Origin of the sequence: Tardisphaera saccharovorans, from assembly GCF_046635845.1 — an archaeon.
GTDB lineage: Archaea > Thermoproteota > Thermoprotei_A > Marsarchaeales > UBA168 > UBA168.
This window is the reverse complement of record NZ_JAQQXN010000001.1, coordinates 57,672-171,628: the sequence shown is the minus strand read 5'-3', so window position 1 is coordinate 171,628 and position 113,957 is coordinate 57,672. Positions and strand designations below refer to the sequence as shown.

The 113,957-nt window shown below is 52.5% G+C and carries 120 protein-coding genes, 2 tRNA genes and 2 pseudogenes (2 of these 124 cut by a window edge); 45 read left to right on the top strand and 79 right to left on the bottom strand.

Annotated features, from left to right (window positions below):
- Positions 1-299, bottom strand: the 5' portion of a protein-coding gene (locus tag PRZ02_RS00910) for a hypothetical protein (protein WP_449463977.1). 118 nt of this gene lie to the left of the window's left edge; only the first 299 of its 417 coding nucleotides appear in the window; it begins with the start codon at positions 297-299; its stop codon lies beyond the left edge, outside the window.
- Positions 300-542: 243 nt separating this feature from the next.
- Here PRZ02_RS00910 and PRZ02_RS00905 point away from each other — a divergent pair, with 243 nt between their 5' ends.
- The 3 genes from PRZ02_RS00905 to PRZ02_RS00895 are packed head-to-tail and all read left to right on the top strand — an operon-like array spanning position 543 to position 2,721.
- Positions 543-1,901 (top strand): AAA family ATPase, encoded by a 1,359-nt coding sequence (locus tag PRZ02_RS00905; RefSeq protein WP_449463976.1) that lies wholly within the window; start codon positions 543-545, stop codon positions 1,899-1,901.
- Positions 1,867-2,307, top strand: a complete 441-nt coding sequence (locus PRZ02_RS00900) for a hypothetical protein (protein WP_449463975.1) — start codon at positions 1,867-1,869, stop codon at positions 2,305-2,307. The genes PRZ02_RS00905 and PRZ02_RS00900 overlap by 35 nt, the downstream gene beginning before the upstream one ends.
- Positions 2,308-2,355: 48 nt before the next feature.
- Entirely contained in the window at positions 2,356-2,721 is a 366-nt protein-coding gene (locus PRZ02_RS00895) for a nucleotide pyrophosphohydrolase (RefSeq protein ID WP_449463974.1), read from the top strand.
- Positions 2,722-2,735: 14 nt separating this feature from the next.
- On the opposite strand, the gene PRZ02_RS00890 is transcribed toward PRZ02_RS00895, so the two are convergent.
- From PRZ02_RS00890 to PRZ02_RS00870, 5 genes are all read right to left on the bottom strand, one after another.
- Entirely contained in the window at positions 2,736-4,355 is a 1,620-nt protein-coding gene (locus PRZ02_RS00890; protein ID WP_449463973.1) for a hypothetical protein, read from the bottom strand.
- 842 nt (positions 4,356-5,197) lie between these two features.
- A complete protein-coding gene (locus PRZ02_RS00885; RefSeq protein WP_449463972.1) occupies positions 5,198-6,253 on the bottom strand; it encodes a DUF4145 domain-containing protein in 1,056 nt (351 codons plus the stop codon).
- Positions 6,253-9,303 (bottom strand): helicase-related protein, encoded by a 3,051-nt coding sequence (locus tag PRZ02_RS00880; RefSeq protein ID WP_449463971.1) that lies wholly within the window; start codon positions 9,301-9,303, stop codon positions 6,253-6,255. The genes PRZ02_RS00885 and PRZ02_RS00880 overlap by 1 nt, the downstream gene beginning before the upstream one ends.
- Positions 9,287-12,385, bottom strand: a complete 3,099-nt coding sequence (locus PRZ02_RS00875; protein ID WP_449463970.1) for an Eco57I restriction-modification methylase domain-containing protein — start codon at positions 12,383-12,385, stop codon at positions 9,287-9,289. Before PRZ02_RS00875 ends, PRZ02_RS00880 begins: the two co-directional genes overlap by 17 nt.
- A gap of 348 nt (positions 12,386-12,733) precedes the next feature.
- Positions 12,734-14,065, bottom strand: coding sequence for a DUF2400 family protein (locus PRZ02_RS00870; protein ID WP_449463969.1), 1,332 nt, complete (start codon positions 14,063-14,065; stop codon positions 12,734-12,736).
- A 1,658-nt stretch (positions 14,066-15,723) separates the two neighbouring features.
- On the opposite strand from PRZ02_RS00870, the gene PRZ02_RS00865 reads away from it, so the two are divergent.
- A complete protein-coding gene (locus PRZ02_RS00865) occupies positions 15,724-16,179 on the top strand; it encodes a DUF3883 domain-containing protein (RefSeq protein WP_449463968.1) in 456 nt (151 codons plus the stop codon).
- Between the two features lie 422 nt (positions 16,180-16,601).
- The gene (locus tag PRZ02_RS00860; protein WP_449463967.1) at positions 16,602-18,335 is read left to right on the top strand and encodes a hypothetical protein; all 1,734 of its coding nucleotides are present in this window, start codon (positions 16,602-16,604) and stop codon (positions 18,333-18,335) included.
- Between the two features lie 627 nt (positions 18,336-18,962).
- Here PRZ02_RS00860 and PRZ02_RS00855 read toward each other — a convergent pair.
- Together PRZ02_RS00855 and PRZ02_RS00850 are read right to left on the bottom strand one after the other, a co-directional pair.
- A complete protein-coding gene (locus tag PRZ02_RS00855) occupies positions 18,963-19,346 on the bottom strand; it encodes a hypothetical protein (RefSeq protein ID WP_449463966.1) in 384 nt (127 codons plus the stop codon).
- A gap of 464 nt (positions 19,347-19,810) precedes the next feature.
- Complete coding sequence (locus PRZ02_RS00850) at positions 19,811-20,677, bottom strand: DUF3800 domain-containing protein (protein ID WP_449463965.1); 867 nt, start codon at positions 20,675-20,677, stop codon at positions 19,811-19,813.
- A gap of 95 nt (positions 20,678-20,772) precedes the next feature.
- Here PRZ02_RS00850 and PRZ02_RS00845 point away from each other — a divergent pair, with 95 nt between their 5' ends.
- Positions 20,773-22,017, top strand: a complete 1,245-nt coding sequence (locus PRZ02_RS00845) for an MFS transporter (RefSeq protein ID WP_449463964.1) — start codon at positions 20,773-20,775, stop codon at positions 22,015-22,017.
- On the opposite strand, the gene PRZ02_RS00840 is transcribed toward PRZ02_RS00845, so the two are convergent.
- Positions 21,958-22,860 (bottom strand): UbiA family prenyltransferase, encoded by a 903-nt coding sequence (locus PRZ02_RS00840; protein WP_449463963.1) that lies wholly within the window; start codon positions 22,858-22,860, stop codon positions 21,958-21,960. The two genes, PRZ02_RS00845 and PRZ02_RS00840, sit on opposite strands and share 60 nt — an antisense overlap.
- A 185-nt stretch (positions 22,861-23,045) precedes the next feature.
- Between PRZ02_RS00840 and PRZ02_RS00835 the strand changes: the two genes are divergently transcribed.
- Positions 23,046-23,300, top strand: a complete 255-nt coding sequence (locus PRZ02_RS00835) for a hypothetical protein (RefSeq protein WP_449463962.1) — start codon at positions 23,046-23,048, stop codon at positions 23,298-23,300.
- On the opposite strand, the gene PRZ02_RS00830 is transcribed toward PRZ02_RS00835, so the two are convergent.
- The 4 genes and pseudogenes from PRZ02_RS00830 to msrA all read right to left on the bottom strand — a co-directional run bounded on the left by PRZ02_RS00830 (position 23,297) and on the right by msrA (position 26,835).
- Complete coding sequence (locus tag PRZ02_RS00830) at positions 23,297-24,760, bottom strand: hypothetical protein (RefSeq protein ID WP_449463961.1); 1,464 nt, start codon at positions 24,758-24,760, stop codon at positions 23,297-23,299. The genes PRZ02_RS00835 and PRZ02_RS00830 overlap by 4 nt on opposite strands.
- A gap of 548 nt (positions 24,761-25,308) precedes the next feature.
- Complete coding sequence (locus PRZ02_RS00825) at positions 25,309-25,569, bottom strand: hypothetical protein (RefSeq protein WP_449464442.1); 261 nt, start codon at positions 25,567-25,569, stop codon at positions 25,309-25,311.
- Positions 25,570-25,711: 142 nt separating this feature from the next.
- Positions 25,712-25,807, bottom strand: a pseudogene (locus tag PRZ02_RS00820) (hypothetical protein); the annotation flags it as partial.
- A gap of 485 nt (positions 25,808-26,292) precedes the next feature.
- Complete coding sequence (gene msrA / locus PRZ02_RS00815) at positions 26,293-26,835, bottom strand: peptide-methionine (S)-S-oxide reductase MsrA (protein ID WP_449464420.1); 543 nt, start codon at positions 26,833-26,835, stop codon at positions 26,293-26,295.
- A gap of 836 nt (positions 26,836-27,671) precedes the next feature.
- Between msrA and PRZ02_RS00810 the strand changes: the two genes are divergently transcribed.
- Together PRZ02_RS00810 and PRZ02_RS00805 are read left to right on the top strand one after the other, a co-directional pair.
- A complete protein-coding gene (locus PRZ02_RS00810) occupies positions 27,672-28,817 on the top strand; it encodes an MFS transporter (RefSeq protein ID WP_449463960.1) in 1,146 nt (381 codons plus the stop codon).
- 372 nt (positions 28,818-29,189) lie between these two features.
- On the top strand, positions 29,190-30,362 hold the full coding sequence (locus PRZ02_RS00805; protein WP_449463959.1) for a hypothetical protein: 1,173 nt from the start codon (positions 29,190-29,192) through the stop codon (positions 30,360-30,362).
- Positions 30,363-30,474: 112 nt separating this feature from the next.
- On the opposite strand, the gene PRZ02_RS00800 is transcribed toward PRZ02_RS00805, so the two are convergent.
- Both PRZ02_RS00800 and PRZ02_RS00795 read right to left on the bottom strand, forming a co-directional pair.
- On the bottom strand, positions 30,475-30,876 hold the full coding sequence (locus PRZ02_RS00800; RefSeq protein ID WP_449463958.1) for a hypothetical protein: 402 nt from the start codon (positions 30,874-30,876) through the stop codon (positions 30,475-30,477).
- A gap of 620 nt (positions 30,877-31,496) precedes the next feature.
- Positions 31,497-32,807 carry an ATP-binding protein gene (locus PRZ02_RS00795; protein WP_449463957.1) on the bottom strand — a complete coding sequence of 437 codons (1,311 nt, stop codon included), beginning with the start codon at positions 32,805-32,807 and terminating at the stop codon, positions 31,497-31,499.
- Positions 32,808-33,293: 486 nt separating this feature from the next.
- Here PRZ02_RS00795 and PRZ02_RS00790 point away from each other — a divergent pair, with 486 nt between their 5' ends.
- Positions 33,294-35,408, top strand: a complete 2,115-nt coding sequence (locus PRZ02_RS00790) for a beta-galactosidase (RefSeq protein WP_449463956.1) — start codon at positions 33,294-33,296, stop codon at positions 35,406-35,408.
- Between the two features lie 281 nt (positions 35,409-35,689).
- On the opposite strand, the gene PRZ02_RS00785 is transcribed toward PRZ02_RS00790, so the two are convergent.
- The 5 genes from PRZ02_RS00785 to PRZ02_RS00765 all read right to left on the bottom strand — a co-directional run bounded on the left by PRZ02_RS00785 (position 35,690) and on the right by PRZ02_RS00765 (position 39,053).
- A complete protein-coding gene (locus PRZ02_RS00785) occupies positions 35,690-36,016 on the bottom strand; it encodes a hypothetical protein (RefSeq protein ID WP_449463955.1) in 327 nt (108 codons plus the stop codon).
- A complete protein-coding gene (locus PRZ02_RS00780; RefSeq protein WP_449463954.1) occupies positions 36,009-36,650 on the bottom strand; it encodes an EamA family transporter in 642 nt (213 codons plus the stop codon). Before PRZ02_RS00780 ends, PRZ02_RS00785 begins: the two co-directional genes overlap by 8 nt.
- Positions 36,650-36,865 carry a hypothetical protein gene (locus PRZ02_RS00775; RefSeq protein WP_449463953.1) on the bottom strand — a complete coding sequence of 72 codons (216 nt, stop codon included), beginning with the start codon at positions 36,863-36,865 and terminating at the stop codon, positions 36,650-36,652. Before PRZ02_RS00775 ends, PRZ02_RS00780 begins: the two co-directional genes overlap by 1 nt.
- A gap of 114 nt (positions 36,866-36,979) precedes the next feature.
- The gene (locus PRZ02_RS00770) at positions 36,980-37,669 is read right to left on the bottom strand and encodes a DUF998 domain-containing protein (protein WP_449463952.1); all 690 of its coding nucleotides are present in this window, start codon (positions 37,667-37,669) and stop codon (positions 36,980-36,982) included.
- 277 nt (positions 37,670-37,946) lie between these two features.
- On the bottom strand, positions 37,947-39,053 hold the full coding sequence (locus tag PRZ02_RS00765; RefSeq protein ID WP_449463951.1) for a hypothetical protein: 1,107 nt from the start codon (positions 39,051-39,053) through the stop codon (positions 37,947-37,949).
- A 321-nt stretch (positions 39,054-39,374) separates the two neighbouring features.
- On the opposite strand from PRZ02_RS00765, the gene PRZ02_RS00760 reads away from it, so the two are divergent.
- Complete coding sequence (locus tag PRZ02_RS00760) at positions 39,375-39,767, top strand: NifB/NifX family molybdenum-iron cluster-binding protein (RefSeq protein WP_449463950.1); 393 nt, start codon at positions 39,375-39,377, stop codon at positions 39,765-39,767.
- A 413-nt stretch (positions 39,768-40,180) separates the two neighbouring features.
- On the opposite strand, the gene thiD is transcribed toward PRZ02_RS00760, so the two are convergent.
- Both thiD and thiE read right to left on the bottom strand, forming a co-directional pair.
- Positions 40,181-41,122, bottom strand: a complete 942-nt coding sequence (gene thiD, locus PRZ02_RS00755) for a bifunctional hydroxymethylpyrimidine kinase/phosphomethylpyrimidine kinase (protein ID WP_449463949.1) — start codon at positions 41,120-41,122, stop codon at positions 40,181-40,183.
- Between the two features lie 31 nt (positions 41,123-41,153).
- Complete coding sequence (gene thiE, locus PRZ02_RS00750; protein WP_449463948.1) at positions 41,154-41,774, bottom strand: thiamine phosphate synthase; 621 nt, start codon at positions 41,772-41,774, stop codon at positions 41,154-41,156.
- Positions 41,775-41,829: 55 nt separating this feature from the next.
- On the opposite strand from thiE, the gene PRZ02_RS00745 reads away from it, so the two are divergent.
- From PRZ02_RS00745 to PRZ02_RS00710, 8 genes are all read left to right on the top strand, one after another.
- Positions 41,830-42,906, top strand: coding sequence for an AIR synthase family protein (locus PRZ02_RS00745; protein ID WP_449463947.1), 1,077 nt, complete (start codon positions 41,830-41,832; stop codon positions 42,904-42,906).
- A gap of 823 nt (positions 42,907-43,729) precedes the next feature.
- The gene (locus tag PRZ02_RS00740; RefSeq protein WP_449463946.1) at positions 43,730-44,218 is read left to right on the top strand and encodes a nucleotidyltransferase domain-containing protein; all 489 of its coding nucleotides are present in this window, start codon (positions 43,730-43,732) and stop codon (positions 44,216-44,218) included.
- A gap of 7 nt (positions 44,219-44,225) precedes the next feature.
- Complete coding sequence (locus PRZ02_RS00735; protein ID WP_449464419.1) at positions 44,226-44,660, top strand: HEPN domain-containing protein; 435 nt, start codon at positions 44,226-44,228, stop codon at positions 44,658-44,660.
- Positions 44,661-44,934: 274 nt separating this feature from the next.
- Positions 44,935-45,912, top strand: coding sequence for a Rieske 2Fe-2S domain-containing protein (locus PRZ02_RS00730; protein WP_449463945.1), 978 nt, complete (start codon positions 44,935-44,937; stop codon positions 45,910-45,912).
- Between the two features lie 522 nt (positions 45,913-46,434).
- Positions 46,435-46,638: a hypothetical protein gene (locus PRZ02_RS00725; RefSeq protein WP_449463944.1), complete on the top strand. Its 204-nt coding sequence runs from the start codon at positions 46,435-46,437 to the stop codon at positions 46,636-46,638.
- Positions 46,639-46,900: 262 nt separating this feature from the next.
- A complete protein-coding gene (locus PRZ02_RS00720) occupies positions 46,901-48,127 on the top strand; it encodes a histidine phosphatase family protein (protein ID WP_449463943.1) in 1,227 nt (408 codons plus the stop codon).
- 141 nt (positions 48,128-48,268) lie between these two features.
- Positions 48,269-48,712: a hypothetical protein gene (locus PRZ02_RS00715; RefSeq protein WP_449463942.1), complete on the top strand. Its 444-nt coding sequence runs from the start codon at positions 48,269-48,271 to the stop codon at positions 48,710-48,712.
- 144 nt (positions 48,713-48,856) lie between these two features.
- On the top strand, positions 48,857-49,039 hold the full coding sequence (locus PRZ02_RS00710) for a hypothetical protein (RefSeq protein WP_449463941.1): 183 nt from the start codon (positions 48,857-48,859) through the stop codon (positions 49,037-49,039).
- A gap of 577 nt (positions 49,040-49,616) precedes the next feature.
- Here the strand turns inward: PRZ02_RS00710 and PRZ02_RS00705 are convergent.
- The 8 genes from PRZ02_RS00705 to PRZ02_RS00670 form a co-directional block, all read right to left on the bottom strand.
- Positions 49,617-49,919, bottom strand: a complete 303-nt coding sequence (locus tag PRZ02_RS00705) for a nucleotidyltransferase domain-containing protein (protein ID WP_449463940.1) — start codon at positions 49,917-49,919, stop codon at positions 49,617-49,619.
- Positions 49,894-50,286: a HEPN domain-containing protein gene (locus PRZ02_RS00700; protein WP_449463939.1), complete on the bottom strand. Its 393-nt coding sequence runs from the start codon at positions 50,284-50,286 to the stop codon at positions 49,894-49,896. Before PRZ02_RS00700 ends, PRZ02_RS00705 begins: the two co-directional genes overlap by 26 nt.
- Positions 50,287-50,401: 115 nt before the next feature.
- A complete protein-coding gene (locus tag PRZ02_RS00695; protein ID WP_449463938.1) occupies positions 50,402-51,145 on the bottom strand; it encodes a phosphate ABC transporter ATP-binding protein in 744 nt (247 codons plus the stop codon).
- Positions 51,130-51,978, bottom strand: coding sequence for a phosphate ABC transporter permease PstA (gene pstA, locus PRZ02_RS00690; protein ID WP_449463937.1), 849 nt, complete (start codon positions 51,976-51,978; stop codon positions 51,130-51,132). Before pstA ends, PRZ02_RS00695 begins: the two co-directional genes overlap by 16 nt.
- A complete protein-coding gene (gene pstC, locus PRZ02_RS00685; protein WP_449463936.1) occupies positions 51,975-52,934 on the bottom strand; it encodes a phosphate ABC transporter permease subunit PstC in 960 nt (319 codons plus the stop codon). The genes pstA and pstC overlap by 4 nt, the downstream gene beginning before the upstream one ends.
- Entirely contained in the window at positions 52,931-53,998 is a 1,068-nt protein-coding gene (gene pstS, locus PRZ02_RS00680; protein WP_449463935.1) for a phosphate ABC transporter substrate-binding protein PstS, read from the bottom strand. Before pstS ends, pstC begins: the two co-directional genes overlap by 4 nt.
- 73 nt (positions 53,999-54,071) lie before the next feature.
- A complete protein-coding gene (locus PRZ02_RS00675) occupies positions 54,072-55,067 on the bottom strand; it encodes a PhoU domain-containing protein (protein WP_449463934.1) in 996 nt (331 codons plus the stop codon).
- Positions 55,068-55,275: 208 nt separating this feature from the next.
- A complete protein-coding gene (locus PRZ02_RS00670) occupies positions 55,276-56,685 on the bottom strand; it encodes an APC family permease (protein WP_449463933.1) in 1,410 nt (469 codons plus the stop codon).
- Positions 56,686-56,891: 206 nt separating this feature from the next.
- Here PRZ02_RS00670 and PRZ02_RS00665 point away from each other — a divergent pair, with 206 nt between their 5' ends.
- Positions 56,892-58,400, top strand: coding sequence for an APC family permease (locus PRZ02_RS00665; RefSeq protein WP_449463932.1), 1,509 nt, complete (start codon positions 56,892-56,894; stop codon positions 58,398-58,400).
- A gap of 187 nt (positions 58,401-58,587) precedes the next feature.
- On the opposite strand, the gene PRZ02_RS00660 is transcribed toward PRZ02_RS00665, so the two are convergent.
- From PRZ02_RS00660 to PRZ02_RS00645, 4 genes are read right to left on the bottom strand one after another with little or no spacing between them, the layout of a single operon-like run.
- The gene (locus PRZ02_RS00660) at positions 58,588-60,000 is read right to left on the bottom strand and encodes a hypothetical protein (protein ID WP_449463931.1); all 1,413 of its coding nucleotides are present in this window, start codon (positions 59,998-60,000) and stop codon (positions 58,588-58,590) included.
- The gene (locus PRZ02_RS00655) at positions 59,933-61,459 is read right to left on the bottom strand and encodes a type II/IV secretion system ATPase subunit (RefSeq protein ID WP_449463930.1); all 1,527 of its coding nucleotides are present in this window, start codon (positions 61,457-61,459) and stop codon (positions 59,933-59,935) included. Before PRZ02_RS00655 ends, PRZ02_RS00660 begins: the two co-directional genes overlap by 68 nt.
- On the bottom strand, positions 61,441-63,183 hold the full coding sequence (locus PRZ02_RS00650; protein WP_449463929.1) for a helicase HerA domain-containing protein: 1,743 nt from the start codon (positions 63,181-63,183) through the stop codon (positions 61,441-61,443). The genes PRZ02_RS00655 and PRZ02_RS00650 overlap by 19 nt, the downstream gene beginning before the upstream one ends.
- Positions 63,173-63,601, bottom strand: a complete 429-nt coding sequence (locus tag PRZ02_RS00645; protein ID WP_449463928.1) for an archaellin/type IV pilin N-terminal domain-containing protein — start codon at positions 63,599-63,601, stop codon at positions 63,173-63,175. Before PRZ02_RS00645 ends, PRZ02_RS00650 begins: the two co-directional genes overlap by 11 nt.
- Positions 63,602-63,675: 74 nt before the next feature.
- Here PRZ02_RS00645 and PRZ02_RS00640 point away from each other — a divergent pair, with 74 nt between their 5' ends.
- Genes PRZ02_RS00640 through PRZ02_RS00620 form a run of 5 tightly spaced genes read left to right on the top strand, consistent with a single transcriptional unit; the run spans position 63,676 to position 67,710 of the window.
- Positions 63,676-63,945, top strand: coding sequence for a hypothetical protein (locus PRZ02_RS00640; RefSeq protein WP_449463927.1), 270 nt, complete (start codon positions 63,676-63,678; stop codon positions 63,943-63,945).
- A gap of 4 nt (positions 63,946-63,949) precedes the next feature.
- The gene (locus PRZ02_RS00635) at positions 63,950-64,858 is read left to right on the top strand and encodes a hypothetical protein (protein ID WP_449463926.1); all 909 of its coding nucleotides are present in this window, start codon (positions 63,950-63,952) and stop codon (positions 64,856-64,858) included.
- Positions 64,855-65,364, top strand: a complete 510-nt coding sequence (locus PRZ02_RS00630; RefSeq protein ID WP_449463925.1) for a hypothetical protein — start codon at positions 64,855-64,857, stop codon at positions 65,362-65,364. The genes PRZ02_RS00635 and PRZ02_RS00630 overlap by 4 nt, the downstream gene beginning before the upstream one ends.
- Positions 65,321-66,955: a VirB4 family type IV secretion system protein gene (locus PRZ02_RS00625; protein ID WP_449463924.1), complete on the top strand. Its 1,635-nt coding sequence runs from the start codon at positions 65,321-65,323 to the stop codon at positions 66,953-66,955. Before PRZ02_RS00630 ends, PRZ02_RS00625 begins: the two co-directional genes overlap by 44 nt.
- Positions 66,955-67,710: a hypothetical protein gene (locus PRZ02_RS00620; protein ID WP_449463923.1), complete on the top strand. Its 756-nt coding sequence runs from the start codon at positions 66,955-66,957 to the stop codon at positions 67,708-67,710. Before PRZ02_RS00625 ends, PRZ02_RS00620 begins: the two co-directional genes overlap by 1 nt.
- Here PRZ02_RS00620 and PRZ02_RS00615 read toward each other — a convergent pair.
- Both PRZ02_RS00615 and PRZ02_RS00610 read right to left on the bottom strand, forming a co-directional pair.
- A complete protein-coding gene (locus PRZ02_RS00615; RefSeq protein ID WP_449463922.1) occupies positions 67,637-68,647 on the bottom strand; it encodes an aldo/keto reductase in 1,011 nt (336 codons plus the stop codon). The genes PRZ02_RS00620 and PRZ02_RS00615 overlap by 74 nt on opposite strands.
- A 138-nt stretch (positions 68,648-68,785) precedes the next feature.
- Positions 68,786-69,973: an MFS transporter gene (locus PRZ02_RS00610; RefSeq protein ID WP_449463921.1), complete on the bottom strand. Its 1,188-nt coding sequence runs from the start codon at positions 69,971-69,973 to the stop codon at positions 68,786-68,788.
- 194 nt (positions 69,974-70,167) lie between these two features.
- Between PRZ02_RS00610 and PRZ02_RS00605 the strand changes: the two genes are divergently transcribed.
- The 4 genes and pseudogenes from PRZ02_RS00605 to PRZ02_RS00590 all read left to right on the top strand — a co-directional run.
- On the top strand, positions 70,168-70,947 hold the full coding sequence (locus PRZ02_RS00605; protein WP_449463920.1) for an SDR family oxidoreductase: 780 nt from the start codon (positions 70,168-70,170) through the stop codon (positions 70,945-70,947).
- 36 nt (positions 70,948-70,983) lie between these two features.
- Positions 70,984-71,220: a hypothetical protein gene (locus PRZ02_RS00600; protein ID WP_449463919.1), complete on the top strand. Its 237-nt coding sequence runs from the start codon at positions 70,984-70,986 to the stop codon at positions 71,218-71,220.
- Between the two features lie 65 nt (positions 71,221-71,285).
- A complete protein-coding gene (locus PRZ02_RS00595) occupies positions 71,286-71,672 on the top strand; it encodes a hypothetical protein (RefSeq protein ID WP_449463918.1) in 387 nt (128 codons plus the stop codon).
- Positions 71,673-71,694: 22 nt separating this feature from the next.
- A pseudogene (locus PRZ02_RS00590) lies at positions 71,695-72,834 on the top strand (hypothetical protein); the annotation flags it as partial.
- A 103-nt stretch (positions 72,835-72,937) separates the two neighbouring features.
- On the opposite strand, the gene PRZ02_RS00585 reads toward PRZ02_RS00590, so the two are convergent.
- Positions 72,938-73,540, bottom strand: coding sequence for a prepilin peptidase (locus tag PRZ02_RS00585; protein ID WP_449463917.1), 603 nt, complete (start codon positions 73,538-73,540; stop codon positions 72,938-72,940).
- A gap of 313 nt (positions 73,541-73,853) precedes the next feature.
- On the opposite strand from PRZ02_RS00585, the gene PRZ02_RS00580 reads away from it, so the two are divergent.
- Genes PRZ02_RS00580 through PRZ02_RS00560 form a run of 5 tightly spaced genes read left to right on the top strand, consistent with a single transcriptional unit; the run spans position 73,854 to position 76,212 of the window.
- Positions 73,854-74,438 (top strand): adenylate kinase, encoded by a 585-nt coding sequence (locus PRZ02_RS00580; RefSeq protein ID WP_449463916.1) that lies wholly within the window; start codon positions 73,854-73,856, stop codon positions 74,436-74,438.
- Positions 74,439-74,444: 6 nt separating this feature from the next.
- Positions 74,445-75,008: a (d)CMP kinase gene (gene cmk, locus PRZ02_RS00575; protein WP_449463915.1), complete on the top strand. Its 564-nt coding sequence runs from the start codon at positions 74,445-74,447 to the stop codon at positions 75,006-75,008.
- Positions 74,980-75,225: a hypothetical protein gene (locus tag PRZ02_RS00570; RefSeq protein ID WP_449463914.1), complete on the top strand. Its 246-nt coding sequence runs from the start codon at positions 74,980-74,982 to the stop codon at positions 75,223-75,225. Before cmk ends, PRZ02_RS00570 begins: the two co-directional genes overlap by 29 nt.
- A 19-nt stretch (positions 75,226-75,244) precedes the next feature.
- Complete coding sequence (locus tag PRZ02_RS00565) at positions 75,245-75,523, top strand: tRNA pseudouridine synthase A (RefSeq protein WP_449463913.1); 279 nt, start codon at positions 75,245-75,247, stop codon at positions 75,521-75,523.
- Entirely contained in the window at positions 75,463-76,212 is a 750-nt protein-coding gene (locus PRZ02_RS00560) for an RNA-guided pseudouridylation complex pseudouridine synthase subunit Cbf5 (protein WP_449463912.1), read from the top strand. Before PRZ02_RS00565 ends, PRZ02_RS00560 begins: the two co-directional genes overlap by 61 nt.
- A gap of 86 nt (positions 76,213-76,298) precedes the next feature.
- Here PRZ02_RS00560 and PRZ02_RS00555 read toward each other — a convergent pair whose 3' ends face one another.
- From PRZ02_RS00555 to PRZ02_RS00430, 26 genes are all read right to left on the bottom strand, one after another.
- The gene (locus PRZ02_RS00555) at positions 76,299-77,759 is read right to left on the bottom strand and encodes an NAD-dependent epimerase/dehydratase family protein (RefSeq protein ID WP_449463911.1); all 1,461 of its coding nucleotides are present in this window, start codon (positions 77,757-77,759) and stop codon (positions 76,299-76,301) included.
- A 44-nt stretch (positions 77,760-77,803) separates the two neighbouring features.
- On the bottom strand, positions 77,804-78,427 hold the full coding sequence (locus PRZ02_RS00550; protein ID WP_449463910.1) for a DapH/DapD/GlmU-related protein: 624 nt from the start codon (positions 78,425-78,427) through the stop codon (positions 77,804-77,806).
- A 36-nt stretch (positions 78,428-78,463) separates the two neighbouring features.
- A complete protein-coding gene (gene secY / locus PRZ02_RS00545; RefSeq protein ID WP_449463909.1) occupies positions 78,464-79,885 on the bottom strand; it encodes a preprotein translocase subunit SecY in 1,422 nt (473 codons plus the stop codon).
- Between the two features lie 26 nt (positions 79,886-79,911).
- On the bottom strand, positions 79,912-80,334 hold the full coding sequence (locus tag PRZ02_RS00540; RefSeq protein ID WP_449463908.1) for an uL15m family ribosomal protein: 423 nt from the start codon (positions 80,332-80,334) through the stop codon (positions 79,912-79,914).
- Positions 80,335-80,381: 47 nt separating this feature from the next.
- Entirely contained in the window at positions 80,382-80,765 is a 384-nt protein-coding gene (locus tag PRZ02_RS00535) for an uL30 family ribosomal protein (RefSeq protein WP_449463907.1), read from the bottom strand.
- On the bottom strand, positions 80,735-81,364 hold the full coding sequence (locus PRZ02_RS00530) for a 30S ribosomal protein S5 (protein ID WP_449463906.1): 630 nt from the start codon (positions 81,362-81,364) through the stop codon (positions 80,735-80,737). Before PRZ02_RS00530 ends, PRZ02_RS00535 begins: the two co-directional genes overlap by 31 nt.
- Before the next feature lies 1 nt (position 81,365).
- Positions 81,366-81,968 carry a 50S ribosomal protein L18 gene (locus PRZ02_RS00525; RefSeq protein WP_449463905.1) on the bottom strand — a complete coding sequence of 201 codons (603 nt, stop codon included), beginning with the start codon at positions 81,966-81,968 and terminating at the stop codon, positions 81,366-81,368.
- Complete coding sequence (locus tag PRZ02_RS00520; protein WP_449463904.1) at positions 81,965-82,402, bottom strand: 50S ribosomal protein L19e; 438 nt, start codon at positions 82,400-82,402, stop codon at positions 81,965-81,967. The genes PRZ02_RS00525 and PRZ02_RS00520 overlap by 4 nt, the downstream gene beginning before the upstream one ends.
- 2 nt (positions 82,403-82,404) lie before the next feature.
- Positions 82,405-82,773: a 50S ribosomal protein L32e gene (locus tag PRZ02_RS00515; RefSeq protein WP_449463903.1), complete on the bottom strand. Its 369-nt coding sequence runs from the start codon at positions 82,771-82,773 to the stop codon at positions 82,405-82,407.
- Between the two features lie 5 nt (positions 82,774-82,778).
- Positions 82,779-83,309, bottom strand: coding sequence for a 50S ribosomal protein L6 (gene rplF, locus PRZ02_RS00510; protein WP_449463902.1), 531 nt, complete (start codon positions 83,307-83,309; stop codon positions 82,779-82,781).
- A gap of 66 nt (positions 83,310-83,375) precedes the next feature.
- A complete protein-coding gene (locus PRZ02_RS00505) occupies positions 83,376-83,762 on the bottom strand; it encodes a 30S ribosomal protein S8 (RefSeq protein ID WP_449463901.1) in 387 nt (128 codons plus the stop codon).
- A gap of 7 nt (positions 83,763-83,769) precedes the next feature.
- A complete protein-coding gene (locus PRZ02_RS00500; protein ID WP_449463166.1) occupies positions 83,770-83,934 on the bottom strand; it encodes a 30S ribosomal protein S14 in 165 nt (54 codons plus the stop codon).
- 8 nt (positions 83,935-83,942) lie between these two features.
- Entirely contained in the window at positions 83,943-84,440 is a 498-nt protein-coding gene (locus PRZ02_RS00495) for a 50S ribosomal protein L5 (RefSeq protein ID WP_449464418.1), read from the bottom strand.
- 5 nt (positions 84,441-84,445) lie between these two features.
- Positions 84,446-85,168 carry a S4 domain-containing protein gene (locus PRZ02_RS00490; protein ID WP_449463900.1) on the bottom strand — a complete coding sequence of 241 codons (723 nt, stop codon included), beginning with the start codon at positions 85,166-85,168 and terminating at the stop codon, positions 84,446-84,448.
- Positions 85,138-85,680, bottom strand: a complete 543-nt coding sequence (gene rplX / locus PRZ02_RS00485) for a 50S ribosomal protein L24 (RefSeq protein WP_449463899.1) — start codon at positions 85,678-85,680, stop codon at positions 85,138-85,140. Before rplX ends, PRZ02_RS00490 begins: the two co-directional genes overlap by 31 nt.
- A 10-nt stretch (positions 85,681-85,690) precedes the next feature.
- Positions 85,691-86,116: a 50S ribosomal protein L14 gene (locus tag PRZ02_RS00480; RefSeq protein ID WP_449463898.1), complete on the bottom strand. Its 426-nt coding sequence runs from the start codon at positions 86,114-86,116 to the stop codon at positions 85,691-85,693.
- Complete coding sequence (locus PRZ02_RS00475) at positions 86,109-86,438, bottom strand: 30S ribosomal protein S17 (protein ID WP_449463897.1); 330 nt, start codon at positions 86,436-86,438, stop codon at positions 86,109-86,111. Before PRZ02_RS00475 ends, PRZ02_RS00480 begins: the two co-directional genes overlap by 8 nt.
- 10 nt (positions 86,439-86,448) lie before the next feature.
- Positions 86,449-86,676, bottom strand: a complete 228-nt coding sequence (locus PRZ02_RS00470) for a hypothetical protein (RefSeq protein WP_449463896.1) — start codon at positions 86,674-86,676, stop codon at positions 86,449-86,451.
- Complete coding sequence (gene rpmC / locus PRZ02_RS00465) at positions 86,673-86,867, bottom strand: 50S ribosomal protein L29 (RefSeq protein ID WP_449463895.1); 195 nt, start codon at positions 86,865-86,867, stop codon at positions 86,673-86,675. Before rpmC ends, PRZ02_RS00470 begins: the two co-directional genes overlap by 4 nt.
- Positions 86,857-87,474 (bottom strand): 30S ribosomal protein S3, encoded by a 618-nt coding sequence (locus PRZ02_RS00460; protein ID WP_449463894.1) that lies wholly within the window; start codon positions 87,472-87,474, stop codon positions 86,857-86,859. The genes rpmC and PRZ02_RS00460 overlap by 11 nt, the downstream gene beginning before the upstream one ends.
- A 1-nt stretch (position 87,475) precedes the next feature.
- On the bottom strand, positions 87,476-87,958 hold the full coding sequence (gene rplV / locus PRZ02_RS00455; RefSeq protein ID WP_449463893.1) for a 50S ribosomal protein L22: 483 nt from the start codon (positions 87,956-87,958) through the stop codon (positions 87,476-87,478).
- A 210-nt stretch (positions 87,959-88,168) separates the two neighbouring features.
- A complete protein-coding gene (locus tag PRZ02_RS00450; protein ID WP_449463892.1) occupies positions 88,169-88,465 on the bottom strand; it encodes an ArsR family transcriptional regulator in 297 nt (98 codons plus the stop codon).
- 74 nt (positions 88,466-88,539) lie between these two features.
- Positions 88,540-89,478 (bottom strand): mevalonate kinase, encoded by a 939-nt coding sequence (mvk, locus tag PRZ02_RS00445; protein ID WP_449463891.1) that lies wholly within the window; start codon positions 89,476-89,478, stop codon positions 88,540-88,542.
- A gap of 35 nt (positions 89,479-89,513) precedes the next feature.
- Entirely contained in the window at positions 89,514-90,536 is a 1,023-nt protein-coding gene (fen, locus tag PRZ02_RS00440; protein WP_449463890.1) for a flap endonuclease-1, read from the bottom strand.
- A 5-nt stretch (positions 90,537-90,541) separates the two neighbouring features.
- On the bottom strand, positions 90,542-90,778 hold the full coding sequence (locus PRZ02_RS00435; RefSeq protein WP_449463889.1) for a hypothetical protein: 237 nt from the start codon (positions 90,776-90,778) through the stop codon (positions 90,542-90,544).
- A complete protein-coding gene (locus PRZ02_RS00430; RefSeq protein ID WP_449464417.1) occupies positions 90,778-92,982 on the bottom strand; it encodes a CDC48 family AAA ATPase in 2,205 nt (734 codons plus the stop codon). The genes PRZ02_RS00435 and PRZ02_RS00430 overlap by 1 nt, the downstream gene beginning before the upstream one ends.
- Positions 92,983-93,105: 123 nt before the next feature.
- Here PRZ02_RS00430 and PRZ02_RS00425 point away from each other — a divergent pair, with 123 nt between their 5' ends.
- A complete protein-coding gene (locus PRZ02_RS00425) occupies positions 93,106-93,807 on the top strand; it encodes a hypothetical protein (RefSeq protein WP_449463888.1) in 702 nt (233 codons plus the stop codon).
- Here PRZ02_RS00425 and PRZ02_RS00420 read toward each other — a convergent pair.
- Complete coding sequence (locus PRZ02_RS00420) at positions 93,770-94,810, bottom strand: lysylphosphatidylglycerol synthase transmembrane domain-containing protein (RefSeq protein WP_449463887.1); 1,041 nt, start codon at positions 94,808-94,810, stop codon at positions 93,770-93,772. The two genes, PRZ02_RS00425 and PRZ02_RS00420, sit on opposite strands and share 38 nt — an antisense overlap.
- Before the next feature lie 99 nt (positions 94,811-94,909).
- Here PRZ02_RS00420 and endA point away from each other — a divergent pair, with 99 nt between their 5' ends.
- Positions 94,910-95,452, top strand: a complete 543-nt coding sequence (gene endA / locus PRZ02_RS00415; protein WP_449463886.1) for a tRNA-intron lyase — start codon at positions 94,910-94,912, stop codon at positions 95,450-95,452.
- Here endA and agl3 read toward each other — a convergent pair.
- Complete coding sequence (gene agl3, locus PRZ02_RS00410; RefSeq protein ID WP_449463885.1) at positions 95,442-96,659, bottom strand: UDP-sulfoquinovose synthase; 1,218 nt, start codon at positions 96,657-96,659, stop codon at positions 95,442-95,444. The genes endA and agl3 overlap by 11 nt on opposite strands.
- A 158-nt stretch (positions 96,660-96,817) precedes the next feature.
- Complete coding sequence (locus PRZ02_RS00405) at positions 96,818-97,696, bottom strand: putative RNA uridine N3 methyltransferase (protein ID WP_449463884.1); 879 nt, start codon at positions 97,694-97,696, stop codon at positions 96,818-96,820.
- Positions 97,697-97,748: 52 nt separating this feature from the next.
- Between PRZ02_RS00405 and rplC the strand changes: the two genes are divergently transcribed.
- The 5 genes from rplC to PRZ02_RS00380 are packed head-to-tail and all read left to right on the top strand — an operon-like array spanning position 97,749 to position 100,907.
- Positions 97,749-98,717, top strand: coding sequence for a 50S ribosomal protein L3 (gene rplC / locus PRZ02_RS00400; protein ID WP_449463883.1), 969 nt, complete (start codon positions 97,749-97,751; stop codon positions 98,715-98,717).
- A gap of 11 nt (positions 98,718-98,728) precedes the next feature.
- Complete coding sequence (gene rplD / locus PRZ02_RS00395; RefSeq protein WP_449463882.1) at positions 98,729-99,529, top strand: 50S ribosomal protein L4; 801 nt, start codon at positions 98,729-98,731, stop codon at positions 99,527-99,529.
- Complete coding sequence (locus PRZ02_RS00390; RefSeq protein WP_449463881.1) at positions 99,508-99,765, top strand: 50S ribosomal protein L23; 258 nt, start codon at positions 99,508-99,510, stop codon at positions 99,763-99,765. The genes rplD and PRZ02_RS00390 overlap by 22 nt, the downstream gene beginning before the upstream one ends.
- Positions 99,766-99,774: 9 nt before the next feature.
- On the top strand, positions 99,775-100,494 hold the full coding sequence (locus PRZ02_RS00385; protein WP_449463880.1) for a 50S ribosomal protein L2: 720 nt from the start codon (positions 99,775-99,777) through the stop codon (positions 100,492-100,494).
- A gap of 23 nt (positions 100,495-100,517) precedes the next feature.
- Positions 100,518-100,907: a 30S ribosomal protein S19 gene (locus PRZ02_RS00380; RefSeq protein ID WP_449463879.1), complete on the top strand. Its 390-nt coding sequence runs from the start codon at positions 100,518-100,520 to the stop codon at positions 100,905-100,907.
- 11 nt (positions 100,908-100,918) lie between these two features.
- On the opposite strand, the gene PRZ02_RS00375 is transcribed toward PRZ02_RS00380, so the two are convergent.
- Complete coding sequence (locus PRZ02_RS00375; RefSeq protein WP_449463878.1) at positions 100,919-101,326, bottom strand: threonyl-tRNA synthetase editing domain-containing protein; 408 nt, start codon at positions 101,324-101,326, stop codon at positions 100,919-100,921.
- Positions 101,323-102,138, bottom strand: a complete 816-nt coding sequence (locus PRZ02_RS00370; RefSeq protein WP_449463877.1) for an endonuclease NucS domain-containing protein — start codon at positions 102,136-102,138, stop codon at positions 101,323-101,325. Before PRZ02_RS00370 ends, PRZ02_RS00375 begins: the two co-directional genes overlap by 4 nt.
- Positions 102,139-102,226: 88 nt before the next feature.
- Here PRZ02_RS00370 and PRZ02_RS00365 point away from each other — a divergent pair, with 88 nt between their 5' ends.
- Positions 102,227-103,672 carry an RtcB family protein gene (locus tag PRZ02_RS00365; RefSeq protein WP_449463876.1) on the top strand — a complete coding sequence of 482 codons (1,446 nt, stop codon included), beginning with the start codon at positions 102,227-102,229 and terminating at the stop codon, positions 103,670-103,672.
- A gap of 2 nt (positions 103,673-103,674) precedes the next feature.
- On the top strand, positions 103,675-104,085 hold the full coding sequence (locus PRZ02_RS00360) for an archease (RefSeq protein WP_449463875.1): 411 nt from the start codon (positions 103,675-103,677) through the stop codon (positions 104,083-104,085).
- Positions 104,086-104,089: 4 nt separating this feature from the next.
- Here the strand turns inward: PRZ02_RS00360 and mtnA are convergent, their stop codons facing one another.
- The 8 genes from mtnA to PRZ02_RS00320 form a co-directional block, all read right to left on the bottom strand.
- Positions 104,090-105,115, bottom strand: a complete 1,026-nt coding sequence (gene mtnA / locus PRZ02_RS00355; protein WP_449463874.1) for an S-methyl-5-thioribose-1-phosphate isomerase — start codon at positions 105,113-105,115, stop codon at positions 104,090-104,092.
- 41 nt (positions 105,116-105,156) lie between these two features.
- On the bottom strand, positions 105,157-105,741 hold the full coding sequence (locus PRZ02_RS00350; RefSeq protein ID WP_449463873.1) for a hypothetical protein: 585 nt from the start codon (positions 105,739-105,741) through the stop codon (positions 105,157-105,159).
- A 16-nt stretch (positions 105,742-105,757) separates the two neighbouring features.
- Positions 105,758-106,378, bottom strand: a complete 621-nt coding sequence (psmB, locus tag PRZ02_RS00345) for an archaeal proteasome endopeptidase complex subunit beta (protein ID WP_449463872.1) — start codon at positions 106,376-106,378, stop codon at positions 105,758-105,760.
- Positions 106,379-106,652: 274 nt separating this feature from the next.
- Complete coding sequence (locus PRZ02_RS00340; protein ID WP_449463871.1) at positions 106,653-107,621, bottom strand: FAD-dependent oxidoreductase; 969 nt, start codon at positions 107,619-107,621, stop codon at positions 106,653-106,655.
- 94 nt (positions 107,622-107,715) lie between these two features.
- A tRNA-Arg gene (locus PRZ02_RS00335) sits at positions 107,716-107,790 on the bottom strand.
- 96 nt (positions 107,791-107,886) lie between these two features.
- Positions 107,887-109,149, bottom strand: coding sequence for a histidine--tRNA ligase (gene hisS / locus PRZ02_RS00330; protein ID WP_449463870.1), 1,263 nt, complete (start codon positions 109,147-109,149; stop codon positions 107,887-107,889).
- Between the two features lie 56 nt (positions 109,150-109,205).
- Positions 109,206-110,024: a UbiA family prenyltransferase gene (locus tag PRZ02_RS00325; RefSeq protein WP_449463869.1), complete on the bottom strand. Its 819-nt coding sequence runs from the start codon at positions 110,022-110,024 to the stop codon at positions 109,206-109,208.
- Between the two features lie 22 nt (positions 110,025-110,046).
- A complete protein-coding gene (locus PRZ02_RS00320; RefSeq protein ID WP_449463868.1) occupies positions 110,047-110,529 on the bottom strand; it encodes a tRNA-intron lyase in 483 nt (160 codons plus the stop codon).
- A 171-nt stretch (positions 110,530-110,700) separates the two neighbouring features.
- Here PRZ02_RS00320 and PRZ02_RS00315 point away from each other — a divergent pair, with 171 nt between their 5' ends.
- Positions 110,701-111,624 (top strand): TackOD1 domain-containing metal-binding protein, encoded by a 924-nt coding sequence (locus PRZ02_RS00315; protein WP_449464416.1) that lies wholly within the window; start codon positions 110,701-110,703, stop codon positions 111,622-111,624.
- Positions 111,625-111,633: 9 nt separating this feature from the next.
- Here the strand turns inward: PRZ02_RS00315 and PRZ02_RS00310 are convergent, their stop codons facing one another.
- The 3 genes from PRZ02_RS00310 to PRZ02_RS00300 form a co-directional block, all read right to left on the bottom strand.
- Complete coding sequence (locus PRZ02_RS00310; RefSeq protein ID WP_449463867.1) at positions 111,634-112,533, bottom strand: coiled-coil protein; 900 nt, start codon at positions 112,531-112,533, stop codon at positions 111,634-111,636.
- A 2-nt stretch (positions 112,534-112,535) separates the two neighbouring features.
- On the bottom strand, positions 112,536-113,207 hold the full coding sequence (locus tag PRZ02_RS00305; protein WP_449463866.1) for an acetate--CoA ligase family protein: 672 nt from the start codon (positions 113,205-113,207) through the stop codon (positions 112,536-112,538).
- Positions 113,208-113,442: 235 nt separating this feature from the next.
- Positions 113,443-113,543 (bottom strand) — tRNA-Phe (locus PRZ02_RS00300).
- 171 nt (positions 113,544-113,714) lie between these two features.
- Between PRZ02_RS00300 and PRZ02_RS00295 the strand changes: the two genes are divergently transcribed.
- Positions 113,715-113,957, top strand: the 5' portion of a protein-coding gene (locus PRZ02_RS00295; RefSeq protein ID WP_449463865.1) for a PPC domain-containing DNA-binding protein. It continues 180 nt past the right edge of the window; only the first 243 of its 423 coding nucleotides appear in the window; the start codon lies at positions 113,715-113,717; the stop codon falls past the right edge of the window.

Genomic DNA, 113,957 nt, shown 5'->3' with positions numbered 1-113,957 from the left:
TTCACCTTGATCCCTTTTACTGTTGGCCGCATATATGTATCTTCATATGTGTTTTTTTGTAATTTGGGGAGAGGAAAACGAGCTGAAAGCCCGCTACCAACACTTAAAGCCCCTCGCCGTCCTAGGTTATGGCAGACGGGGCGCACGGCCCTCCCCTTTTCCACCATCGAGAACACGTATCCAAGGATCCGCTCAATCGCCCCTAATGTGGGAAAGTACGCGACCTCCCTAGATAAGCAGCCAAGCTTCCAGTACCTCGCGTTGAACTTGGCTCCAAGCTCAGGGCTTTCTCCCGCCACCTCAAGATGCCGGGCAGTAATCGATCAGAGCTAACTATCGTAGGCTTAGATAGGGGCCTATGAGAGAGGCTCGGTCATCTCTAAGCATGAAATAAGCCTGGGCATCGCAGAGCTCAACGAAGCCTAGATTCTCCACCTCTTAAACTGCACTTCATGCAAGAATGTACGCAGTTAGCTCGTCTCTATGTCAAGTGGCCTAAATACCGAAAGGCATCCTTAAAAAAAGCGTAACAGGGATTTTATATGCCCGTCGCTTACGATAAGATAACCATCAAAAACTTCAAGAGCATAAAAGACGTATCCGTGGAGCTGGGAAAGCTCAACGTGCTTATAGGCCCAAACGGAAGTGGGAAAACCAACTTTCTGGAAGCCGTGCTCCTGGCTCGCACGATCGTAAGGCCGCCAAGCCGGCCTCCCTACCCCTTTGCGGCTTGGTGGGGTTACCAGAACCTCGTCTTCGGTCACGACGTCAACAACAACGTGGAATTTTGCGTCGAGGGAAAAGCTGGAGATAACGTACCTTTCACGTATGCCTTTGTCATAAACGGCGCCGGCGACAGCGTAAACTTCGTGCAGGAAAGCCTAAGGGTAGGAGATGAGCTGAACTTCGAGAGGAGCGGTCCGCTTCTTACTATAGATAACGGGAAGGCAAACGGTGCACAGAAGCGGGCGCGGCCTGACATCGCGGAACGTTACATACTACAAATAAAGGATAACAGGTACTCCATTTTCTCACTTATAGCGCAGTCATTAACCGAGTCTTATGGCAGATACCAGGACCGCTTCCTCGCATTCTATCAAAACCTTCTGGAATCCAGACCGCACGTCATCCTTGCTGGGCGGCCCGATGACCTATCAGCGTTTGACCTGCTGCTGCAATTTTTCTTAAACGATGTATGGTTCCTTTCATATGACCCCAGCCTTGCTAAGGCCCCGCTTCCCCCCTCAAGCATGCTTGGCGTCCACGGGGAGGGCATAGCGTCCTCGTTGTACTCCAGTTACGGAGCGACCATGCCCAAGGGATACCTTAATGACTTTTTGGAGGAGTATAAGCTTTCGATCAGCTATAACCTTGGGCCAAACCAGACCGTTTCGCTGAGGTTAGGGGAAGGCGGCCTGCAGTTCGATATCCCTGGCGTTCCTGACGGCTACCTTAAGATGATCACTATCCTTCACATGCTGGACCAAAAACCGTCCATTCTGTTCATAGACGAAATTGAGAACTCGCTGCACCTAAAACTCATCGAGCTTGCCATAAGCGCCTTCAGGTCATTCCCAGGTAAGGTCGTGCTGACCACCCACTCGCCGATGGTGGTTGACCTTGTAGATCCCTCAGAGCTCATCTTATTCGAGAAAAGTGGGCTCTCGACCGTAGCGAAAAGGATCGCAAACCCGGAAGGCCTCAAGAAAAGGCTTGCCGAAGACGGGCTTGCGCTTTCCGAGTCCTGGCTTTACGGTGACCTTGAGGAGGGTCTACAACGAGGGTACGGTGAAGACCGTGCCGAGCGTTTGCCTGCTCTGCGAGGACACGCATGGCCCCAAGTTCTTCAAAAAGGTAGTCGAGGAATTGAAAGGACGCAGGATGCTTCCGAAGTCCATTAACGTCACGGAAAGAAAACACACAACCGGCATGATCAATCTCTACGACCCTAAGGTGAAGAGGATAATAAAGGCGATGCTTTCCAGTAATAACTGCGATAAGATCATCGTGTTATTCGATGCCGATGGCAATGGTGCGGAGAAAATGGAAAAGGAGTTTTGCGAAAATCAGTGTCCTAAGGGCAGCGAGGACACCGCAAAGATATTCGTTGTGGCCTTCGAAACAGAAGTAGAGGAGTGGATAACCACATCAATTGGAAAACGCGAAGAGAAGCCAAGCGTCTACCTTCGGAATCATGAAGAGTACGAGAAGAGAGAGCTGCCATCTCAGGTTGAAAGGCTGAACTTTGAGGCGCTGAAAGGCCTAAGGAGCTTCAAGCGCTTCGTGGAGGCGCTCAAGGACCCATAGCACCCTCGGGCGGCTACCAACACTTAAAGCCCCTCGCCTTCCTACGTCATGGCAGACGCGGAGGCAACTGTGAGGCAGCTCAAGGAAGTCGTCAAGAACTTCTGCGACGAGAGGGAGTGGGGGAAATTCCACACGCCGAAGGAGCTGGCAATCGGCATGGTAACGGAGTCCTCGGAGCTCCTCCAGCTTTTCAGGTTCAAGAGCGATGAAGAGGCGAGGGCCATGCTCGCGGATCCCCGCAGGCGCGAGGAAGTGGGCGACGAGCTCGCCGACTCCCTCTACTTCCTGCTAAGGTTCGCGGACGTGGCGGGTTTCGACCTCTCAGAGTGCCTTTCCTCGAAGCTGAAGAAGGACGCGGAGAGGTACCCGGCTGAAAAGGTGAAAGGATCGAACAGGAGGTACGATGAGGGATGACGAGGGATGAGGCTCTACGACGGCACCCTAGATGACTTCAAGGAGGACGTCCTAAACAACAGGATAGCGGACTCGCGGTTCTTCGCTCCTATTACACCTGCTACATCACAAGGTCGATAAGAGGAATTTACTTGATGCCTCAGCACTAACGCAAAAGCCATTTCATAGCACTCACGGGCTTCGTCTCCTCTTATCTCATAATCATTATGGATCATTTTGTTTCTTATGCTTTTTAACTCCATCAGTTTACCGTAATCTCCTTCGTCAAGGCCACCAATTACATTCATTACCTCTATGATTATCTCCATACTACGCCGCTTAAGCCGATCTATCGCCTCCTTTGAACTTGAGCGCTTTAATTGTTCTTCAAGATTCTCCTTTATTATTCTCTCTATTATGCGCCAGCTAATGATAAATGCCTCTTCATATTCCGCGTAGCGGAGATGGGTATGCGCTTTTGCAAGGGAAGCGATATAATCACTTGCGTCCGGTCTACTGGAAAGCGAATTTGCTTTTTCAATTATTCTGCTCAAGTCATCAACGCTCAGTTTCTTTGACGTTTCCAGAGCATCGCTAGAAACGGAAAAGAACTCCTCTTGAGCCAGCTGGAGGCGGGGCAAACTAGCGGGAAACGTTATGCTATCAACCATTGCTTTGGGGTTGATTTCTGAGCCACAGAAGGAAAAGGAAGCCTCCCCTAGATCGCTTTCCCTGACTGCGTCGAATTCATGATTTAAAAGAAGAGCCGCGCCGAATATCTCATTCATTTTTTGAATCGCCTCTCCGCGTTCTTTTGCCTCTATTAGCATAAGACCTTGTTGACCGAAAGCGACGACCTTGCTTTTATAACGAAAGGAAAACATAGGCCTTGGAGGAACGAAAACACCCCAGATCATTGTCATCAGATCCATCTTCGGCAAGTCCCCTATCCACACAGGAGGGTAAATGAACGTCCCATAACCCTTTATACTTGTGAGAAGGGGACCAGTCTGGAGGTTTTGCGCTGCAGTACTAACCTGTGCCGCATTATTCTGCGAACTTTTCTTAGCCGCTTCCACTTCCCAGTCAAGAATCCTATACTCAGGATCTATCTCTTCTAAATGGCCATCGACATACCAGACCCAACCCTTTGTTTGTCCTCTAGGAAAGGGCCAATGCGAATAGACCTGAATTCCTGGATATGGCGTCGGGTGTTGCTTTATAAACACAAGACTTTGCAGTTGCTTGATGATCGAGGCAAATTGCCTTCTTATAAAATCTGCCAAGGTTTCATGAGGCATTGGTACAGCAACTCCCTTATTTATAGAGGCCGTAGGGAAAAGGGCAGGCACATCTAACTTAATTGCAAAACGCTGATCAGATAAAGCGCTTTCAACTGTGGGAATAAGCTCATCCAAAGGCACATCTTCGCGTATTAATAACTCTAAGTCGCTCCGGTTGCTGTCCTTAAAGAAGTAGATATATTGTTTTCTCGGCCAGCGCAGCGATATAGCAAATACCTGGCAGGGAGAGTCTAACTCGCCCAATCCGTAAGGAAGCTTATGAATTATTTCCTGAGGAGTACTAGCGTATGCCTCCCTTGCGCGCGTAATTACTACTTTCAGCCAAGATTCTAAACTTGGCCTAGGCTCCATATGATACGGGATACTCATACTTTAAGCCTATTCAACACACAAACCTCACGCGTACGGGAATCCATAAAGCAAAGATTCAGGTGCGAACATGGGCCATTAATTGAAAGGATCCTAAGTAGCGAAAAATGATCCTCTTTCCTAAAACATAGGCTATACAATTAGGTAAGCCTCAAGTTATATCGCTCAGAGGTGGCGTTTGCACTGCTTTTTTGGTCAGGCTTCATCATGTGTTTGCTATAATAGCCCAGCATCGTAGGTAATCCCTCTGATCGCGGCCTTCGCCAAGGAGCTTTATTATATTTCCATCGCAATGCCCTCGACGAACTCCCCCGTTTATAAGCAGGAGGTGCAAGCATTTTTATTACGAGACACATTTTCATCCTTGTGCTTATCGTAAACCAGCGAGTTGTACTCACTTTTCTGGTTTTTCCTTGAACCATCGGCATTGTGTATAGCTGTGCTTTATCCTCTTATCTGCACGTAAGCATTATTACTTAGTTAATTCCTTGTATCGACGTTCATCGCCATAGCAAGAATTATGTACCCAGTTCAAGCCTAACAACACAGTTTCTCAATAACTTCTAATCGCGACCTGACCTATCACGCTCAAAAACGACCTTGGTTCTTCAGCCATTGATGCATCAACGCTTTAGTTAATTGCCAAATATAATTCAATAGCTATCGCTGCTAAGTTATTCTTCGCTAATTAAATTCCCGCAGACTTATTCAATAAAGTGTTCACTTAAAATAAGTTTGGTGTTTGCCGCTTTAGGCATGCCTCTTGCCCCTCCAGTGGAAATTCTGGGAGCCTTGCGACCACTGAAAAACAACTCCTTTGGATCTTACGGGATCGCCATGCGTAAATGTACGAGGTAGGCGCGAAGGCCGGATATTGCATCGACAAACCGCCGAGGGAAAAGTAGTTCTACGTAAAGTAGCGATTCAGCGCATCGGGGCGCATCGCTCAATAAGGGTGAAGAGGCAAGCATTTTTATCAATACTAGCGCCGCCTGCACCTCTTCACGGGTTACTTGATTTAACCCATCATCCTGAGGATGCGCGCCCCAATTGCCCAGGAAGCGAATCCCATGAGCAATATTTTTCATATATTCGTTCAACAGCTTCTTATCAAATGCTTCATCTATTTGATCAGATAGCGGACGGGTTTTACCAGAATCCGTACGGCTACTGATACCTTTTTCTATTAGGACTTTTTGCAGGAATCTCCTAATCATAACGGCTGAAGCTTTATAACAACCGTCATAGTAGCATTTTACGGCCTCCAAATAATCCTCTCTAGTATCGGGCGGGATCCACGAGGGAAGCAATATAGACTGCGTCAAGATGGGAAACAAAGATGGACCGACCGCGTCCAACCATCCTTTATTAGCTTCAAAGCTGAATATAGGGTTGTGATCTATTGTCTTTTGCCCCAGTTGGCCGGCGTTCCAAAGAGCCGAAAAACTTAACTCTAAAAACAGCGTTATGCTTTTGCTTTTCTCAGCTGCGTCGCGGATCTCCAGATATGATTGCAGCGATATAGGCAAAACAACTTCAAAATCCTCTTTCTCACCACTGCGTATTAGCGTGTCCCTGCTATATTTGTTATCGATTAAGAAAACGTTATTAACTAGCTTTGTAACCGATTGTGATTTTTGCCCCTCTTCGACTTTATATGTGTACCATATAAAACCAGTTATTGGATACCATACCTCAATGGAAGAAATACCACCCGATTGGACCGCCGCATTACGATTCTGCAGTGCCCTCAGCCCAACGGTAACATCGAAGATAATTAGTCCCGGATTATATCCTGTGATCCTTGCAAACATGAAAAGCTCGTTATTATTACCATAAGAAATTTCTTCCGAAGTTAGTGGGAAAACCGCTTGAGCCATCATAAGCTCACCTCCGGCTCGTGCCTGAACCAGCACCAGCAGACCCTGGTAAGCTTGTGCTCGTGGCTTGTCTCAGTATCTTTACCAACGCGAGAAACGTCATCGGTAAGCAGCTCCCTAGCTTTTTCCATGAGGTCGCCGCGAGCGATTGCGTCACGCAGGGCTTTAACCAATGCCATTTCATCAGATCTACTTCTGAAACGGGCGGCAAGTTTTTCTCCCTCATCACCAAGCTTGCTCAGAGCATCAAACACTTCCCTGGCGCCCTTGTCAGCGCTGAGCGGGCCCAGCTTTGTCCTCCGGCTGTCCTCTTCCCGCTTGAACTCCGCAAGAAGCTCTTCGCGCACCTCCCTCATCCTATTTACCAGCACGTCATAATCTATGTCCTCGCCCTTGCTTTCTGAATCCCCCGAAAGCAGCATCTGAAGTATGGTCGAGCTCGAAGTCACGGCCTCACCTTTGCCGTCAAAGTACTTCAGCCGCCAGTAGTGGTTTACTGCTCCGCTTCCCTCTTTGTCTTCGAAGAATACGAAGAGCGCGTCCCTATCGCTTTTCTTGAATGCCCCTATTCCATTGGGAAGGCCTTCGAGCCAGTCCAACCCTTTTTCATCCATTATCTTAGCTAGGGTGTCCATGGGATCGCTGGTGAATTGGTCCAGCCTCCTGGCTATGTCCTCCAACACCCCTTCCTTCCCGGTTGCAAGCTCTTCCTGTACGAGAAAGTCCTTCGGACCAGCCTCCTCTCCAAGAGTTGAAGCATCAAGCCCAACGGTGTTCCTGATGGCATCGAGACGCATGTAAAGCCTTTGCATTAACCTAAGGAAGTGCTCAAGCGTGGTGGGGTCTTCCACGTCACCGTTTTTCGGCATCACGTTTATGACGTAGACGCGGTCATAAGAAGAACCAAGCCTGTCGACCCTCCCTACCCTCTGTATGAGAACGACTGGGTTCCAAGGGAAATCGTAATTGACCACGTATTGCGCGTTTTGCAGGTTCTGCCCCTCGCTGAGCACGTCCGTGCTCACCAGGATTCCTCCGTGCTCCCTAAAGTCCCTGATTGTGGCAACCTTCTCGTCAGACCCATGACTACCCGTTACGAGGTAAGCTTTCTTCCCGAAGCTCTCGGCAAATTCCCTCAGCCTATCCCTCAAGTACCTAGCGGTGGTCTCATATTCGCTGAATATTAAGACGCCATTATTTTCCTTTAACTGACCTATTAGCTCCCTGAGTCTGCTTTCCAGGGCCTCATACTTCGAGTCGTTGTTCGGCAACAACGAAAGCAACCTGTTCATGGTTTTGACATCTTCTTGGCAATCGAAAATAAAGCGAGAGGCCTCTTTCTCATCCAGCTTGGGTAATTTCAGCCCTTGTTTCTGCACCTCTTCCGGTGTTGGCAGCTCCTCCTCAAAAGAGAATAGCGGATCTTCCCTCAAAGTTGGAGGTATGAAGAAGCCCTTCCTCGCGTACGGTATGGCCAAGTTTTCTACGTAGTCCCTCAGAGAGGAGATCGTGCTCTCAAACGCCTTCAAGCTGCTCTCCAGCCTTTTGAACACGTTTATCTTGACTATGGTTTTCACCAATTGCTCGAGCTGCTTTCTTTCCTTCTCTTGCGCGTACTTCTCTACCGGGGTCCCGTCGGGGAGCTTGAAGACCCGCCCAAATTTCTCAATAGAAAGATCGTAAAAGGACATATGCATTGAGTCCAGAAGCTCTGAGATGGCTTGACAGTCGACGTCAAGGGGGTACTTATCCCTTGGATCGTTATCCAAAACCCTCATGGGGAACCTTATCTTGGGGCTGAACATCTTGGCAGTTAGCCTTGACATCCTAACCATGAACCTTTGTAACACCTCATCCATTTCCACCGGCTCTCCGCGGAGCCACTCCTTCTGCTTCTCCGTGAAGTATCCCCTCAACTGTTGCCCCAAGTCGGAAATGGCGTCCTCGCTAAGGTAGAGCGAAAACAGTGAGTACAGGTCCATGAGGCTGGTGTTAACGGGCGTCGCAGTCAAAAGCACGACTTGCGCCTTATTTCTAAGTATCAGATCGCGAAGCGCCTTGTATCTACGGGTGGAGGGATGCCTGAAGTAGTGGGCTTCATCCACTATGATGAAATCCCTATCGCGGTATTTTGAGATCGAATCTGGGCTTTGGGATAGCTGCTCGCTGGACACCATCTCGAGCTTTACCTGCATCTTTTCCATCTCCTCCTCCCAAGTTGTTTGTATGACGCTCTTTGGGCCTATGAGGAGAGGCTTCTTTCCCTCGTTAACGGCCTCCCAGGCAAGCTTCAACGCCACCCTCGTCTTGCCGAGGCCAGTCGCGTCAGCTATGAGCACGCCTCCGTATTGGTCAAGTATGCGCTTGGCGTTAGAAACACTTAGCCTTTGGTGAGGGTGCAAGTACTGCAAGGCAGACCTATCTTTCACCGCTTCCAGCTGGGGCTTGTACTGCTCATACAGGGCCTTTGCCGCCACCTCGTACGCGCTCCTCGTGGTGACGTAGTTCTTCAGAAACGAGAGGAAGGTACCCTTGTAGTCCTGCGACTCCTGCCAGGAAGAGAGGAACCAGTTGGCCAGGTCTTGAACCACCTCGCGATCTGTGTTCAGCATGTTTAGCTCCCTGTTGCTCACAAGCCCTCCATAGGTGAAGTTGCTGGAACCAACCACGCCGAAGCCTCCCTTCACATTTTTCAGGCTTGGGATCGCGCCTATGTAAGCCTTGCCGTGGAAAAACTTACCCTCTATCATGCGGATTTGCCTCCTTTCATCTTCGAAGAAGTTCACCGCATCTTTGAGGAGCTTGAAGTACTCCGCGTCATCCTCTCCTCTCTCCAAATCCTCAATAAGCTGATCCTCCCACCTCACGGTCTCAGTGGGCTCCCTGCCAAGAAGGAACAGGAGCGGCTTATCGGCAAGCCCCTTCCTTATGGCCCCGAAGCCGCTGACGTCAAAGTAGGCGGATGCGATGGCAACCTCTTCGACCCTGGACATTTCCTCGTTTAGCACGGAGCCAAGGCGCGTTCCCTTGTTATCAATTATCTTGGTCATCTTTTATCTCCTCCTTACTATTGCTCTGATCTTTTGAAGAGCGAAGCGGCCTATCTGCCTTCACGAGCCTATCCTCTACTGCCCCTACGAGCGCTTTGTGAAGATCATCAACGAGTTCTTCGGCGCGCTCAAAACCTATCGCCTTGAGCACGGCCAAGTCTAGCCTTCTCCTGTCATCACGTTTCAGCTCTTCGTAGTACGGCAAGGGTACCCTGTTCATGAGCTCCTTTGGGTCAAAGCCGATATTAATGAAGCTCAGCTCGGGAACGGGCATTTGCTCGTAATCTTCTACCTTTATTTCGGAAGCCGCCCCACCTAGTCTCCTGCAAAAGAGCTCGACCGTAAGCAAAAAGACCGAAGAGTTCAAGTAAAGCCAGAGCGTTTCTTCGGAGAGCCCCTTGGGCTTCACCGTGTACATTGTGTTATCGCACAACGCGGGCTCCCTGGAGATCGGGGCATAAAGCCTCTCCATCCAGAACATTGGAAGGAAAACCCTCGACGGTTCAAGCTCATTCAGGGCGTACCATGGCCTCCTGCTTTTGAGCGTCGGCCTCGTCGGAAGGCCCATCTTTTCGCCGTGTTCTATGTACTTCTTGGTCATGTTTCCGGGGTCCTTGGTGTAGAGGCAAAGGGTCCTGAAGTTAGAAATCAAGTAGCCGTTTACTTCCTTTGGGCTTCTGAGTAGGGGTCTCACATCCTTGCGATCGATCACGAACCTTTCGTTGCCTTCGTTTTCTACGTAGATCAGCCCCTGCTCCTTCAGCTCTTTTGAAGTCTTCGCGGGAACGCCCTCGAACCTCCCAGGGGCAGACGACCTATCGGCCTCAAACTGTTCGCTGACATCCTTCATGTAGAAGAACTCGTTAGCGCCAGTTTTGATTCCGAATTTTATATTTGCAAATTCTTCAAGCTTATGCTTGAACTTTGGTAAAAACTTTTCAGCGAAAAACGAGGCCCCTGGTTTTAGGAAGAACCACTTACCTGGCTGCAGGTCTCTTCTGTTAACTTCTACGTAATGAATAACCCTTTCCTCTCCGTACCTCTCAAGGTAAGCGAAGAGCACCTTTTTATCTAAGCCCTCGTTTTCCAGACCCTTCTTCAAAACGCTCACAGCGGTGTTTACATCAGCACCAAAGCTTCTTTCCCTCTGGCCGTAAACTGCGACCAAGTTGTCCTTTATTTTTCTCTGTAGCGTTAGGCCGTAGTTATCCTCCATCCACTTATCTGACGTTATGAGTGAAACTACTCCTTTCTCGGAAAGCAGGTCCAACGCCCTCGCGAAGAAGTACGCATAAAGATCGGATTTTTTATCCAGCCTGTAGGCCTCGACGTAATACCTTTTTTTCAGCGGATCGATCCCCTCCTGGCGCACGTACGGCGGGTTCATGACGACGATGTCGGCCTTGGAGGCCATGAAGGCCTCTATAGAGTTTGGGTCGATGCCTGTCTCGCGGCGCAGCTTTTCCCCTAGGTCCCGGAGCGCCTCCTTCAGGGCCTGCTTCTTTTTGGCGTCGTGTTCCTTGACGTATTTCACGTGAGCGTTTTCCCACTCCTCCCTGAGAGCCGTCGCAAGAGGTGTGTATCTATCTAGGCTCGTAGGCCCATTAGAAAGCAATAGAGAGTCGTTCACCTTCACCAAGTTCACGTCAAGGTTGGGCAGTGGCTCGGGTTCTTTTTGGTCTATAACCAGCGAGAGCCATAGCCTCAGCCGAGCAATTTCCACCGCCTCCGCCTCAATGTCAAAGCCGAACAGATTGGGCAAGATCTGCTTTTTATAGTCCTCTGGATCTGTCCTCCAGCCCACCGTTTCGTCTGCCTGCTCTAGCAGGTCCACCATCTCGTTCATCATCATAAGCAAGAACCCTCCGGAGCCCACGGCCGGGTCTAGTACCTTTATGCTGAGCACCTTTTCCCTCAGGTCTCTTACCTCCTTTTCGCTCTTCCTTTGCCTTAGCCCCTCCAAGTAATCCTTGATACCATCAACGAAAATGAATCTTTCCCCTCTTTTTTCTATCCTATCGGGGAAACCAAGGTAATTGGCAAGAGCCCTGCGGCATATGAAGGACATCTCGCTGGGAGGTGTGTAAAAGGTGCCTTTATTGCCCCTGTCCTCCTCTGGAAGCATGTTTTCGAAAACGGTACCTATTAACGCGGGATCTATGCCGACCTCCACGTCCAGGGGTGATGATTCATCCACGGTGAAGTTGTAGCGGTTGAAGAACTCGCGGGCCTTTTTAAAAATCCCGTTCATGGGCTTAGAGAGCTGGCTTTCCACTTCCTCGCTCATATAGGACTCCTTTTCGAATAGAGAGCCGTTCAGAAATGGTATGCCGTTGTGTCTCCCCTTGCTTAGGTAATCGTAGAAGAGCTCGTTGAGCTCGCGGTAGTCAGCGACACGGTCTATGTATTTTTTATCGCCAGCCAGCCATCCCTTCTTCTGCAAGAAGTAGAGGAACATGAGCCTGCCCAAGAACCTCTGCGCGTAAGAGGGGGCCTCGCCGTTAAGTGATTCGCGGACCGCCCCCTCAACTTCCTCGAAGAGGCCTCTGTAACCCTCGAAGAACTCATCCCTTACCCTTTGGTAGGGCAGAAACTCTCCGTCGTACTTCTTTCTAAATTGCTCCTCATCACTCACGTAAGATATCGTGCGGAGTACCTCAGCGTCAGTGTGGTACAGTCTGTCAGAGAGCTGCAGGATCCTCGCCTCTCCCATCGCCTGGGTGCCTGGCCCTGGTACGATCACCAGGTAGCTGACGAGGCCGTCAGTAAATATTAGGAAAGGCCTTATCATTCTAGCCTTCTTCCAGTCGCGAGCCACCTGTGCGGCGACGCGCCTTGTAGGACGGGAACGCATCTCTATTATAGCACCCTCCACATAATCGCTCTTTAAAAACCTCTTCACAGAATTGATAATCACATCAGATTTGATCGCTCCTTGGCGGCGCAGGGTAGCTAAGTCCAGTTCTTCCAGCTTCGCCTCGTACCCCAGCTCGCTCAGAGTTCTTTGCCAGAAGGCTAGGCCGAATTGGGTTTCCTTACCTATTAGTTCGTTGAGGAAAGAACTGGATACTACAGAACCCATACGAAGCTTCCTGCCTAGAATTTAAACCTTAAATACGTCTCCTTGGTCAATTGGCAGAAGGCCTTGCAGTCATGGCTTTCTTGGCCACGATCTTAAGGTGAAAATAAGCCGTTCTTGATAGCCCTTGCGTCAGCCGAAGAAGGTTACGATACTGGCTCTTTTGCCGTAGTCTAATCACTAAGGGCTACAGGACAATATCAGAGCTCTTCGCGGATGGACGTTACCTAAAAGACGAAGAATCGCCAGTTCCCCATTAAAGCTGAGGGAGCAAAAAAGGGAAATGGATAGGATTTGGGTCCTTGTCCACAGCAAAGTAGATAATAACGCATCCTATGGTGCGATCTCTGGCTACCTTTGGCTGAATAGATGCCCTTGGGGAAAGCTAGCATAGAAAAAGGAAAGCGTAGTTCTACTGGCGCGAAGAAAGTGACTAGCTCGTACTACGATAACGTCTATCCCGCGCTCGGTTTTCAAAAGCTCAATTAGCTTCTCGTCACGCGCCCTTTCCACCACTACGATTGCTTTAGCCTCCTCGCCGTATCTGCTCTCGTACTTCACCTGGTAGTCCACGACTTGTCCTACCGCCATGTGGTTTAGCTCCCGTTCTACCTCAACGACCGCACGCTCACCACTCTTGAACCTTATCACAGCGTCGGCCGAATACCCGTTCAGAGGAAACTCCTCAATTATATCGATGTCAACGTCATTGACGTAAGGCCTTATCTTCTCCTTAAACCTCTCAAAGATCTTATCTTCCTCTTTAGATCTAAGGTGCTGCCCGTGGGGGTGCGGAAGGTTCGATGCCCTGCAAGCGCTGCTCAGCGGGCAGACCTCGCACTTCCTTTCCTCAAATTCAAGGCTGCAGTACCCCATCATGGAGGGACGGGAGAAGACGTAGTCGTACTTGGCGGGATCATCCGGGTTTATCTCCCTCATGATCTTCCTGGCTTCCTCGACGTCCTTCCATCCGAGCGACTTCGTCCTAAGCCTTCCCTCGTCTCTCCCCTCGAACACCCTGTTTATCGTCCTAGCGGTTCCGCGACCAATGGAGGGATAGAGCTTGGAGGCGTCCACGAAGTCCCACAGCCCGAGGTCAGGGTACTCCTTCCTGGCCATCCACCTCAGGTAAAGCGTTAAGGTCTTCATGGTCGACCTTTTTGGCGCGTCAGGATCTGGGGCTATGTAGGATAACTGGGAGGGACCCTTTACTCTCGTCATTGCCCTCGCCCTTATCTCCCTAGCCAGCGAAAAGATGAGCTTAGCTACATCTCCGCCGTAGAGCGAACGGGCAAGCTTTGTTATCGAACCCTCTTCCTTCACTATGGAGGAAAGAGAGTCGAGGAGGCCCTCGAAAGCGTCTCCCGTAAGAAACCTGTGATACCAGCCCCTGTACCCAGGGTGGCCTTTCCACTGGAAGGAGTAAAAGGACGCGCGATCCGAGGTGATCGCCTCGGTCACGCTTTCGCCTGACGCCCTCAGATGATCGGAGAGACCCAGCAGCATGGGCAGGAGGACGCCCTGAACCTTCACCTGATAATCGGAAAGCGCGACCAGAAGGGCCCAGAGGTCCTGGTCAGAGCCCTCATAGTTCCTTGCAGCTGCAAGGGCGGAAGTGGTGCCCAGGTAATGCTTGAAGCGCTCGTAGGCCCTGTCAAGATCCCTCCTGCGATCGCCGCTCACAACATTTGAGGGGGGTCGTTTTTAACTTTTTGGCAGCACCTTGCGCTCAAAGGCGCTGAAGCCGCCAAATTCGAGGTGATGAAAGTCAGAGGTCTGTCCTAAGTAGCTTGCATACCCGATACCGCGAATTAATCCTCTTGCTGCAGGGCCTAACGCCCTTTCCGTTTGGCCAGCTCGTTTCTGATGATCGAGATCTCAAGCGCTAGGGCATTCTGCACAAAGCCTTCTCGCCATGTCCTTCTCGCACGTTTCGCGCACGAACGCGTTTGGGTTGCGTATCTTGCCTCGACCAGGTCCTTGAGCCCTTAGCCTTCTCCTGGCAGGTCAAAGGCCTGGTAAAAGCGAGGCCATCTGATTTCCAGCCACCACGGGACGAAGCTACCGAATAAGAACCGGGTTCTATTCTTAGCTGCGCGACTTAGAACCGCTACCCCCTTAGCGTATTTTACCGAGCCAGAAGACGGTACTTGTCCTCGCGCTGTGGAAGGCCCTTAGCGCGCGGGCCGGTGGCGCTCCGGCAGACCTCTCCCCGCAGCGCCACCGAAGGCGCTCGCGGCGCCTCTTTGCTTCCTACCCGCCACAACTACCAGGCGTCCTGGCGTTTTGGCCTTGCGGTGCTCAGCGGGCCTCTGCGCAAGCTTGCGCAAGCTCCAGAGATTAAGGCGCCTTTTCAGCAGGCCTTTTTGAACGCTCCAGTGCACGCGTGAAAAATCTACCGATTTTTGCCCGGGAACTTGCGGAACTGCATGCGCAAAAGGCCGGTCAAGCAGCACCAGTATCTAATACTAGATGGGGCATGTATCGAGAGTCCGTCTGGAGTCTCGTCTCCCTTTCCACATAAGACCCTCATGGACGCTTTCAGGCCACTGGACTGGTAGTGGACTGTGAACTGGACTGAACTGTGCATTTTAGCCCCCCTGGACGCCTGGCCGCTCGCATGTGGACTCTATGAGCGGAAGGTCCGTCAAGTAGCATCAGTTTCTCGTGCTAGATGGGGTACAATTCAAAAGTACGGTACCAGTACACTCTCCTTTCCCCACATAAAACCCTCATGGCCGCCTTCAGGCCGCCGAACAGGTACCGTACTGGTGCCGAACAGTACATTGAGGGAGTACGGTACAGTACGGTACAGTACGTTGAGGGAGTACGGTACTCAGTACGGTACAGTACAGTACACAGTACACCAAAAAGTTCGCTCTCCTCAATGGACTCCACCCGCCGAGTCCACTCTTACTGGACTGGACTCCCTTTTCCCTCAATGTACTCGCCCAAAAAGTCCAGTCCGCTGCAAGTCCATTGAAGAGTCCGGTCCACAGTACACTTCTGCCGGACAGTCTACAGCCAGTCCACTGAGAAGGCCCATAACCCTTTTCTTTCAATGGAATTTTTGGGCTGTCTGCTGAGCAAAGCAGGGCTGTCCCGGATTGTTGCAGAATTCCACAGAGGAGTTTCGGCCGTTTGAATAGATCAAGAATTACCCGCTGACCTTCGGCCGAGACCTGAGACCAGGATAAGGGAGATATCCGAATTCGTCAAGGAAAGGGCCTGAGACGGGCAGAATTGCCGAAGAACGCCGAGCAGTCGCTAGGAGTAGAGAGGTATATATTCAGGCGAGGAGGCAGAAACTCAAGGAGGAAAGGGAAAAGCTGCGCGAGGTCGTGATAACGCCCCTGCAGGCAAAGCCCGGCAAGGTGCTGGGCCACGCAAGGTTCATGACCGCGGATACCGCGTACTCTGTACTTGGGCAAGAGGAATACGACCCCGGGCTGCAAAAGAAAAAGCGCGAGGTCGAGCTTGCGGCAATGAACTGCGCGATGAAGTACGAGCAAAGAAAAGGCTATGAGGTAAGGGACGTGCACGAGGAGGACCTGGGGTACGACCTGGTCAGCAAAAAGGGTAGCGAGGAAAAGCTCATCGAAGTAAAGGGGATAAGCGAGGGCGACGAGGTGGAGCTCACGCCGAACGAGTGGAAGGCTTCGCGGTTTTTCAAGGACAAGTTTTTGCTGTACGCAGTGAAGGACCCACTTGGCCAACCGCGCCTGGTGATCGAGAGGCCACCGCTTGCGCTGGATCACTACGAGTACGTCACGCACTACGTTGTGAGGGTTGATTGAACCTATTTCTGGCGTAGTTAGCAGCGTTTGCCTGATTAACTTCGGGCGGGGTTTTGTACCAAGCACTTCTGAAGAGGTCTTCGCGTTTCAAAACGCAACTCTCGAAAAAATCCGCTACGAAAAGATCCGATTGTGGACACCGCGTTTTGTCAGCTAAAAATAGCACCAAAAACTGATGCTACTTGATCGGCCTTTATCACATCAAAACCCGCGCATAGATGGGGGGTAGTTTTTCCAGTCCAAAAGCGCTCGCGTAAGACTCGTAAGGTTGCGTAAAATTCGTAAGCCCCAGTAAGCCTCGTAAGCCGCAGTAAGCCCTTCATGCCTTCTCGTAAGCCCGCGTAAAGCGCAGTAAGCCTCCAGCACCTTTCCCAGACCAAGTGCAATGCACAACCTTTATGGCCCACTTGAGCCTCAGCCTTATGAAGAAGGTCAACGTTTACCTTCCCGATCACGTCAGGCAGGCCCTGACGCCGGGCGGCGATGCGACGCTCACAGACACCCTCGCGTCGCTGATAAAGGAGCTGGCGGCCTCCGGCGACTCCTCCCTCCTTCCCCAGGAGAAAAAGATGCTTTCAGAGGCCGCGAGGAAGTACCACGTCGCGCTCAAGGTCCCCAGGGAGGCGTTAAGGGCGCTCGAGGAGAGGGCTGAAAGGGAGGGGGTCAACCCCTCCACCCTGGCCAGCGCGCTGATCGTGAATTACGCCCTGAGGGAGAGGGAGGTCAGGGCCGCGCACGCCTCCTACTTCCCCCAGGGCGAGGAGGTTCGGGCCTTCGTGGAGGACGGGGACAAGTCGCACCTGAGAAGAGTCGCGCCCCCGGGCAGGGAATGGCATCCCTCCAACTTGGCCCAGCTCGGATCGGCAGCAGCTGACCTCCTTTCCTCGCTGGGTTATTTGGAGGAAGTCGAAAACGCGCTCTCCCTGAGCGCCGATGAGGCCCCGGTCTTCATGAAGTCCCTCATGGACAAGGTGAGGGAGGGGGCCGAGAAGGGAAGGGCGTACGACCAGCTCAAGAGCGACTATAACCGCCAGGTGAAGGAGAGGGAAAGGCTGCAAGATGAGAACGAGGATCTTAAGAAAAAGGTCAACTCCCTGCAGGAATCGCTCCAAAGCGAGAGGAAGGCCCACGAGGAAGAGATGAAAAGGAAGTTCGCCGAGCTGAACGAAGAGCTCGCCAAGGAAAAGGAAAGCGCTCGGAGGCTGAGGGCGACCGTCACCAGGCTTTCAGGAGAGCTCGAGCAGGCTAAGAAGCGCGCGAAGGACGCGGAGAACCATGCCAGCTCGCTTGAGAGCGAACTGAAAAATACTAAAGATCAGCTCAAAGAGGCGAACGACCAGCTTGATAAACTCGAGGGCTACCTCGAGTTCGATGACCAGTGGAAGGAGACGATAAAGAGGGGTGTCGAGCAGAAAAATGCTAAAATTGAGGCGCTCATCTATGCCATGAAGGAGCAGGGGAAGGCCCTGTGCGAGGTCGAGGAAGACTCACGCGAAAGGGAGGAGAGGGCCGAACTTAAGCTCCTTGCCCTCGCCGCCAAGCACGAGAAGAAAGAGATAGAGCTGAGGGCCCTTGCCGAAGAAAGGGGATGGGCCATTGGGCCGCTCGGTCTGGCGCTCTACGTGGCCGCCAGAAGTGCAGACGAGCTCAAACTGGGCTGGAAAGCGGAATTCACGATGGGCGTGACGCCTCTGGTCTTCACGAAAGACGGATACTTGCACCTCCCAGATAACCTGACATCACTCCAGCTTCCAAAAGGACTTGATCCCAGGTACGCCCTCGCGTACTGGACGGGGCTCGTCGAGTACGCTTCGGCGAAGATCGTGGCCGACGCGGTCGCCCTAGCCGCCGGACACCTTCTGGTACTGCCATCTAGCACAAGCGTCGACCAGATGCTTCAAGAGATAAAGCCCATAATGGACGCGGTGCGCGCGACGACGGACAAGTTCTTCTCAAACGCGTGGAGCCAGCTGCTGGACGCCTACTGGAAAGAGCAAGACATGGCTAACTTAACCGTTGAGATGATATCCAGAGATGTCAATTCTTTCCTGGATGACGTAGACAAGGTGAGGGAGCAGACGCAGCAGGCCCTTGAAGATCTCAACACAGTGCTGGAGCTCGCGGCAAGAGGCAAGAAGACCTCCAGCCCTCTATAACAAGACCAGGCGTGCGGGAAGCGGCGATTCTCGGAAAGACTGATCATTTCGCGGTCAAGCAAACACGTAAACCCGTCTTCAGCACTTGCGAAAGGAGGCTACGTTCCCAGAAGCACTGCGCCTCCCTAGCGAAAAACCAGTAGCATCAGTAGTTTGCTAATTAATTTTGAGAATACACGTGAATTTACTCCCGGATATAAACAAAATAGAACTTTTGTCCTCTGCTTTGACTGCGTCCATGAAATAGCGGTACCCGTCAAAATTTCATATGCATTGTTTTAACAAAGCAATCGTAACTGCTTTGTTGCATAAATCCCGGGCGACGGGATTTCGCTTCTTTTCCTTTCTCACTCACCCCTTCGCGCCCTTGCCTTCGCGTGGCAGGCCATGGCATCATAGGCCATGCCCTTTGAACTGCTTCCGCCATTAGGGTTTGGGGCTTCCTAGAGCTTGTGTCCTCACCGAACTTCCTCTTCATCGCCGAGAAGAAACCCTCAGCGGCCCAGCGCCTTCCGTAACCAGTTTGCTCCTTCCACCTCCTGTAGCCCAGGGAATGGTACTTCCTAATCTCGTCCCTTCTTCTCTCAAGCGGGAACGGTAAGTGGTCGCGTTCGTCCTTTAACGGCGCTATCCGCGTCCCTTAAGGAAGAGAAGACAAGGTTGGCATCGTAAGCTTTTGCCGTAGAACCTCTTTACCCTCTTCCCCTTCTCCCTGACATCGGCGAGCATCTTGGCGGCCGTCCTCGCTTCCGAGTGGTCTCTTCCCTCTACGTAAGCGTCAACGCCCAGCAGCTTCCTGCGCCTAACGTCCACCGTTATGACAAGGACGACGTGCTTCTTGCGGTTTCCCGGCTTTCCGTACCTGTAGGTCAAGTACTCGCCTGCGCTTCCAGTCTTGAGCCCGGTGCCGTCCGCAGCGATTTCAAGTTCGTTGGCGCTTGGCAGCTTTTCGGGTACCATCTTTGATATCCTGTGCCAGGCGGTGGTGTAGTCGTCAGCCCTGGGGATCATGTGAAAGACCCTCAAAGCGCGGGTTATGCCCTCTAGGCCGCGGTAGTCAACCCTTGGCCAGATTGCCTGCCACCTTACAAAGGAATCCGGGAAGAGGAAAGGCCTTCCCCTCTTATTTTTGTTGGCCTCCCTCAGTTCCCTCTTCCAGCGCTTGAAGGGCCTGACGTCGAGGAGGAACTCTCCCCTGAGAACTAACTGCTCGTCCTAGGAGTGCCAATCACGTTTGGGGCTAGGCTTATTTCCCTTGACGGAAGATTTATCCCAGTGGTTAGAGCTACTGGTCGTCAAAACCTCGTGGCTCTAACCACTACTTATTCCGTGTGCTGAAAGTGCTCATTGGAATTATTCAACAATGCATCGAAAAGGCAAAACTTATTAAGCGAGGACCAACTTATAACGGGTAAGGCGGTAACGCCTTGGATGATGGAGGCGTGGGGCAGCTCCCTGCCTTCGGACCCCATTTTCTACGAAATATTTAGTGTCCATACTTTAATTCCCCATCCACTTATCTGTCCGCTTGGGCTAGTATCAAATTTTTTCCACAACAAATCAAAATACTTCTTATAATCAAACTTCTTCTTATCTGAGGTTACTCCATAAACGTTGGTCAGGCCCGCCCTTCTCACGAGGTAAGAGGCCAGATCTGCTATCTGCAGGCAGCCGTACTTGGATGAGTCAGCAAACAGGAAAGGTGTGAACGTCCTAAAGCGCGCTGGATTATTCCTTATATATGCGCCATTACTGAGAGCGAGCTCCAGTGTGTCGTTTATTTCGCTTTCATCTGCCGAATGGCCGCTTGAGTTCTGCACATTTACGAAATCGTGAACCATTAGCAACCAATCTATCTGCCTTCTGTTAACAATCTTAAGGATCCGTTCAATGAGTAGCTCATAGGCCCTGCTCAGGATCTCTCTTCTTACAGATTGATTAGAACCCCTAACCAAAGCGGGATTTACGTTTCCTCTTTGGACAGCGCTGGAAATGATCCTTACATTAAGGTTCGATACCGCTTCAATCAGATCACGGACAAAGGCGTCGATTTGATCTATGGTCATGCTTTTATATGTGGGGCTAGGAGGATGGAACAAATCCTTTGAATGAATTTCCAGTCCAGCAGGAAACCCGTACTTAACTTTAACGCCAGCTATCTGAGACTCGCACCCGGCTAAGGCACTCGTCACCATAATCCTCATCCCCTTGGTGGCCCTATCCGCGGTGAACAGGATAAGGGGACCCATGGACCCCACGGCGCAGAAGAGCGCGATTAGGGTAGTGTAAGTGCTAGACAAGAGTAGGACAGAAACGTTGTGCATCCCGTAGTAGGAGCCCAACGCAAGCAACGCTGACCTTAGTCTATACCTTAACTTCCTCGAAGTCGCTGCTAATTGAAAAGAAAAATACTTTTAAGAACCTCTTGGCGTGCCTTATGGATAAGCGTACCGCTTTGCCCCTGGCCGGTTTTTCCGTTGCCGCCGTTCTGCTTACCTCGCTTTCCTCTTTTATGCTGTTCGCGGATTTCTTCGCCAAGACTACTGGCGTGGGCCGCGATGAAATAACGTACCTCGGGACCTTGGCGTTTTTTTCCGGAATGCCTTTTGCTAAGGTTATGGGCAGGCTATTAAAATTTTATAAAAATTCGGTGATAGGTACTGCTCTGGTCATATCGCTGGTAACGACGACCATATTTTTGATGCCCTACACGAACTCGCTGCTTGTTTTATTGCTGTTTAGGTTCGTTCAAGGCAGTTCCATGATCCTCATGGAGGTTTTTTCGGTAAATTACTCTTACATTTTCGATGAAAGGAAAAGAGTAATGGCCACCGTGTTTTCCATTTCGGGCGTCCCAGTTGGAGTGGCGCTGGGTTCATCTCTCTCTTTCTTGGCTTCAATGAATCCTTATGAAGCTTACCTATACATGGGGCTCCTATCGGCTTTGTTAATGGTGCCTTTTTTGGTATTTCTTGGAGGCAGGCGCTCCGATTTTCGTCCGCTGAAGCTTGAGGAACCAGGCACCACGTATAAGAAACCAGTTACGTGGGTGCTGGGATTTCTCTGGATGAGCATAACCGGATTTAACCTTCTCATGGCCAGCTTGTATCCCATGTTTTTAGCCCAATACGACCCCAAGGCCATAACCCTCGCCTTGTACGTATTCGGATTCGGAGGATTTACCATCACGATCTTGGGGTCGGTCATAGCCTACTACCTATATCCCAAGCTTGGCCCTAGGTCGCTTGGTTTGGTGGGCACGTTGGGTTTCGGCTTATCGATCCCTGGTTTTCTACTGCTCTTTGTTAGGCCTACCGGCGTTCTATTGATTTTGGCCGTGCTTTTGGGCCGCTTTGAGGCCTTCGGCATAACGACGATATACCTGTCTCCAAAGCTGGTTTACCCCGAAGGGATGGTAGGAAAGGGGACTTGGGAATTCTCGTTCCTAGGTTCCTTGGGCCACATAATAGCGCCGATGACCGTCATCCCTATAGCCTATCAATTCGGGTTTGGTACAGCTTTTTCGTTGTTGCTGATATTCCCCGTTTACGGCATGTTTGCCTCGTTACTGTTGCCCAAGGCTTTCAAGCTTGCCAAGCGACGGCAGAGCCTCGCTGCCGCCTCACGCGATAAGTCCCAACGCGAACCCGAAAACGTAAAGCAGCCCGAACACCGTCAGTAACTTTGCCGTCTTGAAGTAAGCCCTCTTTCCCCTCGCCCTAGTCTCTATTAGCACGATAAGCAGGGGTAACGAGAACAGGGTTACGAGGGTCGACCAAGGCGCAAATCCCTTTTCGATAACTACCAGTTGAACCAGAAACGACGACGACAAAAGGGCGTAATACGCCTTATTCGCGTATTTTCCCAAAATCATCGGCAGGGTTTTTATGCCCAGCTCCTTGTCTACGCTTACGTGTTCCAGGTTATTAACGTAAAGCATGGCCACTACCATAAGCGTCTCCGGCAGAGCGGCGTACACTGCACCGAAGTTGAGCCCAGCCCTCGTGAAAGCTGCAAACGAGCCCAACGCCATTAATGGGCCCCATATGATGAAAACTATTAGTTCGCCTAAAGCTCTTGCCTTCAGTTGTACTGGTTTGGCGTCATAGGCCGCAAAAAGGGTTACACCTAAAATCCCCATGATAATTACCCATATCCCGCTCCGCGCAGCGAGGTAAAAACCGGCGATAGCCGACGCTACCATCATTGAAAAAGCCGCTGCGCCCGCCATTTCTTTAGATATCACTCCCAACGGTATGATCCTTGGGGGACCTTGCGATAGGGCATTAGCCGACGTATCGATTTTATATAAAAAGTCAAGGTAGTGATTGAAGGCGTTTGCGCTCATGTGAATCATCAGCGCAGCCAATAAGGTCAGAGCAAAGAGCAAAGGGTACACGGCAATTCTGGCGTAGAGCGCGTAAACCGCCGAAATCGACACGATTACTGCCGTCATCGATATCACGCGTACGTCAAATAAATACTTCATGATCAGTACGACCCGATTTTCCCTTAGGGCGTCCATGAAACGATTTTCCTTATTTTTATTAAGTCTTTTCTAAATATCGACAAAGAACTCAAAAAGAGGTTGACCCTTTACGCAAGAACTTTCGCAAGAATAACTTGACCGACTTTCCGAATCAAGGGGATTAGCGGTTTCCTTCTAGATTTGACGGCCGACGACTCATGCAATCCTAAGGGGAAGCGGGATTGCGCGCATTTCGAGCAAGCGACTTCTTCATAGAGCTTCCCGAGGTTCTAGACAGGCTCACGACGTGCTTAAAGGGCTCGGCGATAGACCAGATGCCGGTTAAGGTCAAGAAATCCTTGGAGAAGGAGAGGCCGTTGATGGCCGGCTTATGGGCGGAGGATTTCGTAACCGCTTTTCAGAAGGCCGCAGGGGAGAAAGAAACCATTGTTTTTGGGCGGTTGATCGTCATGATAAACCCTAAACTAAGACCCTAGCTGATGACGAAATGGTTCAGCGAGCTTAAGTCCGTGTCCACGTAGCTGCACGATATGCCAACGGCATTTGCGAAGCCGTTATTTTCCATCTGGCTCAGTGAACCGACGGCCGCGTCATAGGAAACTTTATTCTCGTAACGAATTTCGGTGGTGCTGCCGCTTGCTCCCCATGCCTGATTGCCGTTGCTTGGACTTGGAGGCCATGAACTGCCGATGCCGCTTGCTCCCCAGATGCCCGTGCAGTTACTTACGTCGTTGCTTATCGAGTAATATAGAGGCCATTCGCCAACCGTCAATGGACTGTTACCCATCGAGAACTCAAGCGCGAAGTTGGTGTTGTTGCTGAAGAAAGAAGATGAGGTATCATTGGTTTCAAAGGCCATTGACGGATAAACGGTCAATGATGGCAAAAGCGGGTAAGCTACCGAGTTCAAGACTGGGGCCGGTGCCCCGGTCGAGTTGACGGTTCCGTCAAATGATACCGACACGTTGTAGTACTGATCCGAGTAAGCTGTCTCATAAACCTTTGCCATGGTGTACGATTGGCCGTTTATGGTCGCCGTTAGGTTGATTTCGTAATTGCCGTTACCCAAGTTCGACTGGGTGATGGAAAGCGTGACGCCCGTTGCGAGCCAGTCAGCGGGGCTGGTGAGCGGATAGGCGCCGATACTCAGCGGCCCAGGGCCAACCCACACGTTCTCAATCAACGCCGGCGGCCATATCTGAGCCACTGCCTGCGGTACTAATGCCTCAACTTTACTCGAATTCTTTAATTCCTGGAATATCGTCAGCGGGACTCCGGCATAGTCACTAGACGGTATTACTAAATCACTACCATTGATTGGATAGACGTAACCGCAAACCTCGCTACTTGAAGTGACGTTGGCAAAGCTCGACAAAGCCCAAGTTGGGTCCCCGTTCGAACTGGTACTGTAGCCCGCTTGGGATAGGGAGCTCTTCGGGAGGCAGCTACGCGAGGGGACATAGCCCGGAATTGGTATTAGAACTTCCACCGTCTTTACTGTCCGGATCTCTGTTGGTGGTGTCGGACTCTTAAGTTCGCTCCGCAAAACTTGCCTCGCAACGGTCATTAGCGCGCTTAAAGTTTCATTGCCCTTGACAACCTCTACCTTATAGCTTGGGCTTATGTAGTTTGGCGTTACCGTCACCGCGTTGCCGTTTATCCTTGCCTGGATTACCTGTGCCTTGCTTTCAATGGTTACCCTGCTCCCGTTGGGCATTATTACAGTCAGGTAGAAAACGTGCCACGCAACTCTGACGTTCGGGTTTCCTGCCAGTGACGTGCTACTTATGGGCGAGCTAAGGGGTACGCCCAACAACTCGTGTACCATCTCACCGTACGGGCCCATTACGTTAAAGGAGTTAGGCAAGGTAGCCACGATCACGACGTTAGGGTCTGTAACATTAGGAACGCTACCCGCAACGTCAAGCTCTCTCACGCTATACACCGCAAAAGAACTAATCAGTAAAACAACAAGTATAATCGATGCCATAAGCAAACCGCGCATGGATCAGGTCGCTCAGGTGTCATCACTTCAGCACCTTTAAACTTTGCCTACGTACTGATTTGTTGCATAATTCGAAAATCTCTTAGTTTGCTCATGAATTTCGCGAGGAATCGTGCATCACGAGGGATTTCTGGCTTCTCTCTATCTTTCTTCAATCTCCTCCGGGTGGCCGCCGAACTCCACGAGCAAACTTTGAATTGCCGACTAGACATTAGGGAGGGCACGCCAAAACGCTTGAAGCCTCGAAGCTACTTACCTGCACTTGATCGCTTTCCTCAGATTCTCCTCAACGCACCCTACCTCCCCTATGCAGAAAACGGCCCCGAGCTTTTCCCATCCTCAACTCGCCAACCCTCCCAGCACGCGTGCCCTTTACTTGCCGACTTTCTCCCTCATTTTCCTGTCAAAGCTAATGACTTCCATGCTCATCCTCTTTGCCGTCCCCATGATCACCATGTCGTTGAAATCGTCGTACGGCTTCACTTTTCCGCGCTTTCAACGGCGTAAAGCAGATCAGATTGCTCATCGTTCAGCAGGTGCAGCTTGGGGTCCGTCAAAACTTCTTGAAGAGGCGATAAGCTCACCCTGTTCTTAAGCAGAAAATACGCGATCTCGCAGGCCGCCACAAAGGGCAAGTACCCAGCGTCTAACGCGTACCGCTCCCGAATTGCCTCGTCGCGAAAAGCATGGTCTTTGAACATGACCACTATAAAGTTGGCGTCGACAACGGCTTCGCGCAAGAGAGGCTGCCGCTTCATTAATGCTCTCATCTACTTCTTCATCAGAGAAGCTTTTTCCCAACGTTAGGTTCAAGGAGGCTGTGTTGCCGCTCTTCTTTATCATCACTATTTTGTTGCCCTCGGTATAAACAATCAGAATATCTCCTATCTTGATTCCTCCGCGTTTTCTAGCCCTTGCTGGTATGGTTACTTGGAAGTTCCTGGTAACCTTGACCTGATCGGCGTAGGTGCTCCTCATGATTTACTAGGGTTAGTAACTGATAAAACTTTCCAACAACCTGTTTTATTGAATAATTCTAATTGGTTTTGCTCCTCCTCAGTTTTCAGGAGCAAAACTCGGGCGGTAAAGGCAAAACGCTAATGAAATCCGTTCTTTCGCGAAATCACGAGCAAATCCTCAAGCGGTCCTCGAATTATTCAACAACCTACAACGGCCTGCCTTGTTGCATGATTCCCGGGCAACAAGATCTTACCTTTTTTCTCTTCGCAGCCTCTCGCAGCAGACTGCCGTAGGACAACGTCATCTGAAGCGCCTTGATACCCAAGATCCCTTTATTGCATTTGGCCGAGAAGCAGCCTTCTCTCATAGGAATTTGAGCGGCTTCTCTCCCAACTTAGCAGCGATTAATTTAATTTAATTTAAGCGGCCTTAAATCAACAACGTGGCCATCCTGAGTAAGGCCTAGTCTTCAGCAAAACCCTTATGGTTTTGGCAACCCTCGATCAGTCTTGAGCGCGATCTTTGGAAAGCCCGCTGAAATGCTCCATGAATTTCTCGACCTTTGGCGTTATCACGTATTTGCAGTAGGGCTTTTCGTGATTCGACTCGTAGTAGCCCTGATGGTAGGGCTCAGCTTTGTAGAAGGCCTTGAACGGGACAACCTCGGTAACTATGGGCGCCCCGTATCTCTTTTGCTCCTCAAGCTGCGCGATGGTCTCCTCCGCGATTTTCTTTTGAGCCTTGTCGTGGTACAAGATTATCGACCTGTACTGCGTCCCAACGTCATCGCCCTGCCTGTTAGGCGTCGTGGGATCGTGGACCTCGAAGAAGACCTCCAGCAGCTGCCTGTAGCTTATAATCTCTGGATCAAAGGTTATTTGAACGACTTCGGCGTGCCCAGTTTTGTCCGTGCACACGTCCTCGTAGGTCGGGTTGGGAAGCTCGCCCCCAGAGTAGCCCGCTTCCACGCTCACAACGCCCTTGAGCCTCGAGAATATTGCCTGCGTGCACCAAAAACAACCACCACCAAGAGTTGCCACTTCCAAAGGCAAACGCAATCGATAAACGTTATCGGTGGCTTATTGGTTTTGCTGAGGTAGGTGGAGTCGCTCTCGTTGACGAACAACCGCATCCTTGTACCTACTGGCGAACGCGATAACCCAGTTCAGAAGATCGCGCTTCTTACTAGACCGCAGCATGCGAAGCCCACATCGCAAGGGTTGCCTGGGGCCAATCGTTCGACCGCGACAAGGGCGGAATGCCGATAAGGGAAAGACCGCTACGATCTAGCATTAAGCCGCCTCAAAGATTCAAACAAAATTAACTCGCTGATCGCACTAAAGCAAAAATCGCAAACCCCCAACGCAAGGTCGGCAGCTGGTTCTAAGCCCAGAAAGAGAAGGAAGAGAGCGCTATCGTGGCGACGCTCACGACGCTGGCCTCATCTCCTTCTTCGAAGAAAGAGGAGAATGCCGCATGCGCAATGGGAAAACGCGGCCCTTGAGAACTCCCAGACCACTATTGGAGAAGGAATAAGCAAGTCCGACTCGTTGGCGTACGATAAGCGTGGGAGCGAGGGAGATTCGCCAAAAGGTGGACGTGCAGAGCTCCTTCTGAGGAAGTTCGGCGAGGATATCGCGAGGAGTCGGAAGCCCTCGCACAGAAGCCGTTCAATAGGCGCGGGTCCGTGACGCGGTGGCCCACAGTACCTTGGAGCTAAAATCGCGGGCGAGGTACGGAAAGCGGGTGAGCTGCGCTCTGCGATTTTCGACAGTCACGAGCGCCACAAAACTTTTACGGTAATCAGATATCTGAATATCGATATCGATTGACCTCTAAGAGGGAAATTGCGCAGCCCGCGGCTTTGATCCAGGCAATTGCCTTGATAGTCGCCCTTACTTTTTCCATAAGGGCAAGCAACAACGTGTTGCAAACCCTGGTACCACTACTCGGCAAGTACGACCTGTCGTACAGCCAATTCGAGGTAGGATTGCTGATCGCTACCATGTCGCTTTTCGCGCTGGTAGCGACTATCATAAACAGCAGGGTGAGCGCCCGCAGGCGGAGGCACCTGTTCATCTTTTTCAGCGCGGTTTACGCCCTTGACTTGTTCACGTTTACCTTCTCCAACGGCATTTCAATAATAGTCGACGTGGCGCTGGCGGGGGCCAGCTACGGCTTTCTGTTCCCGAATATAATGACTTCAGCCGGCCTTTTCGCGGATCAAAAGCTCAGGGAAAGGGTGATAGCCGTTTACACGCTGGCGCTTGCGGTAAGTTTGATCGCGGGACCGGCGCTTGAATCCCTAGTTCTGGCCCACTTCGCCCTGAGGCAGTCATTCCTTTTCTTCGCTCCGCTGGGAGCGGTCGTAGCGGCCCTCTCACCCCTCACGAAGTTCCCCGAGGAGCGCGAAAAAGCGAACAAGAGCACCTCTGTATGGTCAAAGCCAGGCTTCAGGATAGGCATATACACGTTCCTGGTATACAGCATGCCAACGGCCGCGCTCTTAACGTTCGGCGGCATATTCGCCAGAGATGAGTTCAACGCTCCTTACTGGGTAATAACGCTTATATTCGCGGCGTTCTTCACGACATCATTCGCCACCAGATCATTGCTGTCGGCCAGACCAATAGGGAAGCTCCTGCCCTACGTGATCTTCATGATGTCGGTGTCGTTGGGCGGGCTAGTGCTGGTCTTTCTCAGCAACAACCTGCTCGTCTACGCCGCGGCATTTTCCGTCCTAGGAATTCCCCACGGGCTGGGCATGCCCTTAGCGATGTTCTCAATTAGCCGCTCATTTCCCGAGGCCGAGCGGAATAAAGCGAACAGCTACTTTACGTCTACAATGATGCTCATGCAGATCGCGATGCCAATAATAGGGGGCGCCGCCCTTCGTTACATGGGATTCAGGGTTTTCATCGCGTACACCTCGCCAATTGTTTTCGCGCTGCTCATCCTCACCCTTTTGGAGCGGGGCAAAATACAGGCAACTGCAAAAGTTCCCTCGCTCGGGACCCAAAGAACTTAGTCCCCGCGGTCAGATGACAACTCGCTTGCGCAAAAACGCCCGGATGACCTGCCAGACGTCGAGCCGAGACCGCGTTCCTCGGCGATGGGATCCCTTGTCCTTGCGAGATTACGGGTCTTGCGCTCATCCCCTTTATTGTGCTGTTCAACCGCGTCCGCCGGACATACCGGCATCGCTCCATGGATTACCTAAACCGTCCCCTCACGCGCTCTTCGACAAATATGGTTCTCCTTGAAGAATCCCTCTACAGAATGCCGTGAAAGTCCTGTCTCGAACCGTACGACAATCCGCCGCGGCGCATAAATTTAAAGCGCGATGTCATTTAGCACCATATGTGGAAGCGCCTTTCAACGCCCCGGCCTGGTGATTTGCTTGAACGAAGGGAATGCTGGTGCGCTACGGGTTAGACCTTTGTTCACCTTCGTTTTCTCCCCTCCCAAGGGCTTCGATCACCGCAAAGCGGAAAGTGAACCCGCAGGCCAAGTCGATCAACAGAGGATAAATGAACTTAACAACGCTGAGCTTCACGTACTTGGAGAGGCCTTCGTGAGGTCAAACAGGCTTACGAGGAAACCCCTGTCCAGCTTTAGCATGGGGAGCTCTGGTAAAGCTGAGGCGACCTCTGCAGAGGCCTATCTTGTAACTCATAAAGGAGGAGCAGAGCTGATCGAGGTATGGGTAGAGCTGCCAGAGCAGGAGTTCAATTCCCAAAAGTTTCTTGACCTACTGAAGCCCGATTCTGAGATTAGCATCGTAAAAGAGATTTATCGCTTTTTACCTTATCTGGGCGAGGAGTCCCCTCTCTTCACGCTGATCGGCATATCTGGTCAAAACGCGGACGTAGACGATTTCATAGAGAACCACAAGTCAGAGCTGGTAAAGCTGCTTTACTTAGATCCATCTCCTGTGCCATTCAAGCGCTCCTTCGTGGAGGGCGAGATCAACAGAAATTTCTGCATAAGGGAGGGAGGGGCCTCATTCATGTCGAATTCAGCGGCCCTAAGCATAATGTTCATGAGCGCTAACCGTTCCGCGAACTTCAACTACGCAGACCTACAGTCAAGGTGCACGTTGCCCTTTTTCATAGTGCTGGAGATACTGCTTCTTGAAAGGGAGATCCTCAGAAAGTACTACGAAAGGCTTGTGAGGGGTTCGCTCTCCATAAACGGCCTCATAGGCCTTAAGCAAGAAATACTGGATGGTCTCGAGGAATATTATGGGATAATAGAGAAGGCAACTCAGTTCAGCGCCCCATTGATGGACTTTGGCGAAAACGCGCTAGGGATCAACGACCTTTACGACTCCGTGATCGACCGGTTGGACGCAGTCACCTTCGACATCACCACCAACTACGCCAGGAACTCCAACGTGCTGAGCTTCTGGCTAACCGTCCTATTCGGCTCGCTGGACACGGGGTTGCTCGTCGAGAGCGTTGCGTCGATAGTATATACTCATAACCTGTTCGGCGTCGCGGCCTGGACGGCGCTGTCAACGGCGCTGACTTTCCTCATGATATTCCTGCTGCTTTATAGGAGGATCAGGTAAGGCCCCAACCCTTAAGCTTCGACCAACGATACGTTCTTGCAAGCAGAGCGCCCAGTTAAGGTTAGAAATAAACTCGCGTCAAACTTTACGGCCACCTCTGCTAACAAGGCTTCTAATCAGACCAGCGCTTGAGCCGTGATATAGCAGACGCGATGAAGATCAATCCTAAAGCGAAGTATCCAGACCATAGGGGTCCGAAAGAGCTGGTGCGGAAAAGAAGCAGGCCCGAGGCCAACATGGCCAATCCCGAGGTTAATGCCATGGCGCCTACCTTTAAGTCGGTGTCAGCGCCGCGGGGTATGATCAGAAAAACGCTCAGAGAAATGCTGATGATCCCTCCAAGGGACAGAAGGATCGTTACCACAAAGCTGAGCATCGCTGGGAAGAAAAGAGGCGATGGGAGCACTGTTGGCCACCTAATGCTTGAGGCCAGTTGAGCTGACAGAAAGAGAGCAAGCCCCCCGACCGGAAACAACGCGAAGGCCACTGGCCACCACCTGTACCTGCTGCTCAAGGTGAAATGCCTGATTTACGAGATTTAAGCTTTTACGGGACGCGTGGGCTAATGATTCCCACACGCTTATCCTTTGTTTTCTATTCTGGATGCACTTTTGCGCCGTTATTTGTATTTGAATAGCGGGTTATTGCGTCGTAAGCTGACGCCCAGCGCGGCCTCCTCGATGAGCGTTTCAGGCTTCCTCCTGGTATCCTAGCCGAATTCCCTGCGAGAAGCCCTAAACGGCCCACTTTTCGCCGGATTCAGTTTTACTCGTTTGACCCTTCTTACTAATGACCGCTATGCTTCCCGAGCGCATTATGGCGACCCTTTCGCAGACGTGGTCAGCCCCATCCATGTAGTTGGCAGTGATGAATATAGTCGTGCCGTCCTCATAGTAAAACTTCCTGATGCTTTCCGCACGGTCTTCACGGAAGCGGGATCAAGGCCCACCGTCAGCTCGTCGAGAAGGAGGAACCCTAGAGCTGTGTATTATCGATTGGGCTGCTTCCAAGCTACTCGGCTTTGACTGGGCAAGTTCCATCCTCAGGGTTTTCAAGGTATGGAGATCGGCGTCATCACCTCACGTGATCGACCTTGTCGTTGCTGCCAAAGAAGCCATATCACTGTAATTTTTGTCAAAAGTCATAAAAGAGCCTGTCCTCCGAGATGAGGTAAAGGAATATCGAGGCAGGCACCATGGCCTTATTTTCGGTTACGTCAAACTCATCGTGGGAGAGCACGTAGCCCTTTTCCCAGTTCAGGTCTCTGAGACTAGCGCTCCTGCCTTTCACCTCAACGGCGACATCGCCCAAAGCGAAATCAACCTCCTTTCCGCTCTTTGCAATCGCGTAGCCCGCCCTGTACCTGCGCATCACGTGCTCCCCTATCACTCCTTCGAGCAGCTTCGCCAGCTCCTCGTCGGCAAGCCTTCCATCGCCGAGCGCGTAGAGCTTCATGACCCGGTACAAGAGCGGGTCAGTGAAGTAGACCTTCTTGTTTGACCTGAAGAGCGGCTTGTACCCAGTTCCCCACTCGACCCTGTATACGACCCTAGTCAGGAAGAGCTTCTCGCTCAAGTCCAAGTAAGACGCAACCGTGTTGTGCGACCCGGCTGAGGTTTCCTTGGCAATGGAGTTCTCGCTAACCCTTGACGCGTATTTCTCTATGACCGCGCGCATGATCTCCTTGAAGTACCTTTCCTCCCTGCCCAGTTTTGCGAGGTCGCTGAGCATCGCGTCCTTATACGTTTCGTACACGCTCGTCAACGGATCTCCCTCTCTATAAGCGGACGCCAAGAAGCCACCAGTAATGAGGTAACGCGAGAGGGCTGAGTTGAGCTCATTTAGGTGGGGAATCAGCTTGACGGCCACCTCCGCGAAACCCTTGACGTTTCCTACGTCCAGCGATGGCACTTCAAGCCTCCTGTAAAATGCATCAAAAAATACCCTGAAGTTCAGGGGGTAAAGCACGGCCTTTTTGATCGGCCTACCTGGCAGAGCCTCCTTGTAAAGCGAGACCGAAGAGGAACCAGTAACGTACACCCGCGAATCGCGAAGATATCCAGCGTTAAACAGGTGCAGCAGGCCGACGTTCCAATCCCTTACAAACGTTATCTCATCCAAGAAAACGTAAGAAGAACCCGCGTGAAACCTCCGGTACTCGTCCATGAGCCTTATCAGGTCATCCTTGTCCCTGAGCGAATCGCAAGAAAAGTAAAGAACAGAAGCGGGATCCGCACCGGATCTCAAGAGCTCCCTGATGGCTAGCTTCATAGCCGTAGTTTTACCTGATTGCCTAGGTCCCATGATCAAGGAGCTGGATTCGGGCAAACGCGGAATGATCGTGGGCTTCGATGTCGTGGCCGTGGCGACTTTTTCGTCCTTTTCGATGGCGCTTGGATCTGCCCACCATGGATTTTGAAAGGCCATCTGCGAGACAAGCGACATTTTGGTCAGTTAATTGACCAAATAGCTTAAAAACTTGTCTCTCAGCGACCAAAATTCGCACAATTTGGTCGGTTAATTGACCAAACTCAAAACTCCGTTACACCACTATTCCGAGCAAAGCCTGACCGCCTGGACAGCGAATTCGCATTAAACGCGCTAAAAGGAAGCCCGAGCAAAATAATCCAAAGGCGTGTAAAAGGCCCAGAGAAGGAAGCGCTATCACAAAACCCGTGAATGGAAAGCTTATAACCTTTTCTTGCACTCTGATGTAGCCATCCAAAGATAGCAGGTCCTCTTCCATGTTGGCATAACTAGCTCCACGTCGCGATTGGTAAAAAAATATATTCCATCGCCCCGCTTTTTTATGGTTAAGCGCTTATCGATCGTGCTGATGTTGTTAATACTCCTAAGCCCTTCAATTCAAGCTCAGTTTTCACTTGCATCCCCGCCCAAACCGAGAAAAACCAACAAGGCATGATTTGGTCCGTGGACATCATTTCTCGTGAAGCGCCCTATCCATTTCAGTATTTTCAGGAAATAAAGGCCTATGGTTATAACACCGTTGAGATAGATGTGCCATGGGCTGATGTTGAGGTGGGCCCAAACGAGTTTAACTTCACAGTGCTTGATCAATACGTGAGGTATACCGAGCGCCTCAACTTAGGAGTGATATTCTTGCTCATATACGGCGACGATGGCCCCATTCCCGCCTTTCTCTTAAAGAACGGAGAGCTTGAAGTTAATCCGAATGGTCAAACGGACTCCCCGCCCTACTTGTCGTGGTGGAACGCGACAGACCGCTTCTACTTTTTGCTTTACTTAAAGGCCGTGATCGAGAGGTATAACTCTTACCCAAACGTGAGGGGCTACCTTATAAACTACGGTTACTGCGATGACGGCTGGGGACCCCCTGCAAACGGTCTGCCCATGGGCTACTCTAGATCAGACGTAAAGGAGTACTTATCCGTCTATTTGCCGTCCGTCTATAAAAACATAACAGCTTTGAACGAGGCTTGGAAAACGCACTATTTATCTTTTTCCCAGATAAGCGCTCCTGGTCCCGATTACCAACAGTTCAGGATATGGAGCATGTTCGCCACATACTCTGAGATATACTCAATGGTGAGGAACATAACAAACAAGGAGCTATTCTTGTACTACGGTGGCAGCCCTGAGGACGCCTACGCGCTTCAATTTCCTTACATCTACTTATCGCTCGCCAAAAAGTACAACGTTACCATAATACTCGACGACGCTGACCAACTAGAGCTCGCTCAGATGTTCTCCGGTTTAGTCAAACAATACGGCGCAGGCCTCATGATGGAGTGGACGCCATCATTCGGTCTTGGTAATAGGGCATATTACGCTTACTATCTATCACACCTAGCCCTTGCTTATCCCTACCTGAGGGGAGAGGATTATTGGGCATGGATTACTTGGCCAAACTTCTTCGTAAACTCCATGGCGATTCACATTTACTCGCTCATAAACGGCGCTTACCTAAACAATAGCGCAAGCGTCTTGCCAATCTTCGCAAACGTTTACGTTGTTAAGGATGGGGTTGACTCTTACGCCGTTTTAAACGATGAGTCAGTTCCTCTAGGATCACAGACCGCTTCAATTAACCTTTCAGCCTTGGGCTATTCGCCCTCCCTGAACTACAACGTGCTCAACTTTAACACGGGAGAGCTCATGCCCTCCTCCTCTTTTGTGGTAAACTTCCATGACCTAAGCGGCACCATGTTCCTGGGGATATTCCCAACCCACTTGAACTCCTCCTTGACGCTGCGCTACGCAGGTTCGGTTTACAACTCTACCGTAAACGCCTCCGAGGTTCGCTTAACGGGCTACAGCTCCGAGCCCGGCCGCATAATAGCCATAGTAAGCTCGGAATCATTCTCGACCGGCCTCATTTCCTACGAGATAGGAGTTAAAGCGGAAACCATCTCAAGGGGAAACTTCAGCTTAACCCTAACCCTGCCCCCTCTTATCAATGGCTCTTACTCGGTAAGCGGATACCTATTGACCGGAGGGACCGTGACGGGAGCTTACCGCGCACACTTTTCGGTTGGCGTCGTAAAACGGAGGGCAACCGCACAGCTTTGGCCATTTTTGATGGCAATGGCGTTGCTCGCTTCAGCTGCGGCTATAGCTGCTGTTTCCTTTCGCTCTACTTTCCGCCGCAAGCGCAAGAGGGAAGAACTCAAGCTCAAGGCAGAGGGAGGAATGTTGTCGGCAAAGCTCGAGCTGGTGTTAACGCGCGATAAGGGATTAGAGTTCCTAAATTACTTGAAGTGCAGCTTTTTAACGGGCAATGAGTTCAGGCGCCAGTTCAGCGTTCGCGAAGAACCCATGATTGACGAAAGAGAGCTTTCCCTCAAGGCAAAGTTGAGGTTTCCTCCATATGAGCTAGAGAACGAGCAGGAGGTCAGGGTAATAATGGAGGGAAGCGGCGGCACATTTTATCCCTCTCTGAACGTCACGCGCATATCTGGCGACCCTTCCCGCTGGCAGGCGTTGGCCAAGCGCTTCATCAGACAACTTGCCAGCAAAATAGATGGATGGACCGAAGAGGGAAACGCCTCTGAAGCTAACGCGTAACGGTTTTAACGACAAAACTCAGCTAGACAGTTGATTCCTTTAAGATCAGCATCAACTTTGGAAACCTTAAGCCCTTTGAAAGTTCGCGTCCCTTAGCGATTCTCATCGGGCTTACTTCTACTTCCAATCTAGATGTCTTTGGTGCCCGTTATTTTCGTTTTAAGCACGTCATAGCGCACTTAGCTAAGGCTTTGGGCGATATCAGCACCGAGCTAAAAGGCAAACCTAAACCGTGCAGGGTAATAGTCCACCGCAGAACAAGACGATTGAAACCTAACAACCTAGCTACACGTGATCGCTTTCCTCAGCGTCTCCTCGATGCACTTCAAATCTCCTATGCAGAAAACCGCTATCTCACCTTCCCTTAGCCTTACTTCTGCAAGCACACGCTCGAGGAGCTCCTTCTCGATCCATTTAGGAGCGTGATTTAGGTCAAATATAATGCATCTGTCCCTGCTTTCATTTACGGCCTCTTCCGAGATCAGGAGAAGAGATGAGCTCTTTCCGTTCACGTGCCTGTACGAGCTCCCGTATCCCCTGTCCACAAGCGCGCTTCTCGCGTTGAAGACCTTGACGCGACTGAGCCCGCTTATCTTCACCTCAGCCAACCCCCCTCGAGCTGAGGGATTGCAATCCGATTGCTGCGACCAGTATAAGGGCCGTTGCGATGAAGTAGGGCTTCAGCTTTTCCCCAAGGATCAGGTACGAGAAAGCAAAGGTGATAAAGGGCACGGAAAGCAAGGAGCTCCCAACGACCGTTACCCTAAGCTTGTTTAGGGCGTAGAAGTAAGCGTAGGCCCCTAAGAAGTAAGTGACAATGCCCACAAAAGCAGATGACAAAATAAGCGCAAAGGAAGGCCTCAGGGAAAGGCCAAGCCTTAACAATAGCTTCAAGGGAATAAGGGCGATTACAAAGAAGAGGAGGCTCACAAAGTTGAAGAGGAAGAGCTGCACAGAGAGCTTGATCGATGCGGCCTTTATCATCAGGCTTGAAACGGCTGTCGATAGGGCCCCACAAAGAACCACAAGCATGTATGGAAGCTCGCCGTAATCCACGTGAACGACGGTACCCCCTGTCAAGGCCAAGTAGAGCGCGAAAAAACCCACCACAAGGCTCAAGACCTGAGCTCCCTTAACCCTTTCCCTTAATATAATGGGTATGAAAGGGACCATAAGAAGAACCCAGCTACTGTTGACAAGTATCGAGACATCTGGGCTGAGCATCAAGGTCCCGTACGTCATCAGAAGGGAGGCGACGCCGTAATAAGAAGACCTGCTACCCGATAGATGACAATTCTCCTGTCAACGAGAAAATCCCTCATTTTGAACAGGTCTCCGGTGAGGGCAAGCGCCGTTAACGAGGCGCAAGTACCTATGGCAAACATCAGGATCATGTAGCTCAGCAGGTCAGACGAGCCACTGCTGAGGTCCAACATAACTGGCCGGCCATATACCAAGCCCCAAAACATTGAAGGCTAGAAGCAGGTAAGCGAACCAGGAATATTCGTAGAGCTTGCTCGGGCCCGTCGCGAAGACCACCTTCAAGCTATTTCCGAATATAAATCTATCCGTCAGGGCAAACCAAGGAGCGATGAGCAATGGTCGATCGATCCTTGCTTCCACATAACGACAAGCGTGAGCGCGCTTCCTCGCGCTTCACAATTCTTACCTAAGCGGCTAAACCAATTATACTCAACAGTGAACTCGTTCTTTCGGCTTAGAATTAATACCAAGACCGCTACATCGAGCGAGGCAATGCCAAAGGCCTCAAGCGTTGCGGTTGAGGGCCAAGTCACTAAAGTAGCGACGAGCGGCCAAGCGAAGCTCCACGCAATCAGAAAAGATCCCTTTCCCCTCTCACGCGCGAGGACCCTTCCCGCGCCGATTGCTCCAACAGCCAGATCCGCCTGCACGAAGAACCAATATGACACGAAGTCGTGAGGATATGTCCCCTCGTGGAAAATTCCTATCATGGCGAGGAAGAGCGCCGCCACGAGCAAAAAGGCGCCCCCAGCGGTCTCCAGCCTATTCCTGCTCATGCGCATGAGCGCAAGCGAAAAAGCGGCCACGAAGAGCGCCGAAATCACGAGGCCGTAATTGAAGATCCAGGGATCGATGACGGTGGCGGATCCGAGGTCGCTGAAGGCCCCCTCCAAGGGGTTGAACCAGCGGTTAACGGCCATGGAAGACGCGATGGATAACCATGGCAGAAGCACGGTCGCGGCTCCAGAAAGCCTAAGCAGTGCGCGTGCAAAGCTCATGGGACGAAACGTCCAATTTACGAGCTAAAAGCGTTTCGGAGGAGCCGCTTCATGGGGAAGCGAGTTTGGCTCGCTCCTCTAGCTTTATACCCCTCAACGAGCAAAGGCACGACCTTTGGGCTCCCCCGGCGACGCTTTGCGCGAGCCGTTTCCGCTTTCAGGACCGCGCAAGCGAGAAACCAACACGCTCGAGGCCGAGCTTTCCAGCGCGGCGCTCCCGTCCTCTCTGCGCGAGTCCCCAGGCCTTGGGGTGCCCACGGCACAGGCCACTCCTTCATTACCCCCTTACGCTGCTAGTAATGAAATCGACGACCAAGTCTGGCTCGAAGACCCAATTCCCGTTCCTGAAGTCCCTGTCGAGGCTCACCGGCGACTTGAGCGACCCAAGAACGTTGAAGTCGTACCACGGCGAGACGTAAGCCGTGAGATCCTTCACTCCCAGCCCTTCCCCAATGGCTTCTATCTCATGCCATATGGCGTAAAGCCCCTGAAGGGGGCCGTAAAGAACGGCGTGAACGGTTTCGCCCTTAGCCACGAAGAAGAGGTAGGGAATCGAGACCAGCTCGTTGACTAGCTGATCATCATCATCGGCCCGCGCGAAGACGTTAAGCATCATAGTACTTGGGGCAAAGAGGCCTGGCTCCATGAATTGAACGTGGTACTTAGATACCATGCTCTTCTCTGGATCACCTCCTCCAAGTACGTGCTCCCTCAGGTGAAACAGCACCTCGTCTAAGGAGAGACCCGTTGCGTTTGCCATGGCCTGAGGGGTTGTCGCAGCGGACTTCCTGAGCATGCTCACCATCTTCAGGTCGACTTCGTCGAAGGGAACCGCATTCTTGCTTATCTTTCTTGGCTTCCTTTTCACCTTTAAGGAGTAAGTGCCGGTCTTCCAGTTTCCCGTCGCGTAGTCGAAAACCGTGGGATCAAGGCTGTAAGTCTCCACGGGAGACGAAGCCTTGCTTACGTCGTAGCCCTTAACGATCCCCCTGCTCACCAGCTCATCGAAGATCGCCACATATCCGCCGTAAATTCCCTCGGGAATTATGTGCCTGGTTATGAAGAGGTTCTGGCCCAGAGGGACCCCAAAGCCGTGCATGTAGAAGCCAGGAGTGCTCAGAAGCATCTCGAAGGCCTTGCGAAGGGGACCCATGAGGGAGTGCTCGGCGCGAACCACGATGAGCGCGTTCTGAAGGCCAAGTCTGAAGTAGTTGATCGAGGCCTGCGCGATGAGGGACTTGCCGGCCACGTAGTTCCTGTAGAGAAGCGGAGCCTCATCCCCCAGACCACTGACCTGCCCAATGGCATTTAAGTCAAATTCCCTCGAATTTTCAATTGCATCTATCAGAGCTTCCATTTTTTCATCAAGAGTTAAGTATGACATGCGTTTTTTCTTGTATCTAGTGTTCATAAGGATTTCTACGATCGCAAAATCAAACGGGAAAGCCACGTCACCTGATCTGGAGACAGGCCATCCTTTTCTTCTTCACGATCAGATCCCATGAGCGGACACCTGATGCTGAGATCCCCTAAACCGCGCGGTTTCCGTCAACGGCCCGCTAGGTTAGGCGCTCTGCGCCTTTCCAACGGTTTTACGCGCGGGCCCATCATGAAAGCTCAGGCAACTCTCGGCGAGTCCCTTTAGCAACGGAAACCGCGCGCTGGGCCGGCCGGGAACGCTTATAGCGCTTCGTTCTTCGACTTCATGAAGTTCGCAGTTTTGGTATCGGATGGGCAAACGGCAGATCCAGGAGACGCCAAGGAGGTTCACGTCTACGATGAAAATGGTCTGGTCGAGAAGTACGCCAATCCTGCGCTCACAGATCCACTTAGGGGCATAGCTACCATGAACTCGCTGACGCAGAGGTCGGTAAGCCACCTGATCGTGGCGGACATCGGAAGGCCAGCCTTCGCGTATGCAAAAAAAGTGGGGATCAAGGTCTACTCGAGTAAAGGGCCAGAGGAAAAAGGGGTAGAGGCGTTCATAAGCGGTTCCTTAAAAGAGCTTTCTGCCGCAACGGATCAAGGAGAGCACGTGCACGCGCCTAGGCAGAAACGAAATATTCTTTTAGCGCCCTATTCAACATCCCATGAGTAATATCTCGGTAATATCCCATCCTTGCGGGCGGGGCTTCGGGCAGCGCTGCGCGCCTTGGTCTTTTTTGCTTGCGTACCTCTTATGCCTCTGACAGCATCGCTCGTTAAGGCATGGGCTACTCGTCGCGTTGAGGTCGCGATCGCGCGCTTGTGCTACCGGGGCGCCTTTGAGAAACATGCCCATCTTTGCGGTGGCATGCGCCCCTCCCTCTATCTCCTGCCCTAACGGGCGAGGCCTTCAACGGCAAAGATGAAAGCTGCGGCGCTCCCGCTATAACCACGATAAGGCCTGCTTAGCCTAAACCTTTAGTCAACCATGCTCAAAAGGTCAAAAAGCAACAAAAGCCGCATTAAAAAAGCTTTCAAAAATCCTGTCGCCGAAAAACTCCGCGCTGCTCGACACCTTGAAAACGATCAGATATGGGCAAGGTGAACGCTGATGGCCTTGCAAGGCCTTAGCGAGTTCTCCCCAAACAAACAGAGGGGCCACGAGGTGCAAAACTTCGCAAGGCTTGCGCGGCCTTCTCCATCGAAACCGCTACGGATTTTATGATGATTTGGAGGGAAAGGTCGTTTTAACCACCTATATGCCGGGTTTGCTGGCCCATATCCCTTACCTATGCTCAAACCGTGTTCTATGGCCCTCTGCATAAACCTCCTAGCAAGCGAGTAAGCCCTTAAGGGGTCGTAACCCCTGCTAAGGTACGCCGTTATTGCGGCCGAAAGCGTATCTCCTCCCCCGTGCGTGTTTTTTGTTATTATCCTCTGGTATGAAAATCTTTTAATCGCCTTCCCATCGTAGAAAACGTCGGTTACCTGCGCTCCCTGCAGATGTCCTCCCTTGACCACGACATGATCTGGGCCAAGGTCCCCTATCCTCATGGCTGCCTCTTCCATGTCCTCAACGCCCTTTATGTTGATCCCAGATAGGATTTCTGCCTCAGGAACGTTGGGCGTGGTCATGAATGCAGCGCTCAGTAGGTCCTTCCTTAGCGCCTCCATCGCCTCGTGCCTTAGAAGGATCGCCCCGCTCTTCGAAACCATTACTGGGTCAACTACGAGCTTTAGCCCATGTTCTCTTGCCTTGCTCGCAACGGATCTCACTATGTCACCATTGCTGAGCATCCCAGTTTTCCCGTAAGTGATGTTGAAGTCCGCAAGAACCGCCTCAATCTGAGCTTCCACCATTTTCGCCGGGAGGTCGTATATGGCCGTCACCTCGAACGTGTTCTGAGCTGTTATTGACGTGATAACCGTTGCGCAATAGACCCCAAGGGCCGTGAAGGTCTTCAAATCCTGCTGCATCCCAGCCCCAGCGCCCGAGTCCGAACCCGCTATGGTCATGGCAAAGCGCATGGGACATATCAGGGCTTGAGCTAAAAGTCTACTATTCCCTCTCCCACTCCTCCACGAAGCTCCTCGCCACCTTCCTCGGCTCTTCAGAGGCAAATATCGCGGATATCACGGCGACTCCCGCTACGCCAAGGCCTTTGAGCATCCTCACGTGCTCGAGCCTAATCCCCCCTATCGCATAAACCGGTATTTTGACGAGACCCACCAGCTGCTTGAGCCCTTCAATGCCAAGAATCCTTTCCTCCGGCTTCGTGCTGCTTGGAAATACGGAACCCGCGCCCACGTAGTCCGCACCGTCTTCCTCCGCCTTGACCCCCTCTGAGACCGTGCTCGCCGAGACCCCTATTATCGCGTCCCCAAGCATTTTCCTCGCAATTCCTGCCGGAAAGTCCTCTTGTCCCACGTGAACGCCATCCGCCTCAGACGCATACGCAACGTCTACCCTATCGTTCACTATGAAAAGCGCTCCGTATGATTCGCAGAGCTCCTTAACCTTCTTCGCCTGAGCTATCATTTCCCTTGCTGACAGCGGCTCTTTTTCCCTGTACTGAATTATTCTTGCGCCAGCCTCAAGAAGAAGTTTGGCGCTCGTTGCGTGATCATGACCCCATCTCCTGACCGTTATCCCATAGAGCCCCTTGGGAAGGACCTTCATGACCTGAATTTTAAGCAGCTTATAAATGCTTATATGATCAACGCATTCCTATCGCGTGAGCGACCTTCCTGACCTTGGAAAGCTTCCCCCGGAAATCTTTGAGGAGATAATATACAGAAACCTCGGAAAGAAAAGAAAAGAGGTTGTGGTTCCGCCGAGATCGGGGGTTGACTTTGGGGTTATCGAGCTGGACGATAGGGCCCTGATAGTAAAAACGGATCCCGTGTTCGTGGTACCTGAATACGGCTGGGAAAGAAGCTCTTGGTTTGCCGTCCACATCCTTGCCAGCGATGTGGCCGTATCGGGCTCTCCTCCCATGTACGCGGCCATAGACCTTAACCTGCCAAAGAAAATGAAAAGAGACCAATTTGAAAAGATGTGGAGGGGAATAAGCGACGAGTGCAAGAGGCTCGATATTTCAATAGTTGCAGGGCATACCGGAAAGTACGAGGGGACGGATTACCCCATGATAGGAGGCATGACCATGCTTTCCGTTGCGCCAAAAGGGGGCTACGTGACCACGCAGATGGCCCAGCCCGGGGACGTGGTCATAGTGACAAAAGGCCCGGCAATCGAGGCCGCTGGAATACTTGCCGCCATGTTCCCAAATGTCGTTGAGAAAAGCTACGGTAAGGACTTCGCGCATGCGGCATCCGGCATATTTTACATGCAATCGGTCGTAAAAGACGCCATGGCTCTCTCAAAGATAGGCCTGAGAACGGGCGTCACATCAATGCACGATGCCACCGAATATGGAGTATGGGGAGCGCTCAATGACATCTCTGAGGCAAGCGGCCATGGAATAATCGTGCGCGAGGAAGATCTTTTCTATGACGAGAGGGTCGAGAAGATAGTGAAACTTTTTGCCGATCTGACGGGCAAAAGCGCTGACCTATACTCTTCAATAAGCGAGGGAACGATGGTGGCCACGGTTAAGAGGGATAAAGCGGAAGAAGCGATCAGGATCCTCGAAGAGGGGGGAATTAGGGCGGGCGTGATAGGAGAAGTTGTCGACGGCAACTACGTGTCCTTAACGAGGAAAGACGGCAGCGAGGAAAGGATAAGAAGACCAGCGCAGGATCCCTTCTGGCCCATGTTCTTCAAGGCGGCGGAAGCTGCAAAGCATGCTTGAAAGCTTCCAAAGGCTGGTTCTGGCTGCCCTTGCAAGGGTAGCGTCGAACAACTTCCTTCCAACACAAGCCGCTGTGGCGGTGCGCGCTCGCGGCATAAACCAATCAAGGCTTTGGGAGGGTAAACTACCCCGCCCTTACGGGCGGGGCCTCTAGTGAAGAAGGATGAATTCTGCACGGGCTCGCATCCCAGCATTTCCCAAACCTCATCAAGCTCGTCCTTGACGTATATGTCCTTTGCCTCCTCTGCCTTCCCGTCATTCGCGTAAAGCGTTACGTACCTTCCAGCGCTCTCCCTTACCTTCCCCATCACGGACGACCTCACTCCCGCCTCGCTGGGTACCTTCCCAAGTCGTCGCCCCTCTCCTCGGTGACCTGGCTATGAGGACGCCCGAGCTTATCAGTCAAAGCGGGTTAAGCTCAACTATGGCCGACGTCTTCTCGGCTATTCGTGTCCTTTCCTTACTATCTCTAAGGTCTCGTGGGGTGCGTAAGCTATCTCTGCCAGCCCCTCAATGGAATGATCCCATGACTTGCAGTTCCCCAATTGCATTGCAAAAACGGGCTTGCTGATAAGCGCGCAACAGCGTTAGCGACCGCGAAAAAAGCCCATTGCTTAAAAATGAAGGAAAAGCTCAATACACCTCGTTCTACTAGACGGCAGCGCCCGCGTCGGTCTTCTGGCATTGCCAAAAGAAAAACCTGTCCCCGACCTACTGAAGAGGCTATCCGCTAGTTTCCGACCAACGGAGTTGCAAGATCGCGTGCTTTCATGGAAAGACGGCAGCACTTGAGAAGACTTTTAAACGAACGCCTGAAGCCTTCGTGCAAGAACCCTACGCCTCCATAGCTAACAAGCTCCTAGAGGTTCTGAAGCGGCGCTTCGGCGACGACCTCGTATCCGTGGTGGTTTTCGGCAGCGTTGCGAGAGGTGACTCAAGGGCGGATAGCGACCTTGACGTGCTCATAGTGACCAGAGGGCTACCCGAGGGCCAACTTGACAGGTCAAAGCTGTTCGACGAGGTCGAAAGGGAGCTGGCTGACGAGCTGGCCGCCGCGTGGGCAAAGGGCTACTCAGTCGAGGTATCGCCCATAATGAAGACGCCTGAGGAGGCGGACGGCTTTTCTACTTTCTACATGGATCTCACCGAAGATGCCCTTATCCTATACGACAAGGACGACTTCTTCTCAAAGGTACTGGAAAGGGAAAGGGAGGTCTTGAAAAAGCTGGGCTACGAGAGAGTGAAGCTCGGAAAGGCATGGTACTGGAGGAAGCACAACTACAAAGGGGGTGAGGTGATAAACTACGAATAGCCTAGATCTGGCTCTCTCTTACGTTAATCAGGCAGAGGACAGGGTGAAGTACGCAAACATGGCACAAGAGGAGGGAAACTATGCTTACGTGGTCAGGCAGTGCCAGGAAGCCGTAGAGCTCTCGCTTAAGGCGTGTTTGAGCCTTGTGGGCGCTCAGGTGCCAAAACTTCATGACGTGGGCCCGGTGCTGAGGGAGATGAAGCGCTCTTTTCCGGCCTGGTTCGCAGAACGCGTGGACGAGCTGGCCTACTTCTCAAGGGTCCTGAGGAGGGAGAGGGAGCCGTCAATGTACGGCGACTCGGAAAGCGGGTTGCCACCAGACCGCCTCTACTCAAAAAGGGATGGAGAGGAGGCCCTTAAGATGGCCGAGGGTGTAGTTGAAGTCGCCAAAAGGCTGCTGGAAGAGGTAAGAGCTAGCAACCAACAGAGGTCCGGCACCTAACTAGCGCTTGAGCTCGCTATGGACAAGCACAGAGGGGCGTAAAACGAGCCGAGAACCGATGCTTGATATATACCTAAAACCGTATTGCGTTTTGATGATCTCGTCGCAAAGACCGCTTAGATTCACCCGTCCGGACGCGACGCGCGTTTATCTCGAGTTAAGTTACTAGTTAGGTATTTACTATTCCGGAATCGTTGCCGCTTCCGCTCGATGCTTTACCTTAAGTGCCGCCTTTGCTTTGCTCAAGGCTTATCAGCCGTGGCGGCTTTAATTTATGTGGATAGCGGCGCTTTCTTCTTCAGAAGTAAAGAGGGGCAAGGCCATAGGGGTCAAAAGGCTTGGGCTTGACCTCGTCGTGTGGAGGGGAACGTCAGGAAGGGTTTGGACCCTTCGGGACCTCTGCCCTCACAGGCGTGCGAGGCTTTCCTTGGGCAACGTAGCTGGTGACCGCATTGAGTGCCCCTACCACGGCTTTCAGTTTGATGGAAACGGCAACGTGGTGACCGTGCCGGCAATGGGAAGGGCCACGCCTCTCCCAGCGCACATAAAGGCCAGCTCGATTCCAACACACGAAGAGTTCGGCATAATTTGGCTCTGGTACGGCGAGGGCGAGCCCTCACCCGGACCTAGGTTCCTCGACGACTTGGCTGGTCTTTCCGCGCGCGCGGAGCATTGGGAGGTGTGGCCAATCCCCCTTCCCAGAGCCGTCGAAAACCAGCTCGACGTGTTTCACCTTCCTTTCGTGCACAGGAATACCATAGGAAGGGGAGGAAGGATCGTTGCTCAAGGGCCGGTCGTAAAGAGAGTCGATGACCTCTCTTTCAAGGTTTACCCTCACAACGAGGTAGACGTGGGGCAAAAGCTGCTGAGGGCAGAAGAGGTAGACGTCACCGCGCAGGAGAACTACCTGTGGTTCATATATCCCAACGTATGGGAGAACCACATATCTGAGGGGCTGAGAATCGTGGCCTTCTTTGCGCCAGTTAATGATAAAAGCACCAAGGTATACATCATCGCGTATCTTAGAGCTTCAGGAGTTAACCCAATTGACAGCTTGTTGGCAAAGGTTTTGATGCCTTTCAACGTTTACGTGCTTCACCAAGACAGAAGGGTGGTCTCAAGCCAACTCGGAGATGTGGTCGGTGATAGGCTCATACATGCCGACCTTCCCATCGTGACTTACAGGAGGATGTACTTCGCGGACAAGGAGCTGCAAAAGCTTCTGGTTCCTCAAAAAGAACTCACTGCGTAGCTTTGCGCCGTTTCAAGTCAAGGCACATCCAACGCGCGTTGCGTAATCGCCGCGCCGGCGTCTAGCAAGGGCTGGAAACGCGTCGTGACCGAAGTAAGCTCGTAAGTTCTAGGGCGCCTAAAAAAGAATCCAACGACCAGGCAGAAAAAGAGACGCCTAATCCGGTTCGAGGTTACGCGAGCGCCAGGTCATATCACCGTCCACAGAAGACGGTAAGGCAGGCAGGGTGCAACGACATGTAACGCCCGTAAAGTTGTACATAGCTTCAGAGGGCTTCCAAGGGCCAGCAATAAGGCGGTAAGTTACGAGATCCGCGCTTCAGAGGGCTTCCAAGGGCCAGCAATAAGGCGGTAAGTTACGAGATCCGCTAACCCCGAGAACCCGTGTCTTTACCTTCGGCGTCAAACGCGATTGACCTGATGGGATGAAAAGGTTAATACAGGGGCTCTCGAGGGAGTCAAGGGAGGCCATTAGGCGCTTCGAGCAAACCGGCGATAAGTAGATACCGCTTACCAGCGCACCGTGCAGGAGTTCTATTCCAAGTACTTGCTCGGGCATCCACAGGTAGCGGAGCAAGTAAAGACATCTCTTGGCTACGCTGAAAAGAGGAACGTTTGCAAGATTATAGATGAACCAAACGAGTTTGCTATAACCGGAACCATAAAGAACCGGGACATTGCTGATCGTCTGCCCGAAATCGGCGTTCTCACGTTGATCACCGTCTGAGAATACGGCGAGATGACGCCAAACGTATCGCAGGTCATTCACGAAAGGATCGGAAGATCGGAGCTCGGCGCCTTTAAGGGATTATTCTCACATCACCACGTGGGAGAACAGAGAAGGCTACAACGCAATCCTCGAGGGATTCACAAAAAGAACGAGCGGGCGCGAAGCCCGATAGCTCGCCATGTTGTAAGTTGCTTTCGTTGAATTTCGCGAAATCCTTCACGGAAAACTTAAAACCGAACGCGATCGAGTTTTAGAAATTATGTCATGGCTAGTGATAGTTGACATAAGCTTGGGCGTTATAGGCTCAGTTTCCTCCGTGCTTTACATCCTTGAGCGCCTTTCAAAGATGAAAAAACTGAGCTGGAAGGATGCTACGCGTGCCGCCGAGAAGATCTCTCAGGAGATGTCAAGAGATGGTTTTTCTCCTACAGTGATAGTGGGAATAGGCAGAGGAGGGGCCATAATGGGAGCTCTCATATCAGGCGTACTTGGTCATAGGCCCCTGGTCGTCATAGATAGGAAGTACACGTGGGTAGAGGGGAGGCGCTTTGATGACATGCTGCTCAGGGCAAAGTTCCCGGCAAGCCTATTGGAAAGGGTGCTTCTGGTGTCCGGCGAGACCCACACCGGCAATACCATGCGCCTTTATCACGATTACTTCAAGAACCTCGGTGCCAAGCAGATAAAGAAGGCATCATTCTTCTTAGACAAGGGATCCCTTGAGAAGCTAGATTACGTTGGTATAGAGGGGATGGGTAGTCCGAAGATGCCGTGGATGATTTCCGAGAACTACTTGAAGGAAGACAGAAGCGAGGAGGACTTCAAAAAGGAGCTTGCCATAAATCAGGAGGCAACTAAGCACTTTAAGATCTGTTACATAATCAGGCACGGAGAAACGGTTTTCAACGTAGAGGACAGGTTCTGCGGATCTAGCGACCCACAGCTTACCGAAAATGGCCTGAGGCAAGCAGAAGACGTAGCCGACTATCTGCTCAGGCAGCACGAACGCGTTGGCAGGGTTTACACGAGCCATTTGCACAGGGCTCTGGCTTTTGCCAGGGTGATCTCCTCAAAATTGGAGGCACCGCTAGTCATAGATGACAGGTTGCGCGAGCTTGACTACGGCGAATGGGAGGGGTTGACGAGGGCGGAAGTGGAGAAGAAGTGGTCAAAGCTCTACGCCTTATACCTAAAGAACCCTGAGAGACACAGACCAGACACATCTGAGACCATTGAGCACGCCAATGCCAGGATCAAGGAATTTTGGAGCGACCTCACGCATGCGTTATTTGAAGAGGACCTAGATGCGGTGGCCATAATCACCCACAAGGACGTAGGCAGGTTGCTACTCTGTAACATTAAGGGCATCCCGCTGAGCCAGTACAGGTCGCTCACCATGGATAACGGCTCTATCGCCAAGGTTGAGATTGACAACCAGGGAAACGCGAGGGTTTTAGCGGAAAACGAGCTTCCGGAACTGCGATGAGTTCAAGGTTAGCCAGCAAGCAAAGCCGTTATCTCCAATGCGGCTCTAAAATCCGCGTTAGTTTATTAAAAATCAAAGGTATTAATGTTGACAAGCAATAAATCTTTCATAAAAGTTTATAAATACCAGTCATTTCCACTTGTGAGTTACAGCTCTCTAGATGAGAGGATGCGCGGCCCGATAAATGGAATAGAGAACACAAAAGAGTTTGACTTGAAAAGCATAGGCGAGGTAAGCGGCCTAGGCGATAAGGCGCTGCTTCTGTACAGGAATTACGTGGCTACCAAGGGACTGGTGACTCATGCCTCCGTCAACTTCTTCGGGATAGGCCTGGAAGACGCGTGGATTCTCGTGCGCGCCAAGTACCCTCTAATGAGAACGTTAAACGACGCGTTCGAGAACCTGTTAAGTACACCGGGCTCGTATATGGTGGGCCTTGGAAGCGCCCTAGCGCAAAGCATCTTCATAACCAGGCACCTCATTCCCAAGGCGCAACGCAGGAAATACATCAACGCCGTAGAGGAACTCACCGAAAGAGGGATATTCGAGGGCTATGAGGTCATCAAGTCGTCTGAACCAAGGTAAAGTTACAGTCTGGACCCAACGGTTTTCGATTACGCAACCGGTAGTTGGAAGCAAGGAGTTTACTCATTCAAGGTCAAAAGGGAAATAAAGAGGGCCAACACCGACGCAATACCCTGCGACGAGGTCGACCTGAAGATATTGACCATGTTAAGAAGATCGGCCATGACGACCTCAAAGGCAATGGCGACAACCGCGGGGCTCGACGTGGACGAGGTTTTAGCACATATGAGGGAGCACGTGCTGCGAGGAGGAGACCCGCAGAAGAACATGATAACCAACTACCGCGTGGACTTCATGGAACCAGGGCTTTCGCCCCTGACACCATGATAATGAACATCGTCGCCAAAGGCGATGAAGAAAACAATGAACTTTTAGAAAGCCTTGCCTCCGTCCCCTACTTCTTCGGAATATGGAAGGGGGAGGAAGGAGCTGGCACACCACGCTTTACGGCCCGCTGCAGGGACTTTACGCCATTGTGCATGAAATTGGCTCCATCGGAAATGAGCTCCACCTGAAGGACTTAAGAGGTACGTCGCGCCTTGGTATCACTGGAGCATATTGGGCTCCTTGCACTCGCCGGCAAGCTTGGACAGGAACTTCAGGGATGGAGAGTGAGTATCGGAAACCGACCACATCGTCGAGTTCATAGAGAACAGGATAAAGGGGGCAACAAGCCGATGAGAAGATCCGAATGACCGTAGCAATGAAAAGCTCGATGGTAACTGGGTGCTCCCAGACCACAGGATCCTTTGCCAAAGTAAAATGACCAAAGTCCCCGAAATTCGGTCAGTTAATTTATCAAACTAAAAATCGGCGATCGAGATTAACCAAGCACAGCCCCATGGAAATAGAATTTATTGAGATACGTGATGTCGCATGCGGTCATAATGAAATTCTGTAACATTCAAACCTCCACGAACACGTCGATGAACCTAGAATACCAGGTCCTATATTGCTGCGGCGTCGCGAAGTGAACTTCCAAAGGGGCCTCCGGAACTCCCTCCCTTATGCTCGCTTCCATGCTGTAGCGCAGCTCTTCCTTCTCAGATATAACAAGCAGGTCGATGTCGCTGGCGCCTGTATAATCTCCCCTTACCACTGAACCAAAAACGAGCACCTTTACCGAGGGATCGTACGCAAGCGCTATCTCCTTGGCGCGCTTCGCGTACGTTAGGTAGTTCTTAAGCACGGACAGTTTGTTGGACAATGAGATCAAATACCTCCTTGACAAAGGTTAGCGTGGGCGCTGCCTCCTCCTTGTCATACTCCCTTGGAATGTACCTTGAGGCAAGGTAAGCATCCTCAAGTTTTGTTACGTATAAGTAACTCTCTCCGTGAAGCAGTTCCCTCACGCCTTCATCGCGCTTCGCGAGCTCCCTTAACGATTGCGTGAGCGAATGCGTCCTTGGATATGTGCCTTCCAGATAAAAGAGGCAATACTTAACCAGAAGCTGGCAGTGCTGCTCAAGACTAAACATGGCCAGATCATAGTCCCCTGAGTTGAAAAGAGATTGAGCATTTCTCAAAAAAGCCTCAGCCCGCCTCTTGAGCAGCGCCGCTTCCCTTGAGCTCATAATTATCATTTCACCACCAAAATTAAGCATGCTGATCAAACTTCGCGGTTCTCATGCACAAACCAATCCCATCTTTAAACCACAGCAAGCAACGGTTTAGATTCGTCGCAATGCCTTACTCATATTTCAAGGCATTCTCCGCTTCTTCACTGCTCTCCACGCGCCCGTTTCTGAGTAATATGACGTGGTCCGAAACGCGCTTTGCTTGCGATATGTCATGTGTGACCAGCACTATCGTGGCTTCTCCCTTTAGCTTGATCATGAGTTCTTCGATCACGGATTTGGATTTGGGATCCAAAGAGGAAGTCGGTTCGTCCATAAGCAACACCGATGGCCTAACGGCTATGGCCCTTGCTATGCAAAGCCTCTGCTTTTGGCCTCCTGAAAGCGTCATCGCCGAGCTCATGAGCTTGTCCTTGACCTCCTCGTACAGCCCGACCCGCTCCAGAGCGTCTTTTACTACTTCATTTAGCTCCCTCTTTGTCATCTTCCAGTGAAGCCTGGGACCAAAGGCCACGTTATCGAAGATGCTGCCTGGGAACGGGTTTGGCTGTTGAAAGACCATGCCAACCTTTCTCCTCAACTCAATAGCGTTCATATGGCTGACGTCTTTGCCATCCACGATGATCTTGCCCTCGGTGACAAGGCCGTTTATCTCGTTTAGCCTATTTATGGCCCTGAGCAAGGTGCTCTTACCGCTTCCCGAGGGACCAACAACCGTGTTTATGGCGTGCTCGTAAAACTCGCAGCTCACGCGATCTAGGATAGGCGGCTGTCCAGCGCTGCGCGTCCTCACCGTGAGGTTTTCTATCTTGACCGCAATCCTCTCGTTCAGCTCAGAGCTCAGCTGCGTTTCCATGCAATTCCCCTCCTCTCTAAGACCTTAGACAAAACCATCAGCGAGAATACGGTGACTATCAAAACCTCGGCAGACACGTACGCCAAGCCATTGGCATAGGCCGAGGGCTGGTTTATGCCAGACCACACAACGTATGTCAGATATGGAACCTGGGAGTGAATGAGGGCCGATGGAAGTCCGGTGTTCCATCCAGCCGTGTAAAGCAGCTGCGCGGTTTCTCCGGCCGCTATGGATGAAGACAAAACAACGCCGGACGCGACCAAGGGCCACGCGGCCCTTAGAAGTACCCTGCTTACATATTGCCACTTGGTGGCTCCCAGAGCGTAGGCGGCCTCCCTCAGCTCCTTTGGCACGTTCAAGAAGGCGATCTCGCTGGATCTGGCAACGTAGGGCACCATCATGAGCGAAAGCGTCAATCCGCCTGCCAAAAGCGAGAACCCCATTCCTAGGTATATGACGTAGACCAGGTAACCGAAAAGACCAAGCACCATTGATGGGACCGAGGCAAGCACGTCGATGCTAAGCCTTATGAGACCGCTAAGCCTTCCCCGATACTCAGCTAAGTAGATTGCCGTCACAATGCCTAAAGGGAACGATATGGCTGTGGAGATACCTATCAGAAGCCACGTGCCAATGATGGCGTTCAAAATCCCTCCAGACGTCGTGTTTCCAAAGGTAGTGAGCATATCCCACGAGAAGTGGAAGAGAGCACCGGACGTGACGTAGTAGACTATGAGCAAGAGAGCTGAAAAGAGCACCGATATCACCCCAATGCCAACCGCCCTTGCAAGACTGTCCTCTGCCAACCTCAAGGTCATGCTGCGCTCTTTCACTCCAGCTCACCTCTTAGCGCCACCCTTCCGAGGATGGCCCTTCCTATCATGCTTGAGGCCACAGATATCAGGAGCAGAGTAACTCCCAACTCGGCAAGCGACGACAACACCATTCCCGTGGGGTCTATGAAAGCGCTATCGAGAAGAGCGGTGAGGGCAGCAGCCATGGTGTTGATCGGGGAATAGAAGTTTGTTGGCATGGAGTTTATTGCCCCTCCGCATGTCATCAAAACGGCCATGGTCTCCCCAAGCGCCCTGCCAAGCGACAACAACCCACCGCCAAGTATCTGCTTTCTCATCATTGAACGCAAGAGCTTTCCAGCCTCCCACTTCGTGGCGCCCAGCGCCAAGGCATCATTTACAGCCGCGTCTCTAAGGGAAACCGCTGACTGATAAATTATGGAGGTACTTATGGGAAAAACCATAAGCGCGAGAACAAGGCTCGACGCCAGAATACCGGACCCGCTGTATATTGGCCCAGAAAAGAACGGGATAAAACCCAAAAGAGCCCTCATCTCCGGCTCGACGCGAGAGTATAGCGTGGGCTCGAGAAAGACCACTCCCCATAACCCGTATATGACGCTTGGGATCCCTGCGAAGAGACCCAGCGCACTCGACACGACGGCCCTGATCCTCTCGTTCAGGTAAAGCGCTAGCGCTATGGAGGCGAATATGGACGCGGGAAGAGAGAGCAGGAGGGCTACGGCTGAAGTTATAAGTGTGCCGGTCAAGAACAGAAGTATGCCAAAAGACGCTCCAGGAGAGACCTTAAAGCCGCGCACCACTATGGGCTCAGCCGATATGTCACCCGGATTCCAAACGTAGCTCGTAAAGAACTTAATGCCGTTGTAAACCATTGAAGGATAGGCCTTGAAAACTAGGAAGCCAAAAATAATTAAGATAAAGGCCACAGGTATGGTTGACGCGATCGATATGGCAAGTTCATCAGCCTTCAAGGCGGACCACTTATCTGATCGATTAAGGGCAGGACCACCTTGCTTACAACTGATTGAGGTAGGGGAATCAAATCAAGCTTTCCCATGTAGTATTCTGAGCTTCCTCCGTTGGGCGAAACGGCCCAAGTCAGGAACTTCTTCACAGCGACCGCGACCGCGGAACTGGGCTGAACCTTCTTCACTATGACGTACTCAAAGGTGGCTATGGGATATGAGTCCGCCCCAGGAGCGAAGGCTATGGCTATTCTTCCGTCGGCGGGGATCTGGTTCAGGTACTGTTGTGCGGCATTCATGACCGTAGCCGTGCTTGGCAGAACAGCGTTACCCGCCCTGTTGATCAAGGCCGCGTAACCAAGGCCTGCCTGCTTTACCTGGACTGTATAGGTCATGGCCACGTAACCTATCGAGTAAGGGGTTTCGGCCATGAAGCTTATGATGCCCGAGTTACCTACGGCCCCATGCAAAGCTGGGTTTTTCGGCCAGTTGACGTTGGTGCCATAACCCACAGTGTGATTCCACCAAGGGTCGCTTCTGCTCAAGAACAAAGTGAACATGTTGGTGTCGCCGCTTCCGTCAGACCTGAACACTGGCACTATCATCTGGTGAGGCAACTGGACTCCTGGGTTCAGGGCTTCGATGGCTGGATCGTTCCAGTAGTGAATCGAGCCATTGTATATGGCCGCTATTACCGGCCCAGATAATACCAAATGCGTGTTATTCATCCCAGGCAAGTTGTACGCCACGTACTGGGATGATATGGCTATTGGAATGTTTAACATGTCGGGATTGCTCTCGACCTGGGGATTGGTCATGAAAGCGTCCGAAGCCCCGATCACTACCGTTCCAGAGATAGCCTCCGATATGCCGGTCCCGCTGCCCGTAGCTTGAGTAGTGATCTTAGCCGCGGTGTAATTCGCGGCCCATTCGTTGAAAAGCGGGTAGAGCAACGTTGAGCCGCTCTCCGTAAGCGTGACCTTCCCGGAATTACCGCGATAGGTTAAGGCGATAGCACTCACTATCGCCACCAAAGCTAATAGTAAAATTCCGATCAGAGCCTTGTTCATTTCAGCTACATAGAGCTCTGATCTAATAAGTATTTGCGACATAAACTATATACGACTATATAGATTCGAGGACTTACGCCGTGGGCATTTCCCCCGAACCCACCGCATCATCGATGGCAGCCTCTGCTATATCGGATGAGTAAAATAAGATCCTCCGCAGGTCTTCCCCTACGAGGAAAGCGTAAATGGAGCCGGCGCTCTCGTACTTCTTCAGCACGCCAATGTACTTCTCGGCCGCGCTCTCTACCTCGTCGACCACGCTCTGGGCCAACGCCAGATCGGATGAAGAGTACGACCTGTACGCGTCATCGAACAGCGCAACCGACGTCTGCAGTAACTCGTCGATTTCGCCTTCAGTGATGGGGTTACCGTATTCTGATAGCAGCCTGCACGCGCTCTCTATGTGGTCCCCTATCCTTTCGATCTGCTTGGATACGTTTCTCATGCTAGAGAGCCTCCTCACGCTCACACCAAGCTCTCCCTCGTACCAAGGATAGTATAGCGCCCGGTTGAACTCTTTCGCTATAAACAGGTACATCTTATCTATCTGAGAGTCCCTTTGCATTATTTCCTCGAGCTGCGGAACCAAGGGCTTCTTCAACAAGGGCCTTAACTCCGCTAAGTCCGACTTAACCATTGAGGCCATTCTGTCCATGATCCTGAGGGGATCAAGGTCTGACGTGGCAACTAGGTCTCTTAGGACTACAGCGTCCTGCCTCTCCTCAAGTATCTCGACCCCTATCACCAATGACTTGAAGTCCATGATCACGCGCCTGGTTTCAGACTGGATGAAACCACGCGATCTGACGTTGATCGTGCTATAGCCTTTCAAGTACAAGGCCACGAGCGTTCTTAAAAGGTGCTTCGGCTCCTCGTTTTCCTTGATGTCGAGAGTAAAGTCCCCAAAGGAATGCCTTTTTCCGCTCGGCATGATCAACAGCTCGCCAGTCCTGAGCTCTTGCAGGCCAAGCGCGTCGCCCTCCTTTAGCTTGTTCTCTTCAACCCACTCTTTCGGCAGCGATATCGTGTAACTTGATCCTCCTGTCCTCTGTATTTTTCTGTATTCCATCTTTAAAAAAAGGGTTAAAAGATTTATAAATTTATTTCCGAGATGCGAGAAGGCCTCGAGCTCAAATCGAGCCGTAAGTTAGACCAAAAATATCCCAGACCGAAGGATAGGCCAGCGCGTGTCCCCGCGCAGGAGCTGCTCGCTGGGCTCACGATTTATCTTGGCAAGTACGAAAACTTCGCCGCTAGGCACGCAGATTCTTCGATAATCACTTTGCACGTCTGTCATCATCACCGTCGTTCCAGCTCTTGAGCTCGCCTCTCTCGTCCACGTAAACGCTTCCCGGTTTTCCCTTCCTCCCATAGATCAGGTAAAGCGCTAACGTCAATAGCACGAAGCCGGCTATCCCCGCAAGCGCCAAGGGATCAACGGGAGTTAGCACAGATGTCACCGCCACTCCGCTTAACACCAGGGCCAGCCCGGTGACGATCCAGAAGGCCCCCATCTTGGCGCCAACCCTCCTGTAAAGGAGCGGCACGCCCAGGGCGTCTACCGTCCTTCCAAGCATCCAGAAGAATGAGGCGAGCAAGCTGAGCTGCGCGAAGGCCGCATCAACCCCCAGGGTGAGGTAGCCACCTGCAAGCCCAGCTGAAACGATCCCAACCAATATGGTTCCCGTCAACGGCTCAAAGAAACGGTTGAGCTTCAAGAAGTTAGCTGGTGCCGCCCTCTCTCTGGCAAGGTTGAAGAGAACCCTAGCCGGCGCCACGGTAGTACCCACGTTTGAGGATAGTATACTGTTAAGTGCAAGGATGAAGGTCGCAAGTAAGAGGACCCCGCCAACCATGGGCACCTTTCCCATCTCCTGAAGGAGTGGCTGGGGCGAGCTGGCAAGCGCATGCAGATTCGGACCCCAGTCTATCACCATAGCATATGACCCAAGGAACATCGCTATTCCACCGAGAACGAGCGCTAACCACATACCGGCGGTCACGTTGCGCGTTGGCCTACTTGTCTCCTCACCAAGGTAAGTAGACGTGCCGGCTCCAGATATGCTTGTTAGCGAGAGAAGAAAAGCAGCCAAGAATCCAGCGGAGCCAACTCCAGAGGGAGATAGGGGAGCCAGCGAAAAGCCATGCGTTAACGCGGAATAAAAGAAGAACGCCGAAAGCAAGGCGACCTCAGCGGTGGCGCTCCATGAGACGAATTTTCCGATAACCACTTTTATGTTCAAGAGGGAGATAGCCGTGGGATACCAAAGGGCGCTTGAAGCGATGAGCAGCTCAAGTGGAAGGGAGATCCTCACGGAAAGCATCGCTTCTATCACCTTCAGCATCAGGTAAACCGCAAAGACATCGGCAGCGTTGAGGGCCACGAACGCCGACACCTCGGTTACGGCCTCGAAAAAACTGATCCACTTCCTCCGATAGGAAAACCCCGCAAAGGAGTAGAAACCTCCAGCGCTGGCAATCCTTTTCGAGTAAGCAGTCAAAACCGCAAGCCACACGACGCTCGCCATAAAGGCAAGCAAGGTGGCAAGAGGTACCGCAGAACCAACGTAGAGAACTGCGGCCGTCGTGGTGGAGACAACGCTGCCCAATGGGGCGGTAACCGCCATGGCTTGGCCATAAGTTTCCCAGAGCGACAGCGCGTTCTGCTTTAAGCGGATGGAATTCATAAGCTATAAAACAAATCTATATAAAATACTTTCGGTTAACCGCGCTGTAGCCGACGATTCTTCAGATTTGGCAAAAGACCTAGAAAAGGCTGCGTCCAACGACACCAATTTGAATCGCAACTAAGCACGGCCTAAGATTTTTCAACAAAGCAAGCGAAAGCCAACATTTAAAAGTTAAAACTCGACAAAAAACGCGAGGTGAATCCATGGAAGAAGTCAAGGAGATCGAACTCTCTAGAAGCCTTTCGTTTTGGGCGCTGCTAGCGGCCGGCGTGGGGGACATAGTCGGTTCCTCCATATTCTTTTACAGTGGTTACGTGCTTCACATAGCCGGTCCAGCAGCTGTGCTGGCATACCTTCTCGTAGGTCTTTTCGGCCTTGGCATAGCCCTCATATCAGCTGAGATAGCGTCAATGCCAAAGGTCAGGAAGACCAGCGGTGCCATATACTCCTTCACAAAGGAGGGACTTGGTGGCTTTTGGGCCATGTCGGTGGGCCTCATGAGGGTGATGGGCTACACCATAGGCGGGGCCGCGGTGGCCATAGCCATGGCCACGTTCGTCAAGCAGGCGGTGCTCATAGGGCTTTTCAACGTGGTGACGCCCCCTCATTTCGTGTCAGCGCTGGCTGCAGCAGTGCTGGGGGCATGGGTGCTGCTGAACGTCATAGGCGTGAAGCCTACGGCAACCACCGAGATGATCTTCGTGGCGTTCAAGGTGTCGGTGATACTGCTATTCGCAGCCGTCGTGGTGGCGCTAGTGACCATACAACCCCCATCGAACCTCTTAGCTCACTTCTCACCTCTGGCTCCCAACGGCTTTTCAGGCTTCATGAAGGCCGCCGTGATAGCCTTCTTCGCCTACACGGGCTTTAACACGGTTGCTGTGTTCACCGCCGAGGCAAAGAGGCCCGAAAGGGACGTGCCAAGGGGCATCTACGGCTCGCAGATAGTCGCCATGTCGATCTACGTCGGCGTTCTCGTGGTTCTGCTTCTGGCAAGGGGATGGTACAGGTACGGGAAAACGACCACGGCATTCATAGCCGCGCTAAGCGCGGTCAACGCGCCGATCTTGGTAAAGCTGCTCGTGATCCCTGCAGCTCTTCTTGCCTCTGCTGGCGTCACCCTGCTGTGGGTGGCCTCATCGTCGAGAACCATCTATCAGATGTCGAAAGATGGCTTCCTGCCCAAGCCGCTCTCAAAGCTCAACTCCAGAAGAGCCCCGTGGACCGCGACCCTTCTCGCCGCTTTCCTGATGGCCGTGGCCTTCATCACGCCAAGCTTCATATATCTCGCATCCCTAGCCACCTTTGGCTTCATCTACTCCTACCTTTTCGTGGGACCATCGCTGCTCTCGCTAAGGAAGAAGGGCTACAAGGGCAAGTTCAGGGCTCCCTTCTATCCGGTTCTTGAAGTCGTCATGTTTGCTCTCACGCTGCTCTTCATATCAAGTTTCCAGCTCAGCGTGCTGGAAGAGGGGGCAGCAGCCCTCATCCTTATAGCGATAATCTACGTCCTCTACAGGACGAAGGCGCCCGCGGAACCAGCTCTGCCATCGGAAGGAGGCGAAAACGAGGCGCCAGCGCCCGGCTCGATCGAAGCTTCAAGAGAAGGGGGCGCGGGCGCCGGGAAAACATCAACCATTTCAAAGAAAGCGGATGACGAACCAAGGCAAGGCCTTTCTGCTCAATCCAAGCCAATGCGATTACGTCAATAACCTTGCGCTTCTCGCATTGTATGGTCGGGTTCCACCCGACCAAGCGGCGTAATCAAACTGAGCACCGGCGTGCCGCGCTTTCCAATGGAGACCAAAATCGCCTGGCTCCGTAAAAACCATCACGTTCCCGCAAGCCACCGCAACTGAGATGCAAACCGCCTGCCTCCATCGGCAACGCATGATCATTTCAGAAGAGCGAGAGCGCGGTAAGCGCAAGCGGTATCGCCAGAGCCAACGGAAGCGTGAACTTGAAAGACGACCCAGAGAGCTTGCCCATAAGCAACGACTCCAAAGAGGTGGACAAAAGCACGGTGAAGCTCGACATCGAAAGCGACGCACCATAAACGTTTCCGGCGACAGAAAGCGAAAAAGCCATTAGAAAAGGAGAAAGCGCTGCCAAAGCCATCAGCGGATAGAGGCGCGAGTTCAGCCTTCCTCTCAACTCCGATACGCCTTTGGAAAAAGACGAAAGCCTGGCCAGCGAGATTGGGTTAAGCTCCCCCGCCTCGATCGCGGATATGGCCAGCCAGCTCAGCAGCGACGACAGCCCCTCTTTCAGAGGGCGCAGCCTAAGCCCCGTCATAAGCCTCTTGAGGTTCTCCGTTAGAAACGGCCCTATGGGAGATAAAGAGGGAGCTGACGCCGCCAAGCGAAACGCCTCTGATGAGCCCCTTCCCATCATGGCCTCTCCCTCAAGAGATGATAGGAGGACTGAAAGGGCCTTCGACTGCCGCATGTCCTCCCGCTGAAGCAAGAGATGCTGAACGCCCATGCATGACAGCACCGAGACGGCAACGGAAGTCGCCGCCGACGTCGGGTCGCGAAAAAGCGGTATTGCAACGAAAGAGGACAACGACAACGAAAGAGGAGAGGGAGTAAAGTTCGCGTAAGCGGGAAGCGAGGACATTCTGGACATGAAAGCCATTCCCAGGAAGCTGCCCACCAGCACGAGGATGAAGTACTCGCTGTAGGCATTGAGCGAGCTGTTGGCGGCGGACGCCATTATCCACACGAGGGGAAGCATCGAAAATACCGCCAAGACCACCTCGCCCATCGATTCGGCTCTCTCGACGACGTCCGACCACGCGAGCGATAGGCCTGACATAGCTTCCTCCATGCTAGACACAAGGTACTCGTGGGCTCCGCTTCCCACCTTCATTCTGAAAGCGTATCCGGAGAGCACGTCCGCGAGCGCGCGGCTCTTTTGCCGCTTGGCCAGCGCTTCCAGTGCCAATGCCGGATCGCCGTATAGGTGAAAGAGCTTCGCCAGCCTCGCGCCCTGCGCTTCAACGGACTTAAGCGGGCTTCCCCTGAGGTCTGCCAAAGAGGAGAACAGGGAAATGCCAACCTCGGATAAGCTCGCAGCGTAAGCCAAAAAGAAGGGCAGCTCATCGTCGATCGAGCTCGAGTACCCACGCTCTTCCATGATAGGGGCGATAACCGGCAAGAACGCAATGAAGACGAGGTAAGGAGACGAAAAAACCAAGAGCCACAGGGAGATCAGACCGCTCACCACAAAAGCCCTTACCAGTTCAGTCCTGCGTCCCGCGCTGAGGCGACGCCCCGCTACGGCCGCGAGCGCTCCGCAACCCAATCCCATCCAAGCAGCCTCGGCCTGAAGCAAAGACCCTCGCCCTCTCATCCAGTTCCCTCACCAACCTCTCCTCAGACCAGCCCAAGGCCTGCGCCACATCGCGTAACTTGGAACTTCTGTCCACGACCTCGCGGGCGTCCGCGGGATAGAACTCGTCGCTTCCGGGGACCCACTGGAAAACCTCCTTGAGCTTACCGTCGACGAACTCCTTCACGCTCAAGTTCCTGCGCCTATAGCCCCTCTCGTCCGAGACCTTCCCCATCAAAGAGAAAAGGGAGATCAGGTGCAGCTCCGAGGGGCCTATGGAGAGCGGTGGCGACGAGAGCCTCACCAGAGCCGCCTCTGGCGACTGCGCGTGGAACGTGGTCATAGCCCCATGGCCAAGGGCCGCCGCTTGGAAAAAGGCCTGAACCTCAGGTCCCCTCGCCTCGCCCAAAACGACGTAATCGGCGTTGTACCTCAACGACAAGACCAGCAGGTCCATCAAGCCAACGTCCCTCCCGCGCCCAAGCCTTGACTGCCTGGAGATGAAGCGCTGCCACCTGGTCGCCGGAAGGTTTACCTCTGGGACGTCCTCGATCGTCGCCACCTTTAGTCCCCTCGGTATGAGCGAGCACACCGAGGAGAGAAGCGTTGTCTTCCCAGCCGACATCCCTCCCACTATTATCATGACGACCTTCGACTCCACCATGATCCAGTAGTAGGAAGCCATCAAAGGAGAGAGGGCGCGCGAGTGAACCAGGTCGGCCATGGTCAGCGGCCTTTCCGGAAACTTCCTGACAGAGAAGCTGCTGCCCGGCAAGCTCACCTCCGAGGAATAGGTAAGGGATATCCTGTTTCCGCGCCGGTCCACCGCGTCGAGATAGGGAAAGGCCAGGCTTACCTCCTTTCCCGCCGAGTGCGCCATCCTCCTGACCATGGCCTGCACCTCGGCCTCATCCGAGAAAGCTATGTTGGTGCGCATCCATCCCATGTCCCTATAGCGCCTGTGAATAACGGAAACCGGGCTCCTGTAAGACTCGAGGGCCACTTCTTCAAGCGAGGGATCGCTGAGGGGCACGGACAGCTTCCCCATGTAGAGAAGGTCCCTCCAAACGTAGTGGGAAAGGGACTTCAGCTGCGCGGGCGTTGGTTGCGAGAGCCCTAGCTCCTCCACCGCCCTCAGCACCATGGACTCCTCGCTTCCCTCTGGGCCCAAGGGATAAGGTGCCTCAACCAGATGGGACTCTATTTCCTCAAGGAGCCTCCTACCGCTTAGCTTATCGGCCCTCTCTGGGAAAACGCCACGAAGCGCGCGGCCGAAACGCTTGGCGATCCAGGGCAAGAGGGGAAGGTGGCTTGCCCGCGCAAGCGAGATATCGAGGGAAGGCTCCGATACCTCGTAAAGCCCTCCGTCCTCTCCTTCGTAGATGCGAACCCTTGCCTCCCGAACCTTGTACTCGTCAATCAGCTTCCTGCCGCGCAAGGATACACACCCGTCGCGTTGAACTGGACCCATCCCGAGGGCGGAGACCAGTTTATCGATAGCTGGTACAGGCCCGGAGAGAGGTAGCCGCGCCAATCAGCGTTGGAAGAGATGAGGGGTAAGCCGTCAACGTAGAGCTCATGATGCCCTCCCTGCAAGGAAAAGCTGACCTCCCCTCCCCTGCAGTAAACGAGCCTCGACGCGAACACCGATGAGCCATTAACGCCCAAGGGAAAGGGAAAGCCCTTTCCGTACCAGCCAAGGGAGAAGTTAATCTGGTCGATTTGGAAAAAGCCCTCCGCCTTCGGAGGGCTTCCCGAGTACTCCACGAACTCCCACGGCTCAACGGAGGTAAACGTGAAGAGGTTGCCGAGGGCCGTGACAACGCCCTCACCTCTCACGGCTACCTGCTGATCTGGAAGGAGCGTCACAGGCCCTATCCTATGATAGGAAAAGGGATCAAAGCCTATGGAGTACATCACCGTTACCGGAAAGGGCCCTTGGTTAAGTGCGTAGAGCGTGCCGTTGGCCTCGATCAGCGCTACCTGCTCTTCAGCCCTTTCCCTTATCGCGTTCAGCGCGCCCTCCTGAGACCTAAGGTCAAACACGTAACTAGAGTACACGTTAGTGTAAGCGTAAAGCGCGAACAGAAAAGCGAGCAAAAAGAAAAGGGCGCCAAGCACTGAAGAGAGTCCCCGCGCCATTCGCTGGTCTTGCCTCAACGTGTAAAGCGTCGCGGAAAAGCCCCCGTCGGCTGCCGTCCTGACCGCAAAGCGATGCTCTCCCAAGGACAGCAGCGCCCTCTCGTCAAGCGGCTGGAAAAGCGGGGCCAATGCCCTCGCCGTCGAGGGGCTTACCGTAAAGGTCACAACGGTGTCCGAGAAGGATAGGGGATTGGTGCCACCTCCGAACTGCTCCAGTGACTGCGACGCCATGGTTACGTAAATCCTTCTCTTTCTAAGCGAGGCCATGGCGATCTCCAGCTCCGCCCAGGAGAACCTGTGGGCCTCATCAACGTAAACGAAGAAGTCGTTGCCGCCCCTTCTGGCCATGCCTTGGGCATAGACGTGGCCAAGCGCAAGTGAGCCGATGAACGATGAGAGATCTGAACCAAGCGCTCCCTCGTCAACCGATACCACGACCCTCTTTCCCTCATCCATGAGCTGGAGAAAAGAGATCGTGTTGCCCCTTAGAAACGAGCGGGCGCGCTCATCCGAGACCAGCTTGTCAAGCTTGTTGAGCACGGCGGATTCCGATCCCCTCTCCAGCTTTGGGTAAACCTCATCCCAGAACCGCCTGACGTCGCCTTCGAGACCATCAGCAGAAGGGTTCTCCAGGAAATCCCTGAGGTCAAAAACGGTTTTAACGGAAGATACCCTCATGGCGTTTCTCATTATCATCTCCAGTCTGGGCCCCCAATCGCCGCCGTAGTACCTCCTAAGCGAGTCCAGCAAAAAAGAAGAGCGGGGCCAGCCCAGGGGCATCGGATCCAGCGAAAAGCCGTCGCTGGGAAGGAACACGTCAGCCCCAAACCTCTCGATAACTAGATCCGCTAGGTCGCCGTGAGGGTCGATCAGAAGAAACCCATCTCCGTTGTCGACGTTGTCCCTTACGAGCGTGAAAAGAAGGGAGGACTTTCCCTGTCCTGGTTCGCCGAATACGGCCATGTGCCTTCTGCAGGACCTGGGCAATCCCCAGCCGTTTCCAGCCTCGTCAAATCCCAAGAAGTCGATGACCTCGCGGGGAAACGGTGATCACCTGGCTTGCCTGCGCGGAGCCTCCGCTTGGTGAGGTGGCGTTCACCACGAGCAAGAAAGAGGACCCATCTGGCTCTTGCGGTCCAGCCCATATGTCCGACGCCTGCTGCCCCGGGGCCACCGTCTCCGCCCAGGAGAACTTGCCCACTCCTTCAAGGGAAACCCCTTGAATTGTGAGGGAGGAGGTGCCCACGTTCTTAACCGTGACCGAAAGGAAGGAGCCAGCGCTCGTGTCGGAATAGGTCGCTGACTCTATCTGCAGCTGGTTCTGCTGGCTCAGTGACGAAAAGAGCCCATAAAACGTGTGCCAAAGCATGGCACCAGCGGTGACCGTTAAGACCAAAACTATTATCGTTCCCAAAACGGAAGAAAGTCCCTTTCTCATAAAAGAGAGGTACCCAGAGGGCTTATTTGGACAGACGCAATCGCACCCCATAAGCGCGCCTCCAAGTGATTTACATGGAGTATTTTGTTGATCAACTCCCGCAGAACTTGATCAACGGTTTAGCGTCCCTGATATACCTGGCTCAGGTCATAGGCGTGTCGTTCGCCGTTATGGCGATAATCTACTCGGCCATCAAGATGATGATGGCCGATAGCCCCGTTGAGGCCAGACAGGAAAGGAAATCCCTGATCGAGGCGGTGGTTGCCCTCATAGCCATAGCCCTCGCCGTGCCCATAACGAACTGGCTCTTGGCGGCCTTCGGCGCGAACGTACAGCTGCCATGAGGTGATGCAGCTGTTCCCCATGGTCCCCGCCAACGCCGCTTCAGGTAACATGACCGCTCCGAACCCGCGTGCCGCTACAAACGCGTCCATGCCCGTGGTGACCGTGAGGGTTAAGGGGCCGGTAACGGTAAATGCGGGCTGGATAATCTCTCAGGTTTTATCTGCCATATCTGGTTTCCTGGGAAGCATCCTTCAGGACCTGGGAGATAAGCTCGCCTGGTTTTCCCTGTACATACCTACTCCCTCCTCTATCCCGGTCATGTCAGCGGTTTACAACGCGCTCCTGGCGCCCTGCCTCACCATGTTCGCCCTCGCGCTCATAATAGAGGTCACCCTTGCCCTTGCTGGGCACGCCCAACTCAATCCGGCAGATCCGGTCATCGCACTGCTCACCATGATCTTCGGGCTTGATGCCTACACGCTGGTGGCCCAGCTCTTCTCCTCCTTGGCCTACTACGTGCTTAACGCTGACCTCGGAGGGGGAAACGCGGCGCAGGTGCTTACCGTGCTTTCCGCGGCGGCATCGGTACTGCCCGAGCTCAACTTGGTGTTCTTCGCCGCGGTGGTGGAGTACGCGGTGGTGGGCGTCTTCAGGATACTTGCCACGGCTACCTTGGCGTGCTCCATCCCCCTCATAGCGCTTCTCTGGCTCGTACCGCCCACCAGAGGCCTTGCCCGCGATTTCTTCGAGGGGCTTGCGCTGCTGCTTCTCCTGTCTCCCATGTCATCGATCTTCCTGACCATAGGCATGGGGTCGGCTCTTAACGCGCTCCACGGAGGCAATCCCTTTCTGGACTTTGCTCTTGCCACGGGCACTCTGGTGGGGTCCACCATACTGCCTGCCATCATAATAAGGGGCGGAAGGGGGGCCATCGAGGCCGGAAGATCTGCTGTCAGGAGGAGGACCACTTGAACTCTGAGGAAAGGCAAATAGAGGTCCACGCGGTGCGCAGGGGCTTTCTGCTGGACATGCCCATGTTCGACTTCGCAGTTATCTCGATGTCTCCAGTTCAAGTGGTCATGGTCGGCACCTGCGCAATTCTTGCGATTCGCCTTCACGTTCTGTTACCGCTGATCGCGGCCGTCCCCGCTTCTAGGTTCAAGCTCGAGCACGGCAAGGCCCTCATAAGACTCTTGGGGAAAAAACAGGGGGAAGAAAAGCGCAAAAAGACAAAGGAAAACCCGCAAAGGGTTCTAAAAGTAGTCGGAACGCTGCGCTCCCACGACGGGACGCCTCTGCCTTTTCACAGGTTCGCGGTCTACGACGGAAACAAAAAAGTCGGGACCGGCCTTACCGACGCCCAGGGGCGCTACGCTTTTTACTGCTCGACGCGCGCCGAGGAGCTGAGGGTCACTCCAGATCCAGGTGAAGCCCTTGGCCGAATACGAGATAAGGCCTCTCCCCTATTACCTCCTTGACGACGACGATAGGAAGAGGGCAGAGGATGCTTTCATTTCCATGGCAAGACAACTGGAAGAGCTCGCGGTAAAGGTTTCACGCGACGAAGACGGTTCGCACCGTTTCACGCTGGTGATAGGGGAAGGCGACGCGGAAGCTGCCATGGACTCGTTGGGCGTTGAGTACTCGAGGACGGTGTCCATAGACCAGTGGAAAAGAGGGGAGGGCGAAAGCAAAGCGAGGCGGGCTAGGCGCTTCTTGGGCCACCTGCCCCATTCCGCGAAGGCAGGGCTCATTGCTCAGGCCATAAACCTCGGGATCGATGTGGAAATCGAGATAAGGCTTGAGCAAGACCTGGGATGGCTCGAAAGGAGGTACAGGGTACTCCGCGCCATAGGGAACGCCAGGATGGAATACGATGATGTGGGTTACATCCTGGAAAACGCCGAATTGGAAGGGGTCTTTGACGTTACCGTGGCGGTTTCCGGAGAGGAAAAAAAGATGAAGGCTTGGGCCCGGTCCAATGGCATAAAGCTCGCACGCCGTCAAACCAGCTTGGTAACGTCTGGCTCTTTTCTGGCAGCCCTCTTTCCCTTCTCATCGTACGAGGTGACCGAGAGGGGAGGGGTAAGGATTGGGCGTAACTCCATAACCGGGTCGCAGGTCATCTACGACTTCTTCTCAAGGAGAAACTACAATGTGCCAGTTATTGGGCCCTCCGGGACTGGGAAGTCCGCTCTCCTAAAGATATTCGCTCACAGGTTGAGTCCCATGTTGTCCATGCTGCCAAGGTCGCAACTGATTATCCTGGATCCCGAGGGGGAGTATAGGACGCTGGCCCGCGTCGTAAACGCGCAAGAGATCGATCTGGACAACGCGGGCCTTGACCCAATTTCCTCGCTTCCACCCGGAGATGCGTGCGAACTTCTTTCGTCGACGCTTGAACTGGAACGCCCTGAAAGGCACCTGCTGCAAGCCATGGCCATAGGGCGCAAGTCCACAAGGGGCCTGCTGGAAGCTCTCAAGGGCTTGGATTCCCCAGAGGCAAGGCAGCTCTCGCTTGCCCTCAGCTCGCTTTTGGAAGGACCCTTCTCATCGGTATTTGAGCGCCCGTTAACGTCGATACCTGACAGGGCGGTCGTGGGCTTTCCCACAGAGCAAAGGAGAAAAGAGTTCTTAGCTCCCCTCGTGTTGCCTCTGATTTGGGAGGAAGTTAAGCGCAGGCCCGCGGACGTCCCCAAAGTCCTCATAATCGACGAGGGGTGGCTCTTCATCAAGCACGCGCCCTCCGCCCTAGAAAACATGATACGTCTGGGGAGAAAAGTCAACCTACTGATCTTTCTCGCCTCGCAGAGGCCCGTCGACTTCGCTTCAACCTCGGCTGGGCGGACCCTCATGGAGAACAGCAGCACCAAGGTCCTCTTGAAGCAAGATGATGACGCGATCCCCGAGCTTTCATCTCTCCTTAAGCTTGGGAAAAGGGAGCAACAATTTTTGAGGTCGATGCCATCCCCAAGGAGCGTGGGTTACTCGGAAGTCCTGCTCATAGACGAGTGGAGGCGGCTCCCAGTTAAAGTGGTACCAGACCAGGAGGAGCTAGACGTGATTTGATGGAGCTTTTGACGCTCAGAGAGCTAATGCCAGATGAACTAGGGGCTCTTGCGTTGAGGCTGAAAAACTTTGAGGTCATTATATTATTTGACAAGGGAGACAAAAGGGTCTTCCTAAAGGGCCAAGCCTCATTATCCCTGCCGCTGGCCTCCCTCGTGGAGGCAAGGGAGAACCAGCTTTCCCAAATTTCCGCTAGCGTTGGGCTTTCTCTGCCGTATCCGATACCGCTCTTCGACCTGCAGGACGAACGCAGAAATCCGCTGCGCGAGTCCTTTAGGCGGTGCGCCCCGGCCTTCGACGGAATGGGCTTAAAGCTGAGCGTGAGCAAAGCGAGCGCCAGCGAGGAGCTTAGAGCAAGGGAGTTCTGCGAGAGGTACTGGAGAGGAAGGATCTTCTTCAACGGCTGGAAGAAAAGCTATGAAGCATACCTAGGAGAGGCGCGGGAGAAGGCCAGCCAATTGCTTTTCAGGGCTTCTATGGGGGCAATCGGCGACGCAAGCCTTGCCCAGGAAATGCTTTCGTGCATTTCATCTGGTCTGTACAACAAGCTGATTCTCAACGGGAAAAGCGTTGTGCTGTGCGTCAGCGAGTTAGCCGAGCTTATGAGACCGCAGCCCAGGACGTGTTCCATATGCACCTCAAGGGTGATGAAAAGAACTCGCGTTCCAGCAGGTCAGGCGTTTACCTCACGTGAGCCAAAGGCTTTGGCCTATAGGGCTCCTCCAGGAACTTTACCTCGTCAGGGGCGAGGTTAACCGATAGGGACCCAACCGCCTCTTCCAGGTGCTCGACGCTACCGGTACCAATTATCGGAGCGGTAACTCCCTTTGCGAAGAGCCAAGCCAAGGCCACCTGCGTGGGGGTCGCGCCCTTGTCCTTTGCGACCTCGACAACCCTCTTGACTATCTCAGCGTTCTCTGGAGGGGGTACGTATAAGCCGTAACCGTAGTAACCGCTGTTGGGCTGTAGCCTCCCGTTTTCGTCTGACCTCACCACGATCTTCCCGTCCCTGAGGTACCTTCCCGTCAATACCCCCGCGGCATTGGGGCTGTAAGGTATGAGGGCTATGTTACGCTCCTTGCAGAACGGTGTCATCTCCCTTTCGCCCTCGCGGTAAAGGAGGTTGTAGAGGTCCTGCATGCTCACGAACTTCTCGTATCCCTTCATCTCGGCGGTGAAGTAGGCGGTCGCGAACTGGTAAGCGCGCATGGCGGATGCCCCTACGTACCTCACCTTTCCCTCGTGGACGAGACCCGTAAGCGTGGAAAGGGTCTCCTCGATCGGGGTGTCGTAGTCCCACCTGTGGGTCTGGTAGAGGTCCACGTAATCGGTGCCAAGCCTCTTGAGGGATGCGTCTATCTGCTTCATTATGTGCTTTCTCGAAAGCCCAGAGTCGTTGGGCCCACTTCCCATCGGGAAGTAGACCTTGGTGGCCACGACGGCGTCCTCCCTCCTTCCCTGAAGGAACTCGCCCAGTATCTCCTCGGCCCTTCCCCTGGAGTAGACGTTGGCCGTGTCGTAGAAGTTTATGCCCAGGTCCCATGCCCTCGAAAGGACCTTGAACGCTTCCTCTTTGCCCACAACCCAACCACCGGTCCCATAGCTCTCAAGCGCTGGATCGCCGAAGGACATGGTACCAAGGCATATCCTAGAGACGTTAACTCCGGACCATCCTAAGCGTACGTATTCCATAGCATACGGCTTCGTCTGTCTTTAAGTCCTTGGATCCTTAGCTATGAGATCTGCCGACACGTAATAAAACGGGTATTTGATGCCTCTCTCGCTTAGTCGCGAGCCCTTGGTAGGGCTCACTGATGTCGTCTTGGCAGGCTATTCGCTATCAACGGTCTGCGCGATCGCGGCTCCGACGCTCGCGCACGCGAACATCCCAAAAGCCGGGATGACGAGCGCCTCTTTGATCAAGTACGCGTATCCCACGATTATTGGGCCAATCACACCGGCAAGGGTATTAAAGGCCAGCGCTATCCCCAGCGCCGCACCAGCGTATCTCGCTGGCACCAGCTGACCGGGTATGGCGAACATCATAGTAGTGGGCATGTAACTCGTAAATCCCACGATCAAACTCATCGCAGCCATTTGATCCACGCCCCTTGTCCAGATCAGGCCAAGGAGAGCGACCCCAAAAGCTAACGACGGTACAACGAAGAGGGGCTTCCTTTTTCCCGTCCTGTTGGACAGGTAACCGGCTAGGAGCGTGCCGAAAATCCCGGCCGCACCCAGAGCCGAAGCAAGCGAGCTCGCAAGCACCAACGAACTTATGCTACCGTTTTTCACAAGCCACGTGACCCAGAAAGTGGTCACCGCCATGAACGGGATCGACTCAAAAAGGACCGCCACTCCGAATTTCCAGACGTTAACGCTCCTCAGAACACCCTCTAAGCCATGGCCTTCGTCCTTGCCCGAAGCCTGCGCGTCACTCGGCGACCCATAGGGGCCAGGCCTTACCACAGCGCCGTATATGGCAAGGCCGGTGAGCGAAAAAACCAATCCAATCATGAAGTCCTCCCTCCACCCGTAGCGTTCCAGCATGATGCCAGCCAGAACTTCGCCCCAAGCAATACCTATGGGAAGCGAGGCGGCCCAAAGTCCAATGGGAAACGCTGACTCCTCGGGTTTAAACCATTGCTGAATGGACGCGGCGCTTGCTATGGCCAACGCCACCGCTCCCATACCGACAGCGAGCCTTCCGAGAAGAAGAATTGGGAGCGACCGGGCAAAATAACTCGTGCTCCAGCCGATCGCAAAAAGAAGTAGTCCCAGAACTCCTGCTTTTCTCGGGCCCCAGCGATCCAATATGAGACCAGCTGGCATGGACATGAAGAGAGAACCCAGGAAGTAAAATGTGGAGATATAGGCGGCCGTGGCCACGCCTGTCCTGAACGCGCCCGCAAGAGGGGTCAACACCGGCGCAACGATGGCAAAGGCGAATCCGGTCGTTATCATGTACACTCCGATCAACGTGACTAGCATTATGGGCGCGAGGCTTACGGCGCGCAATTCTACCCACTGTGTTACGCGCTTGGCCCATAAGCCTTGTTGGGTGTTCTATCAATCAGGTGGTCAGGGCAGCGAGACCTGCGGTAGCGTCAAGGCCAAATCTCAACGGCTCACGGTCTTTGAGGACCGTTGGATGCTGTCGCAGGCGATGCCCTTCTACGCGAAAAGGCTTTACGCGCCCCCTTTCACTAATTATGGCGTTCGAAGACCTAAGGGGAAAGGTTGTTCTTGTGACGGGAGCTTCAAGGGGACTGGGAAGGGCCATGGCCCTCGAGTTTCGCAAGTACGGTGCTCTGGTAGCTGCAAACTACAACGCCTCGCGCGATAAGGCCGAGGAGCTCAAAAAAGAGGCAGGTGAAGGACTGGAGATATTCAGGGCGGACGTCTCCAACAGGGAACAAGTGAAGGCGATGGTGAATCAGGTAAAAGCCACCTTTGGACCGATTGACGTCCTTATCAACAACGCGGGGACTTGGTTCCTTGGAAGCTTTGAGGAGTTTGACGAGGCGAAGTTTGAGAGCATGTGGAGAACCAACTTCATGAGCATGGTCTACACCTCCCTTGAGGTAATACCTGACATGAAAGCGCGCGGAAAAGGCGCAATCATAAACGTCTCTTCCAACGCGGCCCTGGGGACCGCCGCAATAGGTACCACTTTCTACGCCATCACCAAGGCAGCCGTTATAATGCTCACGAGGAGGTTAGCCCTCGAGCTCGGGGGTAACGGGATAAGGGTTAACGCCGTCGCGCCAGGGTGGATAGAAACCGATCTCACAATAGGCGGCAAGAGCAAAGACGAAATAGAGAGGATGGAACAGTCATTTAAGTCTAGGACAATGCTTCACATGATAGGAAAGCCAGAACACGTAGCCAAGCTTGTGGTCTACCTGGCCTCCGAGGACTCGGGCTTCATGACCGGACAAACGGTGGTCATGGATGGAGGAAGGATAGACTACCTAACTCACGGCATCTAGAAAGAAAAACGTAAACGCGAAGCCGCCCATAGAATTATGATAATGTTTGAATCCGATGAGGAATTCGTTAAGGACTTCTACGAACTAAACGAGGAGGAAAGGATAAGGCTCGTGCAAGATCTCAAGCATCTGGCCGGCGGTTGCAGCGGGCCGCTTCTCTTCATGGGTCCTTGCGAGAAGATTAGGAAGGAGTTTCTAAAGGCTTGGAACTGCACCCCTGTGGACATATTTGGCGACTCCTCGGGTATGCCAAAGCCGATGCTTAAGCGGTAAATCTCGCTGGGCTTATTTGGGAAGCTATTAATCGCCTCCCATAATCCTATCCCTCCTTTTATCTCATGAAGGGTTTATCTGAGGTAGTGGGTTCTCTCCTCTTAGTGGCTCTCACGCTTGGGGCCTTCGCCTTGATCTGGCCATGGCTCAGCTCCAACCTTCAAGGCCAAGCCGCGACCTCCGCTTCCTACGCAAGCGAGCGCGCGGAACAAAGCGAGGAGCTTCTGTCTCCCGTGTACTTTCAGCAAGAGGGCGATAAGACCATCGTATATGCCTACAATTACGGGAACTACCCCTTCACCGCTAAGGAGGCACTTGTCGCGGGGCACCTGGTGAAGGCCAATGGGACCGTTGATCCGGGTTACTTAGCTCCCATAGAGGTGTTTGGGGTCGGGAGCTCCATAACGATCATAGGGGTTGGAGGTGTTGAGTTTACCTGGCAGGGGAATTAGCGGCGTGCTGGCGGCGCTGTTGATGATTTCGCTCATGTCAGCTACGGCGCTTGCATTCGCGCTTTCCTTTAACACGGCAAGCCGCAGCGTGTCGCGTTACGAGGAATCGGATCACTTAGTCCAGCTGAAGGAAAGCCAAAGGCTCAGCGTCAACGAGGATGACTATCCCGTGATTAACGTCAGCGGATATGGGTACTTGGCATGGGCTCTGGCACCAGCGGAAATCGGAAAGCCGCATCTTGTTAGGCTCAACGTCTCGCTGCGCGGGACAACGACAATAAATCTGACCCGGGTTTTCGGCTACACCCCCTCATCAGCGCTTGTGGTTACCTCCCTCGGAAATGTCTGCTCGGTGACGGGATCGGAGCCCGAGTTTTCATCGAATACCACATCAGCAGCCCCCGGATCTAGCGTGGAGCTGTTGGTCAAGAAAGGCGACCATCCCTTTTACGAGCTGTTTTGGAACGGCATTAAGGTGGCCTTTGGCAGCGCGGACAGGAATTTCGTCGTTTCAATGCCCAATGTTCCCGGTTCTGTGGAGGCCATGATTATCTGGTATTCCGGTCAGTGGGAAAGGGAGGGTATGGCACAGCTGCTGATATGGTGCAAAAGCCTACCTCATCAAGCTCAATCCTTCCAAAGCCCAAGCCAAGAGGCAAGCCAAACGCCAGGTGCCAATGCCGAGCCCAACACCAACTCCGAAAATTACGCTGGCGGGATGGGAATAGTCCCAAGCAGAGGGAACTTCAACCGCAATTCGGAAAACTTGCCGAATAACTCTAGTACCGGTCAAATTTCAAAGCCGTCGCAGACCAACGATTGGCCCAGGTGGATAGTGGTCCTTGGAGTACCGCCCAATTCAAGGGCAACGATCGTGGTTGGAGGCCTCACGCTCAAGCTGCAGGCAGATCAGGCCGCCGTCGATCCAGATCCTGAAGCCCCCATATATCCCGAGCCCCTCATCGCACGTCGCGTCGAGTATGCCCCCGTAAAAGTTCAAGAGGGAAATACCGCGTTGATTTCTTACGCGCCCGAAAGTTACTACGTGCAAATCACCTCAACGAACGGGGGAAGCGCTGAGCCCCTCTCTGGCTGGTATCCAACAAAATCATCGATCACCCTTAGGGCCTCTCCTGAAAGGGGTTACCGCTTCGTCGCCTGGGTTGGAAGCGCTTATTGTGGCATTTACCAAACGCGCGTTCTCGTTATTAACGGTCCCCTCGCCGAGAAAGCCATATTTGCGCCAGTCAAACTCGCGGGCCGCATCAACCCCAAGCGACCACCAGAAAAACGGCCGCCGCGGCCAGAAGAAAGGGCATGTAAGGAAGCGCAGGGGAGGCCCAAACGCTTTCCCCTGGAATCCTTTTTTTCGCCTCATCTATCAGTTCCTTCATAGATCTGGGATCTCTTAGGTCGAAGGCATAATTTCCATCGTCAAGCCTTGGAAGCCATACGAGACCCAGTTGATCCTTCTTAACCCTATAGGTAAACGCAGCGGGCGCGCCCGTGTTGTCCTTCTTCCAAACAAGGCTTGCAAATGCTCCAAGCTCGCAAAGAAGCGATAAGATGAAGACGGGGAAGTAAGCGGGAATCCCAGCTACAGGCCAAGAGAACGACAGGACCACTAGCGCTATGCCCAATGGATCGGCCTCTCCCATGAGCCCTGTCCTTGCCATTAGGTAAGCGGCAATGACTATAACCGCTCCAGGAATCAACTGCACGAAATCCCTTGAAGATAAGGCGTAAATCGCGATGGCCGTGGGAATCGACATTATCCAAGTGAAATCGGATATCTCTCTTTCTTTGACGTCTTGCCACGAGGCTATGCCCAGAAAAACCAAGCAAAGCACTGGCAGTGGGTCGAACACGACTTACAGTTTTGCCAGCGTATATGCTTTGAGGTGGCAAGCAGACGTAGCCACGCCAAGCGCTCGGAGGTCACCCATTCAACGCTTAAGCCCTTGGAAGAGAAGAATGCCAAGAACTCGCTGAGCGCGTGGCAAAGGCCATGCGCGCGGAGAGATCCCAGCCGGCAATCCCAGCGCGTGAGCTCACCTATGTCCCATTGCGAAGTCACATTTCACAGATTTACGCACTTGATCTCGTCCGATCCCCTCGTCCAAGGCTTTCGCTCGCTGTTGCCGTCAATCCAATGCTTAAGTCCTAGTGGTCGATAGTGTTATGGCTGGTAAAGTAATTGTGGTTGTAGGAGTACCCGGAGTTGGAAAGACAACCGTTCTGAACGAAGCAGTGAGGCAAACTAAAGAAGCAGGGATACAGCTTACCGTACTGAACTTCGGGGACGTGATGTTCGAGCTCGCAACCTCCCAAGGCCTTGTCGAGGATAGGGACCAGATAAGGAAGCTGAGAGTTGACACACAGATAGCCCTTCAAGCTGAGGCAGCGCGCGAGATAGCCAGAAGGGCGGCAAGCGGTTCCATAATCCTAGATACCCATGCCATCATTAAGACGAACGAGGGCTATTGGCCTGGGCTTCCTGAGCCCGTGATAAGAGCCCTTCACCCCAACCACATAGTCGTGGTCGAGGCGGACCCTGAGGCCATAGTGGCCAGAAGGGCGAAAGACCAGGGCGTAAGAAACAGATCAGACGACCAGACGGTCGAGGAACTCAGGTTCACCATGGAGGTCAACAGGCAGGCAGCCATATCTTCCGCTGTCCTCTCCGGGGCCTCGGTGCTTTTTGTCAAAAACGAAGAGGGAAAGGCCAGCGAGGCCGCTTCCAAGATAGTGTCGTTGCTGAAGTGAGCTAGCGTGCCAGTAATTGCCGTTAGCGGCCCTCCGGGCTCGGGAAAGTCCACTATCGCCAGAGCCGTAGCAGCAGAGTTTGGCCTCCGCTACGTCTCGGCGGGCTCCATTTTCAGAAACGTCGCAAAACAGATGGGCATTGGGCTAGATCAGCTCAGCATCATGGCAGAAAGGGATCACAGCATAGACAGAGCCATAGACGACGAGACGAGGAAGGAGGAGGAGAAAGGGAACGTGGTGCTCGATGGGCATCTCACGGCATGGATCGCGAGGGATGCCGTAAAGATATACGTGAAGGCCTCTCCAGAGGCCAGATATGAAAGGATAGCCAAGAGGGATTCCACAACCCTTGAAGAGGCCACAAGGGCAAACTCCATAAGAGAACGCAGCGAGGCCGCACGTTTCAAGGAAATTTACGGATATGACATAAACGACCTAACCATATTTGACCTTGTCATAGATACGACCTATGTCCCAGCGGAAAGCGCTAACGCCGTGGTCATAACTTTTTTAAGGGCCCACAAGAAGATTAAGGGCGCAGTTGAGGATAGGAGTTCCTCGCAAGGGTGAGGTCTGCGTCATAACGGCCGGCAGGCGTTCAGGAAAGAAGTGCGTCGTGCTGAAGCCCCTCGACACGCGCTTCGTGTACGCAGCCTACGCAGAAAATGGGACCTTAAAGAAAAGGGCTTTCAACCTAAGGCACGTTCAGCCAACCGGCGAGACCGCATCCTTCAAAGAAGAATCGGAGCTCCTAGCGATTCTCAGCGCGCGATCAGCACGGTTATAAGCGGCTAACAAAATAAGATATGGATTTTTTGGTTATAAAGGATGAGGAGGGGGAGGATCACGGGGAGGACCCTTGGCACAGGGAGATCAAGAGACATCTCTCGCTAGGCGTCATAAACCTCGACAAGCCAAGTGGGCCAGGCAGTCACGAGGTAGCTGCTTGGGTTAAGAGGATGTTTGGGCTTAGCAAGGTCGGTCACGGAGGGACCCTTGAGGCTTTGGCCGGGGAGATCCCGCCGTGTCCGGTGTACTCCCATTGGCCCTTGAAAAAGCCACGCGGGCGCTTAAACCACTCATAGATTCAGATAAAGAATACGTGTGCCTCATGAGGCTTCACGGCGACGTCGACGAGCGCGAGCTGAGAGAGGTACTGCGCCAGTTCCAAGGGGAGATATACCAGAGACCCCCGCTCAGGTCTTCCGTGAAAAGGGTTAGAAGGATACGCACAGTTTACAAAATAGACGTCATAGAAGTAGACGGAAGGGACGTACTCTTTAGGGCTCGCGTCGACCCAGGAACGTACATGAGAAAGCTTTGCGTTGACGTGGGCTATGCCTTGGGGGTGGAAGCGCACATGGAGGAGCTCAGGAGGACTAAAAGCGGCGTGTTCGAGGAAAGGGATTCCGTGGACCTCTACGACGTGTACGAGGCCGCTTCTGAGCTCAAAAAAGGCAACGAGGAACCCGCGAGGAAGGTGGTTAGGCCGCTTGAAGAGGCGTTAAGGGAATTTCCGCAGGTCGTGATATCGGATGCAGCCGTGGACCCCGTTTGCAGGGGAATGAAGCCAAGAGGGGAGGACATCCTCATGGTCGACAAAAGAATTCAGACAGGTCAACAAGTGGTCGTGGCGACCAAGAGAGGAGAGGCCGTAGCCCTCGCGACCTCGAACTTTCCCTTTGACCAGCTTGCTTTAAACAAGGAACCCCTGAAGATAAAAAGGGTAATAATGGACGCTGGCCTTTACCCAAGGCCCTTTGGCTCAGCTTAGCTACCCTCATCATAGGTCAGGGTGAGATAGGCTCCTCACAGCCGAAAAAGGAGGCCCATAGCACTTAAACTTGTCGAGGTTTCAAATCAAAGCAGTCCTTTCTTCTCCATCCACTGCTTTGTCTTCAGGATACCGTCCTTGAAGCTGGTCACAGGCGAGTAGCCAAGGCCCGTTATCTTCTCGATGCTTGGGTAGCTTATCTGCGGCTGAGCTTCAAGCTCGCTCCTGGGACCGGCCAGTATGAGCTTCGAGTGGCTTCCGAGTATGTCCACTATGGACTGAGCCATCTGCGCTACGCTCATGTGGCTTCCGGTCCCCACGTTATAGGCTTGACCTATGGCCCTTTCGTCTTTCAGGATCACCTCAAGGGCCTTCAGGTAATTGCTGACGTGATATGGGTCGGTTACGTCCCTTCCTGAGTTGTATAGGGTAATTGGCTCGTCCCTCACCGCCTTCCTTATGAATATGGGGACTGCCCTGTTGGGCTTATCATGCTCTCCAAATATGAGCCAGGATCTCGTTATGGAATAGGGTATCCTTTTGGCCATGGCGTAAGCGGATATCATGTACTCGGCAACGACCTTGGTATGATCGTACGGTACCCTTGGAGCAAAGGGGTCATCCTCCCTCACTGGATTCCTAAGGGGAGCCCCGTAAACGTTAGAGGAATTGTGCAGAAGCACCGGGACATCGCCTCCGAAGAAGGCCTCTGAGCCCGGAACCGATATGTCGTAAACGTAGCCGTCATACTCTCCCTGCGCCTTAAGCATCTTGAGCTCGTCGTCGCTTATTTGCTCTATCTCCGTTATCTCAGCCCCTTGGCTGAGCGAGGACTTCAAGAGGGCGTTCTCATCTGGACCGCAGGGAACGCCGTAACCATCGTCAGGGAACAGGTAATCGGTACCCGCTTCTAGCGTCCTTACCTCCCTGGCCTTGAGCATACCGTCATCAGTAAGCACGAAAACCGAGTGATCACCGGTGGCCACAACGCTTCTCTCCGCTCCCTTCTTGTACCATATCCTGTAGAGGTCCTTTTTGCCAAGCCTATGCCTTATCACAGACGATATGGGCATGTAGTCCGCCTTCCCAGTGAGCGGGTTAACGCTCTTTACCGTGACATCAGATATGGGGACATCCCAAAGAGCTGATATGGGAAGGCTCATCTCCTTTTGCCCCCACTTCACGTGGACCTTCGTGCTTCCCAAGACCGAGCTGGCGTAGACGAACCTCTTAACTCCGATGCGCGAAGAAGCCTCGAGGAGGTTGAGCGTGGAAAAATCATTCACGAAGAAGGCCGAGTATGGATCGCTTATGGTTGACGAAAGGGTCGTGATCGCCGCGTAGTGAAGCACGTAATCAGGCCTTTCCGACTCGACCAACCGTATCACGGCCTCCTTGTCCGTGAGATCCAATTTCGCGTAACGCGCGCTGAGATCCTCGGGCTTTTCCGCCACGTCAACTGCCACGACGTCATATCCCGATTTGCTAAGCCACTCGGCCACGTTGAAACCTATGAACCCCGAACTACCCGTCACAACGGCTTTCAACGGCCTATCATGAAAGAAAGATACCCGGTTATAAGAGTTGGGTATCACATTGGCCTTGCGGGAACCCCTACGACGGTCTCGCCGGGCTTCACGTCCCTCGTCACCACCGCGCCCGCCCCAACCCGGGCCCCCTCGCCTATGACGACACCCGGAAGCAGCACCGCGCCAGCTCCCACGCGGGCACCTTTCCTCACGTGAGGCCCCACCAATGGCTCAGGAGGTGTAAGGAGGTGCTTATCGTTTGTCATTATGACGTAGGGACCAAGGAAAACGTCGTCTTCGATCACCGTGTATGGAGGAATATAGACCCCTGTCTCGATCCTGACGTTCTTTCCCACCTTGACCTTTCCATCTATTACCGTGTAGCTGCCCACAAGGGTTCCTTCCCCTATTTCTGTCTCTTCCCTTATCATCACCCTATGTCCGAAGGTGACACCCGAAGATATCCTTACCCCCGAGTAGACTATGGCTCCAGCCCTCAAGTTGCATCCATCACCTATGTCGGTGAGCGCCTTTTCCCCGTGTGATGCGGGATGGCCTATCTCGGAAAAATCGCCAATGGATGTGCCCACCCCAACGCTGAGCGGTCCCCAGAGCTTAACGAAGTCGCCCAGCTGCACGCCTTCCCCTAACATGACCTCGCCTAACTTGACCACGTACTGAGCCATGAGCAGAAGGCGCCAGCGCTTTTAAGGGTTAAAAAGTCATGACTTACCCAAGAACCTCTCGAGGCCTGGGTATATCTCCAGGAACTCCTCCTGCACAAGCTGCTGGTAAAGCTGGAACACTATGCCCACGGCGAGCAGTATCCCCATGCCAGTTCCAAGCGCTCCTAGCATATCCGCAACTCCAGCTATCACGCCTACCACAAGCCCGCTGATCAGGGTAAGGGCGCTTATTGGGCCCTTGAGCCTACTTTCTATGACGTTCGCCTCTCTTCTGAAGCCGGGTATCTGAAGCCCGGACTCAACCATCTGCTCTGCCTGCTCCCTAGCCCCCATGCCAGAAACTTCAACCCAAAGGTAAGCAAAGATAACCGAGAAACCCACCAAGAGAGCGAAGTTTCCAATCGCCTCAAGCGGGTGACTGGCCGTCATCGCAAGGCCGGTGGGTGCCTGGAAGTAGTAAAGTATCCCGCCCGTGGGAATGGGGTTCGATGGATTCGTCATGTTAAAGGTCCCAATGAAGTTCAGTATGGGGTTGCTGTTGTTGGGGTTCCAGATCGTCATGACCCTTTCCCCAAAGAACAAAAGCTGCGCGAAGAGGATGAGGGCAAGCAGTATGGGAACGTTGCTCACGTAAAGGAACTGAAGCGGGACCTTCGACCTAAGGCCCCTCGCCTTCTCGTAGGCCACAGGTATTTCAACGCTCATGCCCTGAAGCCATACAAGCAAAAGCGTTACGGCAATCATGGATATGAAGCCGGTCATGTCGGGGCTTCCCTCAGGCCTTATGAACGCCGTCCAAACGGGCATGTGCTTTTCGATAACGTAGATAAGGTAGGGAATCGCGCCGAGGGGGCCACCGGATATCATGACGGGAGAAATCGAGTCCATGACAACGGACTCGGCAACGCCGGCCAATATGAAAAGCGAGACACCGCTTCCAATACCCCATCCCTTTTGCAGGAGCTCATCCATCAGCATTACCACGTAACTTGCGAAGAGTAGCTGCGCAAGCACGAGGACCTTGTCCAGCAACGTAAGCGAGCCAAAGGCCCCTCCCAATATGAAGGCTACGCTCTCGTAAAGCGCGAATATTATGGTGAGAAACCTCTGAGAGGCAGTGAACTTGGCCCTGTCATCCTCGTTAGACAAATCTATGTCAATGAGCTTTGAGCCAGCCAATATCTGCATCACAAGGCCCGCTGTCACTATGGGGCCTATCCCAAGCTGCATGAGAGTACCGTTCGTGGAAGCGAATATTATCCTAAAGGCGTTTAGCTGCGCAAAGGCAGAAGAAACCGAAGAAGATATCCCGTAAAGCGGTATATCAGACATCACAAGGTAAAGTACCAGGACGACACCGGTCCATATGAGCTTCTCGGTAAGCGAGGTTTTCTTTGCTGGCTTCCGCGGACCGGGTATGGCGTTGCCCGGCGGCGCCAGGACGTCTATGGCGCGCATGATGTTTCAAAACCCCATCCTCATTTTTAAGCGTTTTCCGCAGTTATTACTTCTCCTCCTGCCCGCTTTACCATCTCCACGGCCCTTGCGCTTGCGGCGTTAACGTGAACCTTAACCGGATGAGTTACCTTTCCCTTTCCGAGGAGCTTGTCTATTCCCAGCGCGGTCAAGTCTATTTCCTGCTTTCCAGCGCTTAGGGCATCGAGGTCGTAAAGGTTTATGGTCTTTACCGTCCTCCTAACGACGGGATGGAACCCGTGCCTGCCGTAAACCCTGATTCCCTCTTTGGCAAGCTTTATTGTAAGCGACCACTTGCCCTTATGGTACCCGCTCTTTCCGGTTCCTCCTCTGGCGCCCTTTCCCCTGTGCTTGCCAACCCTTCCGTATCCCATGCTCCTCTTGCCCCGATACTTGTGAGTTCTCTTCTTTATCTTGCCAGGTGACGGCATTAGATTTCACCCTACACGGTTTACAAGCTTTAAGCGTTCCCCCATCTTCAAGCCATGCGCTTAAGCAAAGCGGTTATGTCCGCCCCGATGTTCCCCCTACGCCAGCTGTAATCCTTGTAGCCCTTCTTTGGAGGATGAAGCCTCACAAGCCTTGGCAAAAGCGACACCTCGCCGGACCTTATCTTGTCTACCTGCTCCTGGGGCAGCTTTGCCCTCTCGCATATTAGGGACACCGCCTCGTCGTCCAGCGGTCCCCAAACTACCTCCCTTTCGACCGCTGCAAGCATTCCCCTGTAAGACGGAGTGTCGTCAATCACCACTGCCCAGTGCTTCCTCTTGAGACCTAAGTACTCGAGCGTTTGAAGCTTCTTGGGAGAAAGACCAGCTTCTCCAGCAAACCTTATGACCAAAACCTTCGAAGCCTCGACCAATCTTCTTGCCTCCTCATGGTTTCCATGTTCTTAAGAGCGTCAAAGGCAGCCAGCGCCTGATTGGGCGTGGTCCTCGTCTCGCCAAGGGTCCTGCTCCAGACGTCGCTTATGCCTGCCAGCGCGAGGATCTTCTTTATGGTATCGCTGGCCACCAGGCCGGTTCCCCTAGGAGCTGGGTAAAGTATCACCCTGACGGACCCGCTCTTCCCAACCGTCACCGAGGGTATGCTGTGGGGCTCTCCGCAGCCGCACTCCCAGCTACCGCACGCACGGTGAACGTAAATCAGGTTCAGCTTAGCTGCCTCTATGGCCTTGTTTTCTGCATCAAGGACCTGAGCCGCCTTTCCGGACCCTATCCCCACAACGCCATCCCCGTTGCCGACCGCCACCGTTACCCTCATCCTCCTTACGGCTCCGGCGTCGGTCTTCTTCTGAACGTTCTCCATGCTTATCCTTTCGACCCTCATATCTGGGATAAGCGCGTCAACTATCTGTACTTCCCTTATGGGGAGGTTCAAGGCAAAAACCTGAGATATGGTCTTTACCTCCCCAGAAGCAACCATCGCGCCAAGCTTAGTCTTAGCTTTCCACTCTGACATTTTAAGCACCCAAGCTCTTCCTTATCTCATCAAAGTGGGCCGGAAGGCCCTCGGGCTCCAAGCCCCTGCTTACGTACCTTGAGAACCTCTGAGCGTAGGCCTTCTGGTCCGCTGCCTTGAGCTCGGCGGCGTACTTGGCCAGCGCCTCCATCCTCAGAGCGCTCTCGTCTAGCGTCGCCTCCTCTCCCACGTTAACTGGTAGGCCTCCCTCCGAAGCCCCCATTAGCAAGGCGAAAACCCTTCCACCCTTGTGCGGGGAGTGCATACCGAGGTCCGGCACGACCATTTCCGCCTTAAAGCCCGACTCGCGCGCCACCTTTGCTAGGGCCAGTCCGGTCAAAAACGCCGCGGCTATATTGTCCTCGTCGCCCTTCCATCCAAACTTCGAGAGGTTTCTTGAGGAAAACTCCGCCACGGTTTTGTCTCCATCTTCACCGTAGACCACTAGCTGAGCATTTATGTAGCGGTTCGACTGTCTAACCACGAGGCGAGGAGCGCCCGATTGAAGCAGTCTAAGCCTTCTCCTGTAATCGGTTCTCCGCTCTCTCTTCCTGCGATATCTTGACAGGTAAACCTTCTTAGGACTGTGCGAAGTCATGATCATCTACCCTTGTTCAAGTACCTCTTGAGGCTTGAGAGGCTGGCAAATGCATTCCCCTTAACCCTCATGTAAAGGGTCCTGTAGGTCTTCGGATCTATCTCGTTTCTCTCCTTGAGCTCCCTCAAGTATGCCCTCATCTTTCTAACCCTTTTAACCCATAAAACGTCAAGACCCCTCCTGGCGTTAGCCTTACCCTTGCGACTTCCCATGCCTGCCCTTTGTCCCCTGCTCTTCTTCCTTGCAAGCACTCTGGCCCTACCTCTCGAAGGCGACGATTGAGGTCTCTTTCTTATGATGCCATTGTCTATGAGGTTTCTCACGTCCTCCTTAGTTATGGCCTCGGCCACGTCGTCCTCCCGATTGGGGTCGATCCAAACGCGGCTCTCCCCCACACCTAGCAACGAGGCGGCGAGCCTCCTCTGAAAACTCAAGTCCATATTCACTTACCCCCGTTTAACACCTTAAGCTTTAGCTCCTTAGCCACCTCCAGGAGCGCCTCCCTTTTTCTTCTTCCCATACCCGAGGAAAGATATACGGCGCGTCCAGAAGGCACCGCGCGAAGCTCTTTCTCGTTGTGAACCACCGATACTGCAAAACCGGACGGGTGCAGTCCTCTGACTTCCTTTGGCGACCTGAAGCCTGGAGATGGCATGGGCGTGTGACCAGCCACCTTTCTCTTTATCTTGCTGTCGTCCCCTCTCGGCTTCCTCCAAAAGGTCCCCACCCTCTTGAACTTGAACCAGTTCGTCCTCCTGAACTCCCTTGCGCCCGCGCGCTTCTTAATTATCTTCTGCCTGATTTCGCTCATTTACATCACGCTTTTATAAAAATTCCATCCTGGAAAACCCTGCGGTCGTAACCGCTGAGCTTACAAGCAGACACTATATTCGCTGCCGTTTGCCCAACGGCGTACTTATCCGGTCCCCTGACCTTTATGATATCACCGTTGACCTCGACCTTGGTATCCCCCACTATGTTCGCGTACCTTTTTCCCCTTTCCCCTATGAAGTTCTCTATGACAACCTTGTTGCCTTCAACGTGAACGTTCATGGGGAAGTGGGAATACGCGACCACCAGGGTCTTTTCGTACTCCTCGACAACGCCGGTTAGGGCGTTTCTGATAAGCGCGACCACAGTACCGAACATGGCCCTGTCCTCCTTCTTAAGGCCCGTTCCAGTCACAACTATGGAGCTCTCCTTTTGTTCCAAAGAGTAATTGCCCATGGGCAGCCTAACCGTTAGCTGAGACTTTCCTTCAACTTGTACTGTCCTCTCGTCTTTGAGCTGGACCTTAACCCCCTCTGGGGGAGTGATCACCTTGGTCAAAGTCAGCGATTTAGGCATCTCAAAAGAAAAGGAGGGGAGTATTTAGGGGTGACGTCTTCGCGGGCAGAGACTAGGCAAGGAGCATCAGTAGGCGTAAGCTATGAGGACACCGCCTATCCTCTTATCCCTTGCTTCTGAGCTGGTAAGCACCCCAAAGGGGGTCGAGACCAAGAGCACGCCGACGCCCTTTCCCGGAAGAAATCTCACGTCTCCAGATATTAACTCGTCGCTTTGAAGGAAGAGCGGAGGCCTTATGGCACCGCACTTATTTATCCTGCCGAGCAACTCAACCTTAAACTTCCCGTTCCTCCCGTCTTCTATCAGCTCGAAGTCCCCTATGTACCCGAGCTCGCGCAGTCTAGCGAGCGTTGAAGCGGCGAGCTTGCTCGCGGGATAAGTTATCACCTCTTTCTTACCCCTTTTCTCGGCCTTATATATGGCGTCCAAAACGTTTGAAAGAGAAGAAGCCATTTAGCGATCACCTATACTTCTTAAAGCCCATATCCTGAGCTATCTCCCTGAAGCACTGCCTGCACAGGTGAAGCCCGTACGCCCTAATCGGGGCATCATGGCTCCCGCACCGGGAACACACCTGCGCTCCTCTTCCGTACTTCCTGACCTTTGCAGGTTTATACTTTCCCATCTCTATCACTACTCAAAGACGACTCCAAACTTCTTGGTCATGAACTCCTCCGCTTCCTCCCTGCTCACGTATTTCTTGGGCGGAAGCGAACTCGGGTTCTCTCTGCGAAGCGCAACCCGCCTTCCAGGCTTGCTGAGGGTTATGGCCACATTCATTCCAAATATGCCGAGCTCCGGCACGTACTTCGTACCGGGTATGGTTATGTGCTCGGCTATGCCAAAGTTGTAAGTTGACCGGCCATCAAAGCTGCTGGCCTTTATCCTCTTATTAACCGCTGAAAGGGCCCTATTAAGAAAGTCCTCGGCGGCCTTACCCCTGAGCGTAGCTACCGCTGCCATGGGCTCACCCTTATGTATTCCGAAGTCTCTTACGGTACTTTTCGCGCGAGTTATCACCGGCTTTTGATCGACCAGCGATTGAAGGACGGTGACCGCTGCATTTTGCCTCTCTTGCCTTCCAGCGAAGGACATGTTAACGGTTACCTTCTCCAACCTAACCTCATCCATGGGATTCAAGCGCTCTTCACCTCCTGACTGGAAACCGCGTCAACTATCCTCTGGTCCACCACGTAAATGTGATCCTTTGACGTTTGGAAGGCCTGCCCCTGAGGGGTGCTTATGTTAACTTGATCTTCCGAAACGGAGGAAACGGTTCCAATCACTCCCTCGTTCTTACCTCCTACAACTATCACTAAGGACCCCTCCTTGAGCTGAAGTTCCTCCTTGGGCACCCATTTCTCGCCCGATGCCTCGAGCAGCAGGGTTGAGCCAACCTTTGCCGCGCTGAGCTGGCTGTCTTTCGCTAAAAGCATGTTGCTCCCGTCGTGAAATCCAATCTGATATTTCCCGGCGTAAAGCGCCTTCCTCTCTACCCTCAGGTAACGAGGGCCCTCGTAAGGGATCGGGTACAACCCCACTCCCTTCTTCGGCAATATGCAGTAATTTCCATAAGACTCCACGGAGACGAGGTCGAATGGGCCAACTGGAAACTTGTCTTCCTTGCGTACCTTCCCGTTAACCCTAACCTTCCCGGTCGCTATGGTGATCCTTGCCTCCTTGGCCGTGGAGGCCAGGCCAAGCACATCCCTTATCAGCATCACAAGTGGGAGAGAGTACTGCGTAGAATGAGGACCCGGCCTTGGTTTTGCCAGGAACCTCATGCTCTTCCCCCCTCTTGGCCAGGAGCTCGGTATGCTGCTGACCTTCATGTGCCTACTTCCACCCTTATTGGCCATCGTTGTTCACCCTCCTGTTTCTGCCCCTCCGCTTGCTGCGGCAGGGCAGCGCTCTCCTTAGGCTTTTCCTCCTCAGGCTTTTCCTCCTCTTGTGTCTCGCTTCCCTCTTCAGGAGCAGATATCTCCCTCTCAACCTCCGCGGTTATCTCCTTTCCAGTCTTCCTGCTTATGATTTTCCTTCTCCACTTGTCCCTTAAGTTCAACCTGGTAATTTCGACGTTGGAAATGGAGATCTTTGGGTATATGGTATCGCCCTTTCCGCTCTTCTCCGTTATTCCAACTACTTCTATCTTCCCGAGCTCGCGATGAACCGCGCGCACCCTTCCATGTCTACCTGCGTAATCTCCCTTAACGATCCTCACGGTATCCCCTTCCCTCACGGGCATTGACCTTATACCCAAACGACCTCTGAGAGAAGAGGATAAGTGAGCGTTAACCAAGTACTTCCTGTGAAATGGATCGTCCCTAAACGTCTGAAGCACTAATCTTTGAGTTGAAGGTTTTTTACTCAAAACAAACACCTCATATAACCATCGTGGCCAGGCCAGCCAGCTTTACCACCCTTTCTGCAGCCTCCTTGGCCACCGGCCCGTGCACATCTGTCCCCTTCGGATCGCCATCCGGCGTCAGAATTACCGCCGCGTTGTCCTCAAACACGACCCTTGTGCCATCGGGCCTTCTTATCGGCATGCGCTGCCTCACCACGATGGCTTTAACTATCTGCCTTCTCATCTCGGGATTCCCAACCTTAACCGAGGCGGTTATTATGTTGCCAACCGTTGCCTTGGGATATCTCCTTATCCTTCCCCTATATCCTTCTACGGATATCATACTGATTATCTTCGCCCCGCTGTTGTCGGCGCAAACCAGCTGGGTCCCAGCGACTATACCGCGCGAAAGGTGCGGCCTTCTAACCTCTACCGCTTCTTTACCTCCTCTCTTAACCATGAGCTCTCACCCCTAACACGACGAACGACACCGTTTTCGATATGGGCCTGCACTCGGCCACCAAAACCTCGTCTCCCTCCTTTATCTGAATGCAAGGCGGGACATGGGCGTGTATGCGGGTTCTTTCACGCTCGTATCTCTCGTACTTTGGAACCCACTTTGCAACCTCACGGACAACGGTAGCTGTCCTGTTCATCCTATTCGATTCTACCCGGCACTCGAAAACGGTTCCCCTCACGGTCAAATCTCCGTGAAATGGGCAATTCTTGTCGGTGCAGGCCTTTTCAGGGGCCTTAATACCATATAACTCTTGAGCTGGCAACGATCTCACCTCACTCTCCTAATAGCCTTTTTAGCCTTTCTTCAAGGCTTCTCTCGTAAAACACCCTTGAGATACTCCTTCCCTCTACCTTAAGTCCAGCCAAGGATCTCTTCGGATACGTCTTTCCTTTAACCACCAATGTGTTCTTGGTCTCAAGCTCGCACTCTCCCCCTACCTTTTTACCGTTAAACTCAAACTCGACGTGCTTCCCTTCAAAAACCAGGTCAACCGCTTTCACTTCTGCTCACCAAGTAAAGTCAGTATTCTCGCTATGTTCTTCCTCACAACCCTCATCGTTCCGGGCTTGTCAAGAGTACCCTTAGCGGCTTTTTCTGAGCTCAGCTTCAGAAGCTGCAACCTCTGATCTTCCAAAAGCTTGAGAAGCTCCTCCCTCTTCATCTTCCTTAAGTCCGAGGCCTTAAGCGACAACTTGCTCACTCTCCCTTTGCTGCTTTACGAGCACAGCGTCTACAGGGACTCCTGGCTTGGTGATCCTCACCTTAACGCCTACCAATCCCTCTTTAAGAAGTGCAGAGGCCTTACCGAGCTCGGTCTGCTTTCCCAAGACCATGCCGCTCTTGTATATCACGCCAGTCGTAAAGCGAGCCATCCTCGACTTAGCTATGGAAAGCCTGCCCCTTATGATGATCTCAGCCCCTCTTGCCCCGCTTTGCATTATATTATTTAACGTGGTGTTCGCTATCTTTCTGAAGTACATCCCCCTTTCCAGTTGCTCGGCTATACCAAAGGCCAACGCCTGCGGCTCCAAGTTTGGCTGGTCCAATCCGTAAACCAAGACGTGAGGGTTCTCAATTTTGTACTTCTTCTCAAGCTCTCCCGTCAGAGCTTGTATGTTGTTACCTCTTTGCCCGATGACAAGGCCCGGCCTCTGTGCGTACAAGATTATCCTTGTTCCAAGCGGAGCCTGAGCTATCTCAACCCTAGCTAAGCCGGCCGAGCGCAAATTCTTGAAGAGCTGATCCTTTATCATGGCGTACCTAAAACCCTTATCGACGAAGTACTTCTTTACGAGCACTTCAATCCACCTCCCTAAGGCCCAGCTCCATGTGGACCAGCTGCCTCACCTTGAGGTCGTGCTGGCCCCGCGCACGAGCAAAGAACCTCCTAACTTTCAATCCCAACAAAACGGCAGCGTGACTCACCACGAGCTTGTCTTCGTCAAGTCCCTTGGAGTCCGCTGCTGCCAAAGCGTTATCAAGAAGCCTCTGAACCTGCTTCGCAACGTTCACCGGATATCCCCCCTCAGCGCCCTTATTGCCCTTAAGCTCTGAGTGATGAGGAACGTGCTTCCGGTGGCTCGTGTAGTGAATGGGTTGCTTCATCTGTATAACGCCCTCGATTATCGCTTGAGCTTCTTTTACCTTCTTCCCACGTATGGCATCCATGAGCTCACAGCTCTTCTTGAAGGAGGCACGAGCGTTTCTCACGCTCACTAATACCTCCTTCGACGGATCTTCAAGCTGAACGGTATAATCGAATCTGGGCGATTTTATCTCCAATAATTTGATAGAGACTTTAATAAGCTTTGGGGGCTATCAAACCAAGCCAGGCCCTGAAATGCCGCATTTGCTTAGCCAAACTGTTTACATCTCCTTGAAATTAACAAGGTAAAGAACAGTAGAAAACTCGCCCAGTTGCCGTCAGGACGACCACATGGCGCAAGCCCGCACCGAATATGCGATTTAGTTCAAAGTCATTAAGTGCAAAAATTATCTCAGGTTTATGACAAGCGAATCCGCAGCCAAGGACCAAACTTTTTCGGGCTTTCCTGCTCCCGCTATGTTACCAGATTCCCTTATCAGCCCGCAGGCCCTAAGTTTCTGCAAGTGATAATAAAAGGTACTTTTCTCCATGTCTTCATAACCTTCGCGCTTCAGGTACTCGAAGAGAGAGGCGCTCGACTTCGGGCCATCCTTAAGCGCCTTCATTATCGATACCCTGGCCTTTGCCGAAAGCACGCCCACAAGCCCTTCCAACGATGAGTAATCAAATCTCAGCTCAGTCATGCCATAAACGGGTACCAACTAATATGGATTGCTTGCCGTTCCGAGGTGGTCACTGCAGCTCACTAACAGGCGTCTCAAGCATACCTCACTCCCCCGCTTTTCGTCACCATAAATACCCTATCTGCAATTGGCGCGAGGGCCATGGCCACTTTCTCATCGCCTCCGAGGACGACCACGCATCCGCCAAACCCTCCTCCGCTTATCTTTGCGCCAGCAGCGCCCAAAGCCCTTGCCCGCCGCACCAAGTTAAGCGACCTTCCGGTGACCACTCCTAATTCCTCCAGCAGTTCCTCGTTTCTGTTCATCAACGAACAGAGTTGGGTCAGGTCATGCTCCCGAATGGCTTTAGAAGAGCTCTCAACCAACGAGCCTATCTCCTCTAGTATTTCGTCAAACCTGGAGCCAAGCTCATCCTTTCTCTTCCTAACGAAGGCCACCGATTCCCTCGTGTTTTTTTCCTTGCTAACGCAAGCAATTATGGCCTCTACTTCGAAGTCCTCGCCCATCCTCTCAAACTTCTCGGGCGGCACTACCTTTATCAGCCCTCCTAGGCTAACCGCCAGCGTGTCCATGGGACTGGCCCTTCCCTGAACTTGCACTTCGATCTCTCTTCCCAGCTTTGCGAGCTGTTCAGGCTGAAACTTCACGCCGTAGTACAGCGAGTAAGCGGCTAAGACGGCGACGGAAACTGACGCGCTGCTTCCCAATCCGGAGCCATAGGGCAAATCGCTATTTATGCTCACGTTTGCGGCTCTTCTGATGCCCTGCATATCCCAAACTTTTTTGATCGCGGCCTTAACGTAGGGTAGCTCATCTCCTCCTTCGCCATCCATGTCAATCTTGGTTTCAACGCGTCCTCCCGGATACGCAGATTCGATTTTCACCGCTCCTTCCCCATCGCCGGCCGCAGCTCTCGTGTACAGGTTAATGGCCATGACGAGAGCAGGATACCCATACACGACCGCATGCTCACCAAGGAGGGTAATCTTGCCCGGAACTGTTACGTAACCCATGCCATTTAGATTATGCTGTGAGATAAGACTAGCCCTCAGCCAAAAAACGAGGTCAGAGACGTCTGACCAGAGCTCCTCTCAGGCTTCTTTCTTATCCTGGCCAGATTTTCCATCACCCTCTCCCTGGAAAAGTCGTGCTGATCGCATAAGAAAGAGACAACCTTTTCCACGCTGATCTCTCCCCACTTCGGCCTCTCAACGGGGTTTACCTTCGGATTTAAGAAAAGCTCTCTGAGCGACAGCGGTGAGGGATCAAGGCCCTTTGCCTTAATTACCTCTTCTAGGGAGCCATACTGCTTTATAAGAGATAGGGCTTTTTTAGGTCCAATTCCCTCGTAACCATCGTTGTAGTCCGTGCCTATCATCAGACCTATATCAACGAGCTGTTCCCTTGTTATTCCAAGCGACTTTAGGGTTTCTCCGAGGTCAATCAGCTCCATATCCACCGGTATGTAGCGATTTTCGTTTGGGACTTTCCTCCTTCCGGAAACGGTCATGTTGCGAACGAGCCTTTCAGCTCCAAAGAGCAGGGAGTCGTAGTCTTGGCTGCCAACAGCCCAAGCCTCTCCCGCCCTTACCATTGCTGCTGCCTGAGCCTCACCTTCTGCCGCGGCCTGTATCCAGGGCACCCCCATGGCCTCTAGGAGCGCCTTCGCCTCGTCAACCATTTGAGGGGTCAAGAGGGCAGCCCTTTCACCGTACTTTCTCGCCTCTTCCTCGTTTCCCGTTTCCACGGCTTCCCTGTAAAGCCTCTCGGCCGCCAGCCTTACCTCCATGCGCTGCTCGATGGTCTTCCTCTTTTCCTTTATGGCGGGCCCATCGAACACGTAAACAGGCCAAACCCCCTTTTCCAAGAAGTTCACCGTGCGATAAAAAAGGCCGCTGAGGTGGCTTGTCACCCTCTGCCTGCTATCCATCAAGGGCCTGCCATCATTTCCCCTTATGGTGCTCAAAAACTGGTAAAGGGCGTTGTAGCCATCGATGGCTACAACCTTTCCAGAAAGTTGCTGAAGTGTTACGGTCTGCTTCTGAACCAAGTCCCTTAGGTCGACGCCCATTACTATCACTCCGCCAGGCTGACAAGCTTCGTGCTGTCCTTGCCCTGAACGGAGATCAAGCCCCTTATCTCCATGCGCATCAGAACCCTATTTAGAAGCTTCCTGTCAACCTCTCCGAACTCATCTGAGAGGTGATCGATTATCTCCTTTTCGCTCACGTAAACCTTCTTCGCGTTCTTCTCAAGCAAGAACTCGAGTATAACTTGATCGTAGGGCTTTGCGACCTTTAGAGAACTCTTCATCATATCCACCCCAGCAGTTCCTGCTTCTCAACCCTGCGGAGGCTCTTGGCCTTCTCGTTCCATTGCTGATAGAACTTTATCATGTCTTCCGTTATGGAAGGCCTCACCGAGGAAAGCGCCCTCTCGAAATCCGCCAGAGTCACTTCCTTTGCGTCGATGTCCCTCTTCAAGGCAGCCATCCCCGCTTCGCGCACAAGCTCCTCAAGGTCGGCTCCGGAATATCCCTCCGTCCTAATAGCCAGCTCGTCAAGCGAGACGTCTGGAGAGAGAGGCATCTTCGACGTGTGAATCTTCAGTATCTCCTTTCTGGATTTGACGTCAGGAGGAGGTATGTAGACGAGCAAGTCCAGTCTTCCTGGCCTCAAGAGGGCCGGGTCCAGCATGTCCGGCCTATTTGTAGCAGCTATGACGACTATGTTCTCAAGACTCTCCATCCCATCGAGCTCGGTGAGCAACTGGCTAATAACGTTCTCACTTACCCTCGAATCTCCATAGGACAAGCCACGCATTGGCGCAATGGCCTCGACCTCGTCCAGGAAAACCACGCAGGGCGCGCTCTGCCTTGCCTTCCTGAAAATGCTCCTTATTGCCCTCTCGCTTTCTCCAACCCACTTACTGTATATTTCGGGCCCCTTAATGGAGATGAAGTTGGCCTCGCTCTCCGTTGCGACCGCCTTGGCCAAGAGAGTCTTGCCCACGCCTGGAGGGCCATAGAGCAGAACTCCCTTAGGTGGCCTTATGCCAACCCTCTTGAAGACCTCCGGCTTCTCAAGAGGCCACTGGACGGCCTCCTTCAGCGTCTCCTTAACGTCGGAGAGCCCGCCAACGTCATCCCATCTGACCTCCGGCACCTCTACGTAAACCTCCCTGAGGGTCGTCGGGACTATGTCTGGCAGCGCCTTCATGAAGTCGTCCATCGTGACCTCCATCTTCTCCAAAATTTCGGCAGGGATCTCCCCCTCTATGTCCTGTATTTCGGGCAGGTACCTCCTAAGAGCTCTCATTGCCGCTTCCCTCACAAGGGCTGCAAGGTCAGCACCCGTGTATCCGTTGGTCATATCCACGAGCTTGCGTATGTCCACATCCTTGGCCAGCGGCATTCCCCTTGTGTGTATCTGTAGGATCTCCTCTCTTCCCTCCTTGTTGGGTATACCTATCTCTATCTCCCGATCAAACCTTCCTGGGCGCCTTAGAGCTGGGTCGATGGCCTGAGGTATGTTGCTCGCACCTATGACCACTACATCACCTCTCGCCTGAAGCCCGTCCATAAGGGCAAGCAACTGGGCAACCACCCTCCTTTCGACCTCTCCCGTGACCTCTTCCCTTTTTGGCGCTATGGCATCTATCTCGTCTATAAATATTATAGATGGAGCATGCTTCTTGGCGCCATCAAATATCTCCCTTAGCCTTTGCTCCGATTCGCCGTAAAACTTGCTCATGATTTCAGGCCCGTTGATCGACACAAAGTACGCATCTGTCTCGCTTGCGACCGCCTTGGCCAAGAGAGTCTTGCCCACGCCTGGAGGGCCTATCAAGAGAACTCCCTTGGGAGGATCTATGCCAAGCCTTCTGAAGAGCTCAGGGTGCTTAAGCGGTAACTCTATCATCTCCCTGACTTTGAGTATGACGTCCTTGAGCCCTCCTATGTCATCGTAAGTTATGGGCCTCCCTTCATCACCTTCCACGGGCTTATCTGATATTACAACTTGGGTGTCATCGGTCACCAAAACTATTCCAGGTGGCCTCACCGAGACCACGGTGAAAACCATGGACTGACCAAGCACAGGAATAAGCACCTTATCACCTTGTACGACCACGAAATCAATGAGCCTCTTCTTCACGTAACTCGAGAAGCCCTCGTCCACGCTGACCTGGAAGGAGGAGGACGCCAACTTAACCATCTGGGCAGGCTTATAGGACGCCTTCCGCACCACAACGCGATCTCCCAGTGAAGCACCTATGTTTTGCCGAGTAAGCCCGTCCATCCTTATTATGTCCTGATCCTGGTCTTCGATGTAGGCGGGCCAAGCTATGGCTGCGCTTCTCCTTTTAGCGAACAGCTCCACGACGTCACCTACTTCAACGCCGAGTGCTTGAAGCGCTGCCTGGTTTATCCTGACCTTGCCCCTTCCATAATCACGCGGCTTGGCGTCCGCCGCCCTTAATATAACTTCACGCTTTTCCTCCCCCTCTTGCGACAAAATCCTTCACCACGATATTATCAAAAACACGGTTTTAACCCTATCGCACTGGACGCGTAAGGACCTTGAGGACACCGCATAGCGCCATAAAAACTAAAAGGTTAAATCATGGCTACATGCTATCATATGGCCTACGATCAATCGGAAGAAGAAAGGGTTTCATATGACCGCTCCGTGGCATCGCTTATAGACCACACGAGGATCGTTCAAGAGGCGCTAAGGGCAGTCCTCCAAACAGCGGACGGCGTAAAGAAAAAAGACCAAAAGGCATCGAGCGCCGCATACAAGAAGCTCCTAGAGCTCAAGGAGGTCGATGAGCTCAACGTCAGAAAGAGGGTAGAACAAACCCTTGCTGAGGCCCAGCTCATGTCGAACTTCGCGGCAAACCTTCTTGCCACTGACGACCTCATAACCGAGATCTCTTCCTTTGCAGAGGCCGTAAGCTTTAGGCTAAATGCTATGACCAGCGAGGACTTCTGCCTAATGCTGAAAAGCGATGAACAGGAGAGCCAAGACTTCATAATCGGAATAACCGAGATAATCAACATGGCCTTTGATGCCTTCGAGAAGGCAAAGAGCGCGTTGCAGTCTCTTAGGACCGACACAGCCAAGGCCGTCCAGCTGACTTATGAGGTAGATCAAATAGAGACGGATGTAGACCACAAGCAAAGACAACTAGACCTCATGCTGCTCAGTTATAACTTCGCTTTGCCGTGTATCCTGCTCATGCATGAAACGGTACAAAGGGCCGAAGAAATGGTCGACTCGGTTCAAAGGCTTGCCAGTTCGGTTAGGATTCTTGCTCTGATGCGCGGAGGAATGTCTTAAGGCCTCCTGAGTAGAGCGCCGCGGTTATGCCAGTCACCACCACGTCCCACCAATATAGGATGAGCCTGATAAGCAATGTGGCAGCTATGGCTATGCCCGCTGGCACGCCGAGCGCGACGTAAGATAAGCTCATGGCGGCCTCCACAAAGCCGAGCATGCCTGGAACGCCAAGTGGTATGCTTGTCACGAGCTCACCTACAAGCATAACCAGCGTTATCTCCCAGAAGTTTATGCCGTAGTAGTTCATGGATACGAATACCCAATAGGAGACAAGCGCCGCAACCAGGAGCCTCGCAACTATTATCATCAAGGACAGCAGCGCACCCATAGGAGAGTTGGACATGCTGACTATGGCGTCGCTGAACTGGATAGTGGTCTCCTGGGCTTTCTGCTTCGCCCTCTTATCAACACCTACCTTTTTTATGAACTTGTAGTAAAAGTTGAAGAAGTGATTGGCTGCCCAGCCAACCAATCCCCTGTGCCTTGATGCCGCAAGTATGAAGGCGCCTGCAGCAGCTGCTAGCATCACTATGATTATGAACGGATATATCAGGTGAAAGCGCGACCTATCGTAGAAGTATATCACAAATATGCTCGCGGTCGTCACTATGACATAGGCGAAAGCGTATAGGACCCTCTGCATTATGACCGAGGCCGTGGACGCCGAGGTATTTTTCCCCTCTTTTCCCATTAGTATGGCACGGGAAACGTCCATTAAGATTCCAGCAGGGGTCACATATAGCAAAAAGAGACTTGACCATGTTATGACCAAGCTCTTTCTTAGCTTCACCTTTATGCCCCCGCTTATCAGCAGAACGTGCCACGAAAGGGCGTAAAGGAAAAGTCCAAACACCTCGAGGCCCGCACCGCCGAGCAGTAGCTTGGGATCAGTCCTCTCTATAATCGATATCACGTCAGTCTCCTTGAAAAGGTAACCGATGAGCACCGCCATGGCAACCACGACAATGGCCGTGAAGGCGATGCGGAGGGTTTTGTAATTCATAAACTTATGGGACAGCAATATAAATGTTTATTTTACGCCGCTCTCAGGTCCTGAGAACTTTACTCGCACAAGGCTTTACTTCACGTACCAGTTATCTTTATGGCTAAAGGGGTGTTTAACGGCCGCTCGGTGCTCGTGCTCAACAAAGCCGAGGGAGGATCTATATACGCCTTGGGCTATTACGGGCGCACCTTGTCCGTCTATAAACCCAAGGGACGCGAGGTGGAGTCAGAGCTTGAGCTTTCTCCTGTTGAGGCGCTTTACCTCGCCCAGCATGGAGTGCTCGATGTTTACTACAAAAGCAAAAAAATGACGACCGAGGAGCTACGCGAGGCTCTGGAGCGCGACTTTCTTCACTTCAAAGAACTCTTCATGGTTTACGACGACCTCAAGGAAAAGGGATACATAGTTAAGCCAGGCATGAAGTTCGGAGCGGACTTCGCCGTGTACGAGCACGGGCCGGGCGTCGACCACGCCATATTTCTCGTTCACGTGGTCTTGGCCTATGACGCCTTTGAGCCAGAGGAGATAGTCAGAGCGGGTAGGCTCTCACACGGTGTCAGGAAACGCTTTGTCATGGCCTACCCAAACGCTTCAAGCAAAAAAGTGGAGTACGTGGTGTTCCGCTGGGTCAAGCCTTGAGGTCTGACCTCAGCGGCTTCTTCACGACCTTATTTGAGGTCTGTCTCCAGTTAACCCCAGCGTTAGACCCCGCGAGAAGTATGGCATCACGCTTCTCCACCAGCCTGTCTCTGTACTTCATCAGGTCGCGGAGCATAACCGGGATCTCCCCTTCAACGGTGTGGCTCGGCCTAAAGCCAAGCGACGGTAGCACGTACCTCTCGACATTGTAGTAGTGGCGCTGGGCCTCAACTCTGGGATCGGGGACGGGCTTTATCTGAACGTTTAATCCCATCTCATCTCCTGCCTTTTTGACCATGTTGGCAAGCTCCATAACGCTCCTGCTCTCCGCGTACTGGTTTACCACCCTCATGGTGCCCTGCTCTGGAGGATGCTCAAGCAATACCGAGAGAGCGGTTATGCTGTCCTCAAGAGAAATAAATCCCCTTGTCTGCCCTCCCTCCCCGTAAGGCGTAAGCGGCAATCCCGCGACCGCTTCAACGCAGTACCTGTTGAGAACCGTTCCCCAAACCTCATCGAAGTCAAAACGGGTCCTGAGCTCGTCGTCTTTCATGTCCTCGGTTCTCGTTCCATAAACGGGGCCTTGATGGACGTCTGTAGCGGTCAGCCCCCAAATCTTGACGGCAAAGGAAATGTTATTGCTATCATGGACTTTGCTCCAGTGATACCAGCTTCCAGCCTGCCTAGGAAAGGGCAACCTGTCTTTTCTACCATGGTACTCAACTTCAAAGTATCCCTCCCCTATGTCGATGTTAGGCGTTCCGTACTCGCCGAGCGTTCCCATCTTCAAAAGGTGCGCGCTTGGCGCGCTTTCCTTCATGGCGTAAAGCAAGTTCATCGTACCTATGACGTTATTCTCCATGGTAAAGACTGCGTGGTTGAGGTCTATCTGAGAATAAGGCGCGCTCCTCTGTTCTGCAAAGTCTATTATGGCATCAGGCTTCTCCTCTTCAATAAATGAAGATATGAAGTTGTAGTCCCTCAGGTCCCCTTCCCTAAAGTCAAAGTCGGCCCCAAAAACCCTCTTTACGGCCTTGACGCGCTCTTCCATAGTCGGGATCGGTATGGCAGACCACGAACCCACCTCCTCAACTGCCTTTCTAGTGTAGAAGTTATCGGCCCCACAAACCTCGTGCCCTCTGGCTATCATCCTCAAGGCAAGAGGCCAACCAAGGTAGCCATCGACGCCTAAAACCATTACTTTCATACTTTACGGTCTTAAAAAGAGCTTAAGGATGTCGACGAAAGACAAACGCAAAAAATCACTTGGTTTTTGCCTTTCCCTTCTCCTCCTGCTGTTTCTTCGCTCTTTCCTGCTTGTATACCTCGTCCAGTAGGGGTGATCTTTGTTGTCCTCCCATGGGATTAGTGTCCCCATCGCAAATAAGGGTTTCCAGAGGACAAGAGGGCAGCCACGCAGTTCAACGTTATAAGAGACAACGGCACGGCTTCATCTGTCCTTATGCTCTTCAACACTTGACCTGGGTCCATGTTCACGTAGAAATCGAACGCCCCTTTCGCTGAAGAACCTTGGGCCTCAAGGATCTCCGACAAGTCGCTTGATGGTGACCCGAAAATTAGAAATGTTTCCCTGAGTCCGTTCTTTGAGAGCTGTTCCAGAGCAGAGGGGAGCGCTTTCCTGTATTCCTCGCCATACCTGGACGTTCCGATCTTAAGCCCCTTCAGCTGGGCAAGCGTGGCTTTCAGCCCTTGGTGAGTTAGCTCTACATAAAACCCGGAATACCCAACTGGGCCACACAGCTCGGCCTTCAAGGGCTTAACCGACGTAACCCTAACAAAAGTAAGACCCTTAATTCCAGGGGGAGCGATCTGGGCGCCTTCGCCCTGTGCAAGCTCAGCGAACTTATCCTCATCAACAAGCACCTTGGTGCCCTCAACAAAAGCAACCCTGACGTCGCCTGGAGCTATCCTTTTAGTTTGAGGGTGAGTGGGTATGTTGAGCGGAGGGATCAGTCCAGCATACCTAAGCGAGTTCGTCAATGGAAACACTCTTTTTCTGAGGTAAGGAGGGATAACGCAAAACTTCAGCAGAGTTTCAAGGTCCTTGCCGGCACGGGCATCCCTAGAAACGTCCTCCCTATATATTATGACCCTACGAACGTTGGCCATTGCAGAATATCTCGCTAAGAAGCCAGCTCTTATCGTGAAATCAACGGGATTCTCATGGGTTGAAAGGGAGGTATCTGGAATCACTATGCTGAGCTCGGACGGCCAATTGCGCATGATATGAGTAGTTACATGCTTAAAAGGGGGAACGTTATTTTCTTGATTAGACATGGGACACCGTAGTAGGCATGCCCCTCATAGAGGGTCTTTGGCTTACAGGCCGAGGAAAAGAGCGAGGAGCATAGTGCCTTGGGTAAGGACTTGGGTATTCTCATCATCAGGAGGATTAGCTGGCCTTCCAGCTTATAAGGTAGGCATGGGCCACTTGGTTTACACGGAAAGCTACAAGGCTTCACCGAACTTCGGAAGAGACGTAAGCCTGCCCTATACTCTTCTGGAAGTGCCTCCACTTACGGTACTTGCGGTGAGGGTTTACTCAAGTGGTAAGTGCCTTGGCGAGAGCTGGGCGAAGCTAGACGAACCAACCACGAAAAAGCTAGCAAGAAGGACAAAACCGGGCAAGGGTTCCTCCATAGAGGACATCAGAAAGCTGAGCTTTGACGAGGTTAGGGTTTTGGTAAGCACAAACCCAGATCAAACCGGAATTGGAAAGAAGACACCTGAAGTGGTGGAGATTCCGATTGATGCCGAACCCTCTAAGGCGCTCGACCTCGCTGCGGCATGGCTTGGAAAAACCCTCAAACTCGATGCCGATGCTTTTCCGGCTTTCAAGCCAGGAGCGGCCGTGGACGCCGTGGCCATAAGCAAGGGCAAGGGCATGGCAGGTCCAATAGCCCGGTTCGGCATGAAGTTACTGCCGCATAAGTCGAGGAAGACCAAAAGAGGGCCAGGAGCAACAGGGCCACAACGCCCAGGCGTTGTCCCAGCCACCGTGGGAAGGCCGGGCCAGATGGGATTCCATCACAGGGTCGACCATAACAAGAAGATCGTGCTCATCGCTGATGCCTCGAAGTTTAAGTTCGAGGGCGGCATGAAGCACTATGGCGTGCCCCGTTCGAGCCTCATTGGCGTTTCGGGCTCTGTGCCAGGGCCTGCTAAGCGGCTGGTTTTGCTCAGGCTGTCCATTAAGGGCAAGCCGATAGAACCGCCGAGCATAGCTTATAATTCGATTTCGTAGGTGTACTAGACATGATGCAATCTTTGGAAAAACGCGCTCTGCCCGTATTCGACCTAACGGGCTCGCAATCAGGTACCGTTGAGATAACGTTACCTAAGCCCGTCTCCATAAGGGATGACCTGATAATCAGGGCGTGGATAGCCTCACAGTCAAGGGCAGCGCAACCGCAAGGAAGAAGCCCTGAAGCCGGGCGTGGCGTAAGCGCGATATCGTGGGGAACCGGAAGGGGAATCTCAAGGGTTCCCAGGATGGAAACTGGCCGTGCTGCTTTCATCTCCAGTGCCAAGGGTGGGCACTTAGCTCATCCGCCAACCGTAGAGGAGAAGTACAAGAAATCCATGAACGAAAAAGAGATGGCGCTGGCTAGGCTTCATGCCCTTTTAAGCGCTTTCTTTGAGGAAAAGGTAAGAGCTAGGGGGCATGTTATCCCCGAAAAAGTGAAGGCCCTGCCCATAGTGCTTGACAATAAAATAGAGGATTCCGCCAAAACGGTAGAAGTTTACACGGCTCTCTCCAACTTAGGCCTTAATGCCGATATAGAGAGGGCAAAGAAGGGCACTAAGATAAAGAGCGGAAGAGCAAAGATGAGAGGAAGGGGAAGAAGGGTCCCCAAGTCCCTTCTCATAGTTGTCTCAAGGAAAGACGCCCCCATACTGAAGGCAGCCAAAAACATGCCAGGAGTTGAAGTTAAATATTACAAGGAACTTGGAATCCCGGCTTTAGCTCCAGGAGGGCAGGCCGGAAGGCTGACCATCTGGTCTGAGAACGCGCTACAGGAGGTTGAAAAAGAATGGCTTACGAAAGCGTTATAGTATCACCGGTCTCTAGCGAGGAAGCTATAGCTGAAAGAGAAAATAACAACGTCTTAGCCTTCTACGTCTCCAGAAACGCCACGAAGGATAAGGTCAAAAGAGAGGTGGAGCTAAGATTCAAGGTCAAAGTGGCCAAGGTGAACATCGAAAACACCTTCAAAGGCAAGAAGGCCTACGTGAAGCTTGCGCCAGAGTTCAAGGCCACCGAGTTGGCCACGAACCTTGGCCTGCTATAGGTGATTTAAATGGGAAAGCACATTTTGGTTCAAAGGGAAGGCAGAGGGAACATAAACTTCAGGTCACCTCACTGGCTTAGGAAAGCGAGGGTCGCTTTTCCCGCTCCTGGGACAAAGGGAGAGTACGTAATAGCCGATTTCATACACGAGCCAGGCAGGGGAGCTCCCCTTGCTCTGCTTGTTTCAAAAGAGAATCAGGCAAACAGGTTCTACGCAGTTGCTGCTGAGGGCCTGGGCGTGGGAAATACCATTAGAATCGAGCCAGAGGGCCAGTACAAGCCCGGAGACATACTTCCACTTTCAAAGATACCCGATGGTGAAAGGGTGTGCTCGGTAGAGCTAAGGCCCGGCGACGGAGGGAAGCTGGTCAGGGCTTCAGGCGAGTACGCCATAGTGTCAGGCCATAGCCCGACCTCCGTGAACTTAATCCTTCCTTCAAAGAAGGTCAAGGTACTTCCCTCGGAGTGCAGGGCCATGGTCGGAGTGGTAGCAGGAGGGGGAAGAGCAATGGCGCCAATGCTCAAGGCCGGGGTCGCGTATCACCTCAACAAGAGGAAGGCCAGAAAGTGGCCACAGGTGAGGGGAGTCGCCATGAACGCGGTATCTCACCCGCACGGCGGAGGAGGACACCAGTCCGTCAGCAGGCCTTCGACCGTTGCGAGGAACACGCCTCCTGGAAGAAAAGTAGGGCACATAGCTGCAAGAAGGACGGGCATTAGAAAACGCTAAAATGGGTGAGGCGATCTATAACTATGTCTACCGTGTTTCGCTATCGCGGATACACGCTTGAGCAACTTCAAGCCATGAACGTGAGCGACCTTGCAGCCCTGCTAAAGAGCAGGGAAAGAAGGTTCTTGCTCAGAAACTACCGCACCTACTATCCCCATATAATGAAACAAATTGAAAAGAAAAAAGGGATTGACAAGCCCATAAAGACTCACCTAAGGGAGCTCGTTATACTGCCCCAGATGGTAGACCTCACGTTTGCCGTGTACAACGGTAAGGAGTTCGTGCCGGTAAAGATAACACCGGAGATGATAGGTCACAGGCTGGGCGAGTTCTCCATAACGTGCAAGAGAGTAATACACGGAGAACCGGGACTGAAGGCAACGCGTTCGAGCTTCGCGGTACCTCTCAAGTGATTTTTGAATTTTTAAAGCCTTATTCCCCTTTCGGCAAGAGCATGGGGCATGGTCTCTATGGAAAAGCTCTTTGTCCAACCAAAAGGAGCCTTGTGTGCTTCAAGGCCCCTTTCAGATAAGGCCTTGGCCACAAGCGATAAAAGTTTTACGGCTTGATCAGCTTCAAGGGGCTTCTCCGTTAAGTGCACAAACGGATAAACCACGAACTCATTTTCCTTTACCTGCGCGGCGTCCTTCACAAGAAGATCCACGAGGGGGGTGACTTTATCATCGTCGTCACCCTGTTCGAAAGACAAGAAAAGGACAAGGCATCTTCCATATGAGATCTTCTGACCCTTAGCGGCCAGCTCCGCGGTTTCTATCTCCTTCTGAACGGGCACGTAAGAAAACTTTTTCGCATGTATAAGCAGGGCCCTCAACCGATCTTCTCGCCTATCTCGTTTCTGTAATAAGATAAGATCTCGCTCACTTCCTGGAGGTCAATGCGCCTGTAGTCGAAGTTATACTCGCGCAGCTTGGCCAATGCGGCGTTCGTTATAGAGGGGGCCACAAGTATGCCCCGGACTTCTTCTCCATCACTTACGTGCCTCCTTACCGAGGCTATGTAGCGGCTTAACTCCACAACGTTCCTGCCGTTTGCCTGCTTCTTTGTAAGTAATACAACGGTTTTCAGCCCCTTGGAGTCAATCCCAATCAAGTCCACGAAGCCGGACTTCAGCTCGTCATTCGACGGAAGGGGTTTAAATCCTGTCTCTATGAGCTCAGGCTTAAGAAGAACGGCGGTCAGGAGTTCACCATCGCCCGGCTCGAGGAGCATTGTCCCATCAACCAAGTTTGTGCTTATGACCGCGTAAACATGATCAAAATCAAACTCAAGCGAGTGAAGCCTTTCAAGTATGCCGCTACCGGGTTCCTTTTCGGATTCGTTGATCTCCTCCTTCTCGGCCACGATCGAGAGCTTTTCCCCGCATAGCGGTTTAACTGAATCGCATGCCTCCCATGAAACCACGGCCTCAGTGGAGAAGCTATCCCTTTGCACCATAAGCGACCAATCGCTTTTCACGAACAATATCCTTTCGCCATTGGCCAAATAGGGTTGGCCATCGCGACGGATAGAAAAGCTCCCCACGACCACAAGGGAGCGCCTGTAAAGCAGAGATTTCTTTATTTCTTCGCATGCCTTGCTAGGGTCCGGCTCATATAGAAGCTCGACCGGCTTCCTGCTAGGCATTTTGTTAAAGCATGCTCGCCCGCATAAAAGCTAACCGCTGAAGGTTCTCTACCATCCTCAGGTTTTTAAACGATCAACCACTAGACTTATGGCAAGCAGACTGCTGAAGAAGATATCAAACAACGTTTGGGAGGTACCCACGGACGCCGTACAGGGAATGCGGGTACCGGCCAGGTTTTACTCTTCCGATAAGCTCATCGCTGACCTAGACGAGAAGGCCATAGAGCAGGCCATAAACGTGGCGACGCTGCCCGGCATAAAGAAGTACTCCATAGCCATGCCTGATGCGCATTGGGGATACGGATTTCCGATAGGCGGAGTTGCAGCCTTTGACCCAGATGAGAATGGAATAATCACGGTCGGCGGCATAGGTTTCGACGTGAACTGCGGTGTTAGGCTCATAGCCACAAATCTCGATGAAAGAGATGTAAGACCGAAGATAAAACAAGTCATGGATTCCCTATTTGAGGGAGTCCCGGCCGGACTCGGCTCTGAGGGACTACACCTATCGCAATCAGAGCTCAACGAGGTCATGGTAGAGGGAGCTCGCTGGGTTGTGAGGAAGGGATATGGCTGGGAAAGGGACCTAAAGCACATCGAGGAAGGGGGAATGATAGAGGGCGCTGATCCAAGCAACGTGAGCAAGAGGGCCAAGGAAAGAGAGGCAAACCAGATAGGGAGCCTTGGATCGGGTAATCACTACTTGGAAGTGCAGGTCGTGGATGAGGTATACGACGATGAAGCGGCCAATGCGTATGGCATCAAGAAAGGTCAAGTGGTAATAATGGTGCACACGGGTTCGAGGGCCATGGGTCACCAGATAGGAATGGACTACATTGAGGAAATGGCTCCCGCCATGAAGAAGTACGGCATCCAGGTCAAGGACAAGGAGCTCGTTAGCGTGCCCTTTAACTCTCCAGAAGGAAGAAAGTACTTCTCGGCGATGAACGTCGCCATGAACATAGCCTGGGCAAACCGCGAGATGCTTACCTATTACGCCCGTCAAGCCTTCGCCAAGGCCTTCTCCTCTTCTCCTGAATCGTTGGGCATGGAACTTGTGTATGACGTGGGTCACAACACAGGAAAGCTGGAGCTTCACGAGGTAGACGGAAAGACCAAAAAGCTGGTGGTCCACAGGAAGGGGTCAACGCGCGCACTTGGTCCTGGTAGGCCGGAACTACCACCTGAATACAGAGAGGTCGGTCAGCCCGTGCTCATAGGTGGGAGCATGGGCACCTTCTCGTACGTGCTCAAGGGGACCATAAAGGGAATGGAGGAGACGTTTGGCTCCGCAGTGCACGGAGCCGGGAGAAAAATGAGTAGAACGCAGGCCAAGAAGGAATACAGGGGAGAGGAGCTGGCAAAGGAGCTTGAAAGAAGGGGCATACTGGTAAGGGGTCATTCCTGGTCTGGCCTCGCGGAGGAGGCTCCAGATGCTTACAAGGACGTAACCGACGTGGTGTCTGCAATACACGATGCCGGCATAGCCCTGATGGTGGCCAAGCTTAGGCCCCTTGGCACCGTGAAGGGATGACCATGAAGTACGAGGTTTACCCCCACACCGCAGATGCGGGGGTAAGGGGCATAGGAGATACCGTCAGCGAGGCCTTTGAAGGAGCCGCCATGGCTACCTTCTCGATCATGGCGGAAATAGATAAGGTAAAGCCGGAAACCGAGATCAGCGTCGAGCTCTCGGCGGACTCGCTTGAGGATTTGCTTGTTAAATGGCTAAATGAGCTTATATCGCTCTCATCGCTGGAAGGGCTCGTGTTCTCGAAGTTTAGTGTTAAAGTTGATGAGAAGAAGATCAGCCTTAAGGGCAGCGCGTGGGGTCAGAACATAAAAGACGTTCCTCTGCAGGAGGAGGTGAAGGCGGCGACGTACGCAGATATTAAGGTAGAGAGAGACAACGGCCAATGGGTTGCTCAGTGCATAGTTGACGTATAGGATTCTACGCTGCCTTCAGCGATTTCAGGCTATTTTCGTAGGGAGGCCTTGCAATTCCTTTTTCGGTGATTATCGCCGTTATGTTTTCTGGAGGCGTTACGTCAAAGACGGGATTGTAAACGTTGCTCCCAGCCGTACTGATCGGCACACCCCTGATCTGGGTTACCTCATCCGGCGATCTCTCCTCCACCTTTATTTCCTTGGCGCCTAGCTGTACGGTTGAGAGAGGAGCTACAACGTAAAAAGGTATGCCGAAGTATTTCGAGACCACTGAGAGAGAGAAAGTACCTATCTTGTTTGCAGTGGAACCATCCTCTACTATCCTGTCCGCTCCCACGAAGACAGAGCGAACTCCCTTTCTCTGGATCGTTATGGCACTTGCCCCATCAACAATGAGCGTAAACGGTATTCCCTCCTTTTGAAGCTCGTAGACCGTTAGCCTACTCCCCTGAAGCCACGGCCTAGTCTCAAGGGCTACGACGTGGATCTTCTTGCCTTCCCTCCAAGCCGTCTTTATGACACCAAGGGCAGTCCCAAGGTACCCAACGGCAAGAGCGCCAGTGTTGCATATGGTCATGACGGTGTCTCCGTCGTTTATCAAAGATGCCCCTATCTTTCCCATGCTTATAGCGGCCTGCTTGTTTTCCTCATCTATGCGCTTTGCCTCAAGCTCCGCGGCGAGCGCAGGATCCCTACCGGCCTCGGCGGCAGCCCTGCTAGCGGATAACACCCTGTTTACGGCGTAAAACAGGTTATAAGCCGTGGGCCTAGATGACAACAAGACGTCGATTCCAGCCTTTGCGCCCTCCACTCCTAGTCCGTTGCCCACCGACCTGGATATCTCCATGCAGGTACCATAGGCTGCCGTAACACCTATGGCAGGCGCCCCTCTTACTACCATGTCCCTTATGGCCTGTGCTGTTTCCCTTGCGTCATGGCACTTTATCCACGTTTCTTGGAAAGGAAGGACCCGCTGGTCTAAAAGCGAGAGCTCTCCGCCCTCGTAAACTATCGGAATGACTTCGCTCAACTTCCCCAAAAATCACCGGCAGTTGATTAAGTGCTTTTCCCTCATTTATAGTACAGCTTGGCATTTGCAAGGACCATCCTAGCGTCTTCCAACAGCGCCCTATCAACGTCAAGTTTTCTCTTCAAGCCGCGCACAACCGAGCGAGGATACTCAAACCGCAGCAGCGCGTCGAAAAGTTCCTGCATCCATGCGAAGAGCTTAGTGGCCTCGTCGTATCTTCCTTCGATCACCTGGTTCACGAGCGATCTCTTGAGCTCTCCTATCAGATCAGCCAGTCCAAGCGCAAACGATTCCTCATCGTAGAACTCTGAGGGGTCTGGAAGCTGGCCCTGGCGAAGCAGGGCATAAAAACACCTCGCCTCAGCGTACTCAGAAAAAGCCGACTGCTCATCACTGGAATTCAGCTCTGGCCAATCCCTCACTTCTTGCACTAGCTTTGAGTGAAGGCTCGTTGCCTCACCTAGCAGCTGGTCAACCAGCTCAGAATTTCTATGGAGGTTGGAGACCAGAAGACCGCACCTCTTTATGAGCTCGTAAGATAGATCGCTTAGCTCGCGCCTCTTGTTCTCCTTTTTCTCTAGCTCGCGCTCCATGGACGCGAGCCATTCCTCCTTGAGAATACCCATCTCTCTTACCTTGATGTCACGAGGGAGCTATCTGCTCTTTAACCGAGAACTGCTTCAGCTCGGTGGCCGCCTCAGTGATGGTGAGCACATCGATTCCGTCTCCGCTTGTGATATCTCTCGCTATTGCGGCCCTTATGGCCTTAACAGCAAGCGTTTCAGCCTCTTCCTTGCTCATATCCTTCTTGTACTCTTGGTCCAACACACCAGTGGAAACCGGTGATCCATTCCCAACTCCAGCGTAATAATCCTCCAGGATGGAGCCAATCGCGTCCATAACGTAAAGGTGAGGGCCCGTCTCGTCTATCCCAGCTATGAGTATTTCCGTGTAGTACGGAAACATGCGAGCGGCATAAAGTATGTTTGCAAGAAGCTTTGCCGCCCCCTTAACGCTTATGCTTCTGTTGTTTTGAAGTTCGTAAATTTTTATCTCAGCGGTTATTGATTTGGCCAGCCCTTGCATGTCGCCTACCAGACCAGCGCACGCCATCCCTATCTTCTTATTTAACTGGAACACCTTCCTTCCTGACTTACTCAATAAGGTATATCCATATGACACCCTTTTGTCAGCGGCTAGCACTACACCTCCGCTGAAAACTATACCAACCGTTGTAGCTCCTATGGGCAGACTCTCTGACATAAAAACATAGCCCGGTGTCATTTAACCTTATTCCCAAACCGTCCATTTCCCGCATGACATCATATGGTATAAAGCGCGCGGAGGTCACCGCTTCAAAGTTCGGCCTTTCGAAGGGAAGTAGATTACCGAGAACCTTTACACACATAACTACGCACATAACGGAAGCTATGTGGAAAGCATCCTCTGCGGACCGAGCTCACTGCATTTCGATGTTGAAAGCGCGCTGCAACCACAAAGCGGCCACGTCTAAAAGCCGAACTTCAAGCCCAGCTAGCTAACCCTTTCTCAAGAACGCATCCATGGCCTTCGCTGCCCTCAACCCACTTGCAAGCGCGTTCCCTATGAACGAAGGGCCCGTCACGAGGTCCCCTGCAGCAAAAACGGATCTACGAGTTGTCATCATGTTGTCATCTGTCACAGGTCTTCCGTTCTCGATCTTGATACCAAGCTTATCCACGCAGTCAGGAGGCGTTCTTTCCTCTCCTATGGCCACCAAGAGGAAATCCAGAGGAAAGATCTGGGCGCTACCAGGAACAAATTCAGGAACATTACCCTTCATGTTCACGTTCCATACTTCAACCGCCTCCACCCTTTTTGTTCCCATAACACGCGTTACGAGCGACCTTTCAAATATCTTTATGCCTTTCTTGCTCACAGATTCCCATTCGGCATGCGCTTCTGACTCCTTGATCGTTCTCCTGTAGAAAACGTAGATCTGATCTGTCCATTTCATGGCCTCTATGACGGCGTCCACGGCAGTGTAACCGCCACCCATTATACCCACTCTGCCGTAAAGCCTTCTAACGTTCGTTGAGAAGCCCATCCTATACTTGGCGTTGTCCACAAGCAAGTCAAGCGCCGTTATGACCCCTTCCAGATTTGCCCCCGGCGCACTAAGGCTTCTCGCCCTCCATGTGCCCGTAGCTAGCAAAGTAGCGTCATGGGTTGCTATAATGTTTTCGAGCGCACTAGCACCAATCCTCATACCCAAATGGAACCTAACCCCTGCGGCCTTAAGCTCTTCAATACCTTCAATTACTCCCTTCTTGGGTAACCTTTCCTCTGGAATTCCAAATACGAGAAGGCCTCCCGCTTCTGGTAAGGCGTCGTAAACATCAAGCTGGTAGCCCTTGCAGTAGAGGTAGCCCGCAGCCCCAAGGCCTGCAACCCCCGCTCCCACTATGGCTACTTTTTTGCTGGTGGTCACAACGGAGCCAGCACGACATCCAAGAATAAATTTCACCTTACGATTAGGCTTGGAGCCTTATTTAAATTTTTTCCCTTAAGTTAAATGCAGATCAGTTCACATTTATGAAAGAGTTGTGGTAAACCAGACGCGGGCCCACAGGGATTTGAACCCTGGACCAACGGCTCCGGAGGCCGTTGCTCTATCCATGCTGAGCTATGGGCCCAAGTGATACAGACGCACGTTCAAAAGTCTTCCCATCAAACCAAGATAAGACCTGTAAGGCTTCAACCGCTTCAAATCCGAAGATGAAAACCCTGCATCAAGACCGACTAGCTTCGTCAAAACCCAACTGGCTCAAAAGGGAAGCCCCATCCGCTTCTACCTGCTCGTGCGCTTTTATGTCTCTGATTGCAAAGTGGTCTGGTCCTTCACGCGCGCCAGCAATTACAAGCTTGTGGTAGGAGCCCTTAATAGCCCTTTCAAGCGCTTCCCTGACTGAGACGACTCCTGGCAACAAATCCACGTGCACCTCTGCATTACTAATGATGCCAAAGGCACGCGCGGCCTTCTCGAGCGATTGATCGTCGATCGCGGCGATGAGAACTTGTTTGGCCTCGGACACCGGAGCCATAGACAAGGCAACCCTATCAACACCTACTGCAAAGCCCACTGCAGGCGTTACCGGCCCTCCCAAGTCCGATACTAGGTTATCGTACCTCCCGCCTCCCAGCAAAGACCCCTCTGTTCCAGGGATTATGGCTTCAAATATGAAGTCAGTGTAATAGGCTATACCGCGGGCAAAGGCGACGTCAATCTTTACATCAAGCTGGGGGTCCATGGCACGCATCATGACTAGCACTTGGCGCAGGCGCCTTAGACCTTCGTAGGCCGAGGGAAACCGATCCTTGGCCACGGCCTCCCAGCGATCTAAGTCAGATCTGCTGTCCGGTGAATTTATCATATCTTTGAGCATCTTCTTTCCGTCTTCGTCCAGAAGCCCCATGACCTCCTCATATCTTCCGTGATCTATCTCCCTAATTGCCTTGTTGAGATCTCTTCCCTTAATTCCGGACTCCTCAAGCAGGGAACGCATAAAGGATATATTGCCAACCTTGAGGTAAGCCTTTATGCCAACTGCCTTCAGAAGGCGCAAAGACAAGTAAGCTACCTCTGCATCAGCCAACGGCGAAGACGACCCATAAACCTCGATACCCAGCTGCGTGAACTGCCTATACCTTCCCCTTTGGGGTTCGTCGTACCTGAAGCATGGCCCTATATACCAAATCTTTACCGGCTTGGGCAAATCTCTGAACTTCATAACGTAGAGCCTTGCCGCGCTCGCGGTCAGCTCAGGGGTTAGGGCAACCTTCCTTCCACCTCTGTCCTCGAATTCGTACAAACTGTCTAAAAGTTCTTCTCCAGCCTTGGCGGCCAAGAGGTCATAGTACTCTATGGAGGGAAGCTTAACCTCTTGGTATCCAAACCTATCCAGTATCAAGGACGACGTCTCTTCAAACTTCCTTTGCGACCTAGCTTCAGCCCCAATGACGTCGCGCATGCCACGGACAAGCTCAAAATTCATGCGCTATCCCTATGGGAACTTAAAAGCGTGCGCGCTCGCTCTTTTTATCGCGCCAATCACAGGGGAGAGAGGAGAAAGGCCAGAATTATAACGCCCATACCCAACAGCATCTCTCCCTTCTCCTTGTCGACTACCCGCGGCTCTGGTCTCTTTGCCATCGCAAATGAAGAGTGCAGCAGCAGGAGGTCACCAACTGTTAAGGGGATGAGGTAGCCGATTCCGGCCACGCCTATGAAGTAAGGAAGAGGGCTACACGCGACGTCAAGCGCCATCAGGACGAAGCCCACTAACCCAGCGGTCTTGGTGCCGTGCACAACGGCAAGCGTGCGCACTCCCCGGCTCTTGTCGCCGGTTACATCGGGAATCCCCTTGAAGACCTCTCTGGCCATGTTAGCTACAAAAGCGTAGGCGAAAAACAAGTCGTTCATAAGTGAACCAGGCCTACCAACCATTATAGACCCATAAATGAATGGAAGGGCCACATTAAATGACACTATGGCATTACCCAATATTCCCTTTTTCTTCAGTCCCGCGTTGTATGCCAACGATACGATTACCGAGAAAAAAGCCAACGGAAACGCGATCGGCATCCAAGGACCGATGACGGATGACGCTATCCCAACAGCAAACAACGCAGCGGAGAAAGCTATTGCCTGCTTTCCCGTTACAGCCCCAGATGGAATAGGCCGCTCAGGCCTGTTTATCCTATCAACCTCCCTATCGAAGTAGTCATTGGTTATCATAACTCCAGCGGTTAGGAAAAACGCCACGAAAAAGCCAGCTATCTCCTCCACTAAGCTAGCTGGTCCCTTTAGCGCAACCCATTCGCTGGCCACCACGGCAATCCCCATTAGAGCCGAGTTTCTAACCCTCATCATGCCGATGAGTGAGCTAATCCTACGCTTTCTTGTCAAGCCTTGATAGGGCTGCACCATAATAGGATACCCCCCCTGTGGCATCGACTATAGCTAATATGGCATCTTTTTTCGTACTTCTGGCGGCCTGCAAAACCGATAAAAGGGAACCGAACGGCTCCTTACTTCCCTCCACCATGACGTAAAGCAGCGTTGGCGATACTTCGTCCTTTTTCCTCTTGACGTAAAAGCCCAAAGAAAACGGAGACGGACCCACTTCGTAACCCCTCTTTCTCAAGTCCTCATATACGACGTACTTCTGCCAAAACAGCCTATCGTCGCTGGCGTTTATTATATCTTCGTCCTCAAGCTCCACCTCCCCGCTTTTCACGATCATCAGGCCCCTTCTTTTTAGATAAAGGGCTTCATAAAGGGAAATTTCCTCTTTTCCCTCCAACGCCGCGGATGAGCGCTCCACGACGACTTTGCCATCTATCAAAACTCCCACTGCTACGACCTCTGACATCGCAAAACAAAGGAATGGGAATTTATGTGTTTCTAAAATCCCTAGCGCTCCACGATTGCTCTAGAGCTTCGACCCTGAGCACGCTTTCTAGACAATGCACAACAAAATTTATGCATAGCTTCAGAAACGCGTAAGAAAAAATAAATATATGTGTGCCTAGTATTGTATCAAATGTTTTGGCCCGATGACCCAGATGACGCGCTTAGAATCGTTAGCGAGAACAGAATAGACGTGACCTTTGACGAGCAAAAGGGGTACATTTACCTTGTTGACGAAAAAGAAACGCAAGGCATAGACGAGTACCTGGATGAGCTTGCGGGCATCGGGCTTCTCGAGTTGAACGTAGATGATAATAACGTGCTGGTCGCTGGCAGGCTACCTGTATACGAAACCATAATTTGTCCGGAATGCGGATCTCCATACATAATTAGGGAGTCCTTGGCGCAGCACGACGTTTGCGGTACTGTCCTCCCCGTTACGTCGTTCAGAAAAGGTGATAAGCTATTCTGCCCAGCATGCAACGCCGAAATTAATCCGGAAGAGCTGATAGACTTGGGTTCTTGGTACGTTTGTCGTAGCTGCGGTAACAGATTCCAGCTTCCTTCAATAAGGTTCAACCGTCCTGAAGAACAAGTAAAAGTTGGAGCGGAAAAGGTCGTCTATAAGAAGACCTATACCTTAACACCCAAAGGAGTTAGCGCGCTTAACTCTCCCCCAACCAAGCTCAAGACCACGCTGAAAAAGCAGTTCTACAAGAACTTCGACGTTTTTTATGTTGGCAGCTTTTTCGGTAACGTCGGTCACGCCGAAGAGGTAGAAATATTTTACAAGCGCTCAAATAGACCTTACCAGATCTTGATCCTAAAGGGCAACTCACCCGTATCCGAAATCGAGGTTAGGACGGCATTGGATAGCACCAAAAGCATGCTTTACGACTTGAGCCAACTTCTGATTTCCCCATCTGCTGATAAAAACGCGATTGCGCTACTAAAGCTTGGTAACTTCCCGTATAGCATGTGCGAAAAAGAGGAAAAAATACCGGAGGCCATAAAGGCCTTTTTCCTCAACCTCGAAACTTCAAAGACAAAGCTCTGAGCTAAACGCTCAGTGAGAGACTTCAGCACTGGCTTCCTTACTTACGTCCTTCTTCTGATCTAGGTTTAGGGGCTCCGCGCCACTGACATACGCCTGGAACTCCTCGAACGAAAGGCGCTTGCCCTTCGATATCTTTTCCTTAGCCTTTTCGTTAAGTTGCTCCATCTTCTCCTTCGCCTTCTGGTAGAACTGAAGCTGTGCCTTTATGTTTCTGTCAGCGCTTATCTCATTAAGCCTCTTAAGTATGGCTATCTTCTGAGCCTTCATAAACGTAAGTTGCGTGTTTGACGAAAGGTATCTCATGTGCGCTTCATCAGCTTGCGCGCGCAAAGCCTTGATCTGTTCAACCGCCTCCATCATCTTCTTGTGATGTGCATGGGCCTCGTTCGCAAGCTCGTCAAGCTTCTCCTTAAATGTCCTAAATTCAGCCTCGGTCTCACGAAGATCAGAACGCAGACGCTCAAGCTTCTCCCTGTTCTCGTTGTACTGCTTTACCGTCTTAAGCTGGGCCTCCAGTTCCAATATGCGCTCCTCCATTTCCCTTGCCTTAGATGGCGGTATAGCGCTTGTCTGATATTCCCATTCCAGTCTCTTAAGTTCCTTCTCGAGCCTTTCCTCCTTCCTGCTTGGCGGCACGACGGTTGCCTGAAGCTTTTCAAATTCCTCCTTTTTCTTATCGTATTCCTTTACAAGCGCATCCTTCATGCTTTTTATCTTCTTGACTTCCTCATTTACTTTATCTCTGCTTTCCTTTTCCGTTCTCACTATCTCAGCAAGCTCCTTGATCTTCGCGTGAAGCTCATCTCTGGTTTTTTTCGCTTCTACTGCCGCCTTGCTTGCTTCCTCAATTTTTTCTTCTAAAACCTCTAAGTTTTGCCTTAACTCAAAAATTTCATCAGCTACATCCATTTTTAATCGCCCAAAATAATCCTTGAATCTACGGCCACAGCCCCCTCGGGCGTGGCCATCACCGGATTTAAGTCCAAAGAGGATATCTCTTTGTTTTCCACCATGAGGGCACCCACAGACGTTATCAATTTTGCCAAAGCGATCTTATCTACGGGCTTAGAGCCCCTTACGCCGTTCAGGATGGGCGCCGCCTTTATCTCGTCTATCATGTCCATCGCGTCCTCTTGCGAAAGAGGCGCAACCCTAAAGCTAACGTCTTTAAGGACTTCAACAAAAATACCGCCCAAACCAAAAACTATAACCGAACCAAATTGGGGGTCGCGGGTCCCCCCTACAATAGTCTCAACTCCCCCTTTCAGCATTTTCTGTAGGTAAACGCCGTAAAATCTGGCACTAGGATTCTTCTGCTTCACCGAAGTCTGTATGTCAGTGAAGGCTTTTCTCACCTCGTCTATGCTGCTTAGGCCGACTTTCACGCCACCAACGTCAGACTTGTGAACGACGTCAGGAGAAACAACCTTCTCCACAAGCGGAAATCCAAGCTTTTTAGAAGCTTCAACAGCTTCTTCGGGAGATTTTGCAAAAAAAGAATCTATTACCGGTATGTTGTAAGCGCGAAGAACTTCATCGCACTCAGGCTCAAGTAAGAAGTTTCTATCCTCACTTTTAGCCAATTGAATTACCTTTATTAACTGTTCGCGACCGGACAACTAGCCGTCGCCACTGATATCATATGTCCCCTTATAGGATTTTCCTTCTATGCGGCTCTCGCGTATCGATAGTGCACGCAACCGATAAAGCGCTCAAGCCTATCGTGATACCAGCGTGCTATATTATGTACAAGGCTACTATGTTGATCTCGGAATAAGAACCCCCCTTGCCGCAGCCTGATCAATCCACACAGAAAACTGGTGCCGAGGGCCGGGCTCGAACCGGCGACAACCCGGTCTTCAGCCTCACCCTCAACCAATAGTTGAGACGGGTGCTCTCCCAGACTGAGCTACCTCGGCGAATAAAACACGGCTTTGAGATTAAATGTTTTGCGGTCAGATGCAACATTAACTGGAGGTGCCGCTTGCTCCCTTGCCTGATAAGCGACGCGCAATCGCTTACTGCGAATTCCGACCTAGGGCGTTACGGCTTCTGACTTAAGGTTATAAACCCATAGAAAAAAGATCAAAATGATAACAGGAGGAGCTGGAAGAGCTTTCATCCTTAGGCTGCAGCAAGGAAACGACCTTTTAAAAGAGGTAGAAAGCCAACTGCGCGCTGCACGCGTAAACGCCGCACTCATAAGTGGGATTGGGTCCCTTTCGCGTGCAAGGTTGGCATGGTTCAACCCAGACACAATGAAATATGAGGAAGAAGAGATAGAAGCATCTCTAGAAGTCGCATCTCTCAACGGCAACTACGTAACCCCAGAG

Bases quoted from the DNA above. Each gene is read 5' to 3' on its own strand.
- mvk (WP_449463891.1), bottom strand. From the start codon at position 89,478: ATGGGTTACGTAACAGTTCCGGGCAAGATTACCCTCCTTGGTGAGCAT.
- thiD (WP_449463949.1), bottom strand. From the start codon at position 41,122: ATGCGCTTTGCCATGACCATAGCGGGTTCGGACTCGGGCGCTGGGGCT.
- PRZ02_RS00350 (WP_449463873.1), bottom strand. From the start codon at position 105,741: ATGGGTATTCTCAAGGAGGAATGGCTCGCGTCCATGGAGCGCGAGCTA.
- PRZ02_RS00530 (WP_449463906.1), bottom strand. From the start codon at position 81,364: ATGTCAGAGTGGAAAGCTAAGACTAAGCTTGGCGCGATGGTTGCTTCT.
- PRZ02_RS00520 (WP_449463904.1), bottom strand. From the start codon at position 82,402: ATGGACTTGAGTTTTCAGAGGAGGCTCGCCGCCTCGTTGCTAGGTGTG.
- secY (WP_449463909.1), bottom strand. From the start codon at position 79,885: ATGCGCGCCATAGACGTCCTGGCGCCGCCGGGCAACGCCATACCCGGT.
- PRZ02_RS00515 (WP_449463903.1), bottom strand. From the start codon at position 82,773: ATGAGCGAAATCAGGCAGAAGATAATTAAGAAGCGCGCGGGCGCAAGG.
- PRZ02_RS00660 (WP_449463931.1), bottom strand. From the start codon at position 60,000: ATGGGATTGGGTTGCGGAGCGCTCGCGGCCGTAGCGGGGCGTCGCCTC.
- PRZ02_RS00605 (WP_449463920.1), top strand. From the start codon at position 70,168: ATGGCGTTCGAAGACCTAAGGGGAAAGGTTGTTCTTGTGACGGGAGCT.
- agl3 (WP_449463885.1), bottom strand. From the start codon at position 96,659: ATGAAAGTAATGGTTTTAGGCGTCGATGGCTACCTTGGTTGGCCTCTT.
- PRZ02_RS00675 (WP_449463934.1), bottom strand. From the start codon at position 55,067: ATGGAATACAGAAAAATACAGAGGACAGGAGGATCAAGTTACACGATA.
- PRZ02_RS00385 (WP_449463880.1), top strand. From the start codon at position 99,775: ATGGGAAAGCACATTTTGGTTCAAAGGGAAGGCAGAGGGAACATAAAC.
- PRZ02_RS00860 (WP_449463967.1), top strand. From the start codon at position 16,602: ATGAAGAAGGTCAACGTTTACCTTCCCGATCACGTCAGGCAGGCCCTG.
- PRZ02_RS00895 (WP_449463974.1), top strand. From the start codon at position 2,356: ATGGCAGACGCGGAGGCAACTGTGAGGCAGCTCAAGGAAGTCGTCAAG.
- PRZ02_RS00890 (WP_449463973.1), bottom strand. From the start codon at position 4,355: ATGGAGCCTAGGCCAAGTTTAGAATCTTGGCTGAAAGTAGTAATTACG.
- PRZ02_RS00365 (WP_449463876.1), top strand. From the start codon at position 102,227: ATGGCAAGCAGACTGCTGAAGAAGATATCAAACAACGTTTGGGAGGTA.
- PRZ02_RS00405 (WP_449463884.1), bottom strand. From the start codon at position 97,696: ATGCGCAATTGGCCGTCCGAGCTCAGCATAGTGATTCCAGATACCTCC.
- PRZ02_RS00615 (WP_449463922.1), bottom strand. From the start codon at position 68,647: ATGGAATACGTACGCTTAGGATGGTCCGGAGTTAACGTCTCTAGGATA.
- PRZ02_RS00645 (WP_449463928.1), bottom strand. From the start codon at position 63,601: ATGAGAAAGGGACTTTCTTCCGTTTTGGGAACGATAATAGTTTTGGTC.
- hisS (WP_449463870.1), bottom strand. From the start codon at position 109,149: ATGAATTTTGAGCTTGTCCGTGGCATGCGCGACGTCATTGGGGCTGAA.
- psmB (WP_449463872.1), bottom strand. From the start codon at position 106,378: ATGTCAGAGAGTCTGCCCATAGGAGCTACAACGGTTGGTATAGTTTTC.
- fen (WP_449463890.1), bottom strand. From the start codon at position 90,536: ATGGGCGTCGACCTAAGGGACTTGGTTCAGAAGCAGACCGTAACACTT.
- PRZ02_RS00540 (WP_449463908.1), bottom strand. From the start codon at position 80,334: ATGCCGTCACCTGGCAAGATAAAGAAGAGAACTCACAAGTATCGGGGC.
- PRZ02_RS00880 (WP_449463971.1), bottom strand. From the start codon at position 9,303: ATGACCAAGATAATTGATAACAAGGGAACGCGCCTTGGCTCCGTGCTA.
- PRZ02_RS00700 (WP_449463939.1), bottom strand. From the start codon at position 50,286: ATGAGCTCAAGGGAAGCGGCGCTGCTCAAGAGGCGGGCTGAGGCTTTT.
- PRZ02_RS00315 (WP_449464416.1), top strand. From the start codon at position 110,701: ATGTTTTGGCCCGATGACCCAGATGACGCGCTTAGAATCGTTAGCGAG.
- PRZ02_RS00550 (WP_449463910.1), bottom strand. From the start codon at position 78,427: ATGGCTCAGTACGTGGTCAAGTTAGGCGAGGTCATGTTAGGGGAAGGC.
- PRZ02_RS00420 (WP_449463887.1), bottom strand. From the start codon at position 94,810: ATGAATTACAAAACCCTCCGCATCGCCTTCACGGCCATTGTCGTGGTT.
- PRZ02_RS00885 (WP_449463972.1), bottom strand. From the start codon at position 6,253: ATGGCTCAAGCGGTTTTCCCACTAACTTCGGAAGAAATTTCTTATGGT.
- PRZ02_RS00480 (WP_449463898.1), bottom strand. From the start codon at position 86,116: ATGGTTAAGAGAGGAGGTAAAGAAGCGGTAGAGGTTAGAAGGCCGCAC.
- PRZ02_RS00635 (WP_449463926.1), top strand. From the start codon at position 63,950: ATGCAGCTGTTCCCCATGGTCCCCGCCAACGCCGCTTCAGGTAACATG.
- PRZ02_RS00580 (WP_449463916.1), top strand. From the start codon at position 73,854: ATGGCTGGTAAAGTAATTGTGGTTGTAGGAGTACCCGGAGTTGGAAAG.
- rplF (WP_449463902.1), bottom strand. From the start codon at position 83,309: ATGCCTAAATCGCTGACTTTGACCAAGGTGATCACTCCCCCAGAGGGG.
- PRZ02_RS00490 (WP_449463900.1), bottom strand. From the start codon at position 85,168: ATGGCCAATAAGGGTGGAAGTAGGCACATGAAGGTCAGCAGCATACCG.
- PRZ02_RS00840 (WP_449463963.1), bottom strand. From the start codon at position 22,860: ATGGACGCCCTAAGGGAAAATCGGGTCGTACTGATCATGAAGTATTTA.
- PRZ02_RS00360 (WP_449463875.1), top strand. From the start codon at position 103,675: ATGAAGTACGAGGTTTACCCCCACACCGCAGATGCGGGGGTAAGGGGC.
- PRZ02_RS00320 (WP_449463868.1), bottom strand. From the start codon at position 110,529: ATGTCAGAGGTCGTAGCAGTGGGAGTTTTGATAGATGGCAAAGTCGTC.
- PRZ02_RS00780 (WP_449463954.1), bottom strand. From the start codon at position 36,650: ATGACGTACGGGACCTTGATGCTCAGCCCAGATGTCTCGATACTTGTC.
- PRZ02_RS00525 (WP_449463905.1), bottom strand. From the start codon at position 81,968: ATGATCATGACTTCGCACAGTCCTAAGAAGGTTTACCTGTCAAGATAT.
- PRZ02_RS00795 (WP_449463957.1), bottom strand. From the start codon at position 32,807: ATGTCGCTTGTCTCGCAGATGGCCTTTCAAAATCCATGGTGGGCAGAT.
- PRZ02_RS00855 (WP_449463966.1), bottom strand. From the start codon at position 19,346: ATGATCCCCAGGGCTGACGACTACACCACCGCCTGGCACAGGATATCA.
- PRZ02_RS00845 (WP_449463964.1), top strand. From the start codon at position 20,773: ATGGATAAGCGTACCGCTTTGCCCCTGGCCGGTTTTTCCGTTGCCGCC.
- PRZ02_RS00380 (WP_449463879.1), top strand. From the start codon at position 100,518: ATGTCTACCGTGTTTCGCTATCGCGGATACACGCTTGAGCAACTTCAA.
- PRZ02_RS00905 (WP_449463976.1), top strand. From the start codon at position 543: ATGCCCGTCGCTTACGATAAGATAACCATCAAAAACTTCAAGAGCATA.
- PRZ02_RS00600 (WP_449463919.1), top strand. From the start codon at position 70,984: ATGATAATGTTTGAATCCGATGAGGAATTCGTTAAGGACTTCTACGAA.
- PRZ02_RS00595 (WP_449463918.1), top strand. From the start codon at position 71,286: ATGAAGGGTTTATCTGAGGTAGTGGGTTCTCTCCTCTTAGTGGCTCTC.
- PRZ02_RS00720 (WP_449463943.1), top strand. From the start codon at position 46,901: ATGTCATGGCTAGTGATAGTTGACATAAGCTTGGGCGTTATAGGCTCA.
- rplC (WP_449463883.1), top strand. From the start codon at position 97,749: ATGGGACACCGTAGTAGGCATGCCCCTCATAGAGGGTCTTTGGCTTAC.
- PRZ02_RS00310 (WP_449463867.1), bottom strand. From the start codon at position 112,533: ATGGATGTAGCTGATGAAATTTTTGAGTTAAGGCAAAACTTAGAGGTT.
- PRZ02_RS00665 (WP_449463932.1), top strand. From the start codon at position 56,892: ATGGAAGAAGTCAAGGAGATCGAACTCTCTAGAAGCCTTTCGTTTTGG.
- PRZ02_RS00875 (WP_449463970.1), bottom strand. From the start codon at position 12,385: ATGGGTTCTGTAGTATCCAGTTCTTTCCTCAACGAACTAATAGGTAAG.
- PRZ02_RS00765 (WP_449463951.1), bottom strand. From the start codon at position 39,053: ATGTCATACTTAACTCTTGATGAAAAAATGGAAGCTCTGATAGATGCA.
- PRZ02_RS00640 (WP_449463927.1), top strand. From the start codon at position 63,676: ATGGAGTATTTTGTTGATCAACTCCCGCAGAACTTGATCAACGGTTTA.
- PRZ02_RS00565 (WP_449463913.1), top strand. From the start codon at position 75,245: ATGGATTTTTTGGTTATAAAGGATGAGGAGGGGGAGGATCACGGGGAG.
- PRZ02_RS00770 (WP_449463952.1), bottom strand. From the start codon at position 37,669: ATGAGCTTTGCACGCGCACTGCTTAGGCTTTCTGGAGCCGCGACCGTG.
- PRZ02_RS00435 (WP_449463889.1), bottom strand. From the start codon at position 90,778: ATGAAGAGTTCTCTAAAGGTCGCAAAGCCCTACGATCAAGTTATACTC.
- PRZ02_RS00695 (WP_449463938.1), bottom strand. From the start codon at position 51,145: ATGGAAACGCAGCTGAGCTCTGAGCTGAACGAGAGGATTGCGGTCAAG.
- PRZ02_RS00390 (WP_449463881.1), top strand. From the start codon at position 99,508: ATGGCTTACGAAAGCGTTATAGTATCACCGGTCTCTAGCGAGGAAGCT.
- PRZ02_RS00670 (WP_449463933.1), bottom strand. From the start codon at position 56,685: ATGAATTCCATCCGCTTAAAGCAGAACGCGCTGTCGCTCTGGGAAACT.
- PRZ02_RS00730 (WP_449463945.1), top strand. From the start codon at position 44,935: ATGTGGATAGCGGCGCTTTCTTCTTCAGAAGTAAAGAGGGGCAAGGCC.
- PRZ02_RS00325 (WP_449463869.1), bottom strand. From the start codon at position 110,024: ATGAGGGTTAGAAACTCGGCTCTAATGGGGATTGCCGTGGTGGCCAGC.
- rplD (WP_449463882.1), top strand. From the start codon at position 98,729: ATGATGCAATCTTTGGAAAAACGCGCTCTGCCCGTATTCGACCTAACG.
- PRZ02_RS00370 (WP_449463877.1), bottom strand. From the start codon at position 102,138: ATGCCTAGCAGGAAGCCGGTCGAGCTTCTATATGAGCCGGACCCTAGC.
- PRZ02_RS00495 (WP_449464418.1), bottom strand. From the start codon at position 84,440: ATGGATGAGGTTAGGTTGGAGAAGGTAACCGTTAACATGTCCTTCGCT.
- PRZ02_RS00710 (WP_449463941.1), top strand. From the start codon at position 48,857: ATGTTAAGAAGATCGGCCATGACGACCTCAAAGGCAATGGCGACAACC.
- PRZ02_RS00450 (WP_449463892.1), bottom strand. From the start codon at position 88,465: ATGACTGAGCTGAGATTTGATTACTCATCGTTGGAAGGGCTTGTGGGC.
- thiE (WP_449463948.1), bottom strand. From the start codon at position 41,774: ATGAAGGTCCTTCCCAAGGGGCTCTATGGGATAACGGTCAGGAGATGG.
- pstS (WP_449463935.1), bottom strand. From the start codon at position 53,998: ATGAACAAGGCTCTGATCGGAATTTTACTATTAGCTTTGGTGGCGATA.
- endA (WP_449463886.1), top strand. From the start codon at position 94,910: ATGGCTAAAGGGGTGTTTAACGGCCGCTCGGTGCTCGTGCTCAACAAA.
- PRZ02_RS00760 (WP_449463950.1), top strand. From the start codon at position 39,375: ATGAAGTTCGCAGTTTTGGTATCGGATGGGCAAACGGCAGATCCAGGA.
- PRZ02_RS00620 (WP_449463923.1), top strand. From the start codon at position 66,955: ATGGAGCTTTTGACGCTCAGAGAGCTAATGCCAGATGAACTAGGGGCT.
- PRZ02_RS00425 (WP_449463888.1), top strand. From the start codon at position 93,106: ATGGCCTACGATCAATCGGAAGAAGAAAGGGTTTCATATGACCGCTCC.
- PRZ02_RS00500 (WP_449463166.1), bottom strand. From the start codon at position 83,934: ATGGGAAAGTATAAACCTGCAAAGGTCAGGAAGTACGGAAGAGGAGCG.
- PRZ02_RS00505 (WP_449463901.1), bottom strand. From the start codon at position 83,762: ATGGCTTCTTCTCTTTCAAACGTTTTGGACGCCATATATAAGGCCGAG.